Source organism: Flavobacterium hibernum (genome assembly GCF_000832125.1).
In the GTDB taxonomy this organism is placed as follows: domain Bacteria; phylum Bacteroidota; class Bacteroidia; order Flavobacteriales; family Flavobacteriaceae; genus Flavobacterium; species Flavobacterium hibernum.
Window position 1 is genome coordinate 57672 of record NZ_JPRK01000012.1, and the last position, 90334, is coordinate 148005.

A 90334-nucleotide genomic window follows, 5' to 3' on the forward strand; every position below is an offset into this window, starting at 1 on the left:
CCAAATTAATTTATTTTCTTTTAATGAAAAGATATTGGTTTCTACCATATAAGAAGTTGTTTCTTGGTAATATCCCGGATCGTAAAAGTATGGAGAATACATTCCGTACCAATTTCCAAAACCATAACCGTACATTCCTGCATACAAGCCATCAAATCCACCATAGTACATTCCGGTGTAAGTTCCGGGAACATAGTTTGTTTCTTTTTCTTTACTTACTAATCGCAGTGTAATTACTCCATCAAAATTCTCATCTTGCAATATTTTTAATTTTTGCTCCTGAGTAAGTTGTTTTGTAGTTTCATTTAAATATTGGTACGAAGTTTTAAAAATAGGATTACTGGCAGCAATTCTATTTTCGGCAGTTCTTCTGGACGCTTCATCTTTTACCAAAGCAACAACCAAAACTTTCTTGAAGTGTTCCTGAGCGACCGTTATATTAGGATCTCTCCAGCTATTTACAATAGAAGTGTTACTGCCACAACCTGAAAGTGCTAGAACGGCGATAAATAAAATTAAGTACTTTTTCATATTTTAAAGTTAAATTATTTGTAGTAAAAATAACAATAAAAGTTTAATAAATACTTCTTTAGTAGAAAATTAGAAAGATATAATTTTTTAGTTATAAGCTTTTTTAATTCGATCTAAATCACGTTTAGTATCCTGTTCTTTTAAAGATTCGCGTTTATCGTAGTTTTTCTTTCCTTTACAAAGACCGATTTGAAGCTTTGCAAGACCTTTTTCGTTGGTAAATAATTTTAAAGGAACAATTGTAAGTCCTTTTGCCTGAACACTTTTATGAAGTGATTTTAATTCCTTTTTGTTTAAAAGTAATTTTCTTTCACTTCTGGATTTATGATTAAACTGATTCCCAAAGGCATACTCCTCGATATAAGTATTTATAGCAAAAAGTTCAAGGTTATTAAATTCACAAAAACTCTCCGTAATATTAGCTTTTCCTAATCGTATTGATTTGATTTCGGTTCCTGTTAATACAATTCCAGCAGTGTAAGTGTCGATTATCTCATAATCAAATCGAGCTCTTTTATTAAGTATATTGACTGTTTTTAACATAGGTGCAAATGTAAACAAAATTGAAAAACTTTGACGCAATCAAAGATAATTAAAGATTTATTTTAATCTATGATTTTAATCATTTTTGCACATAAACCTTACCACTAAGTTTGTTAAATAATTCAAAACAAATTTAAGTAATGAGAAAAATTTTAACATTAGTAAGTATTGCATTAATTGGTTTAACTGCAAAAGCTCAAGATTCAAATCAAGGATTAAAAGGTGCTTGGTTTGCAACATCACAATTTGGTTATCAACAAACAAAAACAGGAGATGTAAAAAACACAAGTTTATCTGTTTTGCCAATTGTTGGAACATTTGTAACACCATCGGTTGCTGTGGGTGCCGGTATTGGTTATATTAATATTAAAGCCGATTCGAAAGCAGGAACTGCAGCAAACACAGATTTAATTGTTATTCAGCCATTGGCAAGAAAATATTGGAATGTGGCTGGTTCTTTGTATTTCTTTGGTCAGTTAGCATTACCTGTTATTACTGGAAAAGAGAAAGAAAGTGAATTAAAAGTTAGTCAGGTGGGCTTGTCTCTATCAGGGGGATTTGATTATTTTGTTACTAAGAATTTCTCAGTAGAGTTTTCTTATGACTTAGCTAATTTTACTTCTACTACATTGGATCCTAAAAATGGAGAAAAAACTACTGTAACTAATTTTGGATTAGCACATGTAGCAAATATTGAATCGTTTTATAATGGAGCTTTAGGCGGAAGTAATCCAAATTTAACATCACCACTTTCTGTTGGATTTAAATTCATATTCTAATTTAGTCAGGTGAATTAGATTTCATTTTACTAATTTTGTAAAAAAGAAAGACCGTACTTTCAAAAAAGTACGGTCTTTTTAATATTTATAAAAAAAATAAAATGCAAAATCAATCAAAAGACCCTTTACACGGTCTTACACTTCAAAAAATAGTAGAGGCATTAGTAGATCATTATGGTTTTGATACTTTGGCAGTATTAATTCCTGTAAAATGTTTTACTTCAAACCCAAGTGTGAAATCTAGTTTAACGTTTTTAAGAAAAACGGATTGGGCGCGCAAAAAGGTTGAAGATTTATATGTAAAATCGCTACCTAAATTTGCAAAATAATTACAGTTTATAAGAAATCATGACGCCACCTCGGTACGGAAGCCATTCACCGCTTTTGTTCCAGTTAGGTGCTTTTTCATATCTTCCTGGTGTTCCATCATTATAGTAGCCATGATAGAATCCTTGATGCCATCCACCTCCAGCAAAAACATCTAATAAGAATTTATCATTCAATTTTATATTGTATCCAACTGTAACACCTAAACGGTAACCAAAACCATGTTCGTACTGATTTGTACCCCAATAATTCCATTTTTGTATTTTGTAAACGTCAGGTCCGGCATTACCTCCAACATAAAATCCATTATATTTTTCTTTAAAATGGTAACGCACTTCAGGAGTTAAAGTATAAAATTCCATAGGGTTATGACCGTCAAAAGACTGCCAAAAAGATGCCATTACATCTACGCTAAAAGTAAGTTTTTCACCAATGCTCGTTTCGATACCTACATTTGGTATTGCAAGTAATGCTGTTGCTGCATTAAATTTAACGAAAGTCTGACTTTGAGATTGAATCGAAAAGAAAAGAACTGTAATTATAAAAATCTTTTTCATGAATAGGGGTTTCGTGGTATTAGAATAAAGTTGTAGTACTTAATTCGCGTGCAAATATAACGTAAACCAGTAATTACTATTGTTTAATAACTTTATTTTAACAAGAAGTATTTTTTGAGATTGATGTTTGTTTTGGTTATTTGTTTAATAATGAGTAAACTACATTGTCAAGGAAGCGTCCTTCATAAAATTCAGATTCTTTAAAATGTGCTTCTTTAACAAAACCACATTTTTGTAGTACTTTTTCTGATGCAAAATTTTCAGGATCAATTACTGCTTCAATTGAGTGAAGTTTTAAATCATTAAAACCATAAGTAATCAAACGATTTACAGCTTCTGGAACGATTCCTTTTCCGTGAAATTCGGGTAATAATATATATCCGATCTCAGCACGATAATTTTGAGGCTGCATTCTATAAAAGCCTATTATACCAAGTAACTTTGGATTGTCTTTTAGCGAAATCCCCCAATTGATTCCAATATTTGTGACTATTTTGTCTTCAATCATTGCAATGTGTTCCAATGCATCATCGGAGTTTTTTACTAATGGACGAGGTATATACTTCATTGTTTCCGGATTCGAACGTAGTTCAAAAACTTCATTTACATCATCGTTTGTTATTCTTCTTAAAACCAAACGATCTGTTTCTATAGTTGGGAATGGAGTGAAATTAAATTCTAGCATTTTCTTGAATTATAATATTTTGATACTAAATTTAGAGTTGAAGATTTGATTTGAATTTAAAACAAGAATACCTTCTTTTTCAAATAAATCGCCTGAGTTTTCGGCTGTGTCGGAGTAGCCTAGCCAAGGTTCAATACAAATAAACGGAGCCTGATCTTTTGTCCAAAGTCCAAGACTCGGAAAATCTTCAAAATCAACTTTAATATAAGGTTTAGAATTCTCCAGAATTGTTAATGATTTTGATTCTAGTGTTTTAAAAATCAAAGCGTCATTTTCGAACAATTTATAGTTTAAAGGAACTTTATTATCAGTGGATTCTAAAACTTTGGTATTATTGGAAATTAGATCATTTTCTAAAAGATAATACTTTAGTGTTTCTTTTTTTTCAAATTCAAAAGCATAGTTTTCAAAATTTTCATGTAAAGCAATTGCCGGATGAGCTCCAATTGAAAAAGGCATTTTGTCTGAACTTTTATTGATGACTTTATATTGAATATCTAATGCCGATTCGTTTAAAGTATAAATAAGTTGTAATTCAAATTCAAAAGGATATTTTTTTAAAGTTTCTTCATTAGATTGCAATGAGAAAGTCGCGCTATTTTCAGTTTTGTCAATTAATTGAAATTCCATATCACGAGCAAAACCATGTCTTGGTAATTGGTATTCTTTTCCATTAACCGTATAAGTATTGTTCTTTAAAGTTCCAACAATCGGAAAAAGAATAGGAGAGTGTTTCCCCCAAAAATCAGGATTGCCTTCCCAAATGTATTCCTTATTTTGATTGTCTTTTAATGAAGTTAACTCGGCTCCAGAATGTTTTATAGTTGCTTTTAGCGTTGAATTTGAAATAGTTGTGTTCAAAATATTAATATTGAAAAGGATTAGTTTTATACTGATGTAAATATATTTTATAAATTTTAGTTTTTTAGGAAAATAGCTTAAAATATTTTTTTGATAAAATTTTGCTAAATTTGAATTTATCATTCAAGTTTTCTCTGTAAATAGCTTTTTTTTTCATTAATTTGCTACATAAACAGCTAAAAAATATGAAAATAAAATCTACAAAAGCCTTATTAACCATGGCTTTATTTGTTGGAATTTCTTCTGTTTGGGCGCAACAAACGCCTGCGACAACAGCAGTAAATCCAGTTAATAATTATAATTATCATGATGCGTTTGCGCCAAATTTTTATACAAAAAATGGAACACCAACACGTTCTGCAAGCGGGCAGCCCGGAGTTGAATACTGGCAAAACAGAGCAGATTATCAAATAACTGCAAAATTAAATGCAACTACAAATGAAATTGTTGGTACAGACGAGATTACATATACTAATAATAGTCCGGATAAATTATCATTTGTTTGGTTGAATTTAGATCAGAATTTATTCAAAGAAGATTCAAGAGGAAATGCAGTTGTGCCTTTAGCAGGAAGTCGTAACGGTGCACAAGGTCAGGTTTTTGATGGAGGAAATAAAATCAAATCTGTTAAAGTAACTACAGGAGGAAAGAAGCCAACAACAGTTGAAGCAAAATATGTAATTACAGACACCAGAATGCAAATATTTCTTCCTGAAGCATTAGCATCAAAAGGTGGAGCGGTAAAAATAAAAATAGAGTTTTCATTCATTGCTCCTTTTGAAGGGTCAGACAGAATGGGAGTTTTAGAAACCAAAAACGGTAAAATTTTCACCATTGCACAATGGTATCCACGTATGTGTGTGTATGATGATGTAAGAGGTTGGAATACTGCGCCTTATTTAGGAGCTTCTGAATTTTATTTGGAATACGGTAACTTCGATGTAAAACTTACTGTACCAGCAAATCATTATGTTGTAGGTTCGGGAGAATTATTAAATGGTGCCGAAGTATTGCCTGCTGAACAATTTAAGCGTTATAAAGAAGCTTCTCAAAGCGATAAAATAGTTATGATTCGTTCTGCAGAAGAAGTTGCTGCTACGGCAAATGCAAATGCTTCGGGAGTTAAAACGTGGCATTATCAAATAAAAAATGCTCGTGATTTTTCTTGGGCATCTTCACCGGCTTTTGTTTTAGACGGGGCAAAGATTAATTTACCAAGTGGTAAAAAATCATTAGCATTATCTGCTTATCCAGTTGAAAGTGCTGGAAAAGATGCATACGGACGTTCTACTGAATATGTAAAAGCGGCAATTGAAAACTATTCTAAAAGATGGTTTGAATATCCTTATCCAGCAGCAACAAATGTTGCAGGAAATGAAGGAGGAATGGAATATCCGGGAATTGTTTTTTGCAGCTGGGAATCAAAAGGACAAGATTTATGGGGAGTTACAGATCACGAGTTTGGACACATTTGGTTTCCAATGATCGTTGGTTCAAACGAAAGATTGTTTGCTTGGATGGATGAAGGATTCAATACTTTTATTAATTCATTGAGTACAGCAGAATTTAATAATGGTGAATATAAAGAAGAGCCTACAGATTTGCATAAAGCTGCTGAATCATTTACCAGAGCTGATCTAGAAACTATTATGAGTTCTCCAGATAACATGAAAGAGGCTAATATTGGTATGTTGTGTTATTTTAAACCAAGTTCAGGATTAATTATTTTGAGAGAGCAGATATTAGGAAAAGAACGTTTTGATACCGCTTTCCGCACTTATATTGAGCGTTGGGCTTATAAACACCCGCAACCAGATGACTTTTTTAGATCTATGGAAAATGTAGCCGGCGAAGATTTAAGCTGGTTTTGGAGAAGTTGGTATGTAAACAACTGGAGATTTGATCAAGGTATAAATTCAATTAAATATGTAAAAAACGATCCTTCAAAAGGAGTTGTTATTACGGTAGAGAATTTTGATAAAATGCCAATGCCAATTATTTTAGATGTTAAAACAAAAAGCGGAAAAGTTTCAAGGGTAAAACTTCCTGTGGAAATTTGGCAAAGAAACAATGTGTGGTCTTTCAAACATGATTCTACCGAAGAGATTGAAAGTATAACACTTGATCCAGACCACGTTTTCCCAGACAATAATTCAGCAAATAATGTGTGGACCGCGGGAAACGGTAAAATAGAAAAGGATGTAGTTTTAGATCCATATTTAGGAACTTTTACTACGACAAAAGCACCTCTGAAAATTGATTTTACAGAGAAAAACAGTACGTTGTATGCTGAAATTACAAATTTTCCTAAGTTTTCGGTTGTTCCTGTTGCCAATGAAAAAGATACATTTCAGTCAACAAGTGCTGGAGTAAAATTTAAATTTAACGAAGCAAAAACAGGTTTAGATATGATTATTTTAGGAAATGGAGATACAATTCCGTTTACGAGAAAATAAAAAATATAATAGTAATGTGTTTAGAACCCGATAGTTATTTTTAGCTATCGGGTTTTTTATTGCTCAAAAATAACATTTCATTAAAAAAATGTTAGAATTTTAATTTTTTGCCTTGCGAATTAAAAAATAGTGTACTTTTGCACCAATGAATAAAATAAGTTTACATATAACTTCTTTGTCACGGACAAACTCACCTGTAACTTCTCCCGAAGTACGGATACTATCTCTATAGTATTCACAGAGTTTTTCGCCGCGTATTTATTTATATTCATTTTTCATTTTGAAATCACATAATTTGTCCATTGGACAAACATATCCTAAAAGTATATATTATTTTTTGAATTTTCTAAATCAAGTTTTTGATTTTGAGAATGTTACTTCTATTATGTCTATTTTTGTGGGATTGATTTCTGGATTTCAAACTAAACAATACGTTTTAATTTTTAACTCTAACTTCAACTATTGAAATGAAAATCTCTATTGTTGTTACTCAGGAAGAACACTTCAAATTCGCACAGGAAATTTGCGATACGATAGAATCATCTGCCTTGTTAAGAGGCACAGGGATTGCTAAAAGAACTCCTGAATACATTCAGAAAAAAATGTCGAACGGTGATGCGATGATTGCTTTAGCAGATGGAAAATTTGCAGGTTTTTGTTATATCGAAAGTTGGCAGCACGGTAAATTCGTAGCACATTCTGGTTTAATTGTACATCCGGATTATAGAAGTTTAGGTTTGGCAAAAAAAATCAAATCAAAAGTCTTTGATTATTCTCTACAAAGATATCCAGATGCCAAAATATTTGGTATTACAACTGGTTTGGCTGTAATGAAAATCAACTCTGATTTGGGTTACAAACCAGTTCCTTTTTCTGAACTTACTACAGATCCAAGTTTTTGGGCAGGCTGTAAAACCTGTACTAATTATGAAATTCTAAAAAGCAAAGAAAACAAAATGTGTCTTTGTACCGGAATGTTATACGACCCGAAAGAAAAACAAAAAGATCCGCCAAAACATCCTTTTAACGAAGTTGTTTTGAACAGATTAAGAAAAATTAAACAAGCATTATTCTTAAATAAATTACTATCTGTTTTTTTATCGTAAGAATAAATTAAAAAAGAAATCTCAAACTTGCTACATACGAAAGTATGAGCCTAAATTATAAAAAATGAAAAAAGTTGTATTAGCTTATAGTGGAGGATTAGATACCTCGTATTGTTTGAAATATTTAAAAAATGAAAAAGGATACGAAGTTCACACCGTACTAGTAGATACAGGAGGATTTGATGCTGACGAATTATCGGCAATCGAAAAAAGAGCCTACGAATTAGGAAGCGCGCAACACGCCAACCTAACAATCGTAGATAAATATTATGATAAAGCTATAAAATATTTGATTTTTGGTAACGTATTAAAAAACAATACATATCCATTATCAGTTAGTGCAGAACGTGTTTTTCAGGCAATTGAAGCAATTAAATATGCTAAAAAAGTAGGAGCAAGCGCGATCGCACACGGAAGTACAGGTGCAGGAAATGATCAAATTCGTTTTGATTTAATTTTCCAAACCATTGCTCCGGAAATTGAAATTATTACTCCAATTAGAGATTTAAAACTTTCAAGACAAGAAGAAGTAGATTATTTAGCTCAAAATGGAGTTCACTATTCTTGGGAAAAAGCGCAATATTCTATTAACAAAGGGCTTTGGGGAACAAGTGTTGGAGGAAAAGAAACTTTAACATCAAGCCAACCATTACCAAGCGAAGCTTATCCTTCGCAATTGCAAAAAGAAGGCGAAGAAAAAGTGACTTTACATTTTGAACAAGGAGAATTAGTTGGAATAAATGGAAAAACAGATAAACCATCTAATAATATTGTAGCACTTGAAAAGCTAGCAAATGCTTATGCAATTGGTAGAGATATTCACGTAGGTGATACAATTATTGGAATTAAAGGAAGAGTTGGTTTTGAGGCGGCTGCACCATTAATTATAATCAAAGCACACCATTTATTAGAGAAACATACACTTGGTAAATGGCAACAATACTGGAAAGAACAACTAGGAAACTGGTACGGAATGTTATTTCACGAAGGTCAGTTTTTAGACCCAGTAATGAGAAACATTGAAACGTTCTTACAAGACACACAAAAAACAGTAAATGGTGTTGTAACCGTTTCTCTAAAACCATATCATTTTTCGCTTGACGGAATTGAATCTGCTAATGATTTAATGAATACAGGTTTTGGTCAATACGGCGAAATGAACAATGCTTGGACATCTGATGATGCAAAAGGATTTATTAAAATTCTTGGAAATGCACAAAACATATTTTCATCTGTAAATCATTTAGATCATGATTAATGTCGGAATAATTGGTGGTTCGGGCTACACGGCCGGAGAACTTATCAGAATCTTGATGTATCATCCCAATGTAAACATCGATTTTGTTTACAGTACAACAAATGCTGGGAAACCACTTTCTGTGGCACACCATGATTTGATGGGAGATATCGAGATGAACTTTACAGATGTTGTAAATCCGAACGTAAATGTTGTTTTTTTATGTCTGGGTCACGGAAAATCGATTTCATTTTTGAAAGAGAATCAGTTTGCTAGTCATACTAAGATCATCGATTTAGGAAATGATTTTAGATTGAACAAAGATGCTCATTTTGACGGAAAAGATTTTGTTTATGGTTTACCAGAACTAAATAAAACAGAAATCAAAAAGGCAAATTACATTGCAAATCCAGGTTGTTTTGCGACAGCAATTCAATTAGCATTATTGCCTTTGGCAAAACATGATTTGTTGAATAACGATGTTCATATTAATGCAACAACCGGAAGTACCGGAGCAGGAGTTGGACTTTCTGAAACTTCACATTTTAGTTGGAGAAATAACAATATGTCGCATTACAAAGCTTTTGAACACCAGCATTTGGGTGAAATTTCAGAAAGTTTAGTGCAATTGCAAGATGATTTTGAAAGCGAATTGCTTTTCATCCCAAATAGAGGAGATTTTCCAAGAGGGATTTTCGCAACATTATATACAATTTCGGACGAAAGTTTGGAGCAAACCGTTGCAAAATACGAAGAGTTTTATAAAAATGAGCCTTTTGTAACCGTTACAACGACAAACATCAATATGAAACAAGTCGTTCAAACCAACAAATGTATCATTAGTTTATTGAAAAAAGGAAACCGGATTTTGATCACTTCAATCATTGACAACTTAACCAAAGGTGCTTCAGGACAAGCAATTCAAAACATGAATTTAATGTTCGGATTAGAAGAAAGTACAGGTTTACATTTGAAACCAAGCGGATTTTAAATTGTTGTCAAAACGGTTAATCGTTTATTCGATTAATCGATTAAAGAAATCAACGGTTAAACAATTAAACAACAAGAAAATGAATTTATTTAACGTATACCCACTTTATGATATAACACCTGTAAAAGCATTAGATTGCACTATTACAGACAATAACGGAGTGGAATATTTAGACTTATATAGCGGACATGGTGTAATCTCAATTGGCCATACGCAACCAGATTATGTAGAAAAACTAAAAAATCAACTAGATAATTTAGGATTTTACTCAAATGCTATTCAGAACCCTTTACAGGTAGAATTAGCTCAAAAATTAGGTAAACTTTCAGGATTAGAAGATTACGAATTATTTTTGTGTAGTTCTGGAGCTGAAGCAAATGAAAATGCTTTAAAACTAGCTTCTTTTCATAACGGAAAATCAAGAGTTGTTGCTTTTGATAATTCTTTTCACGGAAGAACTTCTGCTGCTGTTGCCGTAACAGATAACAAAAAGATTGTAGCGCCAATTAATGCACAGCAAGTTGTTACTTTTTTACCTTTAAATCAAATCGATTTAGTCGAAGCTGAATTAGCAAAAGGAGATGTTACAGCAGTAATTATTGAAGGAATTCAAGGAGTTGGAGGTTTAGATCAGGGAACAACAAAATTTTTTCAGGCTTTAGAAAAAGCATGCAAAAAACACGATGTTGTTTTGATTTTAGATGAAGTACAATCAGGATACGGAAGAAGCGGAAAATTCTTTGCATTTCAACATCACGGAATCAACGCCGACATCATTTCAGTTGCAAAAGGAATGGGGAACGGATTTCCGGTTGGAGGAATTTTAATTTCGCCAAAATTTGAAGCAAGTTTCGGATTATTAGGAACTACTTTCGGCGGAAGCCATTTATCTTGTGCAGCTGGAATTGCAGTTCTTGATGTAATTGAAAAACTGGATTTACAAAAAAATGTAAACGAAGTTTATGAATATTTCTTAGAAAAAATTAAAGAAGTTCCTGGAATTAAACAAGTAAAAGGAAAAGGTTTGATGCTTGGTGTTGAATTTGATTTTGATGTTGCAGCTTTAAGAAAAAAGCTAATTATCGAGAAACACATTTTTACAGGAAGTGCAAACAACAAAAATCTGTTAAGAATTTTACCTCCATTAACGGTAAAAAAATCTGATATAGATACGTTTGTAAAAGCTTTAAAAGAAAGCTTGGAAGAACTTAAAAATTAAATTACTGTAAAGTCAAACCTGACGGGCTCTTAAAACCCGTCAGGTTTAAAATATAAGTTTCTAAAAAGAAACAACCAAAAAACAACCAACCAACCAACTATAAATTATGAATCCATTATCAATTGAAAAACGTAATCTGGTTTTGCGGACTATGGCAAAGCTTGTCGAACAGGAGCGAAATGAAATTATTCTTACCAATCAAGAAGATTTACTCGCATACGATGGTTCGGATTTAGCAATGGAAGAACGCTTGAAAGTAGATGATAAAAAAGTTGATGAGATGATTTTATCCTTAAACCAATTAGCTTGTCAAGAAGATCCTGTTGGAGTAGAACGTTTTAGTTTTGTTCATGATAATGGAATAAAAGTCATAAATAAAACAGCAGCTTTCGGAACGATTTTAATTATTTATGAATCTCGTCCGGATGTTACAATCGAAGCGGGTGGAATTGCTTTTAAATCTGGAAATAAAATTTTATTAAAGGGAGGAAAAGAGTCATTAAGATCTAATTTGAAAATTGTTAGTCTTTGGCATAAAGCTTTAGAAGAAAATGGAGTTTCAAAAGAATGGGTGGAGTATTTAAACTACAATCGTTCTGAAATACAGGCTTTTTTAGAAAAACCAACTCAAAAAGTCGATTTAATAGTTCCGAGAGGAGGAGAAAAGTTGATTGAGTTTGTAAAAGCACATGCAACTTGCCCTGTAATTGTTAGCGGACGTGGAAATAATTTTGTTTACGTTCATGAAAAAGCAGATACAGATTTGGCTTTAAAAATAATTTTAAATGCTAAAACCTCTAAAATATCAGCTTGTAATGCAGTCGATAAAGTTTTAATAGACTCTAAATTACCCAATTTTGAAGGTTTTGTAGCTATTTTGATCGAGGAGTTAAAAGAGTTTAAAGTTGAAGTAATCGTTGATGAATCTTTAAAAAGCTTTGAAGATACTGAGACACTTCAAAATGAAGATATTTGGTACGAAGAGTTTTTAGATTATAAAATTGTTATCGGAACAATTGATTCTGAACAAAATGCAATCGAAAAAATAAATAAGTATTGCGGAGGACACTCTGCAGTAATTATAACGAAAGATGATAAAGCTGCACAAGAATTTATGGATGCCGTAGATACTGCAGCAGTTTATCAAAATGCATCAACACGTTTTACAGATGGTGGACAATTTGGTCTGGGCGGAGAATTGGCGATAAGTACTGATAAATTACATCAAAGAGGACCAATTGGACTTCAGCATCTTGTAACCAACAAATGGTATGTTTACGGAGAAGGACAGGTAAGATGATTTTAGAGTTCAGATTTTAGATTGACGATTAACGATTTTTGATTTCAGATTCATTGGAATTTTAAGTTTGGAATTTATTTAAAGACAAAGCTTTACGTCCCGAGGCTTCGGGATAGTGTTTGTAAACACAAAGAATGTTAAAAAACCTTGCGCACTTTGCGGTTAAAAAAATCGCAGCAAAACAACAACAATGGGTAAGAAACGGATTTTATTAAAAATAGGAAGTAATACTTTAACCAAAGAAACGAACCATATTTCGCGGGGAAAGATTGAAGATCTTGGAATACAGATTGCGGCTTTAAACGACGAATATGAGTTTATCATAGTGAGTTCGGGAGCAATTGCGGCAGCAAAGCAATTTGTAAAACTGGATAATCAAGATAAAGATGTTTTTGTGAAACAAGCCTTGGCTTCTATTGGGCAGCCTCATTTAATGCGGATTTACAATGAAAACTTTAAGGATTTAGGATTAAATACTTCGCAGTGTTTACTTTCTTATTCTGATTTCGAAAAAGAACAGACCAAAAAGAACATTGTAAATACAATCAATGTATTGGTTAAAAACAATTACATTCCGATTATTAACGAAAATGATACCGTTGCCACAGATGAAATCAGGTTTGGTGATAATGATAAATTAGCGGCTTTGACAGCAGTTCTCTTAAATGTTGATATTTTGATAATTGCCACCAATACAAACGGAATTTATACCAAAGATTCTATTCATAATGAAAATCCGGAAACTATTAAATTAGTAAATGATTTAAAATCATTAGAAAAAGAAATAGGCGAATCAAAATCATCACACGGAACGGGAGGAATGCAATCGAAAATAGAAGCAGCCGGAATCGCAAAAGCAGCAAATATCGAAACTTGGATTGTAAACGGATTAAATGATAATTTTATTTTAAAGGCTTTGAAGGATGAAATTCCTTTTACTAAGATTGTGTGATATTGAACGCGGATGACACGGATTCGCTATCGCGAAGACGCGGATAGAAACGGATTTTATATTTGAGTTTAATTTTATTGTAGTATATTTCATTCAAAAATTAAGATTATGAAATTATTGCATCAAGAGCTGACCGATATTATCATCAAAACTTTTTACGAAGTTTATAATGAATTAGGGCACGGGTTTTTAGAAAGAGTTTATCAAAATTCCTTGTATTTAGAATTGAAAAATAAAGGTTTGTATGTTGAAGCTCAAAAGAAAATTAAAGTTTATTATAAAGGAATGGAAGTTGGAGAATATTATGCCGATTTGATTGTGGAAGATTTAATAATTTTGGAATTAAAGGCAGCAACTTGCATAGTGCAAGAATTTGAAAATCAAATTTTGAATTATTTAAAAGGCACAAACTGTGAAGTCGGTTTACTTCTAAATTTTGGAACAAAACCAGAATTTAAACGGAAAATCTTCGAAAACAGTAGAAAATTAAGAATATAAAAACCCGCGTTAATCTGCGTCTTCGCGATAGCGAATCAGTAAAATCCGCGTCTATTTTTTATACATCAATAAGAAAAACAAAAAGCAAAAAGACATGAACTATATTTCAATAAAAGATATTGACTCATTATCAAAATGGGTAAAAAGCGCGATTAAAATCAAAAAGAACCCGCTTAAAAATCAAAAATTAGGTAAAAATAAAACATTAGGAATGTTATTCTTCAACCCGAGTTTAAGAACGCGTTTGAGTACTCAAAAAGCGGCTTTAAACTTAGGAATGAACGTTATGGTGATGAACTTCACCAACGAAGGTTGGACATTAGAGTTTGAAGACGGAGCAATAATGAATTCCGGAGCTTCAGAGCATATTAAAGAAGCGGCAGAAGTAGTTTCTCAATACTGTGATATTATTGCAATCCGTGCTTTTGCTGGTTTGGTTGATAAAGAAAAAGATTATCAGGAAACCGTAATCTCTGGATTCTTAAAGCATGCAACCGTGCCAATCGTAAACATGGAAAGTGCGGTTCGTCATCCAATGCAATCTTTGGCGGACGCCATTACAATGGAAGAATACAAAACAAAGCATAAACCAAAAGTTGTTTTGTCTTGGGCGCCACATCCAAAAGCCTTACCACAAGCCGTTGCAAATTCATTTGTAGAAATGATGCAAATGCAAAAAGATATGGATTTTGTAATCACGCATCCGGAAGGTTACGAACTAAGTCCAGAAATTACGAAAGACTGCAAAATTGAATACGATCAAAACAAAGCCTTCGAAAATGCCGATTTCGTTTACGTTAAAAATTGGAGTAACTTCAACGATTACGGAAAAGTAACCAACTTAGATCCAACTTGGACAGTTACAGCCGAAAAAATGGCTTTAACCAACAACGGAAAATTCATGCACTGTCTTCCAGTTCGTCGTAACGTAATTGTAAGCGACGAAGTTTTAGATGGAGAAAATTCAATCGTAATTCAGCAAGCGAATAACAGAACGTATTCGGCACAATTAGTTTTACAAAAGATTTTGAAGAAATTGTAAATAAAGGTACGAAGGCTCAAAGCGACAAAGGTTCAAAGGTTTTTAAAAACCATCGTAAAAACCTTTGTTCCTCTGAACCTCTGAACCTCTGAACCTTTAAAGAAATGAACGTATCAGTAATAAAAATAGGTGGAAACATCATCGACAATCCAGCAGAATTAGAACAATTCTTAACTGATTTTTCTAAAATAGAAGGCTATAAAGTTTTAGTTCATGGTGGAGGAAAATCGGCTACAAAAATGGCTCAAAGTATTGGTTTAGTTCCTCAAATGATTGACGGACGCCGAATTACTGATGCTCCAATGCTGGATGTTGTAGTAATGATTTACGCTGGACAAATCAACAAACATATTGTGGCACAATTGCAGGCAAAAGATAATAATGCAATTGGTTTTTCTGGTGCCGACGGAAATTTGATTCAGTCAACCAAAAGAAATCATCCAACAATAGATTACGGATTTGTAGGCGATGTAAAGCAAGTTAATACCAATTTATTAGCCACTTTATTAGAAGCTGGAATTGTTCCAGTTTTCTGTGCTATTACGCACGACAAAAACGGACAATTATTAAACACAAATGCTGATACAATTGCGAGTGAATTATCAATTGCATTGTCTGAAGTTTTTGATGTTACGCTTACATATTGTTTCGAAAAGCAAGGAGTTTTGCAAGATTCAGAAGACGATTCATCTGTAATAACAGAAATTAATGAAACATTATACAATAAACTAAAAGAAGAAAAAGTAATCCATTCCGGAATGATTCCAAAATTGGATAACTGTTTTAATAGTTTATCAAGAGGTGTGCAGAAAATCAAAATTGGACATCATAAAATGCTCCAAAATGCTGATGTTCTGCATACAACGATTACATTATAAAAGATATAGCTATAGATTAAAGATTATTAGGGTTGAAAATCAGTGAAAATCCTTTAATCTGTGGCAAAAAAATAGAATTGCACAGTACTTTTAAATATTAATTTAAGAAATTTGCGCAAATAAAATTTCTGGCTAAGATCAACAAAGCAATAGTAAAAGCTTGAAAAAAACTTAGAACCTCAGAAACTTAGCACCTCAGTACCTAAAAAAAATGAAAAATATTGCAACGCTTACTCAGGAAGCAATTAGTTTATTAAGAAGCCTGATCGAAACACCTTCATTTTCAAGTGAAGAAGATCAGACGGCACTTTTAATAGAAAATTGGTTCAATCAAAATGAAATTCCTTTTAAAAGAGAAAACAATAATGTGTGGGCTTTCAACAAGTATTTTGACGAAAATAAACCAACACTTTTACTAAATTCACACCACGATACTGTAAAACCAAATCAAGCTTATACCAACGATCCTTTTAAAGCAATCGAAAAAGAGGGCAAATTATTTGGTTTAGGGAGTAATGATGCTGGCGGATGCTTGGTTTCATTATTAGCAACTTTTGTACATTTTTACGAAAATAAAAACCTTTCGCATAATATTGTGATTGTGGCTTCTGCCGAGGAAGAAAGCAGTGGAAAAAACGGCTTAAATAGTGTTTTAAAACACTTACCAGAATTAGATTGTGCAATTGTTGGAGAGCCAACTTTAATGCAATTAGCAGTTGCCGAGAAAGGTTTACTAGTTCTTGACGTAAAAGTAAAAGGAACAGCAAGCCATGCTGCGCATCAAAATGACAATAATGCCTTATACAAATCAATTCCGGTAATGGAATGGTTTAAAAACTATAAATTCGATAAAATTTCAGATGTTTTAGGTCCCGTAAAAATGACTGTAACGCAAATCAATGCTGGAAAACAACACAATGTAGTACCGTCAGAATGTGATTTGGTTGTAGATATTCGTGTAACAGATCGTTATACAAATGCCGAAATTCTTGAAGTAGTAAAAGCCAATGTAAATGCCGAAGTAACGCCAAGATCAATGCATTTAAATGCATCATCTATTCCAGTTGTACATGGTTTAGTTCAGGCAGGAATTGCTTTAGGAAGAACAACTTATGGTTCGCCAACACTTTCAGATCAATCAGTTTTAAGCTGTCAGTCTTTAAAACTTGGGCCAGGAGAAACATTACGTTCACATTCAGCAGACGAATTTATTTTCATCAACGAAATTGAAGAAGGAGTCGATTTGTATATTAAAATACTAACAGATTTCTTTAAATTATAGAAAAGAAAAACCGCCACGAATTCACGAATTATTTTTATAATCTTTGAATATATAAATTCGTGAATTCGTGGCGAAAAAAAACATCACCTATGAAACTTTGGGAAAAAGGAATACCAACAGACAAGCAAATCGAACATTTCACAGTTGGAAACGATCGTGAACTAGATTTAGTTTTAGCAAAATACGATGCTTTAGGTTCAATCGCACATGCCAAAATGTTGGGACAAATTGGTTTATTGACTCAGGAAGAAACAACTTCTCTAGTTGATGCATTAAACGAAATCATTGCTGATGTTGCAAAAGGGAATTTCGAAATCGAAGATAGTTTTGAAGATGTACATTCTAAAATAGAGTATTTACTCACTGTGAAACTTGGCGATGCAGGAAAAAAAATCCATACAGCACGTTCACGTAACGATCAGGTTTTAGTAGATGTTCATTTGTATTTAAAAGACGAATTGAAAGCTTTAAAAGAGCAAGTAAAAACATTGTTTGATTTGTTGATGGAATCGGCAGAGAAACATCAAAACGTTTTATTACCAGGATATACGCATTTGCAAATTGCCATGCCGTCATCATTCGGAATGTGGTTTTCTGCTTACGCCGAAAGCTTAATTGATGATGTAACGATGTTAAATGCCGCTTCAAAAATTGTAGATCAAAATCCTTTAGGGTCTGCGGCAGGTTACGGAAGTTCATTTCCAATCAACAGAACATTTACAACGCAGGAATTAGGTTTCGAAACCTTAAAATTCAATGCAGTTGCGGCACAAATGAGCCGTGGAAAGGCAGAGAAAACTGTAGCATTTGCGATGGCAAGTGTTGCAGGAACTTTATCAAAATTTGCCATGGATGTTTGTTTATACATGAGTCAAAACTTTGATTTTATTGGTCTTCCTGCACATCTTACTACAGGTTCAAGCATTATGCCACACAAGAAAAATCCTGATGTATTTGAATTAATTAGAGGAAAATGCAACAAGATTCAGGCGCTTCCTTATGAAATTACTTTGATCACGAATAATTTACCAAGTGGTTATCATAGAGATTTACAGCTTTTAAAAGAAGGTTTATTTCCAGCGCTTCAGAACCTAAAAGCATGTTTAGATATCGCTATTTTCTCTGTAAAAGATATCACTGTAAAAGACAATATTTTAAAAGATAAAAAATACGACTATTTGTTTACGGTGGATACTTTAAACGAAATGGTTGTTGCGGGAATGCCATTTAGAGACGCATACAAAGCCGTTGCAGAACAATTAGAAGCAGGAACGTATCAATCTCCAAAAGAAACAAAACACACGCACGAGGGGAGTATCAATAATTTATGTCTTGATGCTATTAAAGATAAAATGAAAGCCGCTTTTTAAAAGCATTTTCATCATAAAAAAAAAGCCGATTTGTATTCAATACAAATCGGTTTTTTTATGCAATAAAGTTATATTTAACTTTTACAGCTTGAAGAAATTACTCCTAGAGAACTTACTTGAAGTGTAGCTCCAGCGCCACAAGATTTATTGGCAACAAATTCTTCTACTTTTCCAAGAGGAATAGTAGTATAAGAATAAGTTGGTTTGCTTACTGCCGTACCAAAATCCATTGAACCTTTACGACAATGATCGAATACAATTCCAACCGTTCCGCCGTCAGTACTAATATATTCTTTAAAAACTTTGTCTACTTTTGCAAAATCAGTGCCTTCAACATAACAAGTAGAGTTTTTCGCTCCACCGCCTAAACCAATAGCTAGAGAACCAGATTCTGAAGTATTGTAATAACAATTTAAGATATGGATTTCGGCATTTCTGGCACGAGGCATTCTTTGTTTACATCCATTTCCCCAATAACAATTTTTAAAAGTTATGCTATAGTGACCATCAGCAGGAAAATCATTTTTTCCAGAACCAATTAAATTGCTAAAACTATGATCATCAGCTCCTCCTGAACCTCCAGATTTTGGAGCTTTTAGATAAGTAAACTTGCACCATGAAATAGTGACATTATCTGCTTTTCCTTTATTGTCAAAATTTCCATCCTGACCATCCTGAAACTCACAATGATCAACCCAAAGATTTGTACAATCAGCCGTTAAATTATCTTGACCATCAATATCATATGATCCAGGGCCAATAAAAACTAAATTTCTAATGATTACATTATTTGAACCTGTTTTTAGATATAGAATTCCAGCTCCAGGATTGGATTGGTTTTCATTAATAAGTTTAGCGCCAGACAATCCAATAATAGATTTGTTCGAAACTATTTGTTGTATCGGTTTACCGCTTGGAATTATAATTGTTCCTGATACTAAAATTACCGCAGGAACGGGCAATTTAATTTTTGCGAGTAAATCGTCGTAAGATGAAACTGTAACCGGAGTTGAAGTTCCTCCACCTGTAGTTGCTGCACCAAATCCCTCAGGAGTTGTCAAGTAATAATTTTGCGCAAAAAGATTCGATATACTCAATACGAAAAAGAGTAGTAAAAGTGTTTTTTTCATTTTGAAAAGTCTGTTTTGTGGTTTTTGTTTAGATAGTTTAATGTAATCGATTACACGAATTTAATTTATTAAAGTTTACAAACAATAATTTTACCAAAATATTGTAAAAGGTCTTAAAAAATTATAAAATTCTAATTTAATTTAATAAGTTTATTTTTACTCTTAAAGTTTTAATCAGACAAAAAAAGAGTATTTTTGATTTGTACGTTTATAAATTTGAATTATGAATAAGTTTGACAACCAAGCCACTGAAGCGCTTCTGGAAAGGAAATTAATTACAGAAAATCAATATCAGGAAATTACAGTTTATCGAAGTTTAAATATTTTTTCCTTAAATGCCGAATTGAAGTTTTTTCTCTATTTATCAGTTTTGCTTTTTACTTCGGGAATTGGAGTTTTAATTTATAATAATATTGATACAATTGGGCATATTGCAATTCTTTCGATATTATTAATTGTTATTGGAGTTTGTTTTTATTTTTGTTTTAAAAACTCAAAAGGTTTTCAAAAATCAGAAGTTAAATTCGAGCATCCCGTTTTAGAATATTTGGTTTTAGCGGCAAGTATTCTAACTTGTATTTTTATAGGGTATTTACAATTTCAGTATAAACCTTTTGGGACACATTATGGTTTGGCTACTTTAATTCCCACTTTAGTGAGTTTCTTTTGTGCTTATTATTTTGATAATAAAAGCGTTCTTACTATTGCAATAACAGGTTTGGCAGCTTATGTTGGACTTTCGGTAACACCTCAGGATTTGTTAAATAATAATAATTTTTACTCTGATCAGAGTTTAAGTTATTCTGCAATAATGTTGGGTGTTTTACTTGTTTTATGGACAATATATAGTTCGAGAATTCAACTAAAAACGCATTTTAATCTAATCTTTCTAACCTTTGCTTTGCACATTATTAGTATCGCATCAATTAGTAATTTAATAAATGATTATTATGGTATTTGGCTAATTTTTGCCTTCATCTTGGCAGGTTCATCTTATTACTTTTATAAAGTTAGCCATGATCTAAAAGCAATTTCGTTATACGTTTTTATGATTGTTTACGCATACATTGGCTTTAACATATTTTTGTTTAGAGTTTTTGAACATATTGATTTAGCAGATATTTGGATGTTGCTGGTTATAAGCCTTCCTGCTTATTTTATAGGTTCTATAATACTATTTATTAAATTGATTAAAACCTTTAATAAACAAATTGCAGCATGATAGTATACGATAAAAGATTATTAGATAATTTGGTTTTGGTTGAAGAGGCAAAATCATTGGAATCAGCAGGTTTTATTAGTAAAGAACAAAAAGATCTAATTAAAAAAGAGTTGCCAGCTTTTAAAAGACAAAGCAATATTTTGGTGCGCTTAGGTTTTTTTCTTTTGGGAGCATTTTTGTATTTGTCTATATGTGGTGTTATCTCATTATTTGGACTAAGTGGAGAGAGTTTATTTTTTGATATCTGTTGTTATATTTTTGCTATTGCAGGTTTTGCTGGGGCAGAATTTTTAGCACATCAAAATTATTATGAACATGGATTAGATGATGCTTTTATTTTAGGAGCAATTTTAAATGTGGGATTTGCTATTGCTATTACAACAGAAGGATATGAATTGATTATTGCCATTTTTGTAGCTTTAGCTTCTTTTGTACTGTATAGAAGATATTTGCATTTACTATCGTTAGTGATTTTTTGTTTAGCAGCTTCGGCAGTTTTATTTTATGGATTATTTGAGTTCGGGAGCATCGGAAAAGCAATTTTGCCTTTTGTAGCAATGTTAGTTTCGGCAGGATTTTACTTTTTTACAAAAAAAATAATCAGTAATCTAAAAGATAGTTATTATTATAAAGGTCTTTTAATAGCTAACAGTTTTTGCTTAATCCTATTTTATCTTTCTTGTAATTATTTGGTTGTAAGAGAACTTTCAGCAATGCTTCTTGGTATTGAAATTCTTCCGGGTAAAGATATTCCATTCGCTATTTTCTTTCATGCTTTTACTTTAGTAGTTCCTATTCTTTATTTGGTTCAGGCAATAAAAACAAAAGACAGAATTATGCTTTGGATAAGCTTTTTAGCCATTGGGTTTTCTATTTATACTATTCGTTTTTATTATTCGGTTTTGCCAATAGAAGTGGCGTTAACAATTGGGGGATTAGTTTTATTTGCAATCGCCTATTTTTCAATAAAGAAATTGAAAGATAAAGAAACAGGATTGACTTTTAAACCAGATAGAATCAATAATTCGAATGCATTATTAAATGCCGAAGCTTTAATTGTCGCTTCAACATTTGGACTAAAACCAGAAGTTAAAACAGAATCTCCAATGGATTTTGGTGGAGGTGGTTTTAGCGGAGGAGGTTCAGAAGGAAGTTTTTAATTAATTGTAAATGGTTAATTATGAATTGAAAAATGATAGGAAATAAAAAGTGAGATGTAAATTTTATATTTTTTACATCTCACTTTTTACAAATAGCATTTCACAAATTTATACTTTCTCTTTCAAAGCTACTGCATCAATGTCGCTGTGGGAAACATCATAAACAGCTTTACCATTTTTGATTAAAATAAGTTGTGGAGATTCGTGATAAACATTAAATCTTGAAGCAATTTCGTTTGAGATGTCTCTGTGTGCAATTAGATCAAGAAAATAAGCATCTACAGTTTCATTTAAATCAAACTCGCGCTCAAATTGCTTCAAAGCCATACGGCTAATACTACATCTTGTGCTGTGTTTGAAAATTACAACTGGTTTTACATTAGATATTGCTTCAATTTCCATCAATTGTGCGATATCTGTTAATTCTGTCCAATTTAAATTGCTTTTTGGTGTATCTGTATTCTCTGAATTTCCGAAGATTGAATTTAAAAAACTCATATTTGACGTGTTTTATGACTTTTTGTCGTTTAAAATGGATTAAAAATCAATTTTTAACGACATTTCGTCTGTATTTTTAGTATGGAATATAATTTGAATGTTCTTTAGCAAAGTTATATCATTTAAAGTTAAAAACTTAAAACAATAAGTTGTAATTTTAGAGTTACCCAAATTAGTAAGTAAAATCAACCATAAAACCACAGACATATGAACATAAATAAATTTACAATAAAGTCGCAAGAAGCCATTCAGCTGTCACAGCAATTGGCTCAACGCAACGGACAGCAACAAATAGAGAACGAGCACATTTTTAAAGCTATTTTTGAAGTAGACGAAAATGTTGCACCGTTTATTTTGAAAAAACTAAATGTAAATGTTCCGTTGTTTTTACAAATATTAGACAGTACAATTGAGAGTTTTCCAAAAGTTTCGGGAGGAGATATTCTACTTTCCAGAGACGCTAATAAAACATTGAATGAAGCGGAAATCATTGCTCAAAAAATGAACGACGAATATGTTTCGATCGAGCATTTAATTTTAGCAATTTTCGATTCAAAAAGTAAAGTTTCTCAGATTTTAAAAGATCAGGGAGTTACAGGAAAAGGACTTAAAGCTGCAATCGAAGAACTTCGTAAAGGAGAAAGAGTAACTTCGGCTTCAGCAGAGGAAAACTATAACTCATTAAATAAATACGCTAAAAATTTAAACGAGTTAGCGCGTACAGGAAAACTAGATCCTGTTATTGGTCGTGACGAAGAAATTCGTCGTGTATTGCAAATTTTAACGCGTAGAACCAAAAATAACCCAATGTTAATTGGAGAACCGGGAGTTGGTAAAACAGCAATTGCCGAAGGTTTAGCGCACAGAATAGTTGATGGTGATGTACCAGAAAACTTAAAAGATAAAATCGTTTTCTCACTTGATATGGGAGCACTTATTGCAGGTGCTAAATTTAAAGGAGAATTTGAAGAAAGATTAAAAGCAGTTGTAAAAGAAGTTACTTCTGCAGAAGGTGATATTGTTTTATTTATTGATGAGATTCACACTTTAGTTGGTGCGGGTGGAGGAGAAGGCGCAATGGATGCGGCTAATATCTTAAAACCAGCTTTGGCTCGTGGTGAGTTAAGAGCCATTGGTGCAACAACTTTAGATGAATATCAAAAATATTTTGAGAAAGATAAAGCCCTGGAACGTCGTTTCCAAAAAATATTAATTGATGAACCGGATACAGAAAGTGCGATTTCGATTTTACGTGGAATCAAAGAAAAGTATGAAACACATCATAAGGTTCAAATAAAAGACGAAGCGATTATTGCGGCGGTTGAGCTTTCTCAACGCTATATTACAAATCGTTTTTTACCGGATAAAGCGATCGATTTGATGGATGAGGCAGCTTCTAAACTGCGTATGGAAATCAATTCAAAACCAGAAGAATTAGATGTTTTGGATCGTAAAATCATGCAGTTAGAGATTGAAATCGAAGCCATCAAACGCGAAAAAGAAGAGAGCAAGCTTAAGATCTTGCACATGGAGTTGGCAAATCTGAAAGAAGATCGTAACGAAATTTACGCGAAATGGAAATCAGAAAAAGATGTTGTTGATGGAGTTCAAGCCGTAAAACTAGAAATAGAAGATTTTAAATATGAAGCAGAACGTGCTGAACGTAATGGTGATTATGGAAAAGTTGCCGAAATTCGTTACGGTAAAATCAAAGAAGCACAAGAACGTCTTGATGCTTTATTGAAACAATTACAAGAATATCAACAAGGTAATTCTTTGATTAAAGAAGAGGTTACTCGTGAAGATATTGCAGAAGTTGTAGCAAAATGGACAGGAATTCCTATAATGAAAATGCTTCAAACAGAAAGAGAGAAATTATTGCATCTTGAAGACGAATTACACAAACGTGTTGTGGGTCAGGAAGAAGCAATCGAAGCTGTGAGTGATGCAGTACGTCGAAGCCGTGCAGGATTACAAGATATGAAAAAACCAGTTGGAACATTCCTGTTTTTAGGAACAACCGGAGTTGGTAAAACAGAGCTTGCAAAAGCGCTTGCCGAATATCTTTTTGATGACGAAAATGCTATGACGCGTATCGATATGAGTGAGTACCAAGAACGTCACAGTGTGAGTCGTTTAGTTGGTGCACCTCCAGGATATGTGGGTTATGACGAAGGTGGTCAATTGACAGAAGCCGTTCGTAGAAAACCATATTCAGTGATTTTGTTAGATGAGATTGAAAAAGCGCATCCAGACACCTTTAATATCTTATTACAAGTTTTAGATGAAGGTCGTTTGACAGATAACAAAGGTCGTTTGGCCGATTTTAAAAATACAATTATCATCATGACTTCTAACATGGGAAGTCAGATTATACAAGAGAAATTTGAAAATTTAAAAGGCGGTGTTGAAGCTGCAACAGAAGCAGCTAAGGTCGAAGTTTTAGCGTTGTTGAAACAAACAGTTCGTCCGGAGTTTATAAACCGTATCGATGAAATTGTAATGTTTACACCTTTAACTGTCGATAATATTTCTAAAATTGTGAGTTTACAACTTAAGAGTGTTACAAAAATGCTTGCCTTACAAGGTATTGCTATGGATGCAACTCCAGAAGCAATTAAATACTTGTCAGACAAAGGTTATGATCCACAATTTGGTGCAAGACCAGTAAAACGCGTGGTTCAAAGAGAAGTGTTGAATCAATTGTCAAAAGAGATTTTGGCAGGAAACATCACTACAGACAGCATCATTTTATTAGATGCTTTTGATGGGCAATTGGTATTTAGAAACCAAACCCATAATGAAAAATAATTTTTTTTTGGTTTTAATATTTAAAGGCACTAGCGGAAACGTTAGTGCCTTTTTTTTTGAACATATAATTGAAATCTAAGAATGATATAACTTTTTATTAAAGTAATGTAAAGTAAATTCTTTTTTAATTTTGATCTTTACATTTTAATAATCAATTATTTAAAGCAAATACTAACATAAAACGAAAAGACATGAACAATATTTTTAGAGGATTAATAGCAGGTTACGGTGCAAAAAAATTAGGTGGTGGATGTTTTGGTACCATTTTAGTTTTTATAATTATATGGGTACTTTTAGGACAATGCAGTTAATTTTTAGAAAAAAAATCAACAAAAAAGTCTTAGATTCGCTTGCGTAAATAATTCAAACTCGTAGGTTAAATTGGTTATTGAAAACCAGTGAATTACGATGTTTTTAAAACAAAAGAAATATAATGGCATCAGGGTTTTTCGTACTATTAGATGATATTGCAGCAATTATGGATGATGTTGCTGTAATGAGCAAAGTTGCAGCAAAAAAAACAGCAGGAATTTTAGGAGATGATTTAGCTGTAAATGCCGAGAAAGCTTCGGGATTTGCATCATCTAGAGAACTTCCGGTTCTTTGGGCAATTAGCAAAGGTTCACTTTTAAACAAAGTAATCATTTTGCCAATCGCTTTTTTATTAAGTGCTTTTTTTCCAGTTGCGATCATTGTAATTTTAGTAGCGGGAGGACTTTTTCTAGCTTATGAAGGTGCCGAGAAAATTTTCGAGTTTTTCTTTCCGCACCAACATGAAGAATCAGAAGGAATAACAAATAAAACTTTTACAGAAGAAGAAATTCTGGAAGCTGAAAAAGGCAAAATAAAGTCGGCAATCGTAACTGATTTTATTTTATCAGTCGAAATCGTAATTATAGCTTTAAGTACCGTAGTTGGAAAGCCTATTTTACAGCAAATCACTGTAGTATCCATAATTGCAATAATTGCAACAATTGGTGTTTATGGTATTGTTGCACTTATTGTGAGAATGGATGAAGCTGGTTTCAAGCTGATTCAAATTAGTAAAAAAGACAAAAGTTTTTTAAAATTTGTTGGAAACATATTAGTAAAAGCGCTTCCGTTAGTTATTAAAAGTTTGACAGTAATTGGAACAATTGCTTTATTATTAGTTGCTGGAGGGATATTTGTACATTACATTCCTTATTTTCATCACGTAGTGCCTACAATAAATCTACCTGATATAGTAAAAGAATTTGTAGTTGGTTTAGTATTAGGATTTGTAGTTTTAGGAGTTGTAAATCTGATCAAAAAAATACTTCCAAAGAAAACCGTTACAGAATAAAAAGCTAAATATAATTTTATAAAACACCAGTCGAAAGGCTGGTGTTTTTTTTTGGAGCAAACACAATCATTTCATTAAACCAAAAGTCCCGTTATCCACTACATCTTTTCCTTGCTGGCAGCAGCAAGAAAAAGGATACCGTTTCTACCGGGGCTAGGCAAGAAATTTTAGTTTTTAGAAAAAATATTAATTAAAATATGATTTTTTTAATGGAGGTATGAGTTTGATTTATAATTGTTTAAAGTTTTTGATAAAACATTTAACATTTTGTCAAAGCAACCAAACGAATGTATTGACATCTTCATAGTATTAACAATTAATAATTATTTTATATGAAAAATTTTAAGTTTAAATCAGCTTTAGTAGTATTATTTTTATCAACTGTATTAATTTCATGCAGTAATGACGATGATAAAGTAGTTGATAATGGAACTACAAAAGCAGCTTTGGCAACAGAAGTTAAAGGACCAGCAAACGGAAAAGTTAACGAAGAACTAAGTTATGATGTAACTTTTATAGTAGATAATGCTTGTGGAGAATTCAGTAAAATAAGCGAAGTAACAATTGGAACAGAAAAAGGATTGCAAGTAATAGCAAAATATCCTGCTGGAGTTTGTACACAACAAGTTCCGGATCCTTTAAAAACAGTTTACAAATTCAAATCTGCAACAGCGGGAACTTTCGATATCAAATTCAAAAAATCAGAAACTGAATTTGTAACAGCAAAAGTGGTTATTGAATAGTTTGATTCTTGATTGATAAGTTTTGGTTATAAAACCATTTTACAGAGATTAATTTTTAATTGATGTAAAATGGTTTTCTTTTTAATATCACTTTGGTGAATTTTGACTTGCTTTCAAGTTCTTAAACCACAATAACGAAACTTTGCCATTCCTTTAAAAATTACTATTTTTGCACTCTAAATTTTATGTCATGCCGAAAAGAAAGTATAAAATCGCCGTTATTCAATTAAATCTTAACGACGTTGCCGAAAATAATCTTAAAAAATGTATCAGTTGGGTAAAAGATGCTGCCAATAAAGGCGCTGAAGTTATCTTGTTACCTGAATTATATAGTAGCCATTATTTTTGTCAAAGCGAAGATGTTGATAATTTTGCTTTAGCAGAGCCACTTTACAGTACTTCATTTATTGCTTTTAGCGAATTGGCAAAAGAATTAGGAGTAGTGATCATTGTTCCTTTCTTCGAAAAAAGAATGGCAGGTATATATCACAATAGTGCATACATTATTGATATAGATGGAACAGAAGCTGGATTATACCGTAAAATGCACATTCCGGATGATCCGCATTTCTACGAAAAATTCTATTTCACTCCGGGAGATTTAGGTTTTCAGGCAATTGAAACTAAAAAAGGAAAAATAGGAACCTTAATTTGTTGGGATCAATGGTATCCGGAAGCAGCTCGTATTACAGCGCTTAAAGGTGCCGAAGTATTGTTTTATCCAACTGCAATTGGTTGGCATCCAAAAGAAAAAGAACAATACGGAGAAAATCAATATGGTGCGTGGATGAATGTAATGAAAGGTCACGCTGTTGCAAATGGAGTTTTTGTTGCTGCTGCAAACAGAATTGGTTTAGAAAAATACATTGAAGGAACAGAAGGAATTCAGTTTTGGGGAGCTTCGTTTATAGCGGGACCACAAGGTGAAATTTTAGCTCAGGCTTCACACGATCAGGAAGAAATTTTAATTGCAGAAGTTGATTTAGATCTACAAGAAAATGTACGCCAGAACTGGCCATTTTTTAGAGACAGAAGAATCGATGCTTTTGGAGATATTACAAAAAGAGCGATTGACTAATTCAGTTAATCTATAAATACAAAAAAGGACGAAATTTACATTTCGTCCTTTTTTTATTGAAGTTTTATAGAGATTATTTCACTTGGAAAGTAACTCTTCTTACGATTTGACGTGCTTCTTTTGATTTTTTGTTCACAGAAGTATCTTCACCGTTAGCAATTACATTCAATCTTGAAGAATCAATTCCTGCATTTTCAGCTACTCTTTTTACAGCTTCAGCTCTTTTTCTTGATAAGTCAGTATTGTAGCTTGAACTTCCAATTTCGTCAGCATATCCAATGATATCTGCAGATTTACCAGGATTATTTTTCAAGTATTTCACTAAAAAGTCAACACCAGATAAAGAAGCATTTGTTGGTTTAGAAGAGTTAAAGTCAAAATATACATTAACATATCCGCCATTAATCAATTCCTCAACAGTATTATTAGTTGTTGTGCTTTCGCTACCTTTTTTAACGTAAGTTTTATCTAGGTAACTTTCTAATTCGTCAGGAACACCATTTTGATTGTTGTCAATAGATTGTCCTTTAGTATTTACAGCAACACCAGATATTGTATTAGGTTCTAAGTCATACAAATCTGCAACACCATCTTTATCAGTATCAATAAGATTAGTTTCGATTGTAGTAACTCTGTCTTCTAATTTATTTAATCTTTCATTTTCTTCAGAATACCAGTCAGCATGTTTTGTGTTTTTACCTAAGTAGAAAGTCAAACCAACAGAAGCATTTAATAGTACACCGTCTAATGATCCAGTAGTAGGAACTCCTTTTCCGTCAAAATTATGGTTTTGTCTTCCGTTAACAATACCAGTAAGATCTCCTGTAATAGCAATTCTGTTACTTACTCTAATTTGCCCAGTTAAACCAGCAATACCATGAGCCATATAATCTTTTCCGTCAAAACCACTATCAGAGCTTAATTGCGAAACTCCAAAACCACCATGTGCCAATAAGCCAAAAGTATTAGTCCATGTTTCAAAGTTTAAAGCTCTTCCAAGATTTACAACTCCTTGTAAACTTGCTCTGTAATATTTGCTGTCGAATTCAGGAGTATCATTTTTTTCCTGAAATTGATCGTAACCAACATCTAATTTCAAACCAAATTTAGGGTTAAACATATATCTTACACCTAAATCTGCGTGAAAGGGACTAAGTGATTCAGTAGTATAACCTGGTGTTAATGCTCTCATAGGTTTGTTTACACCACCATTTAATTCAATAGACCATCTATTGTAAGCCGGCGCATCAATTGTAGGTTGAGTCGATGTCGTTGCCATGTTTTGTGCACCTGCAGCAAATGATAATAGCAAAAGTGATACTGAAGCTAAATTCTTTTTCATAATATCCAATTTTAGTTTAATTTCTGATTTTTATAAGCTTTTTCTTTTTAAGCTCATGACAAAATTAGACGACCAATCTTAGATAGTGTTCTATTTGGTCTTACATAATTCCCATATTTTGGGTTTTAATTATGTAAAATCGTTAATAGAATCAGAATTTTTAAGCAAAAAAAAGGGCTAAATATAAATTTAGCCCTTTTTGAATTTTGTAAATGTTAAGGTTAATTTAAATCTGGTTGGTATATTTTTATAGTTCCATCTCCCTCACTACTAACGATTAACAAACTTCTTTTGCTAGGACTTTTAGATGCCGGAATAAAATGAATTCCTTCTGGAGCGTCACCAGTTTTTACAGTTTGTAAATATATTGGCGAAGTAGGATTTGTTACATCATAAGTCATAAAAGCATCCGATCTTTCTAATCCAACAAACAGAATATTCTTACTTCCCATCTTAACTGCAACCACAGCTTCCGGTTCTGAGCCTTTATCGTCGCTGCGTTTATCATCATAAGTTCCTAATTCATTCGTCTTTTTATCCACGTCATTTTTACTATCGTAAACAATTTTACCAGTATTTCCATTCCAAATAGAGAAAGAACGAGCTCCAAAGGCTACTAATTCATCAAGATCTCCATCGCCGTCAGTATCACCCATATCAGCCACTAGATTCAACCTCCCTAAATTAGCATCTAACTTTAAAGTAGCTGCATCAGGAAAAACTGTTGCATCAAGCTTCATGCTTTTCATACGTTTAATGTCTGAGTAAGCAGCATATTCTCTTGCATCACCTTCGTTGGCAGTAACAAAATAAGGAACATTATTAGAAGAAAAATGACTAATACCATCCGGCATAAACATACCTTTTACTTTCCAAGGGTTAAAAGCTATTTTATCGTCAAGGTCACTTACATCAATTGCATTTTCAGCTGTATTGAAATTTTTAAAACCTAACGGATAAATAGCTGTTATCGTTTTTGATGCTATATCTACTTTTGCGACACCATTATTTTCTTGCAAAGTAATCCAGGCAGTTTTTGAATCGTCAGAAATTGTTACGTATTCCGGTTCAATATCCTGAGCAAAGCTTTTTGCAAATTTAGAAACTCTAAAGCCATCTTTTTGTAAAGTAGCCGACTGACTGCTAAATGAAGCAAAGTCTAAAGTAGTAACAGCATAATTATTAGTTACTTCTATAATAGAAATAGTTCCGTTTGGATCTTGCGAGTAATCAGTATTTGGTTCACCTTCATTAGCCGTCATAATATATTTTCCATCAGGCGAAAAAGTAATCATATCTGGCAATGCTCCAACAGTAATTTGTTTTATTACACTATAATCAGTAGTATTAAAAACAACTACTTTACCATTTCCTTGCTTGTTTACAGTCGATTCTAAGGCAACAGCTAATTTTCCGTCGAATACAGCAACACTATTCGAAGCACCTTCAAAAGGAGTTAAATCTATTTTTCCAATTTTAACCGGTTTTGTAGGATCAGACAAATCGATTACATCAATTTGGTTGGTACCACTATTATTTACAGCGAAAAGTTTTTTTGTCTTTTCATCATATGCAGTAATTTCTGCAGCACCTTCGCCACCAATAGTTATAGAACCAATTTCTTTAAAAGTTCCTGGATTTTCGTTTACAACAACTTCATTGTCGTTGTTAGAATTTTCATCATTATTACAACTTACCATAATCGATAAAGCTGCTAAAAGTGAAATACTTAGTTTTTTCATTTTGTGTGTGTTTTATTTTTTTCAAATGTAATTCTCAGATCTTGGTCGTATATTAAGGCTTCATTATTTAATCTTTAACTTAATTTTTAGAAGATAATTTGTCTTAAATTGATTATGATTTAGGTTCAGCTATTTTATAATCCTATCGAATGCTTATCTTTGTACACTTTTAAATTTAGAACCTCTTTATGTCAACAAATAATAGAAGATTTCCAGCAGAATGGGAAAAACAACAAGGAATTGTACTGTGTTTTCCGCATAATGGTAATGACTGGCCAGGAAAATACGAAGCTGTTCAATGGGCTTTTGTAGAATTTATTAAAAAAGTAGCCACTTTTGAAACCGTTTTTTTGGTTGTGGCCGATGAAAAACTAAAAGAAAAAGTTGCAGAAATGTTAGAAAGAGCGAGAGTAAATCTTGCAAATGTTTCTTTCATCATTCATAAAACCAATAGAAGCTGGATGCGTGATTCTGGGCCGATTATTGTAAAAAATGGTTCGAAAAGAGAAGCCTTAAATTTTAATTTTAATGGTTGGGCAAAATATAAAAATTATCAACTGGATAAATTTGTTCCAGGTAAAATAGCCGATTTTATTGATGTTCCCTTAACACAAGTAACCTACAAAGGAAAACCGGTAATTGTAGAAGGTGGCGCGATTGATGTAAACGGAAGAGGAACTTTGTTAACATCGGAAGAATGTTTAATGCATCCAACAATTCAGGTTCGAAATAAAAACTTTACCAAAGAAGATTACGAAGCAGTTTTCAAAGAATACCTTGGAGTTACCAATGTAATTTGGCTTGGAGATGGAATAGAAGGTGATGATACACATGGTCATATCGATGATTTATGCCGATTTGTAAATGAAGATACGATCGTAACAATTGTAGAAACAGATAAAAATGATTCAAATTATAAACCTTTGCAGGATAATTTGAAACGCTTGCAAAATGCAAAATTAGAAGATGGAAAATCTCCAACAATCGTAGCTCTGCCAATGCCTAAACGCGTAGATTTTGAAGATTTAAGATTACCGGCAAGTTATGCTAATTTCTTAATTCTAAATAATTGTGTTCTTGTGCCTACTTTTAACGATAGTAATGATCGTGTAGCTTTAAATATATTGTCAGAATGTTTCCCTGATAGAGAAGTAATCGGAATTAGTTGTATCGATTTTATCTGGGGATTCGGAACATTGCATTGCTTGAGCCAACAGATTCCGGCTTAATTCATATTGTTTGTCATTTCGATGGAGGAGAAATCACACTCGTAAATCGACAAAGATTGGCGACTTTGAGTGCGTCCCGAGGCTTCGGGATAGTGTGATTTACTTCGTCTGTTCGCTATCGCTCGGGTCTCCTCCGTCGAAATGACATTAAATGAGAAACAAAATCATTTTAATTCTTTTAATCTGTGGCAAAAAAAACATAAAAAAAACCTTGGCTCTCACCAAGGTTTTATATTTTCTATATATCTTCAGATATTTTATCTGCTCTTCATGGTCTGATAAATGGAGGTAAAAGTTGGCTTGCAACTTCTCCAAAACCAAGTCTTACTTCTGCATTTTCGCAGAAACCTCTAATAATTACAGTATCATTATCTTCAATAAACTTACGTTCACTACCATCTTTTAACTTTATAGGATTCTTTCCGCCCCAAGTTAATTCTAGCATTGAACCAAAACTATCAGGAGTTGGACCAGAAATAGTTCCTGAACCCATCATGTCTCCAGAATTTACACGACAACCATTTGAGGTATGATGTGCTAATTGTTGAGCCATTGACCAATATAAATATTTAAAGTTTGATTTTGAAACCACAGTTTCTTCAGCTTCTTCAGGCTTAATAGAAACTTCTAAATGAATGTCAAAAGCTTTTTTTCCTTTTGTTTGTAAATAAGGTAGTGGCGAAGGATCTTGTTTAGGTCCTTTAGTTCTAAAAGGTTCTAAGGCATCCATAGTCACAATCCACGGAGAAATTGAAGTAGCAAAGTTTTTAGCTAAGAATGGTCCTAGTGGCACATATTCCCATTTTTGAATGTCACGCGCGCTCCAGTCGTTCAATAAAACCATACCGAAAATATAATCTTCGGCTTCGTACGTTGGGATGTTTTCTCCCATTATATTAACGTCAGTTGTAATAAAAGCCGTTTCTAATTCAAAATCTACCAAACGAGACGGTCCAAAAACAGGATATTTCTCTCCTGCTGGTAAAGTTTGTCCCATTGGTCTATGTACTGGAATTCCAGATGGAACAATAGTAGAACTTCTTCCGTGATATCCAACCGGAATGTGTAACCAGTTTGGTAATAAAGCGTTTTCAGGATCACGGAACATTTTTCCAACGTTTGTAGCGTGCTCTTTACTGGAGTAAAAATCCGTATAATCACCAATTAAGACAGGCAATTGCATCTCGACATCGTCGATTTTAAAAATAACAATATCGCGATCTTTTGTGGAATCTCTTAATTGCGGATTGGTTTCGTCGAAAATCTCAGCGATACGATTTCGAACTAAACGCCATGTTTTTTTTCCGTCAGAAATAAAATCATTAAGCGTGTCCTGCATGAACATATCATCTGTTAAATCTATTCCTGCGAAATAGTTTAATTGTTGTAGAGCCCCTAAATCTATAGCGTAATCGCCAATTCGTGTTCCTACTGTAACGACATTTTCTTTAGTAAGAAATACACCGAAAGGAATATTTTGAATAGGGAAGTCGCAATTTTCTGGTACTTCTAACCATGATTTTCTTTTGGTATCGTTAGCGGTTATTGGCATGTGAATGTTAATTATTTGTTGAAAAATTCTATGTCAAATATATCATAATCTAACAGTTTGACAAACGTTTTTTTGTATTTTTGCAGGAAATTAACGAAAAACGAAAAAATGCAACGCGACGAACAAATTTTTGACCTTATACTAGAGGAACAAGACAGACAAATTCACGGATTAGAACTTATCGCTTCAGAGAATTTTGTAAGTGATGAAGTAATGGAAGCAGCTGGTTCTGTTTTAACTAACAAATATGCTGAAGGATATCCTGGCAAAAGATACTACGGAGGTTGTGAAGTAGTTGACGTTATTGAGCAAATTGCAATTGACAGAGCTAAAGAATTATTTGGTGCTGAATACGCAAACGTTCAACCACACTCAGGATCTCAAGCAAATACAGCAGTTTACCATGCATGCTTAAACCCTGGTGATACTATTTTAGGTTTCGATTTATCTCACGGTGGTCACTTAACTCACGGTTCTCCGGTAAACTTTTCAGGTCGTTTATACAAACCTGTTTTTTACGGAGTAGATGCTGAAACTGGTCGTTTGGACTATGATAAAATTCAGGAAATTGCTACCAAAGAGCAACCAAAATTAATTATCGCAGGAGCATCAGCTTATTCTCGTGATATGGATTTTGCACGTTTCAGAGAAATCGCTGATAGCGTAGGAGCAATCTTGTTTGCTGATATTTCTCACCCAGCTGGTCTTATTGCAAAAGGATTAATGAATGATCCAATTCCACATTGTCATATTGTTTCTACAACAACACACAAAACTTTACGTGGACCACGTGGAGGTTTGATCTTGATGGGGAAAGATTTTGAAAACCCACAAGGTTTGAAAACTCCAAAGGGAGAAATCAGAATGATGTCTTCATTATTAGATCTTGCTGTTTTTCCTGGAAATCAAGGAGGACCTTTAATGCACATTATCGCTGCAAAAGCAGTTGCTTTTGGTGAAGCTCTTAAAGATGAGTTTTTTACTTATGCAATGCAATTGCAAAAAAATGCAAATGCCATGGCAGATGCTTTTGTAAAAAGAGGATACAAAATTATTTCTGGAGGAACTGATAATCACATGATGCTTATTGACTTAAGAAATAAAAATATTTCTGGTAAAGAAGCTGAAAATGCATTAGTAAAAGCAGAAATTACAGTAAATAAAAATATGGTTCCATTTGATGATAAATCACCATTTGTAACTTCAGGAATTCGTGTAGGAACAGCTGCAATCACAACTCGTGGTTTAGTTGAAGAAGACATGGAAACAATCGTAGCGCTTATCGATAAAGTATTAGCTGATCATACAAATGAAGCAGTTATCGAAGAAGTAGCAAACGAAGTAAATGAAATGATGAGCGAAAGACCAATTTTCGTATACTAAAAAGTTTCAAGTTTAAGGTTTCAAGTTTAAAGTTTTGTGACGCGTAAAAAAACGTAAAGCAAAACTTTAAACTTTTTTCGTTCCTAAAAGAACGTAATACAAGAAACTTGAAACCTGAAACAAAGAAAACTTTTAAACAAAATAAAGACATGGGCGTACTAAGATTACAACTGCCAACAGACCCGAGATGGGTAAATATTGTAGAAAAAAATATTGAAGAAATCTTGACAGATCACGCTTGGTGCGAGCAAAAAGCGGCAACAAATGCGATAACAATTATTACCAACAATTCTGAACATCAGGATTTAGTGCAAGATTTATTGGCTTTAGCCAAAGAAGAAATCGATCATTTTGAACAAGTTCATAATATCATCATTAAAAGAGGATTAAAACTTGGACGCGAACGCAAAGACGATTATGTAAATGAATTGTATTTATATATGAAGAAAAGCAGCAACGGAAGTAGAGTTTCAAGTTTAGTCGAAAGATTATTATTCTCGGCAATGATTGAAGCTAGAAGTTGCGAACGTTTTAAAGTTTTGTCTGAAAATATTCAAGACGAAGAACTTGCTGTTTTCTATAGAGATTTAATGGAAAGCGAAGCAGGACATTATACCACCTTTATAACTTATGCAAGAAAATATGGAGTAGGAATCGACGTTGAAAAACGTTGGAGAGAATGGCTTGCCTTTGAAGAATCAGTAATTGCAAACTACGGAAAAGGAGAGACGATTCACGGTTAGTTTTTTAGTTTTCAGTTTCAGTTTCAGTTTCAGTCTCAGTCTCATTTTCGTTCGCAGTTTTTAGGTTTGTCACGTTGAGCGAAGTCGAAACGCGTTCCAATAAGAAAATCTTCAATTTTAAAAATCCATTTAAAATCTGCCTTTTCGTGATAGCGAATCCGTGTCATCCGCGTGCTAAAATTAACCACAAAGTTTAATATTCTAAAATCAGCAATCTAAAAAATCCTTACATTTGAAAGTAACGAAAATTTTTAACCATGAGGATAGAAACAGATTTGAAATTAGGGTTTAAAGACGTGATGATAAGGCCAAAAAGATCAACACTCAAAAGTAGATCTGAAGTCTCTTTAGAACGAAATTTTAAGTTTTTGCACAGCACTGCAATTTGGACAGGAATTCCCATTATGGCTGCTAATATGGATACTGTTGGAACTTTTGAAATGGCAAAGGTTTTAGCTAAAGAAAAGCTTTTTACAGCCATTCATAAACACTATTCTCTACAAGAATGGAATGATTTTCTAAAAAATGCAAGTTCAGATTTCTACAATTACATTGCGATAAGCACTGGAACAGGAAAAGAAGATTTTGAAAAAATAGGTCAAATTATAAATGCCAATCCGTTATTGAAATTTATTTGTATTGATGTTGCAAATGGATATTCTGAGCATTTTGTACAGTTTTTAAAACAAACCCGTAAACACTATCCCGATAAAGTTATTATTGCAGGAAATGTGGTTACTGGCGAAATGGTCGAAGAACTTTTATTGGCTGGAGCCGATATTGTAAAAGTCGGAATAGGACCGGGTTCCGTTTGTACAACGCGTGTAAAAACAGGCGTTGGATATCCGCAACTTTCGGCTATTATAGAATGTGCAGATGCTGCTCACGGTTTAGGCGGTCATATTATAAGTGATGGCGGATGCTCAACACCGGGTGATGTTGCAAAAGCTTTTGGAGCTGGTTCAGATTTTGTGATGTTGGGCGGAATGCTTGCCGGACATGCAGAAAGTGGAGGAGAAGTGATTGAAGTAAACGGCCAAAAATACAAACAATTTTACGGAATGAGTTCTACAACTGCAATGGATAAACACGTTGGTGGTGTTGCAGAATATAGAGCAAGTGAGGGAAAAACAGTTCAGGTTCCTTTTAAAGGTCAGGTTATCAATACGGTTTTAGATATTTTGGGTGGTCTGCGCAGTACATGTACTTATGTAGGCGCTTCAAGATTAAAAGAACTCACGAAACGAACTACTTTTATAAGAGTTAGTGAGCAGGAAAATCAGGTTTTTACAAATTAGAAATTTTTTACAATTTAATATGATTACGATTTTAGATGCAGGTTTAAATGATATTAAAACAATTCAGGAAATTACAAATATCACTTGGCCTATTACGTATGGTGAGATTTTGTCTAAGGAACAATTAGATTATATGTTAGGTTTATTTTATTCTGAAGAAGCTTTAGCCAAGCAAATCGAGAATAAAGAACAATTGTTTTACTTGATTTCAGATTCAGAATCAATAATTGGATTTATCGGAATTGAACATAATTATAAAAATGAAGCTATAACGAAAATTCATAAAATATATCTTTTGCCAGAAACACAAGGAAAAGGAATTGGTAAAAAAGTTTTTGATGAAATTCAAAATATGGCTTTAGAAAACAATTCAAAAGCATTATTATTAAATGTAAATCGTTTTAATACAGCTTTAGGTTTTTATAAAAAAATAGGTTTTCAAGTTGCAGAAGAAGTAAACATCGAAATAGGAAACGGTTATTTGATGGAAGATTATGTAATGGAAAAGAAGTTTTAAAAAGTAAACACGAATTTCACTAATTAGCACTAATTCTTAATGTCTGATTTATTTTGTGAAATTAATTCCACCAAATAATTCGCGTCAATTCTTGAAATTCGTGTTCATTTTTTGTTTTTAACTCACAATAATATCATGCTTAAATAGCAAGCCTTTCACTTCCTTCAAAGCAAAAACAGCCTTCTTTAATTTTGTTTTTGATGGATCAATAGTATAATTAAAGCTCGTTTTAAAATCGGCTTTATTGGCGATAGCTTTATCAAATTCAGATCGGTATAAATCGCAATTATCAAAAAGAACACTTGTAAGATCTGTAGCCATAAAATCTACCGCAATTAAACTGCAATTGGTAAAAGTTGTTCCTTTTATCTTTAAGGTGTAAAACTTCGAAAAATCCAGAATACAATCATAAAAATGGATTTCAAAAATGAGTTTGTCACACATCGCAAAATTCACCTCCTTAATTTCACATCTATTAAAGGTTGCAGTTCTAAATGCAACATAATTAATTTTTGCTTCACTAAAAATGCAATCATTAAAAATACAATCAATAAAAGTTACGGCCAAAAAAGTGCAAGCCGAAAAATTACAGTTATTAAAGATGCAGCATTCGAAATCTTTAAAATTGACCTCGTCTCTACCATATATAATTGAGTTGTATTCTTTATCAAGGAAATATTCAGATTCTTTTTTCAATGTTGTATTTAATAAATAATAAAGAGTGAAAAGATAATAATTTATGGGAATATTAATTAACACAAAAACTAAAAATATTTCACTATTTTTATAAGTAATTTCTTTTGAAATGTAAGGCTGTGTCAAGCTTTGTTTTGCTAAAACAGAGTTCGAGTTTTGTGGGTTTTTTTATTAATTTGACATTTTTAAGGTCTTAAAATGATAAGTGTTTAATATTAAGGGGTTAATTTTATTAAAACTTGTTGATTTTTAATTTAAAAATGTTTTATTATATAGTAATTTGATGTAGCTTTACATTGATTTTTTAAGTTAATACGTAACAATTTTATATCATATGGAATCAACAAGAAAAGAACATGATTTTTTAGGAGAATTAAATATTCCGAATCATCTGTATTATGGAATCCAAACTTTTAGAGCTGTAGAAAATTTTAATATTACAGGAATTCCAATTTCAAAAGAGCCTTTATTTATTAAAGCTCTTGGTTATGTAAAAAAAGCAGCTGCTTTGGCCAATAAAGATTGTGGAGCACTTGACGCTAAGATTGCCGAGGCAATTTGCTACGGAAGCGATCAGGTAATTGCAGGTAAATTTGATCAGGAATTTGTGAGCGATTTAATTCAGGGTGGAGCAGGAACTTCTGTAAATATGAATGCAAACGAAGTAATTGCTAATATTGGTTTAGAATACCTTGGACATAAAAAAGGAGAATACAATTTCCTTCACCCAAATAATCATGTTAACTGTTCTCAATCTACAAACGATGCTTATCCATCAGCTTTTAGAATTGCCCTTTACATGAAAATGGAAAGTTTTATTAAAACCCTAGAAGGTTTAGAAGTTGCTTTTGCTGCAAAAGGAGAAGAATTTAAAAGTGTTTTAAAAATGGGAAGAACGCAATTGCAAGATGCCGTTCCGATGACTTTAGGACAAGAATTTAGATCTTATGCTACAACAATTGGCGAAGATGTTCGAAGATTAAGAGAGGCTCAAAGTTTGGTTTTAGAAATCAACATGGGAGCAACTGCAATTGGAACCAGAGTAAATGCACCAGAAGGATATCCAGAAATTTGTGTAAATTATTTGGCAAAAGAAGTTGGAATTCCGTTAACACTTTCACCAGATTTAATTGAAGCTACTGTAGATACAGGAGCTTACGTTCAAATTATGGGAACATTAAAAAGAACAGCAGTAAAAATTTCGAAAATCTGTAATGATTTAAGATTATTAAGTTCAGGACCAAGAACAGGTTTTAACGAAATCAATTTACCGGCACGTCAACCAGGTTCATCAATTATGCCAGGAAAAGTAAATCCAGTAATTCCAGAAGTAGTAAACCAAACTTGCTTTTACGTAATTGGACAGGATTTAACTGTTACAATGGCTGCTGAAGCAGGACAATTACAACTTAATGTTATGGAGCCAGTTATTGCTTTCGCAATGTTTACCTCTTTAGATTATCTTTCAAACGCAATTCAAACATTAATTGATAAATGTATCAACGGAATTACCGCAAATGTTGATCATTGCTATAATATGGTGATGAACAGTATTGGAATTGTTACACAATTAAACCCAATTTTAGGTTATGAAGAAAGTGCCAGTATTGCTGGAGAAGCTTTAAAAATGAATAAAAGTGTACATCAAATTGCCGTAATTGAGCGAAAATTAATCACACAAGAAAAATGGGACGAAATCTATTCATTAGATAATCTAATTAATCCAAAGTTTATCACTAAATAATAAACTTAAGAATTACCTTATAAGAGCCGTCAAAAAAAATTGACGGTTTTTTTGTGTTAAAAATATTGATTTTTTAGATGATTATTGTGTAAGATATTGAAAATAAGGTATATATTTACATTGGGAATAAGTGTTATTTAAAAAAAGTACAACTTCAATGGTAAGATTTTTAAAAAATAATGGCTTTCAATGTGCTTTAAAGATCTTAGCATTTCTCTTTCTTATTCCATTAAATCTTGCAGCCCAAACCCAAACTGAAACGAGTAATCCAGAATTGTGTCCACCAAAAACAATTTTAGAAATCTTTAAAAAGAAAGACTCGATATACGTTGTTAAGCCAACAAAAAATAATTTTTTTCTAGTCATTCCAGCCATCGGTTCTCAACCTGCAACTGGATTTTTTTTTGGTGGAGTAGCTCAATATACATTTAAAGGAAAACAAGCTGAAGATAAATATTCTATTGCCAATTTGGGCATCACTTATACTACAAAAAAGCAATGGCTTATTAATGTTAAGAATAATATTTTGCTCAATAATAATAGAATCTTTTTGAGTGGAGATTATCGTTTGTATATTTTTTCTCAGCCAAATTACGGTTTAGGTACAGATATTATTCCGCATCATAGCAAACAAAATAATTTTAGTGTCGATTCCATTGCCCAGCCAATGGATTATGATTATTTCAAGTTTCACCAAAGTGTATCTTTTGAAGTTGCGAAGAACTTTTATGTTGGTGGAGGAATAAATCTCGATTGGTATTCAAGTATAAAAGACGAGAATTTGGATGTTGATAATGGGCAATTTACATACCATTATAATTACAGCCAAGAACACGGATTCTCAAATTCTGAATATTTTTTGAACGGTATGAGTCTAAATTTAGTTTATGATTCACGTGATAATCAAGTAAATGCCACGCACGGATGGTTTGCTAATATTAATTATCGTTTTAATCCTGTTTTGTTTAATAATCAGCAATATAGTAATGTCTTATATGCAGAGTATCGACATTTTATACCGCTCTCGAGTAAAAACGATAGATATATTTTAGCAATCTGGACATACGGTCAGTTTGTAACGCGAGGAAGTGTACCCTACTTGAATTTGCCTGCAATTGGCTGGGATCAGCGTAGTCGAAGTGGGGAAGGGTATACACAAGGATTATTTCGGGGAAACGGATTGATTTACCTTTCAACTGAGTTTAGGTTTCCAATAACTTGCAATCAAATGTTCAGCGGAACTGTTTTTACCAATTTCGTAACCGCAAGCAATGACGATAATAATACCGCTCTTTTTAAATCTGTACAACCAGCGGCGGGAGTTGGTTTACGAATTTTGATTGATAAAAAAACGCGAACAAATTTGATTGTTGATTATGCGTGGGGAAATAATTCTAAGGGATTTTATTTAAATGCAGGAGAAACTTTTTAGTAAAATTAGTACAAAACGATTTATGTAATTTGAAAATTTTACCTGTATTTTTTTAAATGGTTTATTAAGAAAATTAATGTATTTGTTGAGTGAAATAGTAACTTTTAAATTTTAAAATTATGAAACAAGTTGGTTTATTATTAGTATTGTTGCTTTCGGCGATAGGAATGAAAGCTCAGGAAAGAGGATCTTTTTCTCTTAATTTGTATGGTGGGTATAATTTTGGAGACAAAATTGATTATGATGGTTATTCTGCTAAATTGGAGGATGGTTTTCAATACGGAGCAGGTTTCGAGTATTTTTTTTCAACAAATAATTCAGTAGAATTAAAATATTTAAGAGCAGATACTCATATTCCTTTTTATAAACCAGACGGAACTCAGGTGAATATTGGAGATGATAAAGGTGCATTAAATTTTATTCTTCTTGACGGAACACATTATTTTGATACAGGTTCAAATCTATTACCTTATTTAGGTGGTGGACTAGGAGTTGGCATTATAGAAACTCCCCAAAGCGGTAGTGGTACTTATTTTGCATGGAATATTAAAGGTGGTGTAAAAATAAAAACAGCTTCAACAGTATCAGTAAATATCAATGCTTATTTACAATCAATGTCGGCAGCAGTTGGAAACAGTTATTATTGGACATACTATGGGCCAGTTGGTGTAGAAGATTACGTTAGTACATATCAGTTTGGTTTAGGAGCTGTATTAAGCTTTAATTTTAAAAGTAAGTAATCCCAAAAGATACTTCTTTAAAAAGTAAAAAAAGCATTCATCATTGATGAATGCTTTTTTTTTGAGCATTATAAAGCCAATGTTCATAATTAAATCATAATTTATAACGAAGTGATTTATATTTTTAAACTCAATCCCTATTTTTGTTTTTCATACCACAATTAAGATGAAATTACTTATAGTCGAAGACGAACCAAATCTTTTATCCATTCTGCGTAAAGGATTTGCCGAGAACAACAATGAAGTTAGTGTAGCAATGGATGGCACAACAGCCCTAGAAATGCTTCATAATTATAATTTTGATGTGGTCGTTTTAGATGTGATGTTACCAGATATTAATGGAATTGAAATTTGCCGTAGACTTCGTGCCAGCAAAAATTTTATTCCTGTTTTACTATTAACTGCACTAGGAACTTCAGAAAATATTGTAACCGGACTTAATGCCGGTGCAGATGATTATTTGGTAAAACCATTTAAATTTGGCGAACTTGATGCCAGAGTAAATGCACTACATCGAAGGGCACATCTTGATACAGAGAAAATTGACGTTATTACAATTGGCGATTTAGAAATTAACGGTCGTGGAAAAACAGTAAAAAGAGATGGAGAATCGATTGTTTTAACTGCGAAAGAGTTTAAATTACTATATTACTTGGCCAAAAACACTGGGCGAATAGTATCTCGAGATCAAATTTTAGATAATGTCTGGGATATTAATTTTGATATGAATACCAATGTAGTCGATGTTTACATTACCTATTTAAGAAAAAAGATAGATAAACCGTTTGAAACCAAACTCATTCACACGATGAAAGGTTTAGGTTATGTGATAAAGTTATAAAATGGATATAAGAAAAAAAATTACTTTTACTTATGTAGCACTTTCAAGCTTTAGTACACTATTGTTGTGTATTGTTGTTTTTGTCTTGTTTCGTGAAAATAACAGATATCATTTCTTAAAACGATTAGAAGACAGGGCAAAAATTGTAGCTTCAATACATTTTCAAAAAGATCCCGAAAAAATAAAATACTACAGCAACCTTAAAAAAAATGGTCTTGAAGAACTTATAGAAGAAGAAGAATTTGTTCTTAAAGTAAATAGCGCCAATAGTTTTGATTATAATACTAAGCTGGATTTACCAAACGAATTTTATACCAATATTTTAAAAACCGGAAAAGATTATTATGAAGTTGCTAATAAGTATTACTTAGGGCAAATCTTTACAGAACACAATCAAAAATACATTGTAATTGTTGCTGCCAGAGATCGTAAAGGCCCTACAACTACAATTTATATTATAAAAATCATGCTTTTTGGCGGTATAGGATTCGTGTTTTTGGCCTTCTTTTTGGGACGTTTTCTAGCAAAACGTGTAATTAATCCTGTAGCAAGAATTACCAGAGAAGTAAACAGAATTAGTGCTTCGAACCTTCACAACAGATTGCCCGAAGTCAAGAACTCCGATGAGATTTCAGATCTTACAGAAACATTCAATGATATGTTGGATCGTTTAGAAACGTCATTTGAAATACAAGCCAATTTTATTAATAATGCTTCGCATGAATTAAAAACGCCAATAACCACTATTATTGCCGAATCTGAAATTATGCTTCTTAAAGAAAGAGAAGTTTCAGAATATATTCAGTCGCTCGAAAATATTTATAGTCAGGCTTCCAGATTAGGAAATTTAACAGAGAGTTTATTAAAACTAACCCAAACGGGTTACGACGGTCAGAAGCAAGTTTTGGATATTGCCAGAATCGACGAGTTGTTAATGGATGTAAAATCAGATTTGGATAAAATTTATCCGGATAACCGAGTAAGTATTAAACTAAATTTTGCTCCAAAAGATTCTAATTTATTATTAATTCCTTGTAACAAGCCACTTTTAGAGTTGGCCATCAATAACATTATTACAAACGGAGTAAAATATTCTGATAACAACGAAGTATTTGTAACACTTTCAGCCAATCAGGAAAACATTAAAATTGCAATCAATGATATCGGAATCGGTATTCCGCCCGAAGATATTCCGCATTTATATGAGCCTTTCTTTAGAGGTAAAATTGCCACCAAATATATTGGGTACGGTTTAGGACTTCCATTAGCCTCAAAAATAATCCGTATGCATGGAGGAGAAATCCAGGTACAGTCAGAACAAAATAAAGGTACCATAGTGACTATTATCTTTAATATGTCGAATATTAAAAAACTTAAGATTAAAAATTCTAATGTAGAATCTTAGAAAGTTCTAATTTCAAGTTAAGAACCGTCTAATTTACAGAGAGTTATTTTGTATGTATAAACTAAACGATTATACATATGAAAAATTTCCTAATACCTACGACTTTAAAAGATGATACTATTAGCGCCGTAAAATCGGCAGTTAATCAGGCAAAAGATTCGCAATGTGAAATTATCTTAATGATAGTTTCTGAGAGTCCGGATAGTTTTTCATCTTCCTATTTTTTACGCGAAATGCGTACAAGTCTTACAAGAAGCCAAGAAGAAGTTTTGGACACTTGTAGATACATTATAGATCACACACCAAACTGCAAAATAAAAGTACACAATCAATACGGACTTTCGTCTCCAATTTTCAAACGTATTATTGAGGTTTTCTCTGTAAAACTAGTTGTACTGACGCAATCTTATAAGCAAGAAACAAAACGCATCCACCAATATCTTATACAATTGGCAGGAAACCAAAAATGTCCCATTTTACATTTAGGAACTGAACAATTTAAAGAAGATTTTAATAAAGCACTATACATCGAAAATGCTCAAGGAAATGTCCATGTTAAAGATGTTCAACAATTCTTGAACGAAAACTTCTCATTTGAAATTGTAAGTCAAACATCAAGCTTTGAGGACAACTACGAAAAATTAGCGCCTTATTTATCTGAAGCGATTTCAAAATACAACATCGATTTGTTGGTTGAAACACGTAAAGGCGAAAAAATCAAATTCAAGAAAACTAAAAAAGAAAATATAAACGACAAACTAGGACTTCCTGTTTTGTCTCTATATGAAGAGTTGGTGTAAGACCAAACTTCTTCACAAAAAAAATATAAGTTTAATTTAAAACCGAAAAGATGTTATTAAGAAAAAAAATACCAATGAGGTACGTTCTCGGGAAAATTAAAGTAGAAATTGCATTAGTTCTAACTTACACGATACTGTTTGAAGTTTTTCACAATTATTTCATTAATCTTCCAGTAGATATTCCAATTGCAATTCCAACAATGATTGGAACAATTATATCTTTATTATTAGCCTTTAAGTCGAATCAGGCTTATGACAGATGGTGGGAAGCAAGAATTGTTTGGGGAGCGATTGTAAACGATTCCAGAACATTAATCAGACAAATGCTGACATTTTATAAAGACCCTAATTTTTCTGTAGAAGCAAATGAATTTAAAGAAAACTTTGCAAAACGACAAATTGCATGGTGCTACAGTTTAGGAGAATCTTTGCGAAATAAAGATGCCATAAAACCATTAGAAGGTTTGATTAGCGAAGAAGAATTGCGTTTTGTAAAAAATCATCAAAACATACCAAATGCGATTCTACTATTGCACGCAAGAGACCTTAGAAATGCTAAAAATGACAAACGCATTAACATGTATCAACAAGTAGAAATTGACAATACTCTGTCAAGATTGTGTGATGAAATGGGTAAATGCGAAAGAATTAAAAACACCATTTTTCCAACGACATACAGTATGTACATTAGATTAACATTGTGCTTGTTTATTTTGTTGTTGCCTTTTGGATTAATTAGTGTGCTTAGTTGGTTTGCAATTCCGTTAATTACGGCTATTGCAGCAGCTTTCTTTTTAATCGAAAGAATGGCAATTCACTTGCAAGATCCGTTCGAAAATAGAGCTACAGATACACCTGTAACCACTATTGCAAATACAATCGAAAGAAATATTACTCAGATGATGAATGAATACCAAAGCGAATTTGATATTATCAATGAGTTTCATCTTCAACCTGAGACTAAAAAAGCGGAAAACAACGCTTACTTCGTTTTATAATTTAATTGATGTTGGTTTTCAATTTGTTAGCCGGACAACGTTTTAGGTCGTTGTCTGGCTTTTTTTTGCAGAGTTTCGCATGAGATTCTTCCTTTGTTAGGATGACAAGATTGCTAAGAATTCAAAATTATCGATGAAGCAGTCTTCCCAACATTTGTATCGAATGTCTTAATTCATTAGTCCAAACCAATCCAAAACTCAATCGCATACAATTCGAGAATTGATCTTGAAAAGAGAAAATTCGACCAGGAGCAATACTAATATTATGTTGCATTGCCAGATGATAAAAAGCGGCCGTGTCGACATTTTTATCGAGTTCAATCCACAGAAAAAAACCGCCTTGTGGCTGACTCACTTTTGTTCCTTTAGGAAATGATTCTAAAATGGTATTGATGTAATTATTGCAATTATGATGCAGTATCTGACGTATTTTTCGAAGATGATTTTCGTAACGGCCATTTTTAAGAAAATCCCCAACAACCTGATGGGTAATAGTAGGCGAGGAGAGCGTATGATAAATCTTATTCCGTAAAATTTCTTTTTTAAACTTACCCGGAGAAACCCAACCCACACGATAACCCGGAGCCAAAGTTTTAGAAACAGAGCTACAACAAAGTACAATACCGCTTTCGTCATACGTTTTACAATTTGTTGGGCGGCTCGAGCCAAAGTACAAATCGCCATGAATATCATCCTCAATCAACGGAATATTATAAAACTCCATCAATCGAACAACTTCTATTTTATGTTCCGCTGGCATCATACTTCCAGACGGATTGCTAAAATTGCTCATCAGCAAACAAAGTTTCACTTTCTTAGACGAAAGGGCCTTTTTTAGTGCATCCAATTCTATACCCGTAGTCATATTTGTAGGCAACTCCATGATATATAAACCCAATGATTTTGCTAGTTGTAAAATACCAAAATAAGCAGGACTTTCTGTAATAATAGTATCTCCGGGTTTCGTCAACGTCATTAAACAATGAGATATTGCACTCGTACAGCCTGGCATTGTAATAATATCTTTTTCAGTCAAAGATCCGCCCCAAGTAAACGACCATCGGGCAATTTCTTTTCTTAAATTAAGATTACCCTGAACCTGCTCATAACTCGTTCCGCTATTTGGTAAGTCACGCATTGCCTGAATCATTCCCTTATTTAACTTCGCGATAGGCAGTAATTCATTAGATGGAAATCCCAAAGAAAGCATGGTAATATTTTTGTCCGTCATATTACCGTAAACCTGATCGATTAAATCTTCACGGTCAATATTTGCACATTTTAAAATGGGACTGCTTGGTGAAGGTTCAGTAATAATTCGTGACGAAGTATTACTTACATAATAACCAGATTGAGGTCTTGATTCAATCAATGATCTACTCTCGACTTCATAATATGCTTTACTTACCGTGCTCATGCTATAACCAGTTTCCGCACACACCTCGCGTATCGAAGGCAGTTTGTCACCAACATTTAAAACGCCCGATTTTATCTGCTTTTCAATTCGGTCAGCAAATTGCAAATACAAGTAATTAGAATTCTTCATAAAAAAAAACTGTTATGGTGCAATTTACAAAAACTGTATCTGTATTGCTATTTTATTTTTTAGAAATTTGCTATAATAAAAACCAACTATAAACTAAAACTCCATGAAAACAACAAAATACTACATCGCTGCGATGACTTGCTTTATAATCTGGGGATTTTTTAGTTTGGTTTTAAAACCAATACACGATTATGCTTCATTAGATATTTTATTCTATCGTGTATTTAGTTGCAGTATATTAATGCTGTTAATCGCTTTTACATTCAAAAGAAAAAAAATCAAAGAAGCAGCAGCAAGTTTCAAAGCGTTATCAAAATCAGAGAAGCGAAAAACCGTTTTATTGAATATTGGCGGAAGCGTTTTTTTAATGGCAAATTGGTTTACATTTATTTATGTAATGAATCATGTTAGCGTAAAAGCAACCTCTTTGGCCTATTTAGTTTGTCCAATTTTAACCACTTTACTGGCCTATTTTATTTTACATGAAAAACTAAGTAAAACACAATGGATGGCAGTAGGACTTAGTATTTCGGGTTGTGTACTTTTATCGTATGCCAATATTATGGATATGTTTTTTAGTATCATAATAGGATTTACCTACGCCTCATATTTAGTAAGTCAGCGAATCAACAAAGGATTTGATAAATTTTTAATACTAACGTTTCATATAACTTTAGCAGCCTTATTTTTATTGCCTTTTTATCCTGCTTACAGCGGTCCTGTTCCAACCGAGTTTAAGTTTTATTTCTGTATAGAAACCATTGCAATTTTGTTTACAATTTTTCCATTGTTTCTTAATCTTTACGCGCTTTCAGGCATCAACTCATCAACAGTTGGCATGCTTTTAAATATCAACCCAATGATTGCCTTTCTATTGGCCATGTTTTTATACAAAGAACAATTTGGATCCATACAGATTTTGGCATACGGAATCGTTTTTCTTGCTGTAATAGTTTTTAATTCACATCATATTTTTGCGATGAAGCAAAGATTACAACAATATCCAAAGGTTCTAAAATAACGTGAGGTATTTTATGTTTTTTATTGGTTTAAAATTATAAATTACCAGAATCTTAACAGGATATTTAAACAGGAATGATTATTTTTCATTTCTGTTTTTTTATGCAATAAAATGTATGAAAATGAATGCTACAGATTTCACTGATTAAAAGGATTATTCTATACTTTAAAAAATAGCCACGAATTCACGGATTATTGCGCAAATAGATGGAAAAAATTCTTGAATTCGTGGCTGAAAAAAACTTTTTAATTTGTGGCAAAAACTATTAAAAACCGAATCTATATTTTATGAAAAATACCAAACTACAAGCCTTTATTCCGTTATTTTATTTAGTGTGGTCTGATGATTTGTTGACTCAAAAAGAGTTCTCTACAATTCAGAAATTTATTGATGATTTAACCTGGCTTTCGCCCGAAGAAAAACAGCAATTGCTTTCGAGAGTCGATATTTCAAATCCGCCTTCGCGAAATGAACTCGCACAATGGAAACTGGATATTGAAAAAAGTATTCAAAATAAAACAGATATAAAATCGATTTTTGATATTGCAGTTGCACTTTCAGAGAAAGATGTAGATATTTCGACCCTACAATCAAGCTTTATAAAATTAGAGAATGATCTTGGAATTTTGGGTGAAGAAGCGCTTCAGAACTTTAAAACAAAAGCCGGTTCGTTTACTGCAAATTCGCAAACCAACAGTGATTTTGATATTCAAAAAATAACCGAAATTTTAAACGGTAAACAAGCGGCGATAATCAACAAAGTAAAAGCAGTAATATCAAGACCTGAATTTGCTTATGAAACCTCGACAGATATTAATGTATATCGTGAAACCGTGTACAATTGGTGCAAAATTTTAGCCGAAGAAAATCTCGGAAATATGGCATATCCAAAACAATATGGAGGAGGCGAAAACATAGCCGATTATTTTGCTATTATGGAAACCTTAAGTTACCATGATTTGAGTTTGGTAATTAAATTTGGAGTTCAATTTGGACTTTGGGGAATGAGTGTTCAGTCGTTAGGAACAGAAAAACATTATGCGAAATACCTAAAAGACATTGGTTCGCTAAAAATTCCCGGATGTTTTGCAATGACCGAAACACATCACGGTTCAAACGTAAAAGGGCTTGAAACAACAGCAACATACAATCATAACGATCAAACGTTTGTAATTCATACACCAAACAAAAATGCTCAAAAAGAGTATATTGGCAACGCAGCCGTTCACGGACAAATGGCAACAGTTTTTGCAAAATTAGTTATTGACGATCATGATTACGGTGTAAATGCATTTATAGTTCCGTTAAGAGATACAAACGGAAATACCTTAAAAGGAATTACGATTGGCGATTGTGGTCATAAAATGGGATTAAATGGAGTAGATAACGGTACTATTAGTTTTGATAACGTAATTATTCCGAAAGAAAATATGCTCGATCGTTTTGCTTCTGTAAATGATAAAGGCGAATTTGAAAGCCCAATTCCGAGTGACAACAGACGATTTTTTACCATGTTAGGTACTTTAGTTGGAGGCCGAATTGGTATTCCGCGTTCTGCTTTGGCAGCAGCCAAATCTGGATTGACAATTACAATTCGATACAGCGATCAACGCCGACAATTTGGCCCGGAAGGCGGATCAGAAGTTCCAATTTTAAATTACAGAATGCATCAGCGTCGATTACTTCCGCATTTAGCCAAAACTTATGCTGTACATTTTGCCTTGCAATATCTTACCAATCGATTTTTGAATCGAACTGAGTCAGAAATGCAGGAAATTGAGGCTTTGGCAGCAGGAATGAAATCCTATTCGACTTGGAGTACAAGAGATATCTTGCAAGAATGTCGTGAAGCTTGTGGAGGAAAAGGATATTTATCTGAAAACCGAATTGACGCCCTAAAAAATGATACTGAAATTTATACCACTTTTGAAGGTGATAACACTGTTTTGATGCAATTGGTTGCCAAAAACCGTTTATCTGAATTTAGAAAATCATTTGGAGAAATGGGTTCTTTGGGAATCATTAATTATGTGTATGAAAATGCCAAAACCGCTCTTGCAGAGAAAAATCCAATAGCAACCCGAAGAACAGATGAAGAACATTTGTTAGATGGAGAGTTTCATTTGCAAGCATTTCAGCATCGGGAAAAAACAATTTTGGCATCGGCAGCAAAACGCATCAAAAAATTGGTCGACGGAGGACTAGAAGCCTACGATGCATTTAATGTTGTACAACATCAAATGATCGATGTAGCACAGGCCTATTTAGAGCGTGTAGTTTTAGAGCAATTTCAACTTGCAATACAAGCTGTAGAAGATAAAAAATCAAAAGAAATCCTTGTAAAACTCAATCAATTATATGCACTTTCGCAAATAGAGAAAAACAGAGCTTGGTATCTTGAAGATGGTTATATGGAAGCCGTAAAAACAAAAGCAATTCGTAAAATGGTCAACCAGCTTTGTTGGGATATTCGACCAGATGCCGTGTCATTAGTTAATGCTTTTGATATTCCTGAGAGTTGTTTGGCGGCGCCAATTGCTGTTTAATTTTTAGGTTTTTAAACTATATAATTGATATAAGTAAATTAAGTATCGGCTTTTTCAAAGTTTGTGAGCCTAAAGTTTGTCATTTCGACCGGAGGGAGAAATCACACTAGAAACTCCGCATAGAAAGTCGCCAATCTTTATCGATTTGCGAGTGAGATTTCTCGATCCTCGAAATGACAAAATTGACGGTATTATCAATGTTTAAAAGCTTGAAAAAAAAAATCTTTTTAATCCTATCAAACACTTTGTCAAAGGAACGCGGATTATGCGGATTCGCTAAAGCGAAAACACGGATTAAACGGATTTTATTTTTAATTATTTTTAAATCCGTTTAATCCGCGGCTTTACTTTTGTAAATCTGTATCATCCGCGTCTCTTTATAGATCATCCAAGTTAGCTACTTTTTGTCAAAGTCTTCAACAAATTTCTTGAAATCTGTGGCAAAAAAAATGAAAAAAGCTTAAAATGAACTTATATCACTTATGAGGTGAAAAAAATTACCAACTCCCTTTTAGACCTTCTTTAAGTGCACTGTTGTATTTTTCTAAGTCAAAGCTGTACAAATCAGGTGCTTTATGAGCTCCGCCTTTTCGAGATTCGTCTAATTTTGTTAAGATGTCGTAACGTAATATTTTACGATAAAAATTACCACGATTGAGTTTTTTGCCTAAAATAGCTTCATATAATTTTTGAAGTTCCGGCATCGTAAACTTTTCAGGTAGAAGATTATAACCAATAGGATGATTGTTTAGTTGTTCACGAAGCGTAAGCAATGCTTTGTCAAGAATACTTCTATGATCCATCATAAAATCAGGTAAATTTTCAATAGACTGCCACTCGACATTTGTCGAATATTGGTCAATAACCAAATTCACTTTTGAGTATTCTGCCAAAGCATAATAACCAATAGAAACAAACCGTTGTTTGTTCCAAATAGTATCGTCATGCTCTTCAAAAGCGCTTTCAGAACGTTTTAAGTTTCCAAAAGTATAAAACTGCTGCAAGTAAATATTTTCTGTTCCCGTTCTGTCTTTTAAGATGCGAACTGCAGCATCATCAACATTCTCTTCTTTTTTTACATAACCTCCAGGAAGTCCCCAAGTAATAGAATCTTTCATTTTTACAGTCAATACGTACAACGCGTTTTCATGAAAGCTAAAAATAGCGCTGTCAATAGAAAGCGTTGGAATGTATTTCTTAAATGATTCTTCAGACTGCTTTTCAAGTATTTTCTTTAATTCCATAAGGGTAATAATAAGCTCCAAATTTAATGTTTTGATAATGATAAGTCAAATCGTTTCAACTTTTTCTGACATTTTTCTAAAAAAATTAAAACAAGCATTAAAAAAAAATCAAAAGCTTCTGTTAATTTTTTTTTGACATAAGTCAAATTAAGGTCAAGCTGACTTTAACCAATGTTTGCAATACTTTACGCAAACGTGGTAGCTAGTTTTTTGACCAATTGGAACTATGCAATGATATTTCTTTTTTATTGTTTTTATGGAATTTTATGTCTGATAATAATGTGATTATGAAAATTATTGGGGTATTTATTTGTTGATATGAGAATTTGTTTTTAATATTGCTTCATAATGAAGCAATGAAGATTTAAACAAACTTACCTAACTAACCACTCATGAAAAAATTATTGATTTCAGCAATTTGCATGACCTTCTTTCCAACTTTTGAAGGTTTTTCTCAAGAAGAAAAAAAACAGCAAAAAGCCACAGATTCGACAAAAACAAAAATTGTAGAAACAGACACTAAAGAAGAGAAAAACAGAAACGTAATGCTAAATGCGGCAAACAATACAGGGCCGCGTGATGTAAATATTGGATTGCCTTCGACCGTTGGAGGAATTACAATTCAGGAAAATGATCTACCGGTAGTATATTACTTTTGGCCAGAGTTGCCAAACAGAACTTGGAGACAAAGCAAAAGTTTAGGTCGCACAGGATTATTAAAAATTGGAGAGGCAGCAATTACAACAGGAGATTTAGGTTTTGCCGTTAATTCTTATACAAAACTAGGAACAGATAAACTGGAAGTCGTGGGGAATTTTTCAGGTTCAAGTTTTGGATGGATGAAAGGCGACCTAAATGTTTCTGGTCCGATGGCAAAAGGCTGGTCATACACAATGGGAGCATATGCTAATTTTGATCCGAATTCTTTTGATTTGAAATTTGCTAAATACTCAGACCGAACACAAATTTACAGAGCAGGTTTAACCAAGAAGTTTAACAATGGAAAAGGACAAATTAGTTTCTTGTATAAATATGCTAATTCAGCCTCGCTAACAAATTATGCTGTTTTTAGATACAAAGAAGGCGGTAAAGTCGAAGAATACAATGATTTTAAAATTGGTCGCGATTCTTATATCGTAAACGACGGAATCTTGAAATTTAAAGACATTCTTTCTGGCGAAACTAAATTTGCAGATATGGGCGGGAGCGACGCAGCAACAACTTCTCATACTTTCGATATCTTAGGAAATTATGATTTGGCAAACGACTGGAAGTTCAATTTTTCAACCCGTTTTAGAACTTCAAAAGCATCGCAGTTAATTGCAATTCCATTGAGTATTTTTCAAGGAACTGCAGCAGACAACTTTACCTACGAAGCTACAGGACAACCTTATGTAGGAAATGTAAACTCAATGTTGGGATTATATACAGACGGAACGCCAACAACAAGTGTATTATCTCGTTTTGAAATAAAAAAGAATGTAGAAAAACACAAATGGAGATTTGGTCTATTAGAGTATTATTACAATGTTGATCAATTTACTTCAAGCCGTTCTTTCTTTAATCAAACCGTAAGTGCAAATCCGGATAAATTAGTTCGTAACACTCCTGGCGGAACTTCAAATACAGATGCTGACGGATTTTACAATTACAATGTTGGTGGCGAATATCACAATGGTTTCGAAAATAAATTATCAGGTTATTTCTCTGATAACTGGACAGTTTCAGATCGTTTAACTCTGGCTTATGGAGTAAATTTAAGATACCACAAATTAAAAGGAGATTATTATCAAACTCCTAGAACTCCAAATTTAGTTTTTGATCCAAGTCAGAAATCATATTTTGATAATAACTGGTTTCATTTAGGAGGTTCCATAAATGCCGTTTATAAAGTAACAAAAAGCGCTGGAATCCTTGCCGATTTCACATATACAGAGAAAAATGGACAATTAGAAAGTTACTCTGGAGCAGTAGCACCAAATTTAACTAAGACTAAAAGTCCCTTAGCAGCTTTTGGATTGTATTACAATCAAGAGAAATTCAGTGTAGTTTCGCAGGCAACTTACTTAACAAGAAATAATTATCAGGCAAGATTAAATTTGGTTAACCCATCAAATGCAAGTCAATCAGAGGTTGCAACAGTTTTCTATGATATTCAAACTTTAGGTTGGACAACAGACATCGTGGCAACACCATTTAAAGGATTTAATTTACATTACTTAATCACTTTTCAGGATCCGGTTTATAAAAATTATGATTTCTCTGCTTTTGGAAATAACTATTCTTATAACGACAAAAATGTTTTGGAAATTTCTAAAGTATTAATGGAAATAGATCCAAGTTATACCTATAAAGATTTAAAGGTTTGGGCAAGTTTCCGTTACTTCAGTAAACAATATGCAAACCTTACCAATGCTTTATTCTTCGCGCCAAGATGGGAAACTTTTGGAGGTGTAAATTACAAAATCAACGAACATTTTGATATTGGTTTAACGGCAGTAAACTTCCTAAATCAAACGGGAGCAAAAGGAGCAATTAGTGGTGCTGAATTAATTACAGATGCATCAGCATATTACGATCAGCTTTTGGTAGGATCTTACATTCGTCCATTTACTTTAGAAGCCTCTCTAAATTTCAGATTTTAAATTTCACATAAAATGAAAAAAGTAATTATAACAGCCGCTTTAGCTTTTTTGATAAGTGCTACAGTACAAGCACAACAAGAAAATTTTACGATTGTAAAAAATAATAAAGGTGCAGATTTGGGATATTCTCCTGAATCTGGCATCAAAATTCTAACCGTTAACGGAAAGAAATTTAAAGATTTAAATAAAAATGGAAAGCTGGATAAATACGAAGATTGGCGTCTTTCGGCAGATGAAAGAGCCAAAGATTTAGCCTCGCAAATGACAATAGAACAAATTGCAGGATTAATGCTGTATAGCCGTCACCAAGCATTGCCAGCAGGAGTTTCTGGTTATAATGCCGGAACGTACAACGGAAAAGTATTTCCGGAAAGTAATGCCAAAGCGTATGATTTAACAGATCAGCAAAAAGCATTTTTAAAAGAAGATAATCTTCGTCACGTATTAATTACAAAAGTACAAAGTCCGGAAGTTGCCGCTTTATGGAACAACCAAATGCAGGCTTTTGTAGAAGGAATCGGATTAGGAATCCCAAGTAATACCAGTACAGATCCGCGTCATACCGCAAATGTAACTTCAGAATTTAACGGTGGAGCAGGCGGAGAAATCTCGATGTGGCCAGATGGATTAGGAATGGCATCAACTTTTGATCCAAAAATTGTAGAGCAGTTTGGGCAAATTGCTGCCAAAGAATATCGCGCGCTTGGAATTGCAACTGCTTTATCGCCACAAATCGATTTAGGATCTGAGCCAAGATGGTATAGAATCTCAATGACTTTTGGCGAAAGCCCAGCTTTAACCAGAGATATGGGAAGAGCCTATATTGACGGTTTTCAAACTTCATACGGAAAAGATGAAATTAAAGATGGTTGGGGTTACAAAAGTGTAAATGCAATGGTAAAACACTGGCCAAGCGGTGGCGCCGAAGAAGGCGGACGCGACGGACATTGGGCTTACGGAAAATTTGCAGTTTACCCGGGCAATAATCTGCAACAGCATATTGATCCTTTTATAAATGGTGCATTCAAGTTAAAAGGAAAAACAAGCAAAGCTTCGGCAGTAATGCCTTATTACACGATTACTTTTAATCAGGATAAAAAATACAATGAAAATGTAGCCAACGGTTATAGCAAATATATTATTACTGATTTATTGAGAGATAAATATGGTTATGATGGCGTAGTTTGTACAGATTGGTTGGTAACTGGCGACGAAGGAAAAACACCTAATTTATTTGCTGGAAAACCTTGGGGAGTTGAAAATCTTTCGATAGTAGAAAGACACTATAAAGCAATTGTTGCCGGAGTAGATCAATTTGGTGGAAATAATGATAAAAAACCAGTTCTTGAAGCGTATCAAATGGGAATCAAAGAATTTGGAGAACCTTTTATGAGAGCGCGTTTCGAAAGATCGGCAGTTCGATTATTAAAGAACATTTTTAGAGTTGGACTTTTTGAAAATCCATATTTAAATGTTGCCGAAACAAAAGCAATTGTTGGAAATCCTGAATTTATGAAAGCAGGTTACGATGCACAATTAAAATCAGTAGTATTATTGAAAAACAAAGCTTCAGTTTTACCATTAAAAGAAAAGAAAACCGTTTTTATTCCAAAGATTTACACCGCTTCGACCAAAGATTGGTGGGGAGTTGCAAGTCAGCCAAAACTTGATTATCCAGTTAATCTGGAATTGGTAAAGAAATATTATAATGTTACCGAAGATCCATCAAAAGCAGATTTTGCCATTGTTTTTGTAACAAGTCCACAAAGTCTAGAAGGTGGTTATGACTTAAAAGACAGACAAAACGGAAGCAATGGTTATGTGCCAATTTCATTGCAATATGGAACTTATACTGCGACAGAAGCAAGAGCAAAAAGTATAGCAGCCGGAGATCAGGTGATCGACCCAACAATTAAAGACAGAACCTATAAAAACAAAACCGTTACGGTTGCCAATACTATGGATTTAAGAACTATTCTGGATACCAAAGATATGATGAACGGTAAACCGGTTATTGTATCAGTTACAGCTTCAAAACCTATGATTTTTAATGAATTCGAAAAACAAGTTGATGGAATTGTTTTGAATTTTGGAGTCTCGTCTCAAGCTGTTTTAGATATTATTTCAGGAAAAGCAGAACCATCAGGATTGTTACCGGTTCAAATGCCGGCAAACATGGAAACGGTTGAAAAGCAATTCGAAGATGTTCCCTATGATATGATTCCGCATAAAGACAGCGAAGGAAATACTTATGATTTTGCTTATGGATTGAACTGGAAAGGTGTTATTAAAGATGCTCGAACAGAGACTTATAAAAAGCAGTAAATTTTTGTACGATTCCTAAACCTGACAGGTTTTTAAAACCTGTCAGGTTTGTTGAGTCGCAAAGTAAACACAATCTTGTCATCCTGAGGAACGAAGGATCACACACGATTCCTCAAATAAAGTCGACAATAATTTGTCAGGCTGAGCGAAGTCGAAGCGCACGCAAAGTTTTGACACTGTTTATCGAGTTTCTTGTGGGACTTTGACTTCGCTCAGTCTGACAAACATTGAGAGTAAAAACTATAAATGAATTTATCACATGAAAAATAAAATCACAATACTATTCGCTTTTCTAATGCTTTCAGCAACAACAGTAAAAGCACAAGAAACAGTAAAACTATACGCCGGAAAAGCTCCGGGATCTGAAAACTGGACACAAAAAGAAGCTCAAATGTACTCTGATCTTTTTAAAACAGAGGTAGTTTACAATGTTACAGATCCTTCTTTATTGGTTTATCAAGTTCCTAAAGGAGTAAAAAATACAGGAACAGCAATTTTAATTGCTCCAGGCGGAGGTTTCCAGAGTTTATCTATCAATAGAGAAGGAAAAGAACTGGCCGAAATTTTAAGTAAAAAAGGAATCACAGCTTTTGTTTTAAAATACCGTTTAAACAAAACCGAAACCAATGATCCTGCGAGAGAAATGATGGAGAAATTAAAAGACAGAGCAGCTTTCGAAAAAAACTCTTTGGCTACTATAAAGTTGGCAGCACAGGATGGAAAAAATGCTTTGAAATATGTTCGTGACAATGCTTCAAAATACGGAATTGATACAAAGAAAGTTGGTATAATTGGATTTTCGGCAGGAAGTACAGTTGCAATGGAAACGGTTTTGGAAAACACAGCAGATCAACAACCAGATTTTATCGCAAATATTTACGGAGGTCCAAGACCAGAACTTTTAACAGTTGCAACTCCAGAGAAAAAGATTCCAATGTTTTTGTGTGCAGCAAGCGATGACCAATTAAAACTAGCTCCAAGAAGCATTCAAATGTATAATAAATGGCTTGAGGCAGGACAAAGCGTTGAGCTTCATATGTACTCAAAAGGTGGACATGGATTTGGTACTGGAAAACAGAATTTACCTGTTGATTCATGGGAAATCCGTTTTGAAGAATGGCTTACATTACAAGGATTCTTAGTGAAGTAAAGAGAAAAGGTTTCACACAGATTTAGACAGATTTGAGCAGATTAAATAAAAAAAATCTGCGTTTATCTGCTTAAATCCTTTTTTAATCTGCGTGAAAATTAATTAAGACTATTTAAAACTATCTATATTATGAAACATAAACTTATAAAAACCGCGAGAATTACGCTTTTGACAGCATTGGTGCTTTCAAATTTGTCTTGGAAAACAATTCCGAATGACGAAACGAATCCGCCAGTTCTAACTATTAAGGGATTTAAATTTTTCGATTTAAACAGAAACGGAAAATTAGATATTTGGGAAGACACTCGTCTTTCTGTCGATCAAAGAATTGATGCCATCATCAAAGAAATGACCAATGCCGAAAAAGTAGATTTACTTATAGGTACCGGAATGCCGGGAATCGAAGTATTAACAGGTCCAGTTGGAGATTCTAAGCAAGGTTTGGTTCCCGGTGCTGCCGGAGGAACTGCTGCTTTTGAACGATTTGGAATTCCTGCAACTGTTGTAGCCGATGGTCCTGCTGGTTTAAGAATTGCGCCAACGAGAGATAATGACTCTAAAACTTATTATGCAACGGCATTTCCGGTAGGAACGGCTTTGGCTTCGACTTGGAATAAAGCACTTTTAGAAGAAGTTGGAAAAGCAATGGGTAATGAAGTAAAAGAATATGGAGTTGATGTTTTATTAGCGCCTGCCTTGAACATTCAGAGAAATCCATTGAACGGTAGAAACTTCGAATATTATTCTGAAGATCCATTGATCTCTGGAAAAACCGCAGCAGCGATTGTAAACGGAATTCAGTCACAAGGCGTTGGAACTTCGATCAAACACTTTGCAGTAAATAATGAAGAAACTAATCGTTTAACGATTAATGCTCATGTTTCTGAAAGAGCGATTAGAGAATTGTACTTAAAAGGTTTTGAAATCACGGTTAAAGAATCTCAGCCTTGGACTGTAATGTCATCTTATAATAAGCTGAATGGCGAATATACATCTGACAGAAAGGATTTGCTAACAGAGGTTTTAAGAAACGAATGGGGTTTTAAAGGAATCGTAATGACGGACTGGTTTGGCGGTTTCCCTGGTTTTGAATCGATAAGAAGTGGAGGAATTTCTGATGTTGTAAAACAAATGAATGCTGGAAACGATCTTTTAATGCCAGGAATTCCTGCGCAGAAAAAAATATTATTAGAAGCTTTAAACTCTGGTAAATTATCTCAGGAAGTGGCAAATGTAAATGCAAAAAGAATTTTAGAATATGTTTTTCGTACACCAACTTTTGCAAAATACAAATACAGCGATAAACCAAACTTAGCTAAAAATGCCGAAGTAACTAGAAACGCTGCGGCAGAAGGAATGGTTTTGCTTAAAAATGAAAAAAATGCATTGCCATTTGCTGACAAACAGAAAGAAGTTTCAGTATTTGGAGTTACTTCTTACGCTTGGATTACAGGCGGTACAGGAAGCGGAAGTGTGAATAATAAACACACCGTTTCTCTTTTAGAAGGTTTAACGGCAGCAGGTTATAAATTAGACAAAGAATTGGTTGATTTGTACAAACCGCACGCTGAAAAAGAAGTTGTTGCTGAAAAAGAACGAAGAAAAGTAAGAGGAATTTTGGCTTTGCCAGAAAGACTTCCAGAATTAAAAATGGATGATGCTTTTATTGCTAAAAAAGCAGCAAGTTCTGAAATTGCTTTTGTGACTTTAGGAAGAAATTCTGGAGAAGGCGGAGATAGAGTTGTCGATAATGATTTCAATATGGCAAATGAAGAGATTGAAATGTTGGACAAGATTTCAAAAGCTTTTCATGGAAAAGGGAAAAAAGTAGTTGTTATTTTAAACATTGGAGGAGTTATCGAAACAGCATCTTGGAAAGATAAAGTAGACGCTATTTTACTTGCTTGGCAACCTGGTCAAGAAGGTGGACACTCAGTTGCTGATGTCGTTTCGGGAAAAATAAATCCATCAGGAAAATTAACGATGACATTTCCAGTAAAATATTCAGATACACCATCGGCTAAAAACTTCCCGGGATTTCCTGTAGATAATCCAAAAGAAGTGACGTATCAGGAAGGAGTTTATGTTGGATACCGTTATTTTAATACATTCAATATAAAACCATCTTACGAATTTGGTTTTGGTAGTTCTTATACCTCATTTGATTATGCTGATGTAAAATTAAGCGCACCAACATTCAAGGATAAACTTACGGTCTCAGTAACGGTTAAAAATACCGGAAAAGTAGCCGGAAAAGAAGTAGTTCAAATATATCTTTCGGCTCCGGCAAAATCTATTGATAAGCCAAAAGAAGAATTAAAAGCTTTTGCAAAAACAAAAGAATTAAAACCAGGAGAAAGCCAAACGTTACAATTGACTTTATCTCCAAAAGATCTGGCTTCATTTTTAGAAAATAAAAGTGCATGGATTGCCGAAGCCGGAACTTATAAAGTTTTGGTTGGTTCTTCGTCTTTAAATATTAAAAAAACTGTCGAATTTTCAGTTCCTAACGAAATCACGGTTGAAAAAGTTAAGAAATCCTTTCAATTGGATACTCAATTTACAGAGTTAAAACCTTAATTTATTATATAATAAGAACAAAAAAGACTGATTAATTTCAGTCTTTTTTGTTTAACGAAATATGCACTTTTCTTTTGTAGCACTTTATTATATTTGTAAGTCTCATTTAGTATCCATCAGCTTGAAAAAATTTATTCAGTTTCTTTTAATCGTTCTCATTAGTTTTCCTGTTTATGCATTGGATGATACTTCGATTATTATAGAAAAACTAAACGATGCACTAAAAAACAAAGGGCAATACGTTAGGCTAAAAGAAGAACGTATTTTGAACTTTAAAAAAATTAAATCTGATGATTTAACTAAAGAACAAGAGTACAATTATAATAAAACACTGTATACAGAATATTTGAAATTCAATTCAGATTCGGCTATTTTGTATGTCAAAAAGAATCTGAAACTTGCCAGCGAAATTCAAAATCCGGAATTATTAAATTTGGCAAATCTTCAATTAGTTACACTTTATTCGTCTTCAGGGAAATATCGTGAGTCCGAAGCTATTTTAAAAAGTATAGATAAAAAAAAGCTGTCAAAATCATTGCTACAAAATTATTATGTAGCTTATCGTGAGTTTTTTGAGCATTATGCTGCCAACAGTTATGATGTAAAATACATTCAGCAAATCCAAAAATACCGTGATTCCTTATTGACAATTTTAGATCCCAAAACATTAAACTATCAAATCAATAAGATACAGCAAATAATGTCGCAAAAAAAGGGCGACATTGCCGAAAAGCAGTTATTGGATTTGTTTAAAAATACCAAAGAAGATGATCCGCAATATGCAATGATCACCTATCTTTTGGGTAAAATTTATGAAACAAGACACGAATTAGAACTAAGGAAGAAATACTATGCACTTTCTGCAACTTCAGACATAAAAAAAGCAAACAAAGACAATGCATCATTACAGGAATTGGCTTTGGTTTTTTATGAAACGGGAGATGTAGATATGGCGTATAAACTGACTCAATCAGCAATTGAAGACGCATTATATTGCAATGTTCAGTTTCGAACCCTTTTAATGTCAGAAGTATATTCGATAATAAACACCGTTTATCTGGAAAAAGAAGCCAAGCGAAAAACGGAATTACAATTGTATCTTTTATGTATCAGTTTATTATCGGCATTTTTGATCGTAGCTATAATTTATGTTTATAAGCAAATGAAAAAAGTTTCCAGAATTCGTGGAGAACTTTTCATTACAAGTCAAAAACTGGCCGAATTGAATAAGGATATTACAGAAACTAACAATCAGCTACAGGAACGAAACGCACAACTATCAGAATCTAACCATATTAAAGAGGAGTATATTGCGCATTTTTTTAGCCTTTGTTCGACATACATTAATAAACTCGAAAATTACCGCATTATTTTAAACAAAAAGGCAACCGCCAAACAGTTTGATGAGATTTACAAAATGCTAAAATCGACTACTTTGGTCGATAACGAACTCGAAGAATTATACAAAAACTTTGATGTAATCTTCTTGAATTTATATCCCACTTTCGTGAAAGACTTCAACGCGCTTTTAATTAAGGAAGAACAAATCGTGTTAAAACAAGGAGAACTGCTCAATACGGAGCTTCGTATTTTTGCTTTAATTCGCCTAGGAATTACTGATAGTGTAAAAATTGCAGCCTTTCTTCGTTACTCTTTAAGCACTATTTATAATTATCGCACAAGAGCTCGAAATAAAGCAGCAGTTTCGCGAAATGATTTTGAAGAAATGGTCATGAAAATAGGCTTAATTTCGATAAAAATCTAATTAATTATTTTAAAATCACTACTTTTTTTATTGGTTTTAAATTATTAAATAATTGAATTTCAGTATTTTGACTTTTTATTTCACTACTTTTTTTCATTTAAAATTTCAAAACGTACTATAACGTTTTAGCTTTACATTATAATTAAAAGGTACTTTTGACATTTAAAGTCTCTTTTGATTTTAATTAAATGCTTTAATAAATTAATAGTTATGTTTAAAAACGTTAAAACAATTGTTGTTTTACTTTTGCTGAGCTCGATTGGTGTGAATGCACAGAATAAAGTTCCGGTTTATTTAGATGATAAAAAACCTATTAGTGAGCGTGTAGAAGATGCGCTTGCAAGAATGACAACTGATGAAAAAATTGCCATGATTCATGCGCAATCTAAATTTAGTTCGCCGGGTGTACCACGTTTAGGAATTCCTGAAAACTGGATGACTGATGGACCACACGGAATTCGTACTGAAGTAAAATGGGACGAATGGGATCAGGCAGGTTGGACAAATGATTCTTGTATTGCATTTCCGGCTCTTACAGCACTATCTGCAACTTGGAACAGAGAGATGTCTTCTTTATACGGAAAATCAATTGGAGAAGAAGCACGTTACCGTAACAAAAATGTATTATTAGGTCCTGGAGTTAATATTTACAGAACTCCGTTAAACGGGCGTAACTTCGAATACATGGGAGAAGATCCTTTCTTGACCTCAAAAATGGTTGTTCCTTATATAAAAGGAGTACAAGCAAATGGAGTTGCAGCCTGTGTAAAACATTTTGCTTTAAACAATCAGGAAACAAAACGTAACTCAGTAAACGTAATTGTTGATGATCGTGCATTATACGAAATCTATTTACCTGCTTTTAAAGCCGCAGTTCAAGAAGGAGATGCTTGGGCAATTATGGGAGCATACAATAAATATAAAGGTCAGCAATGTTGTCATAACGAATATTTGTTAAATGATATTCTTCGTGGCGAATGGGGATTTAAAGGTGTTGTAGTTTCAGATTGGGGAGGAGTTAGCGATACAAAACAATCTATATTTAATGGTTTAGATATGGAATTTGGTTCTTGGACAAACGGACTTTCATGGGGAACAAGCAATGCTTATGATAACTATTTCTTAGCCAAACCTTATTCAGAAATGATTAGAAAAGGAGAAGTAGGAACTAAAGAATTAGACGAAAAAGTACGTCGTATTTTACGTTTAGCATTCTTAACCACAATGGATAGAAACAGACCTTTTGGATCTTTTGGAACACAAGAGCACGCAGAAGCTGGTCGTAAAATTGCCGAAGAAGGAATTGTATTGCTTCAAAACAAAAACAATATTTTGCCAATTAATCTTTCTAAAACAAAGAAAATAGCAGTTATTGGCGAAAATGCCATCAAAATGATGACAGTTGGAGGAGGAAGTTCTTCGCTAAAAGCAAGATATGAAATTACTCCGCTTGAAGGTTTGAAAAAAAGAATTGGTAACCAAGCCGAAATAGTTTACGCACGTGGTTATGTTGGAGATCCAACAAGTAATTATAACGGAGTAATCGCAAAAGTAAGTTTAGAAGACAAACGTTCTCCTGCTGAATTAACTGCTGAAGCTCTAAAAGTAGCTAAAGATGCAGATGTTGTATTGTTTATTGGTGGAACAAACAAAAGCGATTTACAAGATGCAGAAGGTTTTGATCGTAAAGAACTTGGGCTTTCATACGGTCAGGATCAATTAATTAACGAATTGGTTAAAGTAAATAAAAATATAGTTTTTGTAAATATATCAGGAAATGCTGTGGCAATGCCGTGGGTAAAAGAAGTTCCGGGAATTGTACAAGGATGGTTTTTAGGTACAGAGGCAGGAAATGCTTTGGCAGCAATTTTGGTTGGAGATGTAAATCCTTCAGGAAAATTATCGTTCACATTCCCAGTAAAATTAGCTGATAATGGAGCTCACGCTTTAGGAGAATTCCCTGGTGGAGATGACGTAACATACAAAGAAAGTATTTTTGTAGGGTACCGTTGGGCAGACAAACAAAAAGCAAAACCTTTATTCTCTTTCGGTCACGGATTAAGTTATACAACTTTTGAATACGGAAAAGTAACAGCAGATAAAAAACAAATGTCGGCTGGAGATAAAATTACATTCTCAGTTAAAGTTAAAAACACAGGATCAAGAGAAGGTTCAGAGGTGGTTCAGCTTTATATCAGTGATTTAAAATCCTCTTTACCACGTCCGATAAAAGAATTAAAAGGATTTGAAAAAATTGCACTTAAAGCAGGAGAAGAAAAAACAGTAACATTTACAGTTGATAAAACGGCATTGAGCTTTTTTGATGATAAAAAGCATGACTGGGTTGCTGAACCGGGAGCTTTTGAAGCAATCGTTGGAGCATCTTCTACAGATATAAAATCTAAAGTGAGTTTTTCACTTCAATAATTTCATTATTTCTAAATTGGTTGGTTGTAAAGCTGCAAGTGTAAAAAGTTGCAGCTTTACTGTTTAAAATTGAATTTTATTTTTTCACCATTAAGTGTTGTGTTTGCTGAGATTAAAAAAGTTTTACCATTAAGATATTAAGTTAATTAAGCATTGTGTTTACTACTTAAAAAAAGGTTTAACTATTAAGAAAGCTAAGCATTGTGCTTAATTTAACTAAAAAAATACCATCAAGATATTATGCGTAAAGCTTAATTAACTTAATATCTTAATGGTAAAAAAAAACAAAAAAGAACATGAAAAAAATTGTACTCAGTGCTATGGTTTTATTTTTGGCACAAAATCTTTCGGCGCAAAGCCTTAATAAAATGCAATGGTTTAACGAACCTGAAAAATGGGAAATTAAAAACAATGCATTAATTATGAATGTTACTGCTAATAGTGATTATTGGCGCATTTCGCATTACGGGTTTACGGTAGACGATGCACCTTTTTATTATACTACTTATGGCGGAGAATTTGAAGCCAAAGTAAAACTAACCGGTAATTATATCGCTCGTTTTGACCAAATGGGGTTAATGCTTCGTATCGACGAGAAAAACTACATTAAAACCGGAGTAGAATTTGTTGACGGAAAATTTAATATTAGTACTGTTGTAACGCACGACAAAAGCGATTGGAGTGTAACTACGCTCGAAAAAGCACCACCATTTGTATGGATAAAAGTGGTAAGAAGACTTGATGCTGTTGAGGTATTCTTTTCTTACGATGATAAAAATTATATAATGACCAGAAACGCGCCTTTGCAGGATAACACGCCCGTAATGGTTGGTTTAATGGCTGCATCTCCAGACGGAAAAGGTTTTGAAGCTAAATTCGAAAATTTCAAAGTGACACATTTACCAGATCAACGCAGATTAGAGTGGCTTAAAAATCATCAGTAATAATTATTAATTATTGATTGTTAATTGTAAATTGGGCAATCTTTAATAGTTAACAATTAATCATTTATAATTAACAATTAAATACTAACCTTTTAACCACCAAAAAAATATGAGTTCAATAGCAATGGACATTAAACCAAAAAAACATTATGAAATTCTAGATGGTTTACGAGGAGTAGCCGCAATTTTAGTCGTTATCTTTCACATTTTTGAAGCTTTTAATGAAGGAAGCCGTTTCAAACAAATAATCAACCACGGTTATTTGGCAGTAGATTTCTTTTTTCTCTTGTCAGGATTTGTTGTAGCATATGCATACGACGATCGTTGGGGGAAATTAACACAATGGGAATTTTACAAACGACGTTTAATTCGTTTACAGCCCATGGTAATTATGGGAATGATCATTGGAGCTATTTTTTATTACTTTCAGGCTTCAAATGTTTTTCCTCAAATTGCAGGAATGGAAGTTTGGAAAGTGATTTTAACCATGGTAATTGGTTTTACATTATTGCCAATTCCGCCCTCATTAGAAATTAGAGGTTGGGGCGAAATGCATCCGCTTGATGGTCCTGCATGGTCACTTTTCTTTGAATACATAGGTAATATTCTATATGCATTATTCTTCCGTAAATTCTCGAATACAGTTCTAACAATCTTTGTTTTAATATTTGCAGGAATGCTTATTAATCTAACCGTTTTTGGCCCAAAAGGAGATGTTATTGGAGGTTGGTCATTAAACCTGGAACAAATGAATATTGGTTTTACGCGATTGTTATATCCATTTTTTGCAGGAGTTTTACTTTCTAGATTGGGAAAATTGATTCATATAAAAGGAGCTTTCTGGGTTTGTAGTATTCTAATTTTAGTAATTTTTAGTATACCAAGAATTGGCGATGAAAACAGTTTGTGGATGAATGGTTTATACGAATCATTTTGCATCATAGTATTGTTTCCATTAATAGTTGCAATTGGAGCAGGAGGAGAAATCAAAAATCCACTTTCACTAAAAATATGCAAAGCATTAGGAGATATATCCTATCCAATTTACATCATACATTACCCACTAATATATTGGTATATGGCTTGGGTAATCGATAATAAAGTTACTTTAAAAGAAGGATACCCGTTAGGAATTGGAGTTTTAGTTGCAAGTATAGTAATTGCTCTTCTATGTCTTAAATTCTACGACGAACCTGTACGCAACAGACTTACGAATAAGTTTTTAAGAAGAAAAGTTTCTTAAGGAGAGGGGCAAAGGTTCAAAGGCACAAAGTTTCAAAGTTTTTTTCTTTGTCCCTTTGAGCCTTTGCAACTTTGAACCTTTAAAAAAAGCTTGAATTTCTAAATTTTGTTAGTTGTAGATATTCAAAAAAGGGATGAAATTTCATGTTTTCATCCCTTTTGTATTTTACAGTAATTCATAGAAATTTCTCTTTCCAATTTTAATTTTTGTTTCTTTTTCTAATGGAATTATTTCGAACGGATTTAGAATTTTTTCATTATTAATCTGAACTGCGCCACTTTCAATCAATCTTCTGTTTGCCGACTTCGTAATGTCATTTTTAATTAAAGAGCAAAGATCAATTAAGGTTATTTCGTTCTTTTCATTTTTTAAAGAAGATATCATAACCGTGACAAATGATTTTGACTCCAAATTTTTATTTTGAAATTGATTAATGAAGAATTCCTCAGCTTGTTCGGCACTGTTTTTATTATGGTACTGAGTGATAATATTTTTCGCAATCAACTTTTTAATATTCATTGGATTATCATTTTCTAATCTTTTTTTGATTTCTTGTTTTTCTTCTAATGAAAAATCGGTTGTTAATTCTAGGAACTCTAAAATAAGAGCATCAGGAATCGACATCGTTTTTCCAAACATTTCGTTTGGTTCGTCTATTAATCCAATTGTATTGTGCAATGATTTACTCATCTTTTCTTTTCCATCAAGACCTTTTAGCAATGGCATGCACATTACAATTTGTCCTGGCATGTTAAAATTTTCCTGTAATTGTCTTCCCATTGTACAATTAAATAACTGATCTGTACCGCCCATTTCGATATCGGCATTGATTTTTACAGAATCAAACCCTTGTAAAATGGGGTAAACCAATTCATGCATTGCAATTGGTGTATTCTCTGTAAATCTCTTGCTAAAATCATTTCGGTGCATCAGTTGAGCAACTGTAACATTTGACATAATCTGAATTATTTCAGAAAAAGATAGTTTATCCAGCCACTCTGAATTAAAAACGATTTTTGCTTTCTCAACATCAATAATTTTCGATAATTGCGAAATGTAAGTTTCGGCATTGTGTTTTACTTCTTCAGTACTTAATGGTTTTCGGCTTTTGTTTTTTCCAGTAGGATCACCAATTCTGGCGGTAAAGCTTCCTACTACAATTACAATTTGATGTCCTAAATCCTGAAATTGTTTTAGTTTTTTCAAAACAACAGCATGTCCCAAATGTAAATCGGGAGCGGTTGGATCAAAACCAAGTTTGATAATTAATTTTCTGTTTTCTGTTTCAGCCAGATTTATTTTTTCTTTCAAGCCATTTTCAGGAAGAAAGATTGCTGCATTTTCTTTAAGTTTTTGAATTGTTTCCATTTTTTGAAAATAAAAAAGCCCGGACAAAAATGCCCGGGCTTAAAGGTTGATATATAATTTATTCTTTTAATTTACAATCGTGAATACGTTGAATTATATGCATAGCCTTTCCGAGCAAGTATTATTGCATAATAATAAGTGCTGAAAAAAGGAAGGCGTAATATGCTGTTCAAGAATTTCATGACTGCAAAGATAAATTTTTTAATTATGCTATTCAAAAAAACTTAGTACCTCAGAATCTTAGGGTCTTAGTACCTTTTAAAAAATACTTATTCTAAAACCACTTCTCCAAAAGTTCAAAAGACCTCTGTTCCTCTGAACCTTTGCCTCCTTGAACCTTTTAAAAAAAAACTTATTCTAAAATCAATTGACCTAAAGCTTCTTTACTGAAACCTTTTAGTTCACTAGTTTTTCCTTCTTTAATTTTAGCAACCCAATTAGGATCAGATAAAAGAGGTCTTCCAACTGCCACTAAATCAAAATCACCTCTGTCGAAACGTCTGTTTAATTCTTCAAGCGAAGTTGGTTGAGAACTTTCTCCAGCAAACGCTCCAAAGAAATCACTAGAAAGACCAACAGAACCTACTGTAATAGTTGGTGCTCCGGTAACTTTTTTAGCCCAACCTGCAAAATTCAAGTCAGAATCTTCAAATTCAGGTTCCCAGAATCTTCTTTGAGAACAGTGTAGAATATCAACTCCGGCATCAACAATCGGCGAAAGCCAAGCCTCAAGTTCCTGCGGATTTTTAGCCAGTTTATAATTATAATCAGAAGGTTTAAATTGAGAAAAACGCATGATAACAGCAAAATCGTTACCTACTTGTTTTCTAATTTCTTTTACAACTTCAATTGCAAAACGATTACGTTCCGGTAGTGTTTTTCCACCATAAATATCAGTACGTAAATTAGTTTCGGCTCTAAAAAACTGATCAATTAAATAACCATGCGCACCGTGAATTTCAATAGTATCAAAACCCAAACGTTTTGCATCGGCAGCAGCTTTTCCAAAAGCAATAATAGTATCTTCAATATCTTTTTCAGACATTACGCTTCCGTTGCTAAAATCAGGTCGGTTTAAACCAGATGGTCCTTCAAAAGGAACTGGCGGAACCCATCCTGAATGATGATTGTCCATAATTCCCATATGCCAGATTTGTGGTCCCATTGAACCGCCGGCAGCATGAACTTCGTCAATCACTTTTTTCCATCCTTTAAGCGCTTCGTCTCCATAAAAATGAGGAACATTAGCATCATTAGATGATGAAGGTCTGTCGATAACAGTTCCTTCAGATAATATTAATCCAACTTCACCTTCGGCTCTTTTTTGGTAGTAAGAAGCCACTTCATCAGTTGGAACTCCGTTTGGAGAAAATGAGCGCGTCATAGGCGCCATTACGATTCTGTTTTTAAGATTTAACGTTTTTAAGTTAAATGGCGAAAATAGGTTGTTTGTACTCATAGTAATTTACAAATTAGATTGAATTAATTTACTGAGTGCTTCAAAGGCACCTTCGTTACGTTTATAATAAGTCCATTGTCCAACGCGTTTCGATTCGATAAATCCCGCACGTTGTAAAATAGACAGGTATTCAGAAACTGTCGATTGTGTTAGACCAGCCTTAGCTTGAATCTGACCAACACAAACTCCGTGTTCAAATCCAGCATGCTGAAGTTGATCCGGAAAATTTATTTCAGGCTCTTTTAACCACTCCAGCATTTGCAATCTGGATTTGTTGGAGAGCGCTTTAAAGATTTCTATATTTTCCATGGTGCAAATATATCGACTTTTCCCGATATGCCAATTTAAAGAAAAATATTTAGCATAATTTTAAGATCGAGGAGATGAAATGATGAGTAAAACGATAGAAGATTTAATAAAGAAATTTATATTTGCGAATGTATTAATCTCGCAAAGTCGCGAAGTATAGATAGACGCAAGCTTGTCATTTCGACGAAGGAGAAATCACACTAGTTAATCGACAAAGATTGACGATATTCTATAAGGAGTTTCTGTTGTGATTTCTCCTTCGTCGAAATGACAAAAACAAGAAAAAATTTGCGACTTTGCGAGAGATAAAAAACAGCCCCAAACAAAAAAACTTAATCAAACGATGAATAAAACACTACTTATTTTAGCATTCCTATGCTGCGTCATAACAAGTTCAAAAGCACAAGTTGTTGGAACTGAAGTTGGCGATATTGCTCCAGAAATTGATCTTCCGGATACCAAAGGAAATAATATTGCGCTTTCTTCTTTTAGAGGAGAATTAGTTTTAGTAGATTTTTGGGCTTCGTGGTGCGGACCTTGCACGAAAGAACACCCTCAATTATTAAAATTGTACAATACGTATCCTGATAAATTTACTATTTTCAGTATTTCAATGGACACTAAAAAGGCGCTTTGGTTTGCAGCAATTGCAAAACAAAAACTCCCATGGACGCAAGTAAGTGATTTAAAATATTGGCAATCACCGGCTGTTACTGATTATAGACTTCAATCTGTGCCATTGAATTTTTTAATAGACAAAAACGGAATTATTCTAGCTAAAAACATTCACGGAAAAGCACTTGAAGATAAGCTTAAGAGTTTGCTAACAGTACAATAAAAACATTATAATTTTTTAAACCTATATATTTATAAGCACATTTTTGCTTACCTAATAAAGCATGGAAGACAATTTAAAAATTTACGAAAAGACAATAAGTAAGAAACATAGTTTTGGTTCTCCAAAATACAAAGAAGAGTTTCATACCTCTTTAAGTAAAACTGTTTTTATTCCTATTGCCGAGAAAACGATTTTAAAACTTGGTTGGGATTTGGTTTATAAGGACGATCATTCAATTGAAGCAAAAAGGAAAGAGAAATCGCTAGGGTTTGAACAAGCAACAGAGGCAATAACGGTCACTTATAGTCATGGTAATGTAGTGGTTAAAAGTGAATCTTTGGGCAACGAAATATGGGATAACGGAAGAAATTCTAAAAGAGCAAAATTGTTTATTTATGCTTTTAAAGAAACCGAAAATGAATTTGATAAAGAGGCTTTAGCTGAACTTGAAATAGAAACAGAAAAGAAAAATAATTGGGACGATTATGTCATTCCCGAAAGCTTAACAGAACCAGAAGAACCAAGAGCTAAGAATTTTTCAATTTTAGTTGTTGGAGGTATCGTAATAGCTTTAATACTTGGTTTTGTCCTTGCCGAAATTTCGATACATGGAATATATGTTATTGGATTGTTTGAGGTATTAGTGGGATTAGCAATTGCTTTTTCATTAAAGTACTTAATTAAGTTCTCGAATTTTACCGACTTAACTAAAATTCAATATCTATTGTGCGGAATGATTTTTCTAATCTATTTTTTAAATCAATACTTTCAATACGAAATTATTTTAGCAGAAAATAATTTTGGCAGAATTGGTTTTTTTGAGTTTTTAAAAATTAGATTTTCAGAAGGATTGACCATTAAAGATTTGAATACCGGTTGGATAGGATTGGTAATAAGCTGGGGTTTACAGTTAGTATTAACCTACTTTGTTGCATTAGTAAGACTTACGTCGATAGTAATTGCTTATAAAATTGAAAAAATTCCTGCCGATGTTTTAGATTTTGCCTACTACCATTTATTAAAAGGAAAATCTGAAGATGATGTAAGAAATGAATTGTCGAAAAAAGGATGGAGAGAAACTGAAAATCAAGACGAAGTTTTTGAAGCTATTGGCTCAATTTATGGTTCAATGGAATTAAATCGAGTGAAATAGCAAAAATAAATTAGTATATTTCTGAACAGAATTTATAGACATAACAAACAGATGAATTTTTTAAAATTATTAAAATGAAAAAATCGTTATTAGTATTCTTTATGCTGTTTGCATTCCATTGTAATTCGCAAACTTTGGAAACCGTTAGCAAATTAAAAACTTCCTATCAACATTGTTTAGATACTGGAGTGGGTATGAGAAATTGTTCTGTAGAATACTACAATCAATCTGATAGTTTGTTGAATGTTACGTATAAAAATTTAAAGCTAAAATTGAGTTCGAAAGAACAGTCTAAATTGAAAAAAGAGCAACTGGATTGGATTAAGAAACGTGATTTATATTTTGAAAAAGTATATTCTGACACCAAAAAAGAAGGCAATTTTAGCGAAGGAAGCCTTGATTTTGATATGGTTGTTTATGATGAAAAAGCAAATTATGTTTTTGGAAGAGTAAAAGAACTGATAAGAAGAATTTAAATCGGTTCTTGTAAAACAAAAATAAAAGTTTGTAAACCAGACTTTAAATTATTCATGAATGGAATCAAAACTCAGTTTAGCTGAATTCAGAACAAGATTAATAAACAATACAGAAGTTGGTTCCCTAAAAGTAAATTTAAGTACGTTTAGATTATTTCCAATATTTGGAGAAACAAAACCCTTTTATGGCCTTTTTGATGATAAGAGTTTTAGTTTAACGCTAAACTCAGCAACGTCACCAACAATTTTTATTGTAAAAGGAAAATACAAAAACGTTAATAACGTAGTAAAAGTCGATTACGTTGTAGAGCCCAACAGCAAACTTCAGTTAATCTGGGCCGAATATGCTCCAGTTATTGGTATAATAGTAATTAATCTATTTTTTCTTTTTTTTGCAAAAGGACTAAGGAGAGGAACTACAATTATAAATTTGTTTTTGCTTGTAATGGCTTTTTATTCAAGATGGAAAACAGAGCGAAGACGAAAAAAACTAGAGCAAAAGTTTATCAGGTTTTTTGAAATTAAGTAAATACTGAAACCTCTTTTTTTAAAAAGCAATTCCAAATTGAAAGCCAACAGTAAAAGTCGCTGGATGATCATTTCCAAATCTTACAGGAAGAGGAACAGCAACAAAATAACTACAATTATCGCTTTTTATAACCGTTTTATTAATTACAGGCGTAAAACCATATCTGCCGCTGCTTTCAAAAGCAGCCCTTCCGGCAAAAGTATACCCTTTTCCTAACGCAATTAAAACGCCGGGATGAAATAGTAAATTTGTTACTTTATCACTATCGCCTTGTACTTTTATATTTGGAACAACCTCAAAAGAGAAACCAATTTTTGACGATTTCCAAATGTTAATTCCCGTTGGAAATCCCACTGCATAATAATCTCTAAAATTTACATTAGTTGCTTGATCGCTAAAAGTTACAAGAGGATGCATTACACCAAAGTAACCCGTGATTTTTGGGTATGTTGTTTGAGAAAATGCAGGGAAATTAAGTGCAAAGAAAATAATTACAAAAAGGTGTTTTATCGAAGTCATAATAGGTTTTGTTAATAAGAAACAAAACTATTGAGACCTTACAACTATAAATAGAATGTTATTTACCTTTTGTATCTGTGTTACTTTTTAGAGCACTTTTTTTGTACGAAGAAGGATTTTTGCCCGTGTGCAATTTAAATATTCGGGTAAAGTGGCTTTGGTCTGAAAAACCAGTCATATAAGCAATTTCCGTTAAGGTATATGTTGAGTTTTGAATCAGATTTATGGCTTTTTCGATGCGTAATTTTCGAACATAATCTCCAAAATTTAAATCTTCAAAATACTTAGAAAACTCTCGGGACAAGTAAGAAGGATTGAGTTCAAGATCGCTTGAAATTTTCTTTAAGTCAAACGTAAATTGTGCATCGATTTGATCCTGAATTATTTCTTTTAAATCCTTAACCCAAGCGGGTGTTTTTTTACTTGACTTTTTATCTTTTAAAAATTTGGTATAAACCTCATGAAGTAAGCTTTCAAAAGGGCTATTTTGTAAATGATTTTGTTTGTACAAATGAGTTGCCCAACTATACAACGCATCATAAAGCATCATGCCATTTTTTAGTAATTCGAAATCGTTAGTGATATTGTGCGCAAGTCCAGCCGATATTGCCCAAAGCCCAGCCGATTCTTTTGCTAAATCATGTCTGTCTGTGTCGGCGCCACGAACAATCTTAGACATAATAAGAACCGCAGGATCAGTAATTTGATATTTTTTAATAATGTAATCAAAAGTACATTCTTCGTTATAATGCGTAAATTCTACATCAGGAATATCAAACGGAATAGCGTTGAGTTCTTTTGCTTTATCGATAACTTCATTAAAAGGAACATAGAGAAACTCAGCGTCAACATCGACAAATTTTTTAATGAGCCACGGACATGCAATGCGATCAATTTTAGGTCTTTCTCTGGTAATCCACTTCATTTTGGTTAAATATTAGTTAGTTACAGTAATATTAAAACAAAACTAAGGTATTTAAGAAAGTAAATGCAAAAGTTAGAAAAACTTAATTTAATCTGTCAGAATGATTTCGAACACCGCCAAAACTTGTTTTTAGCATTTCTCTAACCTGAAATTGAGTTTTGTTTTGAGTGATTTTTTTCCATTCATTAAAATCAAAAATATGAATTTCTTGCGCATTTGGATTTGTAACAAACGAAAGTCTCGCAATCGAATATTTGTAATATTTTAATTCGTGCGATATGTGGCGGTCAGGAACTACAATAAGAATAGTCTCCCATTCCAGAAAATTTTTAGGAACATCTTCTCTTTCAGTTAAACCAAGAGCTTCAAAAAAGGCAATTATCTTTTGGTCATTAAGTTTATCGATTTTTTGATCGATACGCTTAATGGTGCTAATAAGTTTATTTTCATCTTTTATAACACTCATAAGAATTATTGATTTTTTGACTTTAAGTTAATTCGAATATAAAATTACATCAAAACAAAATAATTTAACAAAAGAGGGGCAATAGAATGATTCTAAATTTTATAAACAGAATTTATAAGCCTGTATTTTATATATTTAAAAGATTTTTTTTAAAGTGATTTTACCAGTCAAATAAGAAATTTTATGTGATAAAAGTAATTTAGTGTAAACACAATAATCGATTATGATTTGATAAAATACTATTGATTTTTATCCTTTAAAAAATATATTTTTATCACTACTCGCTAACCACTCTATATAACCACATTGTTTATGAAAACCATTTCTCTCCAAGAAATTCTTTTATCATTTATATTTTTAGTATCAATTGGCACATTTGCTCAAAGTAAATCAGATCGCGAGTTGATTTTAATCGATAAAGATTGGCGTTTTTCGTTAGGTCATTTGTATGATACACAAAAAGATTTTGGACATGCCGAGGGTTATTTTTCCTATTTGGCAAAAACCGGTTTTGGAGATGGACCGGCAGCAATAGGATTTGATGATCGTGCGTGGCGAAAAATAAATCTTCCGCATGATTGGGCTGTAGAACAACCTTTTAGCGAAAAAGCCAGTTATAGTCACGGTTTTAAAGCGGGAGGAAAAGGTTTTCCTGAAAAAAGTATTGGTTGGTACAGAAAGAAAATTAATATTCCGCAAAGTGATCAAGGAAAAATTATATCATTAAAGTTTGATGGCGTTTTTAGAAACTCCAAAGTGTTTTTTAACGGTTATTTCCTCGGAACAGAAGAAAGCGGTTATAATGGTTTTGAATATGATGTAACAGCTTATGTTAATTATGGTGGAGAAAATACAATTGTTGTTCGTGCAGATGCCTCAATGGAAGAAGGTTGGTTTTATGAAGGAGCAGGAATTTACAGACACGTTTATATTCAAAAAACAAATCCATTGCACTTAATTCAGAACGGAACATATGTAACATCTGAAATTCAAAATGATGATGCCGAAGTTACTGCTGAAACTACAATAGAAAACAAAGGAAATTATAAAGGTTCGATAGAAATTTTACAAACAATTTTGGATGCTTCAGGAAAAGAAATCGCTACGATCTCTGGTAATACTTTGGCTCCGGAATTTTATAAAACAATAAAATATATCTCAAAATTAAAGGTAAAAAATCCACTATTGTGGGATATTGATTCACCAAACTTGTACCGTTTGCTTACACAGATAAAACAAGAAGGAAAAAATGTAGATAGTTATGAAACTAATTTTGGCATAAGAACCATTTTTTTTGATCCCGAAAAAGGTTTTTTCCTTAACGGAAAATCGTTAAAACTAAAAGGAACAAATAATCATCAGGATCATGCAGGAATTGGCGCAGCGTTACCAGACGAATTGCAATATTACAGAATTAAAAAGCTGAAAGATATGGGCTCGAATGCTTATCGTTGCTCACATAATCCGCCAACGTCAGAATTGCTTGATGCTTGTGATAAGTTAGGAATGTTGGTAATCGACGAAACGCGTTTGATGGGAATTAACTATTATCATTTAAACGATTTGAAACGCATGATAGAGCGCGATCGAAATCATCCAAGTATTATTTGTTGGTCTGTTGGTAATGAAGAATGGAATATTGAAGGAAACGTAATTGGTGAACGTATTACTAATGTAATGCAGGGATTTAGCAAAAGTATAGATTCTACAAGACCTGTAACGGTTGGAATTAGTAGTGGTTTTAAAAGCGGAATATCATCTGTTGTTGAAATTATGGGGTACAATTATATGGGAAATGGCGATATTGATGCGCATAGAAATGAGTTTAAAAACCAACCCGGAATGGGAACGGAGGAAGGTTCAACGTTTACCACTCGAGGTATTTACTTTACAGATGATGCCAAGCATTATAAAAGTGCTTATGACGTAAAACCGCGCCCAACTTTTTATAGTATCGAAGAAGGTTGGAAATTTTATGCAACACGTCCGTATTTGGCAGGAATGTTTATTTGGACAGGTTTTGATTATCGAGGTGAACCAACACCTTATGGTTGGCCATCGGTAACATCGTATTTTGGAATGATGGATGTTTGCGGTTTTCCTAAAGACAATGTTTTTTACTTAAAATCATGGTGGGGAAATACGCCTGTTTTACACATTATGCCACATTGGAACTGGAGCGGAATGGAGGGCAAAGTGATCGATGTTTGGGTACATTCTAATTGCGATGAAGTAGAGCTTTTTCTCAATAAAAAGAGTTTAGGTAAAAAGAAAATGGATTTGTACGGACACTTAGAGTGGAAAGTAAAATATATTCCCGGAACTCTTGAAGCTATTGGATATAAAAACGGTAAAAAAGTCCTTGCTGAAACTCAAAAAACAACTGAAAAATCGGAGAGTATTAAACTTTCGATTGATAAAGAGAATGTTGCAAATGCCAATGTTTCGGTAATTACAGTCGAAGTTTTAGATAAAAATGGTTTGCACGTACCAACTGCAAATGACGAAATTACATTTTCTATTAAAAACGGAAAAATACTGGGCGTAGGAAATGGAGATCCAACTTCGTTAGAAAATGATCAATTTATAGATGAAATTACATTGGCTTCGATAACTAATTTGCAAGAACAAAAACTCTCTGCTACAGAATTACCTCAGGAATTACCAACCTATTTAGAGAAAGACTGGAATACGGCTTTTAAAGACAGAGATTACAAAAATCAGGCAAAATCGTATGTTTATCGAGGGGAGTTCGATTTGAAAGAAAATTCAAAAAACAATATCGTGAATTTCTTTTACAAGAAAATAGGAGTAGAGACATTGGTTTTTATCAATGGAAATAGAGTAAATTCAAGTATTGAAGATGTTCAAAAATACATTTTAAGTTCAGCTATATTAAAAGAAGGAAAAAACACAATTTATATCATAACAAAACCATTGCAAAAAATAAAAGATTGGGACGTGATGAATACAGATCTCGGAATTATTCAAATTGTAAAACCATCTGAACCTTGGAAACGAAAATTGTTTAACGGATATGCCCAAATCATCATTCAGAAAGAAGAAAAAGGAAAAGATGTTATTTTGTCGGTTTCAGCCAAAGGACTTAAAGCAGGTGTTTTGAATCTTTCAAATAAGCAATAGTTTTTATGAAGTTAATTTTAATGATCAGAAATAATGAAATCTGATTTTCTTTTTTTTGATTTATTTATAACAAACAAAAGTAAAGGAAGAGTGACCACAAAGAACAATCCAACAAGAAAAAATGCATCTCTGTAACTCAATAACGACGATTGTCTTAATACAATATTTTCCATAAGTTTCAGCGCTTTAAATTTGGCTTCATTATAAGCAAAACCTTTACTTTGAAAATATTTGATGTAGGCATTTATTCGATCCATTGCCAGAATATTATCTGGAGTTACACTAGAAATTAGTTCGTTTCTGTGCGCCGCAAAACGATGTGCGACATAGGTATTAATGATCGACACACCAAACGAACCGCCCAATTGACGCATCATATTATTGAGTGCAGCACCTTGACCAACATCTTTATCGTCTAAAGATGAAACGGCCAACATTGTAAGCGGAACGGTTAGTAAAGCCATGCCTAATGCACGAAAAATAAGTGAAGAGGCTACCTCGGCAGCACTTGTATTTAAAGTCATCTCAGACATTCGCCAATTAAAATAAATAAACAAAAGAAATCCGGCTGCAATAATTATAACAGGCGAAACACCTTTTTGCAATAACGTTCCGCATGTTTTTAAAGCAAGCAAAGCAAACAAAGCTCCCGGAAGCAATAATAAACCGGTTTGATAGGGAGAAAAACTCAAAAGACGTTGCGCTACGACAGGTGTAATATAGATCGAAATAAACATTCCAAATCCCGTAACAAAGGTTAAAACTGCCGCAATACTCAACGATTTACTTTTGAGAACCCTCAGGTTTACCACAGGATTTTTTATTGATAATTCCCAATAAATAAACGCCAGCAAAGTTGATGTGGCAATAACGGTTAGTATAACAATATAACGGGTTTCAAACCAATCTTCGACTTCCCCTCTTTCTAAAACCGTTTGCAATGCACCAACTCCTATGGCCAATAAAGAAATTCCTATCCAGTCTACTTTTGAAATTTCGGGTTTAACCAGAGGTTCGCGCAATAAGAAATAACATGAAATCATAACTAGAATACCAATTGGCACATTGATTAAAAATATCCAAGGCCAATCATAATTTTCGGTGATATATCCGCCAAGTGTAGGTCCAATAGTGGGGCCAATAAAAATTCCTGCACCAAATAAAGCTCCCGCCGTAGATTGTTTTTCTTTTGGAAAAAGTTCAAAAACCACAACCTGCGAGATCGATAATAAAGCGCCACCGCCAATTCCTTGAAAAAATCTAAAGAAAACTAACATCCAAATATTAGAAGAATGCCCACACATAAACGAACAGAATGTAAATAAAATGACTGAACCAATATAGTAATTACGTCGCCCAAGATTTGCACTCAGAAAGCTTGTAATAGGAATAATAATCACATTTGCAATTGCATATGCAGTAATTACCCACGAAGTATCTTCGAGCGTTGCGCCCAGATTTCCACTCATATGAGATAGCGCAACATTTACAATCGATATATCAATCAATTCCATAATTGCAGCCAGAATAACGGTAAAAATTAGCAGTTTTCGGTTTAATGGTGTCATAATAATATTTTATACCGATTGGTATATTTTTGATTAAAAAAAAGCTCTTTTTTGTGAAATGCAAAATGCGAGCAGTACATAGATTAAATAGTTTTTTTAAGTGGAAAATAAAAGAACTCGATTCTTACTCATTTCGATCTTATTTAAAACAAACTGAAATGCCTTTAAAGTTTAAAAAACGATGTTTCTATATCTAAAAAAAAGAGTTATAATTCTTTCTTCACGATATTGGTTTTAAGAAGATTAGAAGTTGCTCTGGCAATTAACCTCGTTTGGTTGCTGTTCCAGATTTCGCATTGTGCATTTACGATTTGTTTTCCTTTTCTAATGATGGCTGTTTTTGCAATAATAGTATCGCCAACAAAAGCAGGAGCAAAGTAATCGACAACAAGATTTATGGTAGTATAAAAAGTTTCTTCGTTAAGAGAAAACATTGTTGCTCCAATACAATCGTCGGCAATTGCAGCCGTAACACCTCCGTGTAAACTCTTAACAGGATTTGACATTTCTTCTCGAATAAAATATTTAAAAGTAACCGTACCTTCTTCGGCGGCAACAACTACAGGTTTCATCCAAAGCATAAAAGGCGATGGCGAGGCAATAAACTCTCTGTTAATATGATCTTGCAATACTTGTAATCTTGTTTTAGTTTCCATTAATTTGGGCGGTTTTTAATTATACCAATTGGTATGTTTTTATTGAGAAAAAATAGTAAAAATGCTTTTATTCTAAATCATCTATTATTTTATTCAGCGAAAGCATAATATCAGATAAGTTAGAGAGATTTCCCGTTATTTTAGTAATCATAATTGCACCTTCGATAATAGCGATAATTGTTAGCGCCGTTTTTTCGGGATTGATGTTTTTGGCTTTAAATTCGCCAGCCAGAATTCCTTGTTCAATAAAGTATACCAGTTTATTTTTCCAGGCAAGAATCGTATTTTCGACTTTTTTTCTAAGAATAGGGTGAGTATCATCGGCTTCTGTTGCGGTATTAATTATAGGACATCCGCCTTTGGTTACCTTTAAATCATAATAAGAAGAGTAAAGGCGGGGATACACTAATAATTTACCTTTAAAAGTAGTTTGCTTTTCAATTTCGCTGGCAAAAGTATCCTGAAGTTTTTTAATGTTAAACTTGAAAGCAGCAATTGCAACTTCGTCTTTATTCTCAAAATTACCATAAATACTTCCTTTCGTCAATCCCGTTGCCTCTGTAATATCACTCATAGAAGTTCCGCTGTAACCTTTCATATTAAAAATAGGTGCAGTTTTTTCTATAATAAATTGCTTAGTTCTTTCGGCTTTGCTCATGATAATTAATAATAAGAATACAAATATATACCGATTGGTATAATTAAGCAATTTTTTCTTGATTTATTTTAGTTAAGGTTGAAAACCGGAAGAAATTTAACCGCAAAGTACGCAAAGTTATTTTTTGAGCAATATTTTCTAAAAACGCAAAGTCCGCATAGCTTTGCGAACTTTGTGTTTGTGAACACAACGAATCTCCAAAAACCTTTGCGAACTTTGCGGTAAAAATCTATACAAAGCTTAATCTCATTTCAACTTGAAACCTGAAACTTGAAACTTCAAACCTGAAACAAAATAAATTTTTCATTTTTTTTATTTGATTTTCATAACTTTGCAAAATGAAAGAACAATTAGAATCTCAGGCTTCAGAACTTGGTATAAACGATTTAAAACTAAAAGGTTTTAAAGTTTACGAAGTAAATGGTGATGTAAGTAAAATTCCAACATACAACCGTAGGGATTTTTACAAGATTTGTATCAACACGAGTGAGAGTCTGATACATTACGCAGATCGAGGTATCGAAACTGACGGAACTATACTGTTTTTTGGAAATCCGCATATTCCATATTCATGGGAAATTCTTTCGCCTTCTTACCATGGTTATGCTTGTGTTTTTACAGAGGAATTTTTAAAGGTAAACGATCGTTCTGAAAGTTTGCATGAATCGCCTTTGTTTAAAATTGGAGGAACACCAATTTTTACCTTATCTGCTGAACAAAAAGTGTTTATAGATTCATTGTTCTTAAAAATGATCGAAGAACAAGATACAGACTATGTTTTTAAAGATGATTTAATTCGTAATTATATCAACTTGATTTTGCACGAATCGATGAAGATGCAGCCAACAGAAAATTTCTTCAAACATAAAAATGCATCTTCACGAATAACTTCTTTATTTTTGGAACTTCTGGAAAGACAATTTCCTATTGAAACAAAAGATCAACCGCTTGCCTTAAAAACACCGCAAGATTATGCGCAAAGCCTTGCTGTACATGTAAATCACCTGAATCGTTCTGTAAAAGAAATTACAGGAAAACCTACCACAGCTCATATTACCGAAAGGATTATTGGCGAAGCAAAAGCATTATTGCATCATACAGATTGGAGTATTTCGGACATTGGATATTCTCTTGGATTCGAATATCCAAGTTATTTTAATAACTACTTTAAAAGACTTACCGGTACAATTCCGAAATCGCTGAGAATATAAATTGTTTCATATTCTTAATTTTTTGTTTGAATACTGTTATTTCTAAAAAGCATCTTTGTTCTAATTTTGCATTGAAAATATAGTATTAACCATTTATCAGTTTTGCAACAGACTAAATAATACTTCACAAAGCGCATTCTAGCTTTCCTGATTTAGTTTTCTGTTTCTGATAATTAAAACAAGAAAATTATGAAAGAAACAGATAATCAAATTAAAGAGACCATTTTTCCAAAAGGAGATTTAGCATCATCAGATTACTTTACAGGAAAAGCGTGGGTAAAAATGCTGGTTGCAAATGATCCAATTTTAAACACAGCCGTTGGAAATGTAGTTTTTGAAGCTGGCGCGAGAAACAATTGGCACACACATCCGGGAGGACAAATCCTGATTGTTACACAAGGAACAGGATTTTATCAGGAAGTTGGAAAAACAATTCAATTGTTAAAAGAAGGCGATGTAGTAAACATTCAGCCCGAAGTTAAACATTGGCATGGAGCATCACCAGACAGCGAATTTACACACATTGCTATTAGCACCAATACAGAAAAAGGTATCGTAGACTGGTTAGAACCAGTAACAGACGAGCAATACAATAGCTATAAATAATTAAGTAAAAGTGTTGTTCTTATCTAGCGCTCTAGCTGCTAGATTATTTTAATAAAAAAATCAATCTCAAAATCAATTATTATGTCAACACTTTATACTTCAGTTGTTGAAGAAGGGAAAATTCCAAATACTTATATGACTGGCGATGTTTCTTATAAAAAACAAACCAGTAATATTCATCCAGAGAATACAGTTATAAAAGAAGTTTCTTTTGAGCCGGGTTCGCGATGTAATTGGCACATTAATCCTACTTTGCAGTTGTTTATTGCAACAGACGGAATAGGTTATTTTCAGGAAAAAGGAAATGCAATTCGATTACTTCATAAAGACGAAGTTGTAACTATTTTGCCAGGTGTAGAACATTGGTATGGCGCAACACCTTTTAGCCGATTTTCGCATATCTCTATTATTACAGAAATTGATAAAGGAACTGGAGTTTGGTTACAAAGCGTAACCGATGATGAATATTATAGTTTCGGAAGATAGTTTGATTTTTCAATAAGATAATAAGATAATTTGCCAATTAGATAATTTCAAAACTTTGCGTCTTAGCAACTTTTCGAGAAAAATAAATCGATTTAAATCTGCTTAAATCAGTAAAATCTGCGTGAAATCTTTTAAAAACAATATACTTCAAACAAAAAACAAAAAAACAAACCAAAAAATGGAAACAAAAAACATAAAAGCCTTTGGTACAGAAGCTGCGGAAGCACCTTTGCAAACATTAGACATAAAACGTAGAGCGGTACAGGCGCACGACGTTGAGATTGAAATTTTGTATTGCGGAATTTGTCACTCCGATTTGCATTCTGCCAGAAACGAATGGCACGGAACAATTTACCCAATCGTTCCTGGACATGAGATTGTGGGAAGAGTTGTAAAAGTAGGCGATCACGTTAAAAACTTTAAAGTTGGTCAATTGGCAGGAGTGGGCTGTATGGTCGATTCTTGTAGAGAATGTGAGCATTGCAAAAATGATTTAGAGCAGTTTTGTGACGAAGGAAGTATTTTAACTTTTAACTCTCCTGATAAACATTTAGGTGGACAAACTTTTGGAGGATATTCTCAAAGTATTGTGGTTGATGAAAATTATGTATTGCATATTTCAGACAAACTAGATCTTGCTGGAGTTGCACCTTTACTTTGTGCAGGAATTACAACATATTCGCCATTAAAACACTGGAAAGTTGGTCCTGGTCAAAAGGTTGGAATCGTTGGTATTGGCGGTTTAGGACATATGGGAATCAAATTGGCAAAAGCAATGGGTGCTCATGTTGTAGTTTTTACAACATCGTTATCAAAAACCGAAGACGCAAAACGTTTAGGTGCAGATGAGGTTGTATTGTCTACAGATCCGGAACAAATGGCACAACATGCCAAAACGCTGAACTTTATTCTGGACTGCGTATCTGCAGAACATAATATAGATGCTTATTTGAATTTACTTAAAGTAGATGGAACGCTAACTTTGGTTGGTGCTCCAATGGAACCACTTCCGGTAACCTCTTTTAGCCTTATTTTAGGAAGAAGAAGTTTTGCAGGTTCTGCTATTGGTGGAATTGCTGAAACTCAGGAAATGCTGGACTTTTGTGCAGAACATAATATTACGGCCGATATCGAACTAATTGGTGTTGACGAGGTAAACAATGCTTACGAAAGACTATTAAAAGGAGATATTAAATATCGTTTTGTTATTGATATGGCTTCGTTGAAGTAACAAAGGTACAAAGGTACAAAGGTTCAGAGGTTTTAAAATTAGAACTTTGTCTTGCAAACACTAAAATTTTATATAAATACTTAAAAGGTCTGACTATCCCAAAGTCAGACCTTTTTTTATTCTTTAAAAGAATTTAGCATTTAATTCTATATTTTTGAAAAAGCTTAATTAACAAATTTGTCCTTTTGAATAAATACTCGATTCCTACCTTAACTGTTGGTAATATACTTGGAGAAGAAACTTTGGGTATTACCTTATTTCGCCACAGTGTAAGGGGACGAAACGAATTTGAACAACCTCATAAACACGATTTTTACCTTGTTTTTTTTGTAGAGAAAGGTTCTGGAGTTCATAATGTCGATTTTACGCAATATATAGTAAACGATTACCAAGTTTATTTTATCAGACCGGGACAAGTGCACAATTGGTCGTTAAATGTTGATACAACTGGATTTCAGCTCATGCTTTCGTCAGAAATAGTAAATATTTTTTCGAATCTGGGAAAATTTCCTTTTTTTGAGCAAAGTGTTCCGTCCTGTCTTTCGTTAACGAAAGATGAGTTTGAAGCGTTCAAAAAACAGCTTGAGGAAATAGAAACCATATTACCTCAAAATGATTTACTTACCAAAGAAATTGTTTTGCTTCGTTTGCATGTATTGCTAAAACTGTTGCAAAAGGAATTTGTAAATCAGTTTCAGGAACATGATTCTTCGACCAAGCCCGAAAAAGTAATCAAAAGTTTTTCGGTATTAATTGATGAGCATTTTAAAGAAGAATCCTCGGTAAATTTCTATGCCGATAAATTAAATATTACGCCCAATTATCTCAATATTCTTTCGCAAAAATATTTAAAAATGTCTGCGGGCGATTTTATAAAAGAAAGAACAATACTCGAAGCCAAACGTTTGCTTACCAGTACCCATTTATCTATAAAAGAAATTGGTTATCAATTAGGGTTTAATGATAATGCTTACTTCAGTAAAGTATTTAAAAAGTATGCCGGAAAAACACCAGGCGAATTTAAAGAAAGTTATAATTTTTACCATCCTTATCCGTAATATTACCGTAATTGGTTATGGTTTCTCACGATTTTTGCAAAGCAATATCTTCTGTTTATTATAAGAATGTTATTGTAAAATCCTATAACAAAACCAATAATGATAAAATATAATTTATGGAAGATCATAAAATAAGCAGAAAAAAATTCTTAGGATTGGGCGCTGCCGCAACCGGAGCAGCTTTGTTTTCGGGAATTGGAGGAAATGCCGTAGCACAAGTTTTACCAGAGGATAATAAAGGAAATTCATTAAAAGAATACATCTTAAGTAATGTACGATTGGAAGATGGTTTTGAATACAACGAAAAAAATGAAGTTGTTGCCACAAAAACAGCTTTATACAATTTGCACATAGCCAATGGTAAAATAAAAAGTATAACCACAGGAAAATCTACTTTAAAACTAAAAACAGTTGACGCCAAAGGACTTTTGATGCTTCCTGGACTTCGCGATATGCACATTCATATTGATAAAACGTATTATGGCGGAACTTGGAATGCTGCACCAAGAAAAGGATATACGGTAAAAGACATGATTACGCTCGAGCAAAAAATAATTCCGCAATTATTAACGGATTCTCAGCACAAGGCCGAAGAAGCCATTAAATTAATGCAAAGTCAAGGAAGTTATTTTGCACGTTGTCAATGTAATATCGATCCAGTTAGCGGACTAAAAAGTTTAGAGCATCTGCAGGCAGCATTAGAGAAGAATAAAGATAGTTTTGGTTGGGAAATTGTTGCTTTTCCGCAACACGGAATCTTGTATTCGAAATCAGAACCTTTATTGAGAGAAGCGGCTAGTATGGGAATCGATTTTATTGGCGGACTTGACCCAACAAGTGTTGACGGAAATATGGAGAAATCGCTAGATACTATGATTCAAATTGCATTAGATACCAATAAAGGAATCGATATACATTTGCATGAAGGCGTGCCATCTGGTAAAGATGCGATTGAGTATATTATTAAGAAAACCGAAGAGAATAAACAATTACAAGGAAAGACCTATATAAGTCATGGTTTTGCACTTGCCAGAATGGATCCTAAAGATCTTGAGGGAATAGCCGAGAAAATGGGGAATTTAGGAATAGGAGTAGTGTCGACAATTCCGATTGGGAGAACGATAATGCCAATTCCAACTTTGAAAAAATATGGTGTAAAGCTAATGACCGGAACAGATAGTATTGTAGATCACTGGCAACCTTTTGGAACTTGCGATATGCTCGAAAAAGCAAAATTATGCGCCCAACTTTATGGTTGGACAGATGAATATAGCTTGAGTCGTGCTTTGCATATTGCAACAAAAGATGAGATATTACCGCTTAACGATTCCGGAACTCGTGTTTGGCCAGCAGTCGATAGCGAAGCCAATTTTATCTTAGTAAAAGCAACTTGCTCTGCCGAAGCCGTAGCACGTTTACCAAAAAGAGAAGGAGTTTTTTATAAAGGAAAAGTTATCGCTGGTGAAATAGGTTTATAGGTTCAAAGGGACAAAGGGACAAAGTGGCAAAGGTTCAAAGGTTTAGAGATGCAAAGGTATTATGGTCAAATATTATATAGGCATCTCTACAAACAAACCTTTGTCCCTTTGCATCTCTGAACCTTTATGCCTAAAAAAGTAAAACCCCCCAAGCAATTCAACTCTTGAGGGGTTTTTAAAATAAATAATAACCAGTTAAATTTATTTCTTTTTATCTAATTCTTGTTTTAGCAATTTCGCATGCTCTAAATGAGCTGTAAGCGGAGCTATATTGTTTGATGCCCAAAGTTTAATGTCTTGATCTTTTGCATCTTTAGTTGCTTTTTGCAATTCTTCAATTGCTTTTTCGTGACCGTCGATCATCATATCGGCGAATTTTTTGTCAAAATCCAGACCAGATTTTTCGTTTAGTTTTTTATATTCTTCCTGTCCATCTTCGGTTAAGGAAGTTGGTAAAGTAAAGTTTTTACTTGTTGCCAAAGCGCTAACTTCTCCTGCCGATTTTGTATGTTCATCAACCAGCATTTTTCCAAATTTCTTTACCTCAGGATTGGTGCTTTTTTGTTGTGCTAGTTTTCCAATTTCGATTTCGGCCAAATTTACTTCGGCAATGTCAACTAAATACTCAGAGTCGTCTTTTTTATCTGCAATAGAGTCAAATTTTGCTTCGTTTGTGTCTTCGGCAACTTCTTTTGGATCCTCTTGTTTTGTTTCGTTTTTACAAGAGTTCAAGAATATAACAAGAAGTCCTGCTCCTAAAATTGCTTTTCCGGCTAATAGTATCTTTTTCATGATTTTATAGTTTAAATGTTTATAATGTAAAGTTATTGAGATCTATAAAGCTTCTCTTACAGTATTTTAGAATAATGTTATAGGATTTGGATATTTTAAAAATTTATGTTTTCATAAAAGTTAAACCTCTTCATTAATACCCTATTCTGTTATTACTATACCTTTTGCTGGTAGATTTTGTAAATATTGTCTGATATTTTTACTAGATGGCTTTCGTACTTGTTAGCCTATTATACACAAACTTAACTTCACTAAAACCAATACTTCACTATGGCACATTTCTCAGAGCAGGTACATATTACCATCAATAGTTTTACTCAAAACGTTATTTATTACGATTTAAAGCTGTCACAAAAAATGGCAGATCATCATCATTTTTCGTTTGTTTGGCAATATACCGGTAAAGCCGTTATAAAACCCGAAGATCAAGCCAAAGCAATGAGAAAATACATTGGCGATGAAGTAATTTTTACATTCAAAAGTTTAACCGGAATCAGGCTTATGAGTAAAGGACTCATAACCGAGATTTCTTCGATTGATGTACATGGTGGTGCCGCCGGTTTGCATATTGCAGGAATAAGCCATACTAAAGTAATTGATGGAATATCTAAATCCAGAACTTATCTAGAACGAGGAATGGACGACATTGTTCTGGATTTATTGGGTGAAGGTCCTACAGAGTTTTATCAAAGAGAAGCTATCAGATCGACCTATATGAAGGAATTCAACTATATGGCGCAGTACAATGAAACCAATTTCAATTTTCTTAAAAGACTGGCAACGCGTTATGGTCAATGGTTTTATTTTGATGGCATGCGTATGCAGTTTGGGCAACTAAAAAGTTCTAAAGTTAAACTCATCAACGGCGCGTCTATGCATAAATTTAAGATTCAGGCTAATATGACTTCGCACGCCATATCGCTTGG

General features: G+C 33.2%; 77 protein-coding genes (1 of these 77 running past the window's edge). 54 read left to right on the forward strand and 23 right to left on the reverse strand.

The window, feature by feature from the left end; all coding sequences use genetic code 11:
• Together IW18_RS15095 and smpB are read right to left on the reverse strand one after the other, a co-directional pair.
• Positions 1-531 carry the 5' portion of a DUF4136 domain-containing protein gene (locus IW18_RS15095; RefSeq protein ID WP_041518724.1) on the reverse strand. Its footprint begins 111 nt before the window's first position, so the window shows 531 of its 642 coding nt (coding positions 1-531); it begins with the start codon at positions 529-531; its stop codon lies off the left edge, out of view.
• A gap of 87 nt (positions 532-618) precedes the next feature.
• Positions 619-1074, reverse strand: coding sequence for an SsrA-binding protein SmpB (smpB, locus tag IW18_RS15100; RefSeq protein ID WP_041518725.1), 456 nt, complete (start codon positions 1072-1074; stop codon positions 619-621).
• Between the two features lie 140 nt (positions 1075-1214).
• On the opposite strand from smpB, the gene IW18_RS15105 reads away from it, so the two are divergent.
• Entirely contained in the window at positions 1215-1853 is a 639-nt protein-coding gene (locus IW18_RS15105) for an outer membrane beta-barrel protein (RefSeq protein ID WP_041518727.1), read from the forward strand.
• 101 nt (positions 1854-1954) lie between these two features.
• A complete protein-coding gene (locus IW18_RS15110) occupies positions 1955-2182 on the forward strand; it encodes a VF530 family protein (protein WP_041518728.1) in 228 nt (75 codons plus the stop codon).
• Here IW18_RS15110 and IW18_RS15115 read toward each other — a convergent pair whose 3' ends face one another.
• From IW18_RS15115 to IW18_RS15125, 3 genes are all read right to left on the reverse strand, one after another.
• Positions 2183-2737 (reverse strand): DUF3575 domain-containing protein, encoded by a 555-nt coding sequence (locus IW18_RS15115; protein ID WP_041518729.1) that lies wholly within the window; start codon positions 2735-2737, stop codon positions 2183-2185. It lies immediately after the preceding gene.
• 136 nt (positions 2738-2873) lie between these two features.
• Positions 2874-3422: a GNAT family N-acetyltransferase gene (locus IW18_RS15120; protein WP_041518730.1), complete on the reverse strand. Its 549-nt coding sequence runs from the start codon at positions 3420-3422 to the stop codon at positions 2874-2876.
• A gap of 9 nt (positions 3423-3431) precedes the next feature.
• Complete coding sequence (locus IW18_RS15125) at positions 3432-4283, reverse strand: aldose 1-epimerase family protein (RefSeq protein ID WP_041518798.1); 852 nt, start codon at positions 4281-4283, stop codon at positions 3432-3434.
• A gap of 185 nt (positions 4284-4468) precedes the next feature.
• Here IW18_RS15125 and IW18_RS15130 point away from each other — a divergent pair, with 185 nt between their 5' ends.
• The 12 genes from IW18_RS15130 to argH all read left to right on the forward strand — a co-directional run bounded on the left by IW18_RS15130 (position 4469) and on the right by argH (position 18614).
• A complete protein-coding gene (locus IW18_RS15130) occupies positions 4469-6739 on the forward strand; it encodes a M1 family metallopeptidase (protein ID WP_041518731.1) in 2271 nt (756 codons plus the stop codon).
• A 467-nt stretch (positions 6740-7206) separates the two neighbouring features.
• Positions 7207-7845 (forward strand): GNAT family N-acetyltransferase, encoded by a 639-nt coding sequence (locus IW18_RS15135; protein WP_041518732.1) that lies wholly within the window; start codon positions 7207-7209, stop codon positions 7843-7845.
• Between the two features lie 64 nt (positions 7846-7909).
• Positions 7910-9103 (forward strand): argininosuccinate synthase, encoded by a 1194-nt coding sequence (locus IW18_RS15140; protein WP_041518733.1) that lies wholly within the window; start codon positions 7910-7912, stop codon positions 9101-9103.
• The gene (gene argC / locus IW18_RS15145) at positions 9096-10073 is read left to right on the forward strand and encodes an N-acetyl-gamma-glutamyl-phosphate reductase (RefSeq protein ID WP_041518734.1); all 978 of its coding nucleotides are present in this window, start codon (positions 9096-9098) and stop codon (positions 10071-10073) included. Before IW18_RS15140 ends, argC begins: the two co-directional genes overlap by 8 nt.
• Positions 10074-10152: 79 nt before the next feature.
• Positions 10153-11292, forward strand: coding sequence for an aspartate aminotransferase family protein (locus tag IW18_RS15150; protein WP_041518799.1), 1140 nt, complete (start codon positions 10153-10155; stop codon positions 11290-11292).
• A 106-nt stretch (positions 11293-11398) separates the two neighbouring features.
• On the forward strand, positions 11399-12592 hold the full coding sequence (locus tag IW18_RS15155) for a glutamate-5-semialdehyde dehydrogenase (protein ID WP_041518735.1): 1194 nt from the start codon (positions 11399-11401) through the stop codon (positions 12590-12592).
• 190 nt (positions 12593-12782) lie between these two features.
• Positions 12783-13544, forward strand: coding sequence for a glutamate 5-kinase (gene proB, locus IW18_RS15160; RefSeq protein ID WP_041518736.1), 762 nt, complete (start codon positions 12783-12785; stop codon positions 13542-13544).
• Positions 13545-13652: 108 nt separating this feature from the next.
• A complete protein-coding gene (locus IW18_RS15165; RefSeq protein WP_041518737.1) occupies positions 13653-14042 on the forward strand; it encodes a GxxExxY protein in 390 nt (129 codons plus the stop codon).
• 94 nt (positions 14043-14136) lie between these two features.
• Complete coding sequence (locus IW18_RS15170) at positions 14137-15084, forward strand: N-acetylornithine carbamoyltransferase (protein WP_041518738.1); 948 nt, start codon at positions 14137-14139, stop codon at positions 15082-15084.
• 104 nt (positions 15085-15188) lie between these two features.
• Positions 15189-15962: an acetylglutamate kinase gene (gene argB, locus IW18_RS15175; RefSeq protein ID WP_041518739.1), complete on the forward strand. Its 774-nt coding sequence runs from the start codon at positions 15189-15191 to the stop codon at positions 15960-15962.
• 211 nt (positions 15963-16173) lie between these two features.
• The gene (locus IW18_RS15180; RefSeq protein ID WP_041518740.1) at positions 16174-17244 is read left to right on the forward strand and encodes a M20 family metallo-hydrolase; all 1071 of its coding nucleotides are present in this window, start codon (positions 16174-16176) and stop codon (positions 17242-17244) included.
• A gap of 89 nt (positions 17245-17333) precedes the next feature.
• Complete coding sequence (gene argH, locus IW18_RS15185) at positions 17334-18614, forward strand: argininosuccinate lyase (protein WP_041518741.1); 1281 nt, start codon at positions 17334-17336, stop codon at positions 18612-18614.
• 74 nt (positions 18615-18688) lie between these two features.
• Here the strand turns inward: argH and IW18_RS15190 are convergent, their stop codons facing one another.
• Complete coding sequence (locus tag IW18_RS15190; protein ID WP_052480178.1) at positions 18689-19744, reverse strand: pectate lyase family protein; 1056 nt, start codon at positions 19742-19744, stop codon at positions 18689-18691.
• Between the two features lie 223 nt (positions 19745-19967).
• On the opposite strand from IW18_RS15190, the gene IW18_RS15195 reads away from it, so the two are divergent.
• Positions 19968-20966 carry a DUF2157 domain-containing protein gene (locus IW18_RS15195; RefSeq protein WP_041518742.1) on the forward strand — a complete coding sequence of 333 codons (999 nt, stop codon included), beginning with the start codon at positions 19968-19970 and terminating at the stop codon, positions 20964-20966.
• Positions 20963-22126 carry a hypothetical protein gene (locus IW18_RS15200; RefSeq protein ID WP_041518743.1) on the forward strand — a complete coding sequence of 388 codons (1164 nt, stop codon included), beginning with the start codon at positions 20963-20965 and terminating at the stop codon, positions 22124-22126. Before IW18_RS15195 ends, IW18_RS15200 begins: the two co-directional genes overlap by 4 nt.
• Positions 22127-22234: 108 nt before the next feature.
• Here the strand turns inward: IW18_RS15200 and ytxJ are convergent, their stop codons facing one another.
• The gene (ytxJ, locus tag IW18_RS15205) at positions 22235-22624 is read right to left on the reverse strand and encodes a bacillithiol system redox-active protein YtxJ (RefSeq protein WP_041518744.1); all 390 of its coding nucleotides are present in this window, start codon (positions 22622-22624) and stop codon (positions 22235-22237) included.
• 207 nt (positions 22625-22831) lie between these two features.
• Here ytxJ and clpB point away from each other — a divergent pair, with 207 nt between their 5' ends.
• The 4 genes from clpB to IW18_RS15230 all read left to right on the forward strand — a co-directional run bounded on the left by clpB (position 22832) and on the right by IW18_RS15230 (position 28580).
• A complete protein-coding gene (clpB, locus tag IW18_RS15210; protein ID WP_041518745.1) occupies positions 22832-25435 on the forward strand; it encodes an ATP-dependent chaperone ClpB in 2604 nt (867 codons plus the stop codon).
• Positions 25436-25868: 433 nt separating this feature from the next.
• Positions 25869-26759: a DUF808 domain-containing protein gene (locus IW18_RS15220; RefSeq protein WP_041518746.1), complete on the forward strand. Its 891-nt coding sequence runs from the start codon at positions 25869-25871 to the stop codon at positions 26757-26759.
• Between the two features lie 332 nt (positions 26760-27091).
• Positions 27092-27502, forward strand: coding sequence for a hypothetical protein (locus IW18_RS15225; protein ID WP_041518747.1), 411 nt, complete (start codon positions 27092-27094; stop codon positions 27500-27502).
• Between the two features lie 190 nt (positions 27503-27692).
• On the forward strand, positions 27693-28580 hold the full coding sequence (locus IW18_RS15230) for a carbon-nitrogen hydrolase (protein ID WP_041518748.1): 888 nt from the start codon (positions 27693-27695) through the stop codon (positions 28578-28580).
• Between the two features lie 73 nt (positions 28581-28653).
• On the opposite strand, the gene IW18_RS15235 is transcribed toward IW18_RS15230, so the two are convergent.
• The gene (locus IW18_RS15235; protein ID WP_041518749.1) at positions 28654-29922 is read right to left on the reverse strand and encodes an OmpA family protein; all 1269 of its coding nucleotides are present in this window, start codon (positions 29920-29922) and stop codon (positions 28654-28656) included.
• A 221-nt stretch (positions 29923-30143) separates the two neighbouring features.
• On the reverse strand, positions 30144-31664 hold the full coding sequence (locus tag IW18_RS15240) for a choice-of-anchor I family protein (RefSeq protein WP_041518750.1): 1521 nt from the start codon (positions 31662-31664) through the stop codon (positions 30144-30146).
• A gap of 188 nt (positions 31665-31852) precedes the next feature.
• Here IW18_RS15240 and IW18_RS15245 point away from each other — a divergent pair, with 188 nt between their 5' ends.
• Entirely contained in the window at positions 31853-32893 is a 1041-nt protein-coding gene (locus tag IW18_RS15245) for an agmatine deiminase family protein (protein WP_041518751.1), read from the forward strand.
• Between the two features lie 268 nt (positions 32894-33161).
• Here IW18_RS15245 and fahA read toward each other — a convergent pair whose 3' ends face one another.
• Complete coding sequence (gene fahA, locus IW18_RS15250; RefSeq protein WP_041518752.1) at positions 33162-34445, reverse strand: fumarylacetoacetase; 1284 nt, start codon at positions 34443-34445, stop codon at positions 33162-33164.
• 108 nt (positions 34446-34553) lie between these two features.
• Here fahA and glyA point away from each other — a divergent pair, with 108 nt between their 5' ends.
• The 4 genes from glyA to IW18_RS15270 all read left to right on the forward strand — a co-directional run bounded on the left by glyA (position 34554) and on the right by IW18_RS15270 (position 38386).
• Entirely contained in the window at positions 34554-35828 is a 1275-nt protein-coding gene (glyA, locus tag IW18_RS15255) for a serine hydroxymethyltransferase (protein WP_041518753.1), read from the forward strand.
• A gap of 149 nt (positions 35829-35977) precedes the next feature.
• On the forward strand, positions 35978-36571 hold the full coding sequence (miaE, locus tag IW18_RS15260) for a tRNA-(ms[2]io[6]A)-hydroxylase (RefSeq protein WP_041518801.1): 594 nt from the start codon (positions 35978-35980) through the stop codon (positions 36569-36571).
• Between the two features lie 257 nt (positions 36572-36828).
• On the forward strand, positions 36829-37869 hold the full coding sequence (locus tag IW18_RS15265) for a GMP reductase (RefSeq protein WP_041518754.1): 1041 nt from the start codon (positions 36829-36831) through the stop codon (positions 37867-37869).
• A 19-nt stretch (positions 37870-37888) separates the two neighbouring features.
• Positions 37889-38386 (forward strand): GNAT family N-acetyltransferase, encoded by a 498-nt coding sequence (locus IW18_RS15270; protein WP_041518755.1) that lies wholly within the window; start codon positions 37889-37891, stop codon positions 38384-38386.
• Between the two features lie 117 nt (positions 38387-38503).
• On the opposite strand, the gene IW18_RS15275 is transcribed toward IW18_RS15270, so the two are convergent.
• Positions 38504-39082 carry a pentapeptide repeat-containing protein gene (locus tag IW18_RS15275; protein WP_041518802.1) on the reverse strand — a complete coding sequence of 193 codons (579 nt, stop codon included), beginning with the start codon at positions 39080-39082 and terminating at the stop codon, positions 38504-38506.
• A 334-nt stretch (positions 39083-39416) separates the two neighbouring features.
• On the opposite strand from IW18_RS15275, the gene aspA reads away from it, so the two are divergent.
• The 7 genes from aspA to IW18_RS15310 all read left to right on the forward strand — a co-directional run bounded on the left by aspA (position 39417) and on the right by IW18_RS15310 (position 47042).
• Positions 39417-40826 (forward strand): aspartate ammonia-lyase, encoded by a 1410-nt coding sequence (gene aspA / locus IW18_RS15280; protein WP_041518756.1) that lies wholly within the window; start codon positions 39417-39419, stop codon positions 40824-40826.
• Positions 40827-40983: 157 nt separating this feature from the next.
• Positions 40984-42258 carry a BamA/TamA family outer membrane protein gene (locus IW18_RS15285; protein WP_041518757.1) on the forward strand — a complete coding sequence of 425 codons (1275 nt, stop codon included), beginning with the start codon at positions 40984-40986 and terminating at the stop codon, positions 42256-42258.
• Positions 42259-42377: 119 nt separating this feature from the next.
• Complete coding sequence (locus tag IW18_RS15290; protein ID WP_041518758.1) at positions 42378-42998, forward strand: outer membrane beta-barrel protein; 621 nt, start codon at positions 42378-42380, stop codon at positions 42996-42998.
• A gap of 166 nt (positions 42999-43164) precedes the next feature.
• Positions 43165-43839, forward strand: coding sequence for a response regulator transcription factor (locus tag IW18_RS15295; protein ID WP_041518759.1), 675 nt, complete (start codon positions 43165-43167; stop codon positions 43837-43839).
• Position 43840: 1 nt separating this feature from the next.
• Complete coding sequence (locus IW18_RS15300; protein WP_041518760.1) at positions 43841-45244, forward strand: sensor histidine kinase; 1404 nt, start codon at positions 43841-43843, stop codon at positions 45242-45244.
• A gap of 77 nt (positions 45245-45321) precedes the next feature.
• Complete coding sequence (locus IW18_RS15305; RefSeq protein ID WP_041518761.1) at positions 45322-46044, forward strand: hypothetical protein; 723 nt, start codon at positions 45322-45324, stop codon at positions 46042-46044.
• A gap of 50 nt (positions 46045-46094) precedes the next feature.
• Entirely contained in the window at positions 46095-47042 is a 948-nt protein-coding gene (locus IW18_RS15310) for a bestrophin family protein (RefSeq protein ID WP_041518762.1), read from the forward strand.
• A 127-nt stretch (positions 47043-47169) separates the two neighbouring features.
• Here the strand turns inward: IW18_RS15310 and IW18_RS15315 are convergent, their stop codons facing one another.
• Positions 47170-48588 carry an aminotransferase-like domain-containing protein gene (locus tag IW18_RS15315; RefSeq protein ID WP_041518763.1) on the reverse strand — a complete coding sequence of 473 codons (1419 nt, stop codon included), beginning with the start codon at positions 48586-48588 and terminating at the stop codon, positions 47170-47172.
• A gap of 103 nt (positions 48589-48691) precedes the next feature.
• Between IW18_RS15315 and IW18_RS15320 the strand changes: the two genes are divergently transcribed.
• Both IW18_RS15320 and IW18_RS15325 read left to right on the forward strand, forming a co-directional pair.
• The gene (locus IW18_RS15320) at positions 48692-49609 is read left to right on the forward strand and encodes an EamA family transporter (protein WP_041518764.1); all 918 of its coding nucleotides are present in this window, start codon (positions 48692-48694) and stop codon (positions 49607-49609) included.
• Positions 49610-49896: 287 nt separating this feature from the next.
• Positions 49897-52155, forward strand: coding sequence for an acyl-CoA dehydrogenase family protein (locus IW18_RS15325; protein WP_041518765.1), 2259 nt, complete (start codon positions 49897-49899; stop codon positions 52153-52155).
• A gap of 497 nt (positions 52156-52652) precedes the next feature.
• Here the strand turns inward: IW18_RS15325 and IW18_RS15330 are convergent, their stop codons facing one another.
• Positions 52653-53399, reverse strand: a complete 747-nt coding sequence (locus IW18_RS15330) for an NUDIX hydrolase (protein ID WP_041518766.1) — start codon at positions 53397-53399, stop codon at positions 52653-52655.
• Positions 53400-53791: 392 nt separating this feature from the next.
• Between IW18_RS15330 and IW18_RS15335 the strand changes: the two genes are divergently transcribed.
• From IW18_RS15335 to IW18_RS15370, 8 genes are all read left to right on the forward strand, one after another.
• The gene (locus IW18_RS15335; protein ID WP_041518767.1) at positions 53792-56044 is read left to right on the forward strand and encodes a TonB-dependent receptor; all 2253 of its coding nucleotides are present in this window, start codon (positions 53792-53794) and stop codon (positions 56042-56044) included.
• A gap of 12 nt (positions 56045-56056) precedes the next feature.
• Positions 56057-58369, forward strand: coding sequence for a glycoside hydrolase family 3 protein (locus IW18_RS15340; RefSeq protein ID WP_041518768.1), 2313 nt, complete (start codon positions 56057-56059; stop codon positions 58367-58369).
• Positions 58370-58628: 259 nt separating this feature from the next.
• Positions 58629-59519: an alpha/beta hydrolase gene (locus IW18_RS15345; RefSeq protein WP_041518769.1), complete on the forward strand. Its 891-nt coding sequence runs from the start codon at positions 58629-58631 to the stop codon at positions 59517-59519.
• A gap of 129 nt (positions 59520-59648) precedes the next feature.
• Entirely contained in the window at positions 59649-62099 is a 2451-nt protein-coding gene (locus tag IW18_RS15350; RefSeq protein ID WP_041518770.1) for a glycoside hydrolase family 3 C-terminal domain-containing protein, read from the forward strand.
• A gap of 121 nt (positions 62100-62220) precedes the next feature.
• On the forward strand, positions 62221-63864 hold the full coding sequence (locus IW18_RS15355; RefSeq protein WP_041518771.1) for a DUF6377 domain-containing protein: 1644 nt from the start codon (positions 62221-62223) through the stop codon (positions 63862-63864).
• 210 nt (positions 63865-64074) lie between these two features.
• Positions 64075-66291, forward strand: coding sequence for a glycoside hydrolase family 3 C-terminal domain-containing protein (locus IW18_RS15360; RefSeq protein WP_041518772.1), 2217 nt, complete (start codon positions 64075-64077; stop codon positions 66289-66291).
• Positions 66292-66587: 296 nt separating this feature from the next.
• Positions 66588-67235: a DUF1349 domain-containing protein gene (locus IW18_RS15365; protein WP_041518773.1), complete on the forward strand. Its 648-nt coding sequence runs from the start codon at positions 66588-66590 to the stop codon at positions 67233-67235.
• A 109-nt stretch (positions 67236-67344) separates the two neighbouring features.
• Positions 67345-68478: an acyltransferase family protein gene (locus tag IW18_RS15370; protein ID WP_041518774.1), complete on the forward strand. Its 1134-nt coding sequence runs from the start codon at positions 67345-67347 to the stop codon at positions 68476-68478.
• A gap of 165 nt (positions 68479-68643) precedes the next feature.
• Here IW18_RS15370 and tyrS read toward each other — a convergent pair whose 3' ends face one another.
• From tyrS to IW18_RS15385, 3 genes are all read right to left on the reverse strand, one after another.
• Entirely contained in the window at positions 68644-69846 is a 1203-nt protein-coding gene (gene tyrS / locus IW18_RS15375; protein ID WP_041518775.1) for a tyrosine--tRNA ligase, read from the reverse strand.
• Between the two features lie 352 nt (positions 69847-70198).
• The gene (locus tag IW18_RS15380) at positions 70199-71305 is read right to left on the reverse strand and encodes an NADH:flavin oxidoreductase (protein ID WP_041518776.1); all 1107 of its coding nucleotides are present in this window, start codon (positions 71303-71305) and stop codon (positions 70199-70201) included.
• Between the two features lie 6 nt (positions 71306-71311).
• Positions 71312-71614, reverse strand: a complete 303-nt coding sequence (locus tag IW18_RS15385) for an ArsR/SmtB family transcription factor (protein ID WP_041518777.1) — start codon at positions 71612-71614, stop codon at positions 71312-71314.
• A 343-nt stretch (positions 71615-71957) separates the two neighbouring features.
• On the opposite strand from IW18_RS15385, the gene IW18_RS15390 reads away from it, so the two are divergent.
• From IW18_RS15390 to IW18_RS15405, 4 genes are all read left to right on the forward strand, one after another.
• Positions 71958-72452 (forward strand): TlpA family protein disulfide reductase, encoded by a 495-nt coding sequence (locus tag IW18_RS15390; RefSeq protein ID WP_041518778.1) that lies wholly within the window; start codon positions 71958-71960, stop codon positions 72450-72452.
• 61 nt (positions 72453-72513) lie between these two features.
• The gene (locus IW18_RS15395; protein WP_041518779.1) at positions 72514-73605 is read left to right on the forward strand and encodes a hypothetical protein; all 1092 of its coding nucleotides are present in this window, start codon (positions 72514-72516) and stop codon (positions 73603-73605) included.
• Between the two features lie 74 nt (positions 73606-73679).
• On the forward strand, positions 73680-74081 hold the full coding sequence (locus IW18_RS15400) for a lysozyme inhibitor LprI family protein (RefSeq protein WP_041518780.1): 402 nt from the start codon (positions 73680-73682) through the stop codon (positions 74079-74081).
• Positions 74082-74139: 58 nt separating this feature from the next.
• A complete protein-coding gene (locus tag IW18_RS15405; RefSeq protein ID WP_041518781.1) occupies positions 74140-74610 on the forward strand; it encodes a hypothetical protein in 471 nt (156 codons plus the stop codon).
• Positions 74611-74628: 18 nt separating this feature from the next.
• Here IW18_RS15405 and IW18_RS15410 read toward each other — a convergent pair whose 3' ends face one another.
• The 3 genes from IW18_RS15410 to IW18_RS15420 form a co-directional block, all read right to left on the reverse strand.
• The gene (locus IW18_RS15410) at positions 74629-75129 is read right to left on the reverse strand and encodes a hypothetical protein (RefSeq protein ID WP_041518782.1); all 501 of its coding nucleotides are present in this window, start codon (positions 75127-75129) and stop codon (positions 74629-74631) included.
• A gap of 58 nt (positions 75130-75187) precedes the next feature.
• Complete coding sequence (locus IW18_RS15415; protein WP_041518783.1) at positions 75188-76054, reverse strand: chromate resistance protein ChrB domain-containing protein; 867 nt, start codon at positions 76052-76054, stop codon at positions 75188-75190.
• Between the two features lie 82 nt (positions 76055-76136).
• Positions 76137-76520, reverse strand: coding sequence for a hypothetical protein (locus IW18_RS15420; RefSeq protein WP_041518784.1), 384 nt, complete (start codon positions 76518-76520; stop codon positions 76137-76139).
• Between the two features lie 312 nt (positions 76521-76832).
• Here IW18_RS15420 and galA point away from each other — a divergent pair, with 312 nt between their 5' ends.
• A complete protein-coding gene (gene galA, locus IW18_RS15425; protein WP_041518785.1) occupies positions 76833-79664 on the forward strand; it encodes a beta-galactosidase GalA in 2832 nt (943 codons plus the stop codon).
• Between the two features lie 17 nt (positions 79665-79681).
• Here the strand turns inward: galA and IW18_RS15430 are convergent, their stop codons facing one another.
• The 3 genes from IW18_RS15430 to IW18_RS15440 form a co-directional block, all read right to left on the reverse strand.
• A complete protein-coding gene (locus IW18_RS15430) occupies positions 79682-81232 on the reverse strand; it encodes a DHA2 family efflux MFS transporter permease subunit (RefSeq protein ID WP_041518786.1) in 1551 nt (516 codons plus the stop codon).
• A 206-nt stretch (positions 81233-81438) separates the two neighbouring features.
• On the reverse strand, positions 81439-81888 hold the full coding sequence (locus tag IW18_RS15435; RefSeq protein ID WP_041518787.1) for a PaaI family thioesterase: 450 nt from the start codon (positions 81886-81888) through the stop codon (positions 81439-81441).
• Positions 81889-81955: 67 nt separating this feature from the next.
• Positions 81956-82546, reverse strand: a complete 591-nt coding sequence (locus tag IW18_RS15440) for a TetR/AcrR family transcriptional regulator (RefSeq protein ID WP_041518788.1) — start codon at positions 82544-82546, stop codon at positions 81956-81958.
• Positions 82547-82884: 338 nt separating this feature from the next.
• Here IW18_RS15440 and IW18_RS15445 point away from each other — a divergent pair, with 338 nt between their 5' ends.
• The 6 genes from IW18_RS15445 (at position 82885) to IW18_RS15470 (ending at position 88616) form a co-directional block, all read left to right on the forward strand.
• A complete protein-coding gene (locus tag IW18_RS15445; protein ID WP_041518789.1) occupies positions 82885-83757 on the forward strand; it encodes a helix-turn-helix domain-containing protein in 873 nt (290 codons plus the stop codon).
• A gap of 189 nt (positions 83758-83946) precedes the next feature.
• Positions 83947-84363: a (R)-mandelonitrile lyase gene (locus IW18_RS15450; RefSeq protein ID WP_041518790.1), complete on the forward strand. Its 417-nt coding sequence runs from the start codon at positions 83947-83949 to the stop codon at positions 84361-84363.
• An 81-nt stretch (positions 84364-84444) separates the two neighbouring features.
• The gene (locus IW18_RS15455) at positions 84445-84849 is read left to right on the forward strand and encodes a cupin domain-containing protein (protein WP_041518791.1); all 405 of its coding nucleotides are present in this window, start codon (positions 84445-84447) and stop codon (positions 84847-84849) included.
• Between the two features lie 178 nt (positions 84850-85027).
• The gene (locus tag IW18_RS15460; protein ID WP_041518803.1) at positions 85028-86080 is read left to right on the forward strand and encodes an NAD(P)-dependent alcohol dehydrogenase; all 1053 of its coding nucleotides are present in this window, start codon (positions 85028-85030) and stop codon (positions 86078-86080) included.
• A gap of 185 nt (positions 86081-86265) precedes the next feature.
• A complete protein-coding gene (locus tag IW18_RS15465; RefSeq protein WP_240475568.1) occupies positions 86266-87138 on the forward strand; it encodes a helix-turn-helix domain-containing protein in 873 nt (290 codons plus the stop codon).
• Positions 87139-87254: 116 nt separating this feature from the next.
• Entirely contained in the window at positions 87255-88616 is a 1362-nt protein-coding gene (locus tag IW18_RS15470; protein WP_041518793.1) for an amidohydrolase, read from the forward strand.
• A 201-nt stretch (positions 88617-88817) separates the two neighbouring features.
• Here the strand turns inward: IW18_RS15470 and IW18_RS15475 are convergent, their stop codons facing one another.
• Positions 88818-89408, reverse strand: coding sequence for a DUF4142 domain-containing protein (locus IW18_RS15475; RefSeq protein WP_041518794.1), 591 nt, complete (start codon positions 89406-89408; stop codon positions 88818-88820).
• Positions 89409-89678: 270 nt separating this feature from the next.
• Here IW18_RS15475 and IW18_RS15480 point away from each other — a divergent pair.
• Positions 89679-90334 (forward strand): contractile injection system protein, VgrG/Pvc8 family (locus IW18_RS15480; protein WP_041518795.1); only part of this gene is annotated, 656 nt, incomplete at its 3' end.

Coding starts and splice junctions, on each gene's coding strand:
- smpB (WP_041518725.1), bottom strand. CDS start 1,074: ATGTTAAAAACAGTCAATATACTTAATAAAAGAGCTCGATTTGATTAT.
- IW18_RS15105 (WP_041518727.1), top strand. CDS start 1,215: ATGAGAAAAATTTTAACATTAGTAAGTATTGCATTAATTGGTTTAACT.
- IW18_RS15110 (WP_041518728.1), top strand. CDS start 1,955: ATGCAAAATCAATCAAAAGACCCTTTACACGGTCTTACACTTCAAAAA.
- IW18_RS15115 (WP_041518729.1), bottom strand. CDS start 2,737: ATGAAAAAGATTTTTATAATTACAGTTCTTTTCTTTTCGATTCAATCT.
- IW18_RS15120 (WP_041518730.1), bottom strand. CDS start 3,422: ATGCTAGAATTTAATTTCACTCCATTCCCAACTATAGAAACAGATCGT.
- IW18_RS15130 (WP_041518731.1), top strand. CDS start 4,469: ATGAAAATAAAATCTACAAAAGCCTTATTAACCATGGCTTTATTTGTT.
- IW18_RS15135 (WP_041518732.1), top strand. CDS start 7,207: ATGAAAATCTCTATTGTTGTTACTCAGGAAGAACACTTCAAATTCGCA.
- IW18_RS15140 (WP_041518733.1), top strand. CDS start 7,910: ATGAAAAAAGTTGTATTAGCTTATAGTGGAGGATTAGATACCTCGTAT.
- argC (WP_041518734.1), top strand. CDS start 9,096: ATGATTAATGTCGGAATAATTGGTGGTTCGGGCTACACGGCCGGAGAA.
- IW18_RS15150 (WP_041518799.1), top strand. CDS start 10,153: ATGAATTTATTTAACGTATACCCACTTTATGATATAACACCTGTAAAA.
- IW18_RS15155 (WP_041518735.1), top strand. CDS start 11,399: ATGAATCCATTATCAATTGAAAAACGTAATCTGGTTTTGCGGACTATG.
- proB (WP_041518736.1), top strand. CDS start 12,783: ATGGGTAAGAAACGGATTTTATTAAAAATAGGAAGTAATACTTTAACC.
- IW18_RS15165 (WP_041518737.1), top strand. CDS start 13,653: ATGAAATTATTGCATCAAGAGCTGACCGATATTATCATCAAAACTTTT.
- IW18_RS15170 (WP_041518738.1), top strand. CDS start 14,137: ATGAACTATATTTCAATAAAAGATATTGACTCATTATCAAAATGGGTA.
- argB (WP_041518739.1), top strand. CDS start 15,189: ATGAACGTATCAGTAATAAAAATAGGTGGAAACATCATCGACAATCCA.
- IW18_RS15180 (WP_041518740.1), top strand. CDS start 16,174: ATGAAAAATATTGCAACGCTTACTCAGGAAGCAATTAGTTTATTAAGA.
- argH (WP_041518741.1), top strand. CDS start 17,334: ATGAAACTTTGGGAAAAAGGAATACCAACAGACAAGCAAATCGAACAT.
- IW18_RS15190 (WP_052480178.1), bottom strand. CDS start 19,744: ATGAAAAAAACACTTTTACTACTCTTTTTCGTATTGAGTATATCGAAT.
- IW18_RS15195 (WP_041518742.1), top strand. CDS start 19,968: ATGAATAAGTTTGACAACCAAGCCACTGAAGCGCTTCTGGAAAGGAAA.
- IW18_RS15200 (WP_041518743.1), top strand. CDS start 20,963: ATGATAGTATACGATAAAAGATTATTAGATAATTTGGTTTTGGTTGAA.
- ytxJ (WP_041518744.1), bottom strand. CDS start 22,624: ATGAGTTTTTTAAATTCAATCTTCGGAAATTCAGAGAATACAGATACA.
- clpB (WP_041518745.1), top strand. CDS start 22,832: ATGAACATAAATAAATTTACAATAAAGTCGCAAGAAGCCATTCAGCTG.
- IW18_RS15220 (WP_041518746.1), top strand. CDS start 25,869: ATGGCATCAGGGTTTTTCGTACTATTAGATGATATTGCAGCAATTATG.
- IW18_RS15225 (WP_041518747.1), top strand. CDS start 27,092: ATGAAAAATTTTAAGTTTAAATCAGCTTTAGTAGTATTATTTTTATCA.
- IW18_RS15230 (WP_041518748.1), top strand. CDS start 27,693: ATGCCGAAAAGAAAGTATAAAATCGCCGTTATTCAATTAAATCTTAAC.
- IW18_RS15235 (WP_041518749.1), bottom strand. CDS start 29,922: ATGAAAAAGAATTTAGCTTCAGTATCACTTTTGCTATTATCATTTGCT.
- IW18_RS15240 (WP_041518750.1), bottom strand. CDS start 31,664: ATGAAAAAACTAAGTATTTCACTTTTAGCAGCTTTATCGATTATGGTA.
- IW18_RS15245 (WP_041518751.1), top strand. CDS start 31,853: ATGTCAACAAATAATAGAAGATTTCCAGCAGAATGGGAAAAACAACAA.
- fahA (WP_041518752.1), bottom strand. CDS start 34,445: ATGCCAATAACCGCTAACGATACCAAAAGAAAATCATGGTTAGAAGTA.
- glyA (WP_041518753.1), top strand. CDS start 34,554: ATGCAACGCGACGAACAAATTTTTGACCTTATACTAGAGGAACAAGAC.
- miaE (WP_041518801.1), top strand. CDS start 35,978: ATGGGCGTACTAAGATTACAACTGCCAACAGACCCGAGATGGGTAAAT.
- IW18_RS15265 (WP_041518754.1), top strand. CDS start 36,829: ATGAGGATAGAAACAGATTTGAAATTAGGGTTTAAAGACGTGATGATA.
- IW18_RS15270 (WP_041518755.1), top strand. CDS start 37,889: ATGATTACGATTTTAGATGCAGGTTTAAATGATATTAAAACAATTCAG.
- aspA (WP_041518756.1), top strand. CDS start 39,417: ATGGAATCAACAAGAAAAGAACATGATTTTTTAGGAGAATTAAATATT.
- IW18_RS15285 (WP_041518757.1), top strand. CDS start 40,984: ATGGTAAGATTTTTAAAAAATAATGGCTTTCAATGTGCTTTAAAGATC.
- IW18_RS15290 (WP_041518758.1), top strand. CDS start 42,378: ATGAAACAAGTTGGTTTATTATTAGTATTGTTGCTTTCGGCGATAGGA.
- IW18_RS15295 (WP_041518759.1), top strand. CDS start 43,165: ATGAAATTACTTATAGTCGAAGACGAACCAAATCTTTTATCCATTCTG.
- IW18_RS15300 (WP_041518760.1), top strand. CDS start 43,841: ATGGATATAAGAAAAAAAATTACTTTTACTTATGTAGCACTTTCAAGC.
- IW18_RS15305 (WP_041518761.1), top strand. CDS start 45,322: ATGAAAAATTTCCTAATACCTACGACTTTAAAAGATGATACTATTAGC.
- IW18_RS15310 (WP_041518762.1), top strand. CDS start 46,095: ATGTTATTAAGAAAAAAAATACCAATGAGGTACGTTCTCGGGAAAATT.
- IW18_RS15315 (WP_041518763.1), bottom strand. CDS start 48,588: ATGAAGAATTCTAATTACTTGTATTTGCAATTTGCTGACCGAATTGAA.
- IW18_RS15320 (WP_041518764.1), top strand. CDS start 48,692: ATGAAAACAACAAAATACTACATCGCTGCGATGACTTGCTTTATAATC.
- IW18_RS15325 (WP_041518765.1), top strand. CDS start 49,897: ATGAAAAATACCAAACTACAAGCCTTTATTCCGTTATTTTATTTAGTG.
- IW18_RS15330 (WP_041518766.1), bottom strand. CDS start 53,399: ATGGAATTAAAGAAAATACTTGAAAAGCAGTCTGAAGAATCATTTAAG.
- IW18_RS15335 (WP_041518767.1), top strand. CDS start 53,792: ATGAAAAAATTATTGATTTCAGCAATTTGCATGACCTTCTTTCCAACT.
- IW18_RS15340 (WP_041518768.1), top strand. CDS start 56,057: ATGAAAAAAGTAATTATAACAGCCGCTTTAGCTTTTTTGATAAGTGCT.
- IW18_RS15345 (WP_041518769.1), top strand. CDS start 58,629: ATGAAAAATAAAATCACAATACTATTCGCTTTTCTAATGCTTTCAGCA.
- IW18_RS15350 (WP_041518770.1), top strand. CDS start 59,649: ATGAAACATAAACTTATAAAAACCGCGAGAATTACGCTTTTGACAGCA.
- IW18_RS15360 (WP_041518772.1), top strand. CDS start 64,075: ATGTTTAAAAACGTTAAAACAATTGTTGTTTTACTTTTGCTGAGCTCG.
- IW18_RS15365 (WP_041518773.1), top strand. CDS start 66,588: ATGAAAAAAATTGTACTCAGTGCTATGGTTTTATTTTTGGCACAAAAT.
- IW18_RS15370 (WP_041518774.1), top strand. CDS start 67,345: ATGAGTTCAATAGCAATGGACATTAAACCAAAAAAACATTATGAAATT.
- tyrS (WP_041518775.1), bottom strand. CDS start 69,846: ATGGAAACAATTCAAAAACTTAAAGAAAATGCAGCAATCTTTCTTCCT.
- IW18_RS15380 (WP_041518776.1), bottom strand. CDS start 71,305: ATGAGTACAAACAACCTATTTTCGCCATTTAACTTAAAAACGTTAAAT.
- IW18_RS15385 (WP_041518777.1), bottom strand. CDS start 71,614: ATGGAAAATATAGAAATCTTTAAAGCGCTCTCCAACAAATCCAGATTG.
- IW18_RS15390 (WP_041518778.1), top strand. CDS start 71,958: ATGAATAAAACACTACTTATTTTAGCATTCCTATGCTGCGTCATAACA.
- IW18_RS15395 (WP_041518779.1), top strand. CDS start 72,514: ATGGAAGACAATTTAAAAATTTACGAAAAGACAATAAGTAAGAAACAT.
- IW18_RS15400 (WP_041518780.1), top strand. CDS start 73,680: ATGAAAAAATCGTTATTAGTATTCTTTATGCTGTTTGCATTCCATTGT.
- IW18_RS15405 (WP_041518781.1), top strand. CDS start 74,140: ATGGAATCAAAACTCAGTTTAGCTGAATTCAGAACAAGATTAATAAAC.
- IW18_RS15410 (WP_041518782.1), bottom strand. CDS start 75,129: ATGACTTCGATAAAACACCTTTTTGTAATTATTTTCTTTGCACTTAAT.
- IW18_RS15415 (WP_041518783.1), bottom strand. CDS start 76,054: ATGAAGTGGATTACCAGAGAAAGACCTAAAATTGATCGCATTGCATGT.
- IW18_RS15420 (WP_041518784.1), bottom strand. CDS start 76,520: ATGAGTGTTATAAAAGATGAAAATAAACTTATTAGCACCATTAAGCGT.
- galA (WP_041518785.1), top strand. CDS start 76,833: ATGAAAACCATTTCTCTCCAAGAAATTCTTTTATCATTTATATTTTTA.
- IW18_RS15430 (WP_041518786.1), bottom strand. CDS start 81,232: ATGACACCATTAAACCGAAAACTGCTAATTTTTACCGTTATTCTGGCT.
- IW18_RS15435 (WP_041518787.1), bottom strand. CDS start 81,888: ATGGAAACTAAAACAAGATTACAAGTATTGCAAGATCATATTAACAGA.
- IW18_RS15440 (WP_041518788.1), bottom strand. CDS start 82,546: ATGAGCAAAGCCGAAAGAACTAAGCAATTTATTATAGAAAAAACTGCA.
- IW18_RS15445 (WP_041518789.1), top strand. CDS start 82,885: ATGAAAGAACAATTAGAATCTCAGGCTTCAGAACTTGGTATAAACGAT.
- IW18_RS15450 (WP_041518790.1), top strand. CDS start 83,947: ATGAAAGAAACAGATAATCAAATTAAAGAGACCATTTTTCCAAAAGGA.
- IW18_RS15455 (WP_041518791.1), top strand. CDS start 84,445: ATGTCAACACTTTATACTTCAGTTGTTGAAGAAGGGAAAATTCCAAAT.
- IW18_RS15460 (WP_041518803.1), top strand. CDS start 85,028: ATGGAAACAAAAAACATAAAAGCCTTTGGTACAGAAGCTGCGGAAGCA.
- IW18_RS15470 (WP_041518793.1), top strand. CDS start 87,255: ATGGAAGATCATAAAATAAGCAGAAAAAAATTCTTAGGATTGGGCGCT.
- IW18_RS15475 (WP_041518794.1), bottom strand. CDS start 89,408: ATGAAAAAGATACTATTAGCCGGAAAAGCAATTTTAGGAGCAGGACTT.